At 43.2% G+C, this 115,343-nt stretch carries 99 protein-coding genes and 1 pseudogene (2 of these 100 running past the window's edge); 29 read left to right on the plus strand and 71 right to left on the minus strand.

What is annotated here, in order from left to right; all coding sequences use genetic code 11:
- Both adhE and IGI66_RS16880 read left to right on the plus strand, forming a co-directional pair.
- On the plus strand, positions 1 to 2,369 hold the 3' portion of the coding sequence (adhE, locus tag IGI66_RS16875; protein WP_438849678.1) for a bifunctional acetaldehyde-CoA/alcohol dehydrogenase. The gene continues 325 nt to the left of window position 1, outside the view; the window shows 2,369 of its 2,694 coding nt (coding positions 326-2,694); its start codon lies beyond the left edge, outside the window; the stop codon is at positions 2,367 to 2,369.
- A gap of 350 nt (positions 2,370 to 2,719) precedes the next feature.
- Complete coding sequence (locus IGI66_RS16880) at positions 2,720 to 4,204, plus strand: aldehyde dehydrogenase family protein (protein WP_086304512.1); 1,485 nt, start codon at positions 2,720 to 2,722, stop codon at positions 4,202 to 4,204.
- A gap of 45 nt (positions 4,205 to 4,249) precedes the next feature.
- Here the strand turns inward: IGI66_RS16880 and IGI66_RS16885 are convergent, their stop codons facing one another.
- The 4 genes from IGI66_RS16885 to IGI66_RS16900 are packed head-to-tail and all read right to left on the minus strand — an operon-like array spanning position 4,250 to position 9,174.
- The gene (locus IGI66_RS16885; protein ID WP_438849679.1) at positions 4,250 to 5,029 is read right to left on the minus strand and encodes a histidine phosphatase family protein; all 780 of its coding nucleotides are present in this window, start codon (positions 5,027 to 5,029) and stop codon (positions 4,250 to 4,252) included.
- A gap of 2 nt (positions 5,030 to 5,031) precedes the next feature.
- Complete coding sequence (locus IGI66_RS16890) at positions 5,032 to 6,456, minus strand: family 1 glycosylhydrolase (RefSeq protein ID WP_114525975.1); 1,425 nt, start codon at positions 6,454 to 6,456, stop codon at positions 5,032 to 5,034.
- A gap of 13 nt (positions 6,457 to 6,469) precedes the next feature.
- The gene (locus IGI66_RS16895) at positions 6,470 to 8,329 is read right to left on the minus strand and encodes a beta-glucoside-specific PTS transporter subunit IIABC (RefSeq protein ID WP_438849680.1); all 1,860 of its coding nucleotides are present in this window, start codon (positions 8,327 to 8,329) and stop codon (positions 6,470 to 6,472) included.
- Between the two features lie 2 nt (positions 8,330 to 8,331).
- Entirely contained in the window at positions 8,332 to 9,174 is an 843-nt protein-coding gene (locus IGI66_RS16900; protein ID WP_367378968.1) for a PRD domain-containing protein, read from the minus strand.
- An 804-nt stretch (positions 9,175 to 9,978) separates the two neighbouring features.
- On the opposite strand from IGI66_RS16900, the pseudogene IGI66_RS16905 reads away from it, so the two are divergent.
- Both IGI66_RS16905 and IGI66_RS16910 read left to right on the plus strand, forming a co-directional pair.
- Positions 9,979 to 10,356 (plus strand): annotated as a pseudogene (locus tag IGI66_RS16905) (hypothetical protein); the annotation flags it as partial.
- A gap of 65 nt (positions 10,357 to 10,421) precedes the next feature.
- Positions 10,422 to 10,970 carry a DUF2922 family protein gene (locus IGI66_RS16910; RefSeq protein ID WP_438849682.1) on the plus strand — a complete coding sequence of 183 codons (549 nt, stop codon included), beginning with the start codon at positions 10,422 to 10,424 and terminating at the stop codon, positions 10,968 to 10,970.
- Between the two features lie 151 nt (positions 10,971 to 11,121).
- Here the strand turns inward: IGI66_RS16910 and IGI66_RS16915 are convergent, their stop codons facing one another.
- The 12 genes from IGI66_RS16915 to IGI66_RS16970 all read right to left on the minus strand — a co-directional run bounded on the left by IGI66_RS16915 (position 11,122) and on the right by IGI66_RS16970 (position 24,030).
- Entirely contained in the window at positions 11,122 to 11,268 is a 147-nt protein-coding gene (locus tag IGI66_RS16915; protein WP_314574471.1) for a hypothetical protein, read from the minus strand.
- 158 nt (positions 11,269 to 11,426) lie between these two features.
- A complete protein-coding gene (locus IGI66_RS16920; RefSeq protein WP_438849683.1) occupies positions 11,427 to 12,197 on the minus strand; it encodes a MurR/RpiR family transcriptional regulator in 771 nt (256 codons plus the stop codon).
- A 129-nt stretch (positions 12,198 to 12,326) separates the two neighbouring features.
- Positions 12,327 to 13,664, minus strand: coding sequence for a 6-phospho-alpha-glucosidase (locus IGI66_RS16925; RefSeq protein ID WP_438849684.1), 1,338 nt, complete (start codon positions 13,662 to 13,664; stop codon positions 12,327 to 12,329).
- Positions 13,665 to 13,699: 35 nt separating this feature from the next.
- Positions 13,700 to 15,253, minus strand: a complete 1,554-nt coding sequence (locus tag IGI66_RS16930) for a PTS transporter subunit EIIC (protein ID WP_438849685.1) — start codon at positions 15,251 to 15,253, stop codon at positions 13,700 to 13,702.
- A 172-nt stretch (positions 15,254 to 15,425) separates the two neighbouring features.
- Complete coding sequence (locus IGI66_RS16935) at positions 15,426 to 15,893, minus strand: PTS sugar transporter subunit IIA (protein WP_438849686.1); 468 nt, start codon at positions 15,891 to 15,893, stop codon at positions 15,426 to 15,428.
- Between the two features lie 151 nt (positions 15,894 to 16,044).
- Entirely contained in the window at positions 16,045 to 17,154 is a 1,110-nt protein-coding gene (locus IGI66_RS16940; RefSeq protein ID WP_438849687.1) for an ABC transporter ATP-binding protein, read from the minus strand.
- Positions 17,155 to 17,178: 24 nt separating this feature from the next.
- The gene (locus IGI66_RS16945; RefSeq protein ID WP_438849688.1) at positions 17,179 to 18,048 is read right to left on the minus strand and encodes an ROK family protein; all 870 of its coding nucleotides are present in this window, start codon (positions 18,046 to 18,048) and stop codon (positions 17,179 to 17,181) included.
- Positions 18,049 to 18,055: 7 nt separating this feature from the next.
- Complete coding sequence (locus tag IGI66_RS16950) at positions 18,056 to 19,504, minus strand: glycoside hydrolase family 32 protein (protein WP_114525966.1); 1,449 nt, start codon at positions 19,502 to 19,504, stop codon at positions 18,056 to 18,058.
- A gap of 3 nt (positions 19,505 to 19,507) precedes the next feature.
- The gene (locus tag IGI66_RS16955; RefSeq protein WP_438849689.1) at positions 19,508 to 20,335 is read right to left on the minus strand and encodes a carbohydrate ABC transporter permease; all 828 of its coding nucleotides are present in this window, start codon (positions 20,333 to 20,335) and stop codon (positions 19,508 to 19,510) included.
- Positions 20,335 to 21,285 (minus strand): carbohydrate ABC transporter permease, encoded by a 951-nt coding sequence (locus IGI66_RS16960; protein ID WP_010778666.1) that lies wholly within the window; start codon positions 21,283 to 21,285, stop codon positions 20,335 to 20,337. Before IGI66_RS16960 ends, IGI66_RS16955 begins: the two co-directional genes overlap by 1 nt.
- 13 nt (positions 21,286 to 21,298) lie before the next feature.
- Entirely contained in the window at positions 21,299 to 22,579 is a 1,281-nt protein-coding gene (locus IGI66_RS16965; RefSeq protein ID WP_316406837.1) for an ABC transporter substrate-binding protein, read from the minus strand.
- A gap of 14 nt (positions 22,580 to 22,593) precedes the next feature.
- The gene (locus IGI66_RS16970) at positions 22,594 to 24,030 is read right to left on the minus strand and encodes a glycoside hydrolase family 32 protein (protein ID WP_438849690.1); all 1,437 of its coding nucleotides are present in this window, start codon (positions 24,028 to 24,030) and stop codon (positions 22,594 to 22,596) included.
- A gap of 159 nt (positions 24,031 to 24,189) precedes the next feature.
- Between IGI66_RS16970 and IGI66_RS16975 the strand changes: the two genes are divergently transcribed.
- Positions 24,190 to 25,215 carry a LacI family DNA-binding transcriptional regulator gene (locus IGI66_RS16975; RefSeq protein WP_010778669.1) on the plus strand — a complete coding sequence of 342 codons (1,026 nt, stop codon included), beginning with the start codon at positions 24,190 to 24,192 and terminating at the stop codon, positions 25,213 to 25,215.
- Between the two features lie 125 nt (positions 25,216 to 25,340).
- Here the strand turns inward: IGI66_RS16975 and IGI66_RS16980 are convergent, their stop codons facing one another.
- Positions 25,341 to 28,355 carry a YhgE/Pip family protein gene (locus IGI66_RS16980; RefSeq protein ID WP_438849691.1) on the minus strand — a complete coding sequence of 1,005 codons (3,015 nt, stop codon included), beginning with the start codon at positions 28,353 to 28,355 and terminating at the stop codon, positions 25,341 to 25,343.
- 126 nt (positions 28,356 to 28,481) lie between these two features.
- On the opposite strand from IGI66_RS16980, the gene IGI66_RS16985 reads away from it, so the two are divergent.
- Positions 28,482 to 29,099: a TetR/AcrR family transcriptional regulator gene (locus IGI66_RS16985; protein WP_316406833.1), complete on the plus strand. Its 618-nt coding sequence runs from the start codon at positions 28,482 to 28,484 to the stop codon at positions 29,097 to 29,099.
- Between the two features lie 119 nt (positions 29,100 to 29,218).
- Here the strand turns inward: IGI66_RS16985 and IGI66_RS16990 are convergent, their stop codons facing one another.
- Genes IGI66_RS16990 through IGI66_RS17010 form a run of 5 tightly spaced genes read right to left on the minus strand, consistent with a single transcriptional unit; the run spans position 29,219 to position 34,357 of the window.
- A complete protein-coding gene (locus IGI66_RS16990) occupies positions 29,219 to 29,581 on the minus strand; it encodes a cupin domain-containing protein (RefSeq protein ID WP_010778672.1) in 363 nt (120 codons plus the stop codon).
- 16 nt (positions 29,582 to 29,597) lie between these two features.
- Positions 29,598 to 30,752, minus strand: coding sequence for a glycerate kinase family protein (locus IGI66_RS16995; RefSeq protein WP_438849692.1), 1,155 nt, complete (start codon positions 30,750 to 30,752; stop codon positions 29,598 to 29,600).
- A gap of 23 nt (positions 30,753 to 30,775) precedes the next feature.
- A complete protein-coding gene (locus IGI66_RS17000) occupies positions 30,776 to 31,729 on the minus strand; it encodes a D-2-hydroxyacid dehydrogenase (protein ID WP_438849693.1) in 954 nt (317 codons plus the stop codon).
- An 18-nt stretch (positions 31,730 to 31,747) separates the two neighbouring features.
- The gene (locus IGI66_RS17005; RefSeq protein WP_438849694.1) at positions 31,748 to 32,650 is read right to left on the minus strand and encodes a sugar phosphate isomerase/epimerase family protein; all 903 of its coding nucleotides are present in this window, start codon (positions 32,648 to 32,650) and stop codon (positions 31,748 to 31,750) included.
- A 30-nt stretch (positions 32,651 to 32,680) separates the two neighbouring features.
- Positions 32,681 to 34,357 carry a thiamine pyrophosphate-dependent enzyme gene (locus IGI66_RS17010; protein WP_438849695.1) on the minus strand — a complete coding sequence of 559 codons (1,677 nt, stop codon included), beginning with the start codon at positions 34,355 to 34,357 and terminating at the stop codon, positions 32,681 to 32,683.
- 170 nt (positions 34,358 to 34,527) lie between these two features.
- Between IGI66_RS17010 and IGI66_RS17015 the strand changes: the two genes are divergently transcribed.
- Positions 34,528 to 35,286, plus strand: coding sequence for an IclR family transcriptional regulator (locus IGI66_RS17015; RefSeq protein WP_010778677.1), 759 nt, complete (start codon positions 34,528 to 34,530; stop codon positions 35,284 to 35,286).
- 40 nt (positions 35,287 to 35,326) lie between these two features.
- Positions 35,327 to 36,946 (plus strand): PucR family transcriptional regulator, encoded by a 1,620-nt coding sequence (locus tag IGI66_RS17020; protein ID WP_438849696.1) that lies wholly within the window; start codon positions 35,327 to 35,329, stop codon positions 36,944 to 36,946.
- Between the two features lie 62 nt (positions 36,947 to 37,008).
- Here the strand turns inward: IGI66_RS17020 and IGI66_RS17025 are convergent, their stop codons facing one another.
- From IGI66_RS17025 to IGI66_RS17050, 6 genes are all read right to left on the minus strand, one after another.
- Positions 37,009 to 38,262 carry an MFS transporter gene (locus IGI66_RS17025; RefSeq protein ID WP_438849697.1) on the minus strand — a complete coding sequence of 418 codons (1,254 nt, stop codon included), beginning with the start codon at positions 38,260 to 38,262 and terminating at the stop codon, positions 37,009 to 37,011.
- 73 nt (positions 38,263 to 38,335) lie between these two features.
- Positions 38,336 to 39,700: an allantoinase AllB gene (gene allB, locus IGI66_RS17030; RefSeq protein WP_010778680.1), complete on the minus strand. Its 1,365-nt coding sequence runs from the start codon at positions 39,698 to 39,700 to the stop codon at positions 38,336 to 38,338.
- A gap of 32 nt (positions 39,701 to 39,732) precedes the next feature.
- Positions 39,733 to 41,214, minus strand: a complete 1,482-nt coding sequence (allW, locus tag IGI66_RS17035) for an allantoin permease (protein ID WP_438849699.1) — start codon at positions 41,212 to 41,214, stop codon at positions 39,733 to 39,735.
- A 239-nt stretch (positions 41,215 to 41,453) separates the two neighbouring features.
- Entirely contained in the window at positions 41,454 to 42,710 is a 1,257-nt protein-coding gene (locus tag IGI66_RS17040; RefSeq protein ID WP_086304487.1) for a dicarboxylate/amino acid:cation symporter, read from the minus strand.
- Positions 42,711 to 42,750: 40 nt separating this feature from the next.
- Positions 42,751 to 43,986 carry an MFS transporter gene (locus IGI66_RS17045; RefSeq protein WP_010778683.1) on the minus strand — a complete coding sequence of 412 codons (1,236 nt, stop codon included), beginning with the start codon at positions 43,984 to 43,986 and terminating at the stop codon, positions 42,751 to 42,753.
- 181 nt (positions 43,987 to 44,167) lie between these two features.
- Positions 44,168 to 45,379, minus strand: a complete 1,212-nt coding sequence (locus IGI66_RS17050; protein WP_086304486.1) for a pyridoxal-phosphate-dependent aminotransferase family protein — start codon at positions 45,377 to 45,379, stop codon at positions 44,168 to 44,170.
- Positions 45,380 to 45,519: 140 nt separating this feature from the next.
- Between IGI66_RS17050 and IGI66_RS17055 the strand changes: the two genes are divergently transcribed.
- Complete coding sequence (locus IGI66_RS17055) at positions 45,520 to 47,154, plus strand: PucR family transcriptional regulator (protein WP_010778685.1); 1,635 nt, start codon at positions 45,520 to 45,522, stop codon at positions 47,152 to 47,154.
- A gap of 31 nt (positions 47,155 to 47,185) precedes the next feature.
- On the opposite strand, the gene arcC is transcribed toward IGI66_RS17055, so the two are convergent.
- Genes arcC through allC form a run of 7 tightly spaced genes read right to left on the minus strand, consistent with a single transcriptional unit; the run spans position 47,186 to position 55,223 of the window.
- A complete protein-coding gene (gene arcC, locus IGI66_RS17060) occupies positions 47,186 to 48,124 on the minus strand; it encodes a carbamate kinase (protein WP_114525951.1) in 939 nt (312 codons plus the stop codon).
- Positions 48,109 to 49,038, minus strand: a complete 930-nt coding sequence (locus IGI66_RS17065; RefSeq protein WP_438849700.1) for a DUF2877 domain-containing protein — start codon at positions 49,036 to 49,038, stop codon at positions 48,109 to 48,111. The genes arcC and IGI66_RS17065 overlap by 16 nt, the downstream gene beginning before the upstream one ends.
- Positions 49,039 to 49,052: 14 nt before the next feature.
- Complete coding sequence (locus IGI66_RS17070) at positions 49,053 to 50,315, minus strand: DUF1116 domain-containing protein (protein WP_438849701.1); 1,263 nt, start codon at positions 50,313 to 50,315, stop codon at positions 49,053 to 49,055.
- Between the two features lie 14 nt (positions 50,316 to 50,329).
- The gene (gene fdrA, locus IGI66_RS17075; RefSeq protein ID WP_438849702.1) at positions 50,330 to 52,087 is read right to left on the minus strand and encodes an acyl-CoA synthetase FdrA; all 1,758 of its coding nucleotides are present in this window, start codon (positions 52,085 to 52,087) and stop codon (positions 50,330 to 50,332) included.
- 19 nt (positions 52,088 to 52,106) lie between these two features.
- On the minus strand, positions 52,107 to 53,171 hold the full coding sequence (gene allD / locus IGI66_RS17080; protein WP_438849703.1) for an ureidoglycolate dehydrogenase: 1,065 nt from the start codon (positions 53,169 to 53,171) through the stop codon (positions 52,107 to 52,109).
- A 21-nt stretch (positions 53,172 to 53,192) separates the two neighbouring features.
- Positions 53,193 to 53,978 carry a (S)-ureidoglycine aminohydrolase gene (allE, locus tag IGI66_RS17085; RefSeq protein ID WP_438849704.1) on the minus strand — a complete coding sequence of 262 codons (786 nt, stop codon included), beginning with the start codon at positions 53,976 to 53,978 and terminating at the stop codon, positions 53,193 to 53,195.
- Between the two features lie 15 nt (positions 53,979 to 53,993).
- Positions 53,994 to 55,223, minus strand: a complete 1,230-nt coding sequence (gene allC / locus IGI66_RS17090) for an allantoate deiminase (protein WP_438849705.1) — start codon at positions 55,221 to 55,223, stop codon at positions 53,994 to 53,996.
- Between the two features lie 154 nt (positions 55,224 to 55,377).
- Here allC and IGI66_RS17095 point away from each other — a divergent pair, with 154 nt between their 5' ends.
- Entirely contained in the window at positions 55,378 to 56,217 is an 840-nt protein-coding gene (locus IGI66_RS17095; RefSeq protein ID WP_438849706.1) for an alpha/beta hydrolase, read from the plus strand.
- 127 nt (positions 56,218 to 56,344) lie between these two features.
- On the opposite strand, the gene allD (IGI66_RS17100) is transcribed toward IGI66_RS17095, so the two are convergent.
- The 3 genes from allD (IGI66_RS17100) to IGI66_RS17110 all read right to left on the minus strand — a co-directional run bounded on the left by allD (IGI66_RS17100) (position 56,345) and on the right by IGI66_RS17110 (position 63,060).
- Positions 56,345 to 57,394: an ureidoglycolate dehydrogenase gene (allD, locus tag IGI66_RS17100; protein WP_010778694.1), complete on the minus strand. Its 1,050-nt coding sequence runs from the start codon at positions 57,392 to 57,394 to the stop codon at positions 56,345 to 56,347.
- A 288-nt stretch (positions 57,395 to 57,682) separates the two neighbouring features.
- Entirely contained in the window at positions 57,683 to 59,590 is a 1,908-nt protein-coding gene (gene thrS, locus IGI66_RS17105) for a threonine--tRNA ligase (RefSeq protein ID WP_438849707.1), read from the minus strand.
- 890 nt (positions 59,591 to 60,480) lie between these two features.
- Positions 60,481 to 63,060, minus strand: coding sequence for a cation-translocating P-type ATPase (locus tag IGI66_RS17110; protein WP_438849708.1), 2,580 nt, complete (start codon positions 63,058 to 63,060; stop codon positions 60,481 to 60,483).
- 295 nt (positions 63,061 to 63,355) lie between these two features.
- On the opposite strand from IGI66_RS17110, the gene IGI66_RS17115 reads away from it, so the two are divergent.
- Positions 63,356 to 64,099 (plus strand): hypothetical protein, encoded by a 744-nt coding sequence (locus IGI66_RS17115; RefSeq protein WP_438849709.1) that lies wholly within the window; start codon positions 63,356 to 63,358, stop codon positions 64,097 to 64,099.
- Positions 64,100 to 64,171: 72 nt separating this feature from the next.
- On the opposite strand, the gene IGI66_RS17120 is transcribed toward IGI66_RS17115, so the two are convergent.
- The 10 genes from IGI66_RS17120 to IGI66_RS17165 all read right to left on the minus strand — a co-directional run bounded on the left by IGI66_RS17120 (position 64,172) and on the right by IGI66_RS17165 (position 77,553).
- On the minus strand, positions 64,172 to 64,414 hold the full coding sequence (locus IGI66_RS17120; RefSeq protein ID WP_438849710.1) for a hypothetical protein: 243 nt from the start codon (positions 64,412 to 64,414) through the stop codon (positions 64,172 to 64,174).
- A 10-nt stretch (positions 64,415 to 64,424) separates the two neighbouring features.
- Positions 64,425 to 66,095, minus strand: a complete 1,671-nt coding sequence (locus IGI66_RS17125) for a hypothetical protein (RefSeq protein WP_438849711.1) — start codon at positions 66,093 to 66,095, stop codon at positions 64,425 to 64,427.
- Between the two features lie 56 nt (positions 66,096 to 66,151).
- The gene (locus IGI66_RS17130) at positions 66,152 to 68,833 is read right to left on the minus strand and encodes an adhesive domain-containing protein (RefSeq protein ID WP_438849712.1); all 2,682 of its coding nucleotides are present in this window, start codon (positions 68,831 to 68,833) and stop codon (positions 66,152 to 66,154) included.
- A 383-nt stretch (positions 68,834 to 69,216) separates the two neighbouring features.
- Positions 69,217 to 69,942, minus strand: coding sequence for a D-proline reductase (dithiol) protein PrdB (gene prdB, locus IGI66_RS17135; RefSeq protein ID WP_114525936.1), 726 nt, complete (start codon positions 69,940 to 69,942; stop codon positions 69,217 to 69,219).
- A 13-nt stretch (positions 69,943 to 69,955) separates the two neighbouring features.
- On the minus strand, positions 69,956 to 70,372 hold the full coding sequence (locus IGI66_RS17140; RefSeq protein ID WP_240318443.1) for a CBO2463/CBO2479 domain-containing protein: 417 nt from the start codon (positions 70,370 to 70,372) through the stop codon (positions 69,956 to 69,958).
- A 22-nt stretch (positions 70,373 to 70,394) separates the two neighbouring features.
- Positions 70,395 to 72,161, minus strand: a complete 1,767-nt coding sequence (gene prdA, locus IGI66_RS17145) for a D-proline reductase (dithiol) proprotein PrdA (protein WP_114525934.1) — start codon at positions 72,159 to 72,161, stop codon at positions 70,395 to 70,397.
- 44 nt (positions 72,162 to 72,205) lie between these two features.
- The gene (gene prdC / locus IGI66_RS17150; protein ID WP_438849713.1) at positions 72,206 to 73,504 is read right to left on the minus strand and encodes a proline reductase-associated electron transfer protein PrdC; all 1,299 of its coding nucleotides are present in this window, start codon (positions 73,502 to 73,504) and stop codon (positions 72,206 to 72,208) included.
- Positions 73,505 to 73,554: 50 nt separating this feature from the next.
- Positions 73,555 to 74,790 (minus strand): glycine/sarcosine/betaine reductase component B subunit, encoded by a 1,236-nt coding sequence (locus tag IGI66_RS17155; protein WP_438849714.1) that lies wholly within the window; start codon positions 74,788 to 74,790, stop codon positions 73,555 to 73,557.
- 838 nt (positions 74,791 to 75,628) lie between these two features.
- On the minus strand, positions 75,629 to 76,093 hold the full coding sequence (locus IGI66_RS17160) for a PTS sugar transporter subunit IIA (protein WP_438849715.1): 465 nt from the start codon (positions 76,091 to 76,093) through the stop codon (positions 75,629 to 75,631).
- On the minus strand, positions 76,093 to 77,553 hold the full coding sequence (locus tag IGI66_RS17165; protein ID WP_438849717.1) for a sialate O-acetylesterase: 1,461 nt from the start codon (positions 77,551 to 77,553) through the stop codon (positions 76,093 to 76,095). Before IGI66_RS17165 ends, IGI66_RS17160 begins: the two co-directional genes overlap by 1 nt.
- Positions 77,554 to 77,812: 259 nt before the next feature.
- Between IGI66_RS17165 and IGI66_RS17170 the strand changes: the two genes are divergently transcribed.
- On the plus strand, positions 77,813 to 78,613 hold the full coding sequence (locus IGI66_RS17170; protein WP_288227389.1) for a MurR/RpiR family transcriptional regulator: 801 nt from the start codon (positions 77,813 to 77,815) through the stop codon (positions 78,611 to 78,613).
- Positions 78,614 to 78,706: 93 nt separating this feature from the next.
- Here the strand turns inward: IGI66_RS17170 and IGI66_RS17175 are convergent, their stop codons facing one another.
- From IGI66_RS17175 to IGI66_RS17190, 4 genes are all read right to left on the minus strand, one after another.
- Positions 78,707 to 79,552 (minus strand): histidine phosphatase family protein, encoded by an 846-nt coding sequence (locus IGI66_RS17175; protein ID WP_288227388.1) that lies wholly within the window; start codon positions 79,550 to 79,552, stop codon positions 78,707 to 78,709.
- Between the two features lie 45 nt (positions 79,553 to 79,597).
- Entirely contained in the window at positions 79,598 to 81,025 is a 1,428-nt protein-coding gene (locus IGI66_RS17180) for a glycoside hydrolase family 1 protein (RefSeq protein ID WP_438849718.1), read from the minus strand.
- A 47-nt stretch (positions 81,026 to 81,072) separates the two neighbouring features.
- A complete protein-coding gene (locus tag IGI66_RS17185) occupies positions 81,073 to 82,482 on the minus strand; it encodes a PTS transporter subunit EIIC (protein ID WP_438849719.1) in 1,410 nt (469 codons plus the stop codon).
- A 326-nt stretch (positions 82,483 to 82,808) separates the two neighbouring features.
- Complete coding sequence (locus IGI66_RS17190; RefSeq protein WP_438849720.1) at positions 82,809 to 83,873, minus strand: saccharopine dehydrogenase NADP-binding domain-containing protein; 1,065 nt, start codon at positions 83,871 to 83,873, stop codon at positions 82,809 to 82,811.
- Between the two features lie 243 nt (positions 83,874 to 84,116).
- Here IGI66_RS17190 and IGI66_RS17195 point away from each other — a divergent pair, with 243 nt between their 5' ends.
- A complete protein-coding gene (locus tag IGI66_RS17195) occupies positions 84,117 to 84,653 on the plus strand; it encodes a TetR/AcrR family transcriptional regulator (RefSeq protein ID WP_438849721.1) in 537 nt (178 codons plus the stop codon).
- Positions 84,654 to 84,753: 100 nt separating this feature from the next.
- On the opposite strand, the gene IGI66_RS17200 is transcribed toward IGI66_RS17195, so the two are convergent.
- Positions 84,754 to 85,602 (minus strand): SDR family oxidoreductase, encoded by an 849-nt coding sequence (locus IGI66_RS17200; protein WP_438849722.1) that lies wholly within the window; start codon positions 85,600 to 85,602, stop codon positions 84,754 to 84,756.
- Between the two features lie 116 nt (positions 85,603 to 85,718).
- Here IGI66_RS17200 and IGI66_RS17205 point away from each other — a divergent pair, with 116 nt between their 5' ends.
- Positions 85,719 to 86,186, plus strand: a complete 468-nt coding sequence (locus tag IGI66_RS17205; protein WP_114525924.1) for an Rrf2 family transcriptional regulator — start codon at positions 85,719 to 85,721, stop codon at positions 86,184 to 86,186.
- 233 nt (positions 86,187 to 86,419) lie between these two features.
- Here IGI66_RS17205 and IGI66_RS17210 read toward each other — a convergent pair whose 3' ends face one another.
- The 6 genes from IGI66_RS17210 to IGI66_RS17235 form a co-directional block, all read right to left on the minus strand.
- Positions 86,420 to 87,661: a dihydrolipoamide acetyltransferase family protein gene (locus tag IGI66_RS17210; RefSeq protein ID WP_438849723.1), complete on the minus strand. Its 1,242-nt coding sequence runs from the start codon at positions 87,659 to 87,661 to the stop codon at positions 86,420 to 86,422.
- 16 nt (positions 87,662 to 87,677) lie between these two features.
- Positions 87,678 to 88,709, minus strand: a complete 1,032-nt coding sequence (locus IGI66_RS17215) for an alpha-ketoacid dehydrogenase subunit beta (RefSeq protein ID WP_316406805.1) — start codon at positions 88,707 to 88,709, stop codon at positions 87,678 to 87,680.
- Positions 88,710 to 88,731: 22 nt separating this feature from the next.
- Positions 88,732 to 89,703, minus strand: coding sequence for a thiamine pyrophosphate-dependent dehydrogenase E1 component subunit alpha (locus IGI66_RS17220; protein ID WP_438849724.1), 972 nt, complete (start codon positions 89,701 to 89,703; stop codon positions 88,732 to 88,734).
- Between the two features lie 18 nt (positions 89,704 to 89,721).
- Positions 89,722 to 91,071, minus strand: coding sequence for a dihydrolipoyl dehydrogenase (gene lpdA / locus IGI66_RS17225; protein WP_438849725.1), 1,350 nt, complete (start codon positions 91,069 to 91,071; stop codon positions 89,722 to 89,724).
- 417 nt (positions 91,072 to 91,488) lie between these two features.
- Positions 91,489 to 93,249 (minus strand): sigma-54-dependent Fis family transcriptional regulator, encoded by a 1,761-nt coding sequence (locus IGI66_RS17230; protein ID WP_438849726.1) that lies wholly within the window; start codon positions 93,247 to 93,249, stop codon positions 91,489 to 91,491.
- Between the two features lie 315 nt (positions 93,250 to 93,564).
- On the minus strand, positions 93,565 to 94,227 hold the full coding sequence (locus IGI66_RS17235) for a helix-turn-helix domain-containing protein (RefSeq protein ID WP_438849728.1): 663 nt from the start codon (positions 94,225 to 94,227) through the stop codon (positions 93,565 to 93,567).
- A 404-nt stretch (positions 94,228 to 94,631) separates the two neighbouring features.
- On the opposite strand from IGI66_RS17235, the gene IGI66_RS17240 reads away from it, so the two are divergent.
- Positions 94,632 to 96,188 carry a helix-turn-helix domain-containing protein gene (locus tag IGI66_RS17240; protein WP_438849729.1) on the plus strand — a complete coding sequence of 519 codons (1,557 nt, stop codon included), beginning with the start codon at positions 94,632 to 94,634 and terminating at the stop codon, positions 96,186 to 96,188.
- Positions 96,189 to 96,343: 155 nt separating this feature from the next.
- Here IGI66_RS17240 and IGI66_RS17245 read toward each other — a convergent pair whose 3' ends face one another.
- From IGI66_RS17245 to IGI66_RS17265, 5 genes are all read right to left on the minus strand, one after another.
- Complete coding sequence (locus IGI66_RS17245) at positions 96,344 to 97,018, minus strand: helix-turn-helix domain-containing protein (RefSeq protein WP_438849730.1); 675 nt, start codon at positions 97,016 to 97,018, stop codon at positions 96,344 to 96,346.
- A gap of 491 nt (positions 97,019 to 97,509) precedes the next feature.
- On the minus strand, positions 97,510 to 97,785 hold the full coding sequence (locus tag IGI66_RS17250; RefSeq protein WP_438849731.1) for a helix-turn-helix transcriptional regulator: 276 nt from the start codon (positions 97,783 to 97,785) through the stop codon (positions 97,510 to 97,512).
- The gene (locus IGI66_RS17255; protein ID WP_438849732.1) at positions 97,782 to 98,141 is read right to left on the minus strand and encodes a type II toxin-antitoxin system RelE/ParE family toxin; all 360 of its coding nucleotides are present in this window, start codon (positions 98,139 to 98,141) and stop codon (positions 97,782 to 97,784) included. The genes IGI66_RS17250 and IGI66_RS17255 overlap by 4 nt, the downstream gene beginning before the upstream one ends.
- A 410-nt stretch (positions 98,142 to 98,551) precedes the next feature.
- Positions 98,552 to 98,842 (minus strand): hypothetical protein, encoded by a 291-nt coding sequence (locus IGI66_RS17260; RefSeq protein ID WP_367378994.1) that lies wholly within the window; start codon positions 98,840 to 98,842, stop codon positions 98,552 to 98,554.
- Positions 98,839 to 99,411 (minus strand): NADPH-dependent FMN reductase, encoded by a 573-nt coding sequence (locus IGI66_RS17265; RefSeq protein ID WP_367378995.1) that lies wholly within the window; start codon positions 99,409 to 99,411, stop codon positions 98,839 to 98,841. Before IGI66_RS17265 ends, IGI66_RS17260 begins: the two co-directional genes overlap by 4 nt.
- Before the next feature lie 146 nt (positions 99,412 to 99,557).
- Here IGI66_RS17265 and IGI66_RS17270 point away from each other — a divergent pair, with 146 nt between their 5' ends.
- The 6 genes from IGI66_RS17270 (at position 99,558) to IGI66_RS17295 (ending at position 103,903) form a co-directional block, all read left to right on the plus strand.
- Positions 99,558 to 99,932 (plus strand): MarR family winged helix-turn-helix transcriptional regulator, encoded by a 375-nt coding sequence (locus IGI66_RS17270; RefSeq protein WP_254908352.1) that lies wholly within the window; start codon positions 99,558 to 99,560, stop codon positions 99,930 to 99,932.
- Positions 99,933 to 100,319: 387 nt separating this feature from the next.
- A complete protein-coding gene (locus IGI66_RS17275; protein WP_367378996.1) occupies positions 100,320 to 100,472 on the plus strand; it encodes a hypothetical protein in 153 nt (50 codons plus the stop codon).
- A gap of 383 nt (positions 100,473 to 100,855) precedes the next feature.
- On the plus strand, positions 100,856 to 101,152 hold the full coding sequence (locus IGI66_RS17280; protein WP_438849734.1) for a hypothetical protein: 297 nt from the start codon (positions 100,856 to 100,858) through the stop codon (positions 101,150 to 101,152).
- A 197-nt stretch (positions 101,153 to 101,349) separates the two neighbouring features.
- Complete coding sequence (locus IGI66_RS17285; protein ID WP_438849735.1) at positions 101,350 to 102,075, plus strand: lysostaphin resistance A-like protein; 726 nt, start codon at positions 101,350 to 101,352, stop codon at positions 102,073 to 102,075.
- Between the two features lie 212 nt (positions 102,076 to 102,287).
- The gene (locus IGI66_RS17290) at positions 102,288 to 102,950 is read left to right on the plus strand and encodes a 5'-methylthioadenosine/S-adenosylhomocysteine nucleosidase (protein ID WP_438849736.1); all 663 of its coding nucleotides are present in this window, start codon (positions 102,288 to 102,290) and stop codon (positions 102,948 to 102,950) included.
- Between the two features lie 800 nt (positions 102,951 to 103,750).
- Entirely contained in the window at positions 103,751 to 103,903 is a 153-nt protein-coding gene (locus IGI66_RS17295) for a hypothetical protein (protein ID WP_010778737.1), read from the plus strand.
- A 272-nt stretch (positions 103,904 to 104,175) separates the two neighbouring features.
- Here the strand turns inward: IGI66_RS17295 and IGI66_RS17300 are convergent, their stop codons facing one another.
- Both IGI66_RS17300 and mazE read right to left on the minus strand, forming a co-directional pair.
- Positions 104,176 to 104,400, minus strand: coding sequence for a type II toxin-antitoxin system PemK/MazF family toxin (locus tag IGI66_RS17300; protein ID WP_438849894.1), 225 nt, complete (start codon positions 104,398 to 104,400; stop codon positions 104,176 to 104,178).
- An 11-nt stretch (positions 104,401 to 104,411) separates the two neighbouring features.
- Positions 104,412 to 104,645, minus strand: coding sequence for a type II toxin-antitoxin system PemI/MazE family antitoxin (gene mazE / locus IGI66_RS17305; protein ID WP_438849738.1), 234 nt, complete (start codon positions 104,643 to 104,645; stop codon positions 104,412 to 104,414).
- Positions 104,646 to 105,053: 408 nt separating this feature from the next.
- Here mazE and IGI66_RS17310 point away from each other — a divergent pair, with 408 nt between their 5' ends.
- The 4 genes from IGI66_RS17310 (at position 105,054) to IGI66_RS17325 (ending at position 106,996) form a co-directional block, all read left to right on the plus strand.
- Complete coding sequence (locus IGI66_RS17310; RefSeq protein WP_288227657.1) at positions 105,054 to 105,542, plus strand: MGMT family protein; 489 nt, start codon at positions 105,054 to 105,056, stop codon at positions 105,540 to 105,542.
- 299 nt (positions 105,543 to 105,841) lie between these two features.
- Positions 105,842 to 106,174 (plus strand): SdpI family protein, encoded by a 333-nt coding sequence (locus IGI66_RS17315; RefSeq protein WP_438849739.1) that lies wholly within the window; start codon positions 105,842 to 105,844, stop codon positions 106,172 to 106,174.
- A 378-nt stretch (positions 106,175 to 106,552) separates the two neighbouring features.
- Complete coding sequence (locus IGI66_RS17320; protein ID WP_438849740.1) at positions 106,553 to 106,687, plus strand: hypothetical protein; 135 nt, start codon at positions 106,553 to 106,555, stop codon at positions 106,685 to 106,687.
- A 93-nt stretch (positions 106,688 to 106,780) separates the two neighbouring features.
- Complete coding sequence (locus tag IGI66_RS17325; protein ID WP_438849741.1) at positions 106,781 to 106,996, plus strand: hypothetical protein; 216 nt, start codon at positions 106,781 to 106,783, stop codon at positions 106,994 to 106,996.
- 63 nt (positions 106,997 to 107,059) lie between these two features.
- Here IGI66_RS17325 and IGI66_RS17330 read toward each other — a convergent pair whose 3' ends face one another.
- Complete coding sequence (locus IGI66_RS17330) at positions 107,060 to 107,677, minus strand: CPBP family glutamic-type intramembrane protease (protein ID WP_438849742.1); 618 nt, start codon at positions 107,675 to 107,677, stop codon at positions 107,060 to 107,062.
- Between the two features lie 382 nt (positions 107,678 to 108,059).
- On the opposite strand from IGI66_RS17330, the gene IGI66_RS17335 reads away from it, so the two are divergent.
- Both IGI66_RS17335 and IGI66_RS17340 read left to right on the plus strand, forming a co-directional pair.
- Complete coding sequence (locus IGI66_RS17335) at positions 108,060 to 108,530, plus strand: cysteine hydrolase family protein (protein ID WP_438849743.1); 471 nt, start codon at positions 108,060 to 108,062, stop codon at positions 108,528 to 108,530.
- Positions 108,531 to 109,146: 616 nt separating this feature from the next.
- Positions 109,147 to 109,731, plus strand: a complete 585-nt coding sequence (locus IGI66_RS17340) for a LysM peptidoglycan-binding domain-containing protein (protein ID WP_438849744.1) — start codon at positions 109,147 to 109,149, stop codon at positions 109,729 to 109,731.
- 319 nt (positions 109,732 to 110,050) lie between these two features.
- Here the strand turns inward: IGI66_RS17340 and IGI66_RS17345 are convergent, their stop codons facing one another.
- Positions 110,051 to 110,452, minus strand: coding sequence for a transcriptional regulator (locus tag IGI66_RS17345; protein WP_438849745.1), 402 nt, complete (start codon positions 110,450 to 110,452; stop codon positions 110,051 to 110,053).
- 94 nt (positions 110,453 to 110,546) lie between these two features.
- Here IGI66_RS17345 and IGI66_RS17350 point away from each other — a divergent pair, with 94 nt between their 5' ends.
- The gene (locus IGI66_RS17350) at positions 110,547 to 111,452 is read left to right on the plus strand and encodes a helix-turn-helix transcriptional regulator (protein WP_438849746.1); all 906 of its coding nucleotides are present in this window, start codon (positions 110,547 to 110,549) and stop codon (positions 111,450 to 111,452) included.
- Positions 111,453 to 112,183: 731 nt separating this feature from the next.
- Here the strand turns inward: IGI66_RS17350 and IGI66_RS17355 are convergent.
- Positions 112,184 to 112,789 carry a class I SAM-dependent methyltransferase gene (locus IGI66_RS17355; protein WP_438849748.1) on the minus strand — a complete coding sequence of 202 codons (606 nt, stop codon included), beginning with the start codon at positions 112,787 to 112,789 and terminating at the stop codon, positions 112,184 to 112,186.
- A 139-nt stretch (positions 112,790 to 112,928) separates the two neighbouring features.
- Positions 112,929 to 113,318 carry an RrF2 family transcriptional regulator gene (locus IGI66_RS17360; RefSeq protein ID WP_288227697.1) on the minus strand — a complete coding sequence of 130 codons (390 nt, stop codon included), beginning with the start codon at positions 113,316 to 113,318 and terminating at the stop codon, positions 112,929 to 112,931.
- A gap of 305 nt (positions 113,319 to 113,623) precedes the next feature.
- Between IGI66_RS17360 and IGI66_RS17365 the strand changes: the two genes are divergently transcribed.
- Positions 113,624 to 114,403, plus strand: a complete 780-nt coding sequence (locus IGI66_RS17365) for a C39 family peptidase (protein WP_438849749.1) — start codon at positions 113,624 to 113,626, stop codon at positions 114,401 to 114,403.
- 172 nt (positions 114,404 to 114,575) lie between these two features.
- Here the strand turns inward: IGI66_RS17365 and IGI66_RS17370 are convergent, their stop codons facing one another.
- A protein-coding gene (locus IGI66_RS17370; RefSeq protein WP_438849750.1) for a carbon-nitrogen hydrolase family protein crosses the window boundary here: on the minus strand, positions 114,576 to 115,343 show its 3' portion. Its footprint extends 159 nt past the window's final position; 768 of the gene's 927 nt are visible here — the last part of the coding sequence; its start codon lies beyond the right edge, outside the window; its stop codon occupies positions 114,576 to 114,578.

Genomic DNA, 115,343 nt, shown 5'->3' on the forward strand with positions numbered 1-115,343 from the left:
GCGAAGATAAAATTCGTGGTCAGGTCAAAATTGCTGCACCCCTTGGCGTATTAGCTGGTATCGTCCCTACAACGAATCCTACGTCAACGACCATGTTCAAAATTTTACTGACCTTGAAAACTAGAAATGCGATTGTCTTTGCTTTTCATCCACAAGCACAAGATTGTTCCGCTCATGCAGCCAAAATTTTATACGATGCTGCGGTAGCCGCCGGAGCACCCGAAGATATTATCCAGTGGATCGAGACGCCCTCTTTAGATAATACGACAGCTCTGATCAAAAATCCTAAAATCGCCTCCATCCTAGCCACTGGTGGACCTGGAATGGTAAATGCCGCATTAAAATCTGGTAATCCTTCCATGGGCGTCGGTGCTGGAAACGGCGTCGTATTTGTCGATCATACAGCCTTTCTTGACCGGGCTGTTGAGGATTTGCTTCTCTCCAAGCGCTTCGATAATGGTATGATTTGCGCAACTGAAAATTCAGTTGTCGTTGAAGAACCTGTTTACAAAGACTGGCTAGAAAAAATGCAAAAAAAGGGCGCCTATCTTGTTCCTAAGAAGGACTACGATAAAATAGCCAATTTCGTTTTCAATGAGAAACACGGAGTCAATGGAAATGTCGCTGGTATGTCCTGCAAATGGATTGCTGAGCATGCTGGAGTTGAACTTCCTGAAGAAAAAGATGTAATGTTGTTTGAATTAGACAAGAAAAACATTGGTGAAAAACTTTCATCTGAAAAATTAACGCCCCTGCTTTCTGTATACAAAGCGACAGATCGTCAAGATGCGATTGCTATCGTCGGGAAGTTATTAAGTTATCAAGGGGCTGGGCATAATGCAGCGATTCAAATTGGTTTACAAAAAGATCCGTTTATCAATGAGTTTAGCGACAAAACAAATGCTGCACGAGTGCTTGTCAACCAGCCAGACTCCATCGGCGCGATCGGAGATATTTATACAGACGCCTTGAAAGCAAGTCTTACACTAGGAACAGGATCATGGGGGAAGAATTCATTGTCACACAATCTATGTACAGACGATCTTTTGAATATCAAAACTGTAGCAAAACGACGCAATCGCCCTCAATGGGTGCGATTACCTGAAAAAATTTACTATGAAAATAATGCCATTTCCTATTTGCAAGATGATGTTGAAACCATCGATCGTGCGTTCATCGTTGCTGATCCGGGCATGGTTCAGTTTGGGTTTGTCGATACCGTATATAGTCAATTAGAATTACGCGAAAATGCAGTTGTCACTACCGTTTACGGGACAGTGCATCCAGATCCAACTTTGGGTCAAACGATCGAGATCGCTAAAAAAATGCGCGAATTCGCTCCAGATACCATCATAGCAATAGGTGGAGGCTCCGCATTAGATGCAGCCAAAATTGCCCGATTTATCTACGAGTTTTCACTGGGGCAAGAATCTGGGTTCCTTGATGATTACCGGAAAGTAAGCGAACTATTCTTAGAACTCCAACAAAAATTTATTGATATAAGAAAGCGGATCGTTCGTTTCCATCATCAAACAGAGACAAAGCTGATCTGTGTACCGACGACTTCAGGTACGGGTTCTGAAGTGACCCCGTTCGCAGTTATCACTGATGATGAAACACATGTGAAATATCCATTGACTGACTATGAATTAACGCCGCAGATCGCCATTGTTGATCCAGAGTTTGTCATGACCGTCCCTCGCAGGACTGTAGCTTTGTCTGGATTAGATACGTTGTCACACGCTTTGGAATCTTATGTTTCTGTAATGGCTTCAGATTTCACTCGACCTTGGTCGCTTGAAGCGATTAAGCTGGTTTTCGAGAACCTAGTAGACTCTTATAATTATGATCCAAAGAACCCAACCCGCGAAGGCGAACGAGCAAGAGCCAACATGCATTATGCTGCGACTTTAGGCGGCATGGCTTTTTCCAATGCCTTTCTAGGTATCAATCATTCTATTGCTCATAAGACTGGAGGAGAATTTGGATTACCCCATGGCCTTGTAATAACCATCGCGATGCAACATGTTATTCGTTTCAATGGGGCCTCAGGAAAAGTAAAAAGAAATCCTTACCCAAGATATGAAGTTTACCGTGCTCAAAAAGACTATGCAGATATCGCTAGATCACTTTGTCTAAAAGGCAGCACCGATGAGGCATTGGTTGATTCCTTATGTTTAGAAATTGCCAAGCTGGCTGAAAAGTTGGATGTTGATACAACCTTATCTGGAAATGGGGTTACAAAGGAGCATTTTGATGGGGCCATAGAAAAACTAATTGACCTTGTTTATAACGACCAATGTACACCAGCAAATCCTAGACAACCTGCTCTAAGTGAGATTCGTCAATTATTAATCGACCAGTTTTAAGCAGCCTTAAAAAATGAGGTTCAACGATTTACTCTTCATTATAGAAGCTAAATTAATCAAAAATGACTACCTAACTATTCGCAGTCTTTAAATAGAAAAATTGACGTCAAAATGAAGGACTGATTCTTGACGTCAATTTCTTTCTATTTTACGGTCAGATAAAAATAAGGAATAGAACAAGACTAAATAAATTGAAAATAAAATTTAACTATTAAATTTTAAGCATACAGATGGACTATGTTTTTGCATCCTCCAGCCATTAATTTACCTCTCAACTAGAATTGAAGGTTTTTAGAGAAGGTATCTATTGGAAACTATTTAATTTTAATTAGGAAAGGAAGGCTATTTACATGAATGACAAGGTACAATTGAAGGATCAGTATAGCTTATTTATAGATGGGAAATGGACAGCCTACGACGCGGAACGCGCACTGTTGGCAGTAAATCCCGCAAATGGAGACTGTCTTGCAAAATTTACAGATGCGACAGATGATGAAGTAGATTTAGCAGTCACTGCTGCTAACAACGCCTTAAAAGAATGGCGCAAGGTCTCTATTGAAGAACGCTCTCGGATTCTTTTAAAAATTGCTGACATTATCGATGAACACGCGGAGCATCTAGCACTAGTGGAAACATTAGATAACGGCAAGCCTCTGCGTGAAACACAAACTATCGATATCCCATATGGGGCCGATCACTTCCGTTACTTTGCCGGGGTCTTACGCTCAGAAGAAGGAACTGCCCAGCAATTGGATGAAACGACACTGACAATTAATCTAAAAGAACCCATCGGTGTAGTGGGACAAATCATTCCATGGAATTTCCCGTTCCTGATGGCCGCATGGAAAATCGCTCCTGCTTTAGCTGCTGGAAATACCATTATTATCCACCCTTCTTCTACCACCTCTTTAAGCATTTTGGAGTTTGCTCGGTTGATCCAAGAGGTATTGCCTCCTGGAGTTTTAAATGTTGTTACAGGGAAAGGATCTAAATCTGGAGAATATATGCTCCATCACGAAGGAATCGATAAATTGGCATTTACCGGATCTACTGAGGTTGGTTACAATGTAGCCATTTCTGCCGCAAAACGCTTAGTGCCAGCAACCTTGGAACTAGGTGGTAAATCAGCCAATATCTTCTTCAACGACATGCCCTATGAAAAAGCTTTGGATGGAGCACAATTAGGCATATTGTTCAATCAAGGGCAAGTTTGTTGTGCGGGTTCACGGATATTTGTACAATCTGGTATTTATGATCGTTTCGTAAAGGATTTGGCGGAGGCTTTCAACAAAGTGAATGTTGGGCTACCTTGGGAAGAGGGCATTCAAATGGGGGCTCAAATCAATGAAAATCAAGTCAAAACTATTTTGAAATATATTGACATTGCCAAAGAAGAAGGTGCTGCTATCAAGGCTGGTGGTACGCGTCTTGATACTAATGGATTGGAAAAAGGATGCTTTGTTGCCCCTACCCTGATTACGAATGTTACAAATGATATGAGAGTAGCTAAAGAAGAAATTTTTGGACCAGTAGCTGTCGTAATCAAGTTTGATGAGATCGATGAAGTTATCGAAATGGCCAATGATTCGATTTACGGCTTAGGCGGCGGCGTTTGGACGAAGGATCTGAACACTGCATTAACTGTGAGTCGTGCGTTAGAAACAGGACGTGTCTGGGTCAATACGTACAATCAAATCCCTGCGGGTGCACCATTTGGCGGGTACAAAAAATCAGGAATTGGCCGTGAAACATATAAATCTATGTTAGACGCCTATTCCCAGACAAAAAATATTATGATCGACACAAATAATGAGCCATCAGGATTTTATAGTTGATTTACAAAATAGTTAAAACCACCCGTCTGAACGGGTGGTTTTAATTCACTCTACATATTGAGTATCATTGATTTTAGCTACGGAGTAATGGTTGTCTTTATATTTGAGTGTAGTGACACTACAGTTATCAATAGCTTCTCCTTTATATTCCCCAGGAACCACCATTTCAAGTATAGTAGGAATCATGCTACCGGAAGAAACGATCAGAACCCTTTTCGCTTTTTTCTTTTTGGCGTCAGCGATCACTTTGTCCATTGCTGCTTGTCCTCTTTCAGTGATTTCTTCATACGTTTCAGCTACTTTTAATGAATCTGCCTCTGCAATGGCATCGGCTACTCCTTCATCGCCTAACGTATTCACCAGTTTGTCATAGTCCGTCCATTCCTCGTCAAACGTTAAATCATTTGCTTCAAAGATAGGTGTCCACATTTCAGCGTTTGTCTTACCTTCAAAGCCGCCGTAATTCCACTCCTTGAAGCCATCATGCTCCAAAATCTTGGGCTTTTTGTTTTCATTTTGCGCCAATATTTGTTTCGCTGTATTGCGTTGACGTCCTAAATCACTGGAATAAGCTAAATCAAACTTGATATTTTTCAACCCTTTACCAACCTGCTTCGCTTGTTCGATCCCTTTATCTGTCAATGGCGAGTCCGCAAAGCCTTGGACCTGCCCAGTTGTATTAAAAAATGTTTTTCCGTGACGGACAAGATAAATTGTTATCTCACTCTTTTTATCAGAAGCCTTTTCATTTGCCTGAGTAGAGATTCCGCCGATTAAGCTTAAGCCTAGTACTACTACCACAACTAATCCCCAAATCTTTTTCATTATTATAGTTCCTCCCCATTACTTTTAATTACATTTTGGAACCAACCAAATGAATCCTTTTTCGAACGGTGCAGGCTTCCTCTACCTTCATTGTCCAGATCAACGTAGATGAACCCATAACGTTTACTCATCTCTCCCGTTGAGGCACTAACTAGATCAATTGGGCCCCAAGTTAAGTACCCTATACACTCTACATAGTCCTCTTCAACTGCTTGTTTCACTGCTTTGATATGCTTTTGCAAATAATCGATGCGGTAATCGTCGTGAACGGTGCCTTCTTCCAGCTGATCAACCGCGCCTAGTCCATTTTCAGTGATCATGATTGGTAATTCGTATTTACGGTACAACAAATTCATTACAAATCGAATACCTATCGGGTCGATGCCCCAGCCCCATTTTGATTGCTCTAAATGAGGATTTTGAATGCCACCGAATAACGCAGTTTCTGCTTCGACAGGTGTGTTTGGCTCAGAAATACTCGACATATAATAATTCAAGCCGATAAAATCGATCGTACCTTTAGCAAAATCTTCGACATCACTCGATTGATTTTCTAGATCGATGTCTAATGCCTCGTATTGCTTCATTTTGTATTTTGGGAACTTGCCATTACACATCGCATCGACTTGATAATAATCTTTATCGTTGTCTAAAAAGCCTTTTAATACATTATCTGGTTGGCAATCGTATGAATAGATCGGGTTCAACCCAAAGACACAGCCAATGATATTATTCGAGTTTATCTCACGTCCTAAACGCGCGGCCTTGACTCCAGCTAACGTCATATTGTAGCCAATTCTTGCCAAGTCTTCAGTCGGATTTTCCATCTCACTATATTTCAAGCCAGCTATCAAATAGGTGAAGATGTCTGACTGCTCAGATTGCGGATCAAGGTGGTTCATCTCATTAAAGGTCACCCAATACTTTACCTTTCCATCATATGCTCGCATGACTGTTTCGCAATACTGAAGATAAAAATCGATGACCTGACGATTTTTCCATGATCCATATTCACAAACTAAGTGGATTGGCAATTCAAAGTGATACAGCGTCACAATTGGTTCGATATTGTTTGCTAACAATTCGTCGATTACTTGTTCATAAAAATCAAGTCCTCCTTGATTTGGCACTTGTTCATCTCCTTTAGGAAAAATACGCGACCAATCAATCGAAATACGTAAGGCGTTGAAGCCTATCTCTTTAAATAATTGAATATCTTCTTTGTAATGATGGTAAAAATCAATCCCCAGATGGGAAGGATAATCTAGCTTAGGGTCGATTGTTTCTGTAATCGTTCGCGGTTCATTGTTTGAACCCTTCGTGACAAAATCCATAATTGCTGGGCCTTTTCCAGCTTCTTGCCACGCACCTTCGCATTGATGGGCGGCGATACTACCGCCCCATAAAAAGTCTTTCTTAAACGTCATTGTCTGCTCCTTTTTATAAAATTACTGTCAGCAGTTCTTCATTCTGCTCATTGCTTGTTGAAATGACATCAAGATAGTCATTTGAATTTGTTACAACTACGATGATCACGGGATCAAAGCCAGCTTCTTCTACTTGATCCGCTTGATACTTCGCCAAAATATCCCCCTTTTTAATCTCTTGTCCCTGATCCACAAACCCTTCAAAATACTTTCCTTCCAGATTTACCGTATCCACACCAATATGAATCAATAATTCCACGCCATTTTTGGTTTTGATCCCATAAGCATGCTTCGTTGGAAATGCTACAGTAACCGTTCCTTCAACCGGAGAAATAATCGTTTCTTCTGCTTCAGAAGGCAGGATACCAACACCCTTTCCTAAAGCGCCAGATGCAAAGGCTTTATCGCTGATTTCACTCAGTGGAACCACAGTCCCCTCTGCGATTTTACCGATACATACCTGTTTTAAGTCTTGATTGCTTTCCAATGCTGCTACTAAATCCTTTTCTTCCAATTCTTCTTCGGTCTCTTCATCTGGAATACCTACACCGTAGGCCACAACTGCTGCTCCAGCAAAACCAACAATGACACTGACCAGCATCCAAATGAAGTTACTCGTACCGCCCGCCAAGTACGTTGGTAAAGCAGCTAAACCCCAGACAAAGCCCATTGTTTTTACACCAGTCAGTCCAGCGATCAGCCCACCAAGACCACCACCGATAATAACCGCTAAAAACGGCCGACGATATTTTACGAAGACTCCGAAAACAGCTGGCTCTGTAATTCCCATCAAGGCACTAAAGCTTACCGTACCGAACATTTGACGCTGATGTCCTTTTTTCGCACGTAAGAAGTAGCCAACCATAGCTCCACAAACCGCAATATCAGAAATGGTCGCCGCATGGTTGATGATTGGGTCATAGCCTAAAGTTCCTAGAAAATTCAACACGATGGGATAGGTAAAGTTGGCTGCGCCTAATACGATCAAGAATGGTTGGAATGCCGCATAAAGCATCACTACGATCCAATTACCAATCGTATTCATCAATAGATCAAAGAATGCACTGATACCATCGCCGATCAGTGTTCCAATTGGACCAAAAAAGACAAGTATAACCGGAAAGGTCAACACAAGAGACAAGGCGGGTACTAAGAAATACTGTAATCCGCTTGGGATAATTTTCTTTAAATACTTTGTCACGATGCTTAAAAACCAAACACCCAATAAAATCGGAATAAACGTGTTCGCGTAACCAATCGTTGGTAGGTTATAGCCAAATAAATTGAGTCCTTCTGCGCCATCAATATTAGTCGAAAGCAGAGCAACCGCTAAGGCCATCGCCACATACTCATTCAGTTTCATTCGCTTGGCCGCAGATGCTGCAATAAAGATTGGTAAGAAATGGAACACACCGCCGCGCAAGGTATCAAAAATCATATATGTCGAACTATCTTTCGAGACCAGCCCTGTTAACGAAATAATTGCCATGATCCCAGCGATCATACCAGCTGCTAATAAAACTTCGATGATAGATGTCATCGTTTCTGAAATCATCACTAAAATCGAAGAGGCGATTCCCTTGATTCCTTTCACCCTTGGTTTTTCAGCTTCTCCTCCATCGGGTTTTAAACCAAGCATCGCCATAAATTCATTGTAGACATCGGTTACATGCGTACCCACGATGATCTGATATGCAACTTCGTTTGAAACAACATCTATCACACCATCTAAATTTTTGATTTCCTGTGTTTTTGCTAAGTTTCGGTCATTCAATGTCAAACGTAAACGTGTTACGCAATGAGCGACTGCTTTAATATTTTCTTTTCCACCGACCAATTCAATTAGCTGCTTGTTTAGTTTTTCATAACTCATTTTTATTTCATCCTTTCTGTCACACGGTTGATGTGAAGCATCAAATAGGTTTCTTCATTGATTGAAATTTCTAAATTAAACTGTGTCTGCACATAGATTTTCATTTTTTGAACGGCTTTAAATGATTCTGGATACAGTTGGCAAACCTGCTTGTACAACTCCAAGGTTTCTGAGCCGTCATTAAAAATCTCTCCAGCAATAATTCGTTGGACAAAATATTGCAGATGAGTCGTGAAGCGCATATAATTCGTTGACTTTTCATCTAGATTTACATTGAAATGATGCTCTACGATAGAAAGCAAATCGCCTAATGTCCGCATCTCCAACACATAATCTTTGCGGCTTTCGCGACTTTCCTCCATGTTGACAAAATGTAAGCATAATGATACCGCTTCATCTTCCGGCAGTTGCAACCCTTTTTGCTCTTCAATCATTTTTAGTGCTTTGAGTCCTACGTTGAAATGATCAGGATAAAAACGTTTCGTATCCCAAATCAACGGACTCTTAATAAACTGCTGCTTATCCACTCGTTTCAACAAAAACTCCAAGTGATCAAGAAGAGCCAAACTCAAATAATCACTCGCCTTGATGCCAAGCTGTTTTTCTCCATAGGAAATAATGTTACTCACCAAAAGGATGTCATTCGGGTCAGAATGAGCGAGCAGATAGCTAAAATGATCCAGCATGTCAAAGGAATCGAGAATATACATTTTTTCGATTTCCTCTTCCACTATCTCTTGACCCTTTTTCTTCCTAAAACCAATACCTTTTGAAACGACGAAGACCTCATTTCCTCCACGTTTCACCAATGCAACGTTATTATTTAAAATTTGGCTGATCTTCATTTTTCCTCCTTTCCAGAAAAAAAACCCAAGAAAAGATACACTTAGACCTTGCGTCTACTGTGATCTTTTCCTGAGTTCTGCCTGATTATATTCAGTAACATACTCACAATCATGACTCCATCGCCATAATCGGTCTCTTTTCTACTGTACTTTACAGTATTATTCTAAGTGATGAAAGCATCAATGTCAACGCTTTCTTATAATGAGTTGATTTGACTATTCCCTAAATGCTTCTACAAATGGTGAATATAAAAAATGATTTTTAGCCCATGCGATACAAACAATTTAGTTATTTTTTTAATCACAACGATTATCATCCAAAAATATACCTACCTATGATATGGCTCCTCGGAAAACAAAGAAATGATAGCTGCGTGCCTCTTTAACAGTAACCTTCTTACCATTACAATGCTTGATAGGCAAGTACTAATGGTAGTTTCTAGCCAAGAATACTTCCAATTGAAAGAGTTGTCCAATCCATCTTATTTCATTTACTCTTATGATACGCAAACCATCCTCGCTCGTTGGACACCGTGCTATATCCTCTGTATTAAACTCCATTTTCCTTCAATAGAAAAGTAGAAAATCGAGGAATTCGCCAAAATTACATTTGGGGCTCAAATTTGCAGGGTTTTTAGAAGAATTTTTTTCCGAAAGGTTGATTTATCAGCTTTTCGGAAAAATCAAGGGCGGTTTTTCGTGCAAATTTGAGAGGGATATGCAAAATTGGCGGTTTTGACGTTTTTCCGATGTGTGGCGTATGGTGGACTTATCAATTGATACGAAATTAAAGGAGACGATACGATGACTGAGACACTTTTGACACACCGCCAGCTTTTTTCCATGACGCCGAAGAATCTTGAGAAGCGAATCTCGGAGCATTACTACAAAACGCAAAACAGCAGTTTGACGATCCAGTACGCATTGGCGCTGCGGGTCCGCTGCACGTTAGGCGCGCAGGAATTCAAGCATATTCTGCGGGATCTTATTCGCGAGCTTTTTCTGACGACGAAAGCGACACGGACGATGAAACGATTCTTTTATTATTTCCAAGACTATTTTATGGCGCCGGAATGGCGAAGCTTGAAGCTGCGGGTATTTCCGCTGCGGAATTTTGGCGAGAAGGCGGTGGCAGTGCTGCGTTCGTTGCTTTCGACTGACCGCCCTGATGAAGCGACAGAACACCGAGCCTCGAGTATGCGACCTTTGAGTATACCCCCTAGCCGACAGAGAAAGGATATGACACGATGAAACACAAATTAGTCGCAACATTTGCGAACGAGCGAGGCAAACAGCACAAATGGACCTATAAAGACATTGACACCGAATTGCCCGCGGAGACCATCAAAGAAGCCTGTGAATTATTGACGAACTTAGATATTTTTGAACAGGACGGCGTGAAGCTTTTTGATACCGTCGTTACTGCGAAGATCGTGACGACGATCGAACATGAGATTTTTGACCGAACGACGGATTCTTCTGAGGAAGCGGAGGAAGTGAAAGAAGCGACGTGCTGTGCTGCGAGTAAACGCGTGGAGGCTGTGGAACTGCCTGCGTTTGCGAAGAATCACGAGAATCAACCCGACTTTCCGACTGTCACTTTGCCGAATGTTCCTTTGGCTCAGCAATCCTCCAATGAAACTTTGTCCGCATCACCTGCGGATTCCGTTAAAACTAGCCCGACGGAAGCGACGAGAGAGGCGGTTTCAGCTTATCCAACGAAGGATTCCCCGCCAAAATCGCGGAAACGGCTCCTCTCCAGTCTGTTACGGCGAGAAAAACGGCAGCCTAAATAATTCGTCTCGACACTTCACGACTACTTTATTTGACCGATGCTGGCAGAGATCTGTTAAATTTCGAAAATGGGAGTCCGCATAAAAAATACCGATCAGCGTTTCTAATCGGTATCGAAGCTTATTTGTGGCGCATACTTTGATCGATCTTCGTCTACTCATTGGAAACGATTCGAGTAAAGGTTCCGTTTGTCACATGTAGTTCGGTATAGTTGTCCTGTTGAAGCTTGATATCCCAGAAATTATCTTTCGGAAAGCAAAATTTCTGAATGGTACGAATGCCGCCAACCATCGCTTTCATTCGAAAGGATACCTTTGGTTTATTTGGTCTGCACTTAGGCCTTCCCATAAACCAAAATCTTTTTCATCCAACTTCGCAAGCTTTTTCTTCAGCAAATAAGCTTGTTTTACGCCTGTTTCAATTGAATAATTTGAGATTAACGCGCTTTCGTTCCTGTATCAATCACTATCCCTTCGACAATAATCCATATACCCAAAAGCAAAGGCTTCGATCACTAGAAAGAAAGAAGAGGCGGTCTGAAGCCACCAATCGTTGGGATTTGGACTCCGACTACTTGAGGCGTACAAGGAGTGATCGGAGCGGCCGGACAAGACATTGTTCTGCATATTCGTGATGGAGACGATGGTGGCTCGGTGGGTGGAGAGAACATTCAGTACATTAAGAAGATGCTGATTTTCACCGGACAGTGACAGTACAAAGATCAAATCTTCTTCGTTGATATTTTCCATGATGCGTTTGAATTCGTTGGATTGTGAAGAGGCCGGGATCATTTGGGCTGGCTTTCCGATCAACAGCAGGAGACGCTGCAATTCTGCCGCTTGGTTTTGCTGGGTAACGCCAGTGCCTAATAAATAAACGTTTCGGCTAAGCTCTAGCGAACGATAAATAGTTTCCCATTTGTTGTCCTCGAGATAGGTGATCGTCCGTTTTGCGTCAGCAAAAATTCTATTTTTAAAAAGGCCTTCTTTCGCAGCATCGTTTGGATTACTTTGCCATTTTAAAAAATTTCGTAGTTCACTAAAACCTGTAAAGCCCAATTTTTGTGTAAAACGAATGACGGAGGATTTTGAAGAGTGGCAGATTTTCGCAAATTCATTGGTTCCCATGGCGGGGACTTCGTTGAGATTGGCATTGATCCATTTGACCATCTGAAGGTCCCCGTCGTTTAAGTTATCGTAATGTTGATTGACAATATCAGAAAAAAGCATCGGCCTTCTCCTTTCCGTTTTCTTCTTATTCTACCTGACAAAAAATGGAACGCAATGCCCTGATCCTGTTTGAAAAGGAAAAAAGTATCAATGATCGTTTCCAATCATCAATACTTTTCTGAACGGCGCTTATGTTAATTTTGGCCACCATTCGCCATTTGCTTCGATCATCTCATCTAAAATTTGTTTAGCTACCGAGGCTGAAGGAACAGTTTTGGATAGTGTCATGGCTTGCCATAATTTTTGATATGAATGTTCCTCAAAGGCATCTACCACTAATTTTTCGACTGCGACCTGCTGTTCGATCATCCCTTTTTGGAAATGTGGGATTTTCCCCATGCATAACGGTTCATAACCGCGCTTGCTTACGAGACATGGGACTTCTACCATCGCGTCATCGTCCAAATTCGCGATCGCGCCTTCATTTTTAACGATTAAAAGCATTCGTTCATAGGTATTGTAGGCAAGTGCGCCTGCTAATTGCACGATGAATTCAGCGTGTTCTCCAGCTTCAATGGTCGTGTCCTCTGCTGTTTGAGCAGCAGCGATCCGTTCACACTCCGCAAAGACGTTTTTCTCACGATTATCCATGACTTCGTTGGCTCGTGTGTAGTTTGGATCGGCGTGAGCGACGACATAATCGGGGTATAAGTAATATTTTAGATACGTGTTGGGTACCGTCGTCGGATCGACAGCGTAGACATCTTTGGCTTTTTGGAAGGTGTCCATCCAACTACTTTCTTCCAATAAAGGATTCTCTTCACCGCCGGCTGCCGCATATCCGTAATTTACTAGGTGCTCTTTTAATTTTGGCATGAGATCATTGCCTTGTTTGTCTGTCATCTCAGTCCACCAGCCGAAATGATTCAAGCCATAATAACGATCAACGATGTCACTTTCGTTCTCAAGACCGACGATTTCCGCAATGGATTTTTTGATGGCGACGGGCATATCGCAAATATTGATGATTTTGGCGTTTGGACGCATTCGTCTTGTCGCTTCCGCTACGATCGCTGCTGGATTGGAATAGTTGAGCATCCACGCATTCGGTGAATAGGTTTCCATACAATCGATCAGCTCCACCACGCCAGGAATCGACCGCATGCCATAGGCCATCCCGCCCGGTCCGCAGGTTTCTTGACCGACGACCCCATATTTTAGTGGTATTTTTTCATCTTTTTCTCGCATAGACAATCCACCCACGCGAATATGCGCCATGACAAAATCAACATCGGTAAAGGCTTCTTTTGGATCAGTTGTGGCTAAAAAATCGATTTCAGGTGCACGTTCCTTCACGATCACTTCACATGCTTTGGCGACGATACTTTGACGTTCTTCGTCATTGTCATAAAATTTTAATTGACGCAAAGGGAATTTCTCCTGATTTTCAATCAGCATCATGACGATGCCCGCGGTATAAGTGCTTCCTCCGCCTGCAATGACAACGGACTGTTTTTCTAACTTCATTCTTCTCTTCCTTTCACTTGTTAAACGTTCTTTTTTTAAGATTCATTCATCCCTAACCGTTCACAGATGTCTTCTTTAAAGCTCTGTACGCCCATGCCGATGATGACTTGAACATTGGTACCATTCAATACAATGCCCTTCTGCTGGGAGATTTGTTCTAATCGAGAGGAATCCACCAACGCTTCATCCTTCACGGTCACACGTAACCGAGTAAAACAATTAGAAATACTTTCAATGTTCTCTCTTCCGCCTAAGCCGGCGACAACGTCCTCAAAATCATCACTACTTTTAAGAGTCTGTTCCCCTTCTGATCCATCCACTACAACAGCCGCTTCTGACAGAACAGCTTCCCGACCCGGTGTTTGAATATTCAATTTTTTGATCAATAATACAAAAACGAAATACCAAACCACAGACATTATGATACCGACGATGATGACTAAATAAAACTTCGTCACATAGGGACTGAAGACCGAGTTGGATACGACCGTATCGATCAAGCCATACAGCATGTAGGTTCTGGCGCCGATACCCCAAAGGATCGTCTCTGAAACGGCCGTTAACAGACTGTGAACAAGCCACAACAATGGCGATGCAAACAAAAAGGAAAAATCTAATGGTTCTGTGATCCCCGCCACCGCAGCAACGAACATCGAAGGCAGAATCATTCCCTTCACCTCTTCCTTACGATGCTTTTGAGCACAGTAGATCAAGGCGAGAGAAACCGCGATCGAGCCAAAGATTTTCACAAATCCGAAAGTGGCAAAGCGCAAGGACGGGTCCAAGCTAGTGATCGATCCGGCATTGGCCATTTCAGCGTAGAAAATATTCGCTGCTCCATTGTAGACTTGACCGCCAATCTCCGCGGTCCCGCCTAAAGCAGTGAAGCAAAAGGGCATCCACAACAAATGATGCAGCCCTGTCGGTATCAAGAAGCGATTTCCGAATGAGTAGATAAACACGCCCAATAACCCCGTCGTCAAGATGAAGCCTGACAATGAAGAGATCCAGCCATTCACGACTGGCCATAGATAGCTCATCCCAATTGCTGTTCCTAAAATGACTGGAATGAGGATCATGAAGGAGAGCCGCGAGCCGCCATAAATACTCAAGAAATCGACAAACTCTTTCTCAGAAAAACGATTATGGATAAATGCCACGAGACAGCCAACCAACATTCCTAAAAAGACATTCATATCTACAACTTGAAACCCTAAGACGACTGCTTGACCTGTTCCAAACAAGCCCATCTCCCCTGCCTCAGCCAGTTGATTCGTCAGCGTCAGCCAAGCATTATTTGCAGCTAGAAAGAATAAAAAGGCGATCAATGAGATCAATGCCGCTTCGACCTTTTTCTTTTTAGCTAAAGAAGCCGATATGCCTACACAAAAAATAAGTGCGAGATTATTCAACATACTATCCATCATTGTTTTTATTAGGCCACCGAATGTTTGCAGTACACTTGGCATAAATTCTAATTGTAAAATAACAGATATTGCCAAGAACAAGCCCATTACCGCCATGAATTTAACTGGAACGATCACTGCTCTAGAAAAGTCTTGCATCGTCTGAGAAAATTTACTTTTCATTGTTTCTCTCCATTCCTTTTATTGAGTATACGTATCTCTTGACCCCAGAGTAACAACTTATGAAACCCGTTACAATCCTTCGCTGGCGCTTTGGACCCAAGTCCAAGAATAGGAACCAAAACTAGAAAATATCTGTTTTTAATAACGAGTTTCAAATAAAGATCCACATTTTCTATTTGAAGAGCAGCACGGTTGTCTTCCCAGCCTCTACTTTCTTCAAGTCTGTCGGTATCTCCAACGATCGCCCGTTGGCATCTGTTACAATGAAAATCACCGTATCTTTCAATCCAGCATTCTTAATGACCTGACCATCAAACTTGAGCAGCGGCTCCCCTTTCTTGATCGTTTGACCTTCCTTCACAAAAACAGAAAAGCCTTGATTTTTTAAGGATACGGTGTCGATCCCAACATGGATCAAGGTTTCGCACCCATTTTTCAAATGCAGCCCTATCGCATGACGCATGTCCGTATTCGCACTGATCACCTCTCCGTTAGCAGGGGCGATGATTGTCTCAGTGGTCGGCTCAATAGCAAAACCTTGACCCATCATCTCACTGGAAAATACATCGTCTTCGACCTCACTCAACGCCAGAAACTGTCCGCTAATCGGGGCATCTATTTTTTCTTTTTTCCAAAACATGAACTTCCTCCTTTCAGTCTTTGTTCTAACTGTAAAAGGTTGCTGCAAACGATTCAATAGTAGCCACTCCTTATGGACCTAAGTCCAGAATCAGGGACAAAAAAACAGCGTTTCTTCTCATTTTTCAGAGATAAAACGCTGGATTTCATTATTATGGCAGTTTGATGACTGCTTCGGTTTCTTTATCGAAGAAATTTCCTTTGTTTAGATCAAAGGCTAAATCGACAGAGGTTCCCGGTTCATGGAAATTTCTCGCATCCACTTTTGCCACAAACTCGGTGTCACCGATGACGGAATAAAGCATCGTCTCTGCCCCTAGCAGCTCTGAAACGACCACTTGCGCACGGACGGTTGATTGAGGGGCAGTATCAAGAGCGATTTGTTCGCCATGGATGTCTTCTGGACGAATCCCAAATATCACTTCTTTTCCTTCATAGCCTTTTTCTTTTAATACTTTATTCTTCCCTTCAGGTATCCACAGCTTTAAGCCATGATGATTCGTCAGCACCCCATCTTTCAATGTTACGTGAAAAAAATTCATTGCTGGCGAACCAATAAATCCTGCCACGAAAACATTCACGGGCGTGTTATAGACTTCTTGCGGCGAGCCGACTTGCTGGATCACGCCGTCTTTCATGATGACGATTCGGTCGGCCATGGTCATTGCTTCGGTCTGGTCATGGGTCACGTAAATCGTTGTCGTCTCTAACCGCTGATGCAATTTGGCGATCTCGGCACGCATCGAAACTCTCAACTTAGCATCCAAATTCGATAATGGCTCATCCATCAAAAAGACTCGTGCGTCACGGACGATCGCTCTTCCAAGAGCAACACGCTGTCTTTGTCCACCAGATAGCGCCGCTGGTTTTCGATACAAATAGTCTGAAAGCCCTAATATTTCGGCGGCGTTTTCGACTCGTTTCGCGATTTCACTTTTATCGTATTTACGAAGCTTTAAGCCAAACGCCATGTTATCAAAAACGGTCATATGTGGGTACAGCGCATAATTCTGAAAAACCATGGCGATGTCTCGGTCTTTGGGAGCTACATCATTCATCCGCTGACCATCAATCGTAAAATCTCCCTCCGAGATATCTTCTAACCCGGCGATCATGCGCAAGGTCGTGGATTTTCCGCAGCCTGATGGACCAACAAATACAATAAATTCTTTGTCCTTGATCTCTAAATCAAAATCAGTCACTGAATACGTTTCTGCATTGTCGTATTTCTTATGAATATGTTTTAAACTTAGTTCTGTCATATGTGTTCACCCTTTTCTTTCCTATTAAGAATGCAGCTGCTGTTCTTTTGCTAATGCCAGACACCCGTAAGTTCCCGCGTTGTCTCCTAATTTCGGAAGCACAAGGTATTGATCGAGTTCTGGTACCTCCACGTAATCCTTCAACAATTCTTTGAAGGCTGCCTTCATTTTCTCTAACACTTGGCGTTGCTTCATGACACCTCCACCAAAAATAATGACATCAGGTGAAAGCATTAGTGTCGTATTGTAGGCACATTGCGCAAGGTAATAGGCTTCCAGCTCCCATTGCGCATCTTCTTCACTCAAGTCTTGTCCCTTTTTCCCAGCTCGCTTTTCGATCGCTGGACCAGAAGCCATGCCCTCTAAGCAATTTTTATGGAACGGACAATTTCCCTCGTATGTGTCCGCTGGATGTCGATTCACCAGCATATGCCCCATTTCTGGATGGCTGAAGCCTTCGATAAAGCGGCCGTATTGCAGTGCGCCGCCCCCGATGCCGGTTCCGATCGTATAATAAACGATGCTCGACCGTCCCTTGCCATTCCCAAAAACAGATTCTCCATAGGCGGCTGCATTCACGTCCGTGGTCCAAGCAACTGGTATAGGAAAAGCCTTCTTCACTTTTCCCACAAAGTCAAACTGCTGCCAGTCCAATTTTGGTGTAGAAGTGATGTGGCCATAGGTTGGCGATTCGTGCTGAATATCAACGGGACCGAATGAACCGATGCCTATTCCTTTCAGCGTTTCTCTATATGGCGAAAAAAATTCGAGGACAGCTTTCATGGTTTCTTCAGGCTTCGTGGTGGGGAAGCTGTCCCGCTTCACGATCTCTAAGTCATCCGTTGCTACCGCACAGACAAATTTCGTTCCTCCTGCTTCGATACTTCCAAACATCTTTCATCTACTCCTTCACAGATCTCTTGATCATTTGTTTTCCATTCAGTTCTGTTACTACCACCTGTTTGAGCCGCCCTTTTTCGCTGCAGCTGAAGGAAAAATCGCGAGCGAGCGTGCCTTTGAAAAAGCTATTCACGCTTAACACCGTTCCCTCGTCCTCATCAAAGACCTCTATAGCATATAGATCCAGCAGAATCTTGAGGGTCTTGCTTCTGCTGGAAAGCGGCAGCATGATATCCTTTCTTCCCAAAGGATTCCCCTCAGAATGGTAACGTAGGTGTTTCTCAATGGTGAACGTGTCTGTCTGTCCTGTTCGTTTATCCTTAAACACCAGCGTGATCGGTGTTTCTCCTGTTTCCAGCGACAATTCGATGAGCGTAGGCTTTTGAATCGTGGAAACGGACTTTTGGTATCCATCGGTTTGTGTATCATAAATGACCGTCTCTGCCGCTTTCAATTGCGCGATTTCCTTTGGTAATAAAGCGTGCAGCCGATCGCCTTTTCGCGTGACTTTTCTTGGTATGCTCATCGCACCACACCAGCTATTTTCTGTTAATTCACCGAAGCCGTTCCACTCATCCATCCATTCCCAACCGTTTTGCCAGCCGATAACATACCGTTCCCCCTCTGGTGTTAGAAAGGTCTGAGGCGCATAAAAATCAACGCCATAATCAAGAATGCCCCTCGATTCTACTTGGAATCGCCCCTTCTCGTAATCCAGGCGACCAATCAGATAACTCGAATATTCGCCTTTTATTCCTACTGGTGAAAAGGTCAATACGTCCTTGCCATCTAATTCGTAAAAATCTGGACATTCCAGCATCCACGCATTGGGTTCTTCAAAGGCGACCCCCATCAGTGTCCACTCTAAAAGATTCTCTGATCGGTAGAGAACCAACTTCCCAACGTTGTCTTGACTAACACCGACAAGCATGTAGAAGGTATGATCTTTTTGCCACACTTTAGGATCTCTAAAATGAGGATTCTCCTTTCCGAGAGAATCGTTTTGAAGGATGGGGTTGTTTTCGTATTTTGAAAAATGCCGGCCGTCTTCGCTCATTGCGACGCATTGCTTTTGGACCAGTTGCCCTGCCGCATTTTTCGCGACGGCTGTATAGAATAGATAAAGCGTGCCTTCGTGTTCTATAGCTGTTCCCGAAAAGCACCCGCCTTCCGGGCTATCTTCGTATACCTCAGAGGGTGCCAAAGCAATCGGCAGCTCCTGCCAAGTGATTAGATCGTGGCTTACCGCGTGGCCCCAATACATTTGATGCCATTTTGTTTGGTAGGGGTGGTATTGATAAAACAGATGATATTCTCCTTTGAAGAAGATCAGTCCATTTGGATCATTCATCCATCCTAACGACGGTGTAAAGTGAAGGATAGGCTGTTGGGAGCTTTTTACGGCTAACGCTCTATTTGTTTCGATATATTGATTTGCTTTGTTCTCCATAAGCTATCCTTTCGTCGCGCCAGCAGTCATGCCCGAAGTCACCCATTTATTCAGCGAGAAGTAAATCAAGATTGGTGGCAAAATGGCGATCGATATCGCCGCGTAGGTCGCGCCCCAATCCACATTTCCAAACGCGCCCACGTAATCCTTTAAGCCCATGGTGATGGTTTTGGCAGAAGAATCGCTGATAAATGTATTGGCAAATATGAAGTCGTTCCAGATCAAAATACTGTACATTGAAGCGATCGTGATCATCGTATTTCTCGCCAACGGTGCGACGATTTGTAAAAAGACCCGATACGGTGAACAGCCGTCTACGATCCCGGCCTCAATCAGTTCATCAGGAACAAAACTGTAGAAATTGACAAACATCATGACAGAGAGCGGCAATGCAAAGCCGACTTGCGGCAGGACCATCGCCATACTGGTATTTAAGATCCCGATTTTGCTATAAAAAATGAACAGTGGAATCAGTGTGATTTGGACAGGCACCATGATGCCGAACATGAAAAATGAATAGATCTTTTTGCTGTGTTTATAGCGAAATTTTGATAACGCAAAGCCGATCGTTGCACTTAATACGAGGATCAGCACCAGCGAGATCATGGTGATCTTCAAACTGTTCCACATATAACCGCCTATGACACCGTCTCCCAGCACATTTTTATAATTCTCAAATGTCAAAGCTTTCGGCAACGAGAATGGCGTCGTCGATAGTTCTACGGAGTCTTTCAAACTTGCAATGAACAGCCAGATCACAGGGTAGATCTGTATGATCAAAAAGACGATCAATAAAAGGATAAACAAGTACTTTATTGCCTTCTCTTTCATTACGCCACACGCCCTTCTTTGTTATTTTTGCGTTTACTTAATGCCAGTGCCTGCTTCGCTGCCTTTTTCTGCGCCTTCACATCGTAATTCTCAAATATTTTTCTTAAAATAAAGATGATCAAGACACTTTCTATAATGATAAAGACGGCCAAGGCGCTCCCATATCCATATTGGTTATTGGTAAAGGCCTGTTTGTACATATATGTGGACATTAATTCGCTTGCATTCCCTGGACCGCCGTTTGTCAGCAAGTAAGGAATATCAAACCCTCTCAGAGCACCTGTCAAGCACATCGTAAAGGTGAGCAGCAGAATGTCTTTGATCATGGGAATCTTGATTTTGAAGAGGATTTGTAGTTCTGTAGCGCCATCGATTTTCGCTGCTTCATACACCGATTCATCTAATGAGACGAGGGCTGCATAAAAGATGACCATATACATTCCGATGAAGCGCCAGCCTTCGGGAATCGAGACGGCACCTAGCACCGTATTCAAATTCGTCAACCAAGAAGTCGCCAGTCCTCCTAACCCTACTGCCGATAACATCTGATTCAGCAAGCCTTCTGGCTGTGTTGAATAAATACTTCTGAAGAGTTGCGCGATGGCGACTGTCGTAACGATACATGGAACATAATAGAGCGTCTTGACTAAATTCGCCCGTTTTTTCAAATACGTCAGCAATACCGCAAATAGTAACCCAATCGACAACTGAATAATGACAACGATCACTAAATAAATTAAATTATTGATTAATGCTTTATAAAACACCGGGTCTTGAAAAAGCCGCTTGTAATTATCCAACCCAACAAATTGTTGCGGAGTGATGCCGTTCCATTTAATAAAACTTAAACGAAGCGACTCCGTGATTGGATAAAAAACAGAGAGCAGATAGAACAGCAAGCCAGGCATCAGAAAAACGAAAAATGCTTTCTTATCACGTAAAACACCCATATTTTCCCCTCCATTATTGATCTGTGACGTTCACTTTGATCGAATCATCGATCATTTTGACAAAATCTTGAATTTTCATGTCTCCCGATCCTACAAGCAGCAAGTTGTCCTGAACGATCGTATTCGTTGAAGAATCCAGATAGGTATCCCATGGCTTCATAAATTGCTCCCCGGTATTGTCCATATCTTTTCGGATTCTCAAATACAAACTTGAATAATCGACATCTTTTGGCAACTCCGTTTTAATTGGAGACATCTGCATTTTCTTCGTGTAGATATCTGCATAATGATCCAGCACATAGAGGAGGAAATCCTTCGTCTTTTCATCGAAAGTTTCTGCGTTGAAGGCCATACCGATTCCGGAGTTTACACAAAATTCATTGGCTGCTGTCACACTGTCCTTCGTTGTCGGCATATAGAAATAATCAATTTCGCCCGCATCGTATTTCTCCTGCATGGCGCCAATCTCCCAGTCACCGATATAATACATCGCTGATTTTCCATCTAAAAACATGGATTGCGCTGTCGCGTAATCGGTGGCAGAAAACCCTTCATTGAAGTATTGCCCGATCTCTTTTACAAACTTGACTGAATCAACACCCGTTTGACTAGACATTTTTTCTTTTCCTTGACTCAGATTCTCAATAAACTGATTTCCTGTTTGCCTGAAGGCGGGCATCGCCAAATAGCGTTGGACCGGCCAGCGATCGATCCCATCTACAGAGATTGGCGTCACCCCTGCTTCTTTCAGTTTTTTACATGCCACTAACCATTGATCGAAGGTTTTCGGAACACTGATTCCGTGTTGAGAAAACAATTTTTTGTTGTACCAGATCATTTCGACATGGTATTCCAGTGGGAGCGTGTACATCGAACCATCCGAAAATTCTTGGTATTTTAATGCTGTCGGGTAAAAGTTCTGATAGTAGTCGTTCTTTTGCAGAAATTTTTTCATGTCTACGAGCTTCCCTGCTTTGACAAGCTCTTTTGCGTAAAGGTCTGGATCGGTGTCAATGATATCCGGCATGTTGTTGCCGGCAACCAATGTTTTTAATTTCTGTAAATATGAAGGTCTGTCTGCCGTGGTTTCAAAATCAATTTTCCACTTCCCGCCTTTCTCCTTGCTGTACTGATCGGCGATTTCCCGCATGGTCTCGTCGATTGCCCCGCCGACTGGTCGAGAAGTCAGCCATTTGACCGTCGTAGTGGAGGCATCTTCTTTTTCCCCTCCACAGGCTGTTACCATAAAAAGAACGCCTAAAAGACTAACCAAAACTCCAACTTTTCTTATCATGGAAGAAACAACTCCTATTCTTTTATCTCGATCTCATGCAACACTACTTCCCCTTGAACCACGTAAACCCCTACTTTTTTTCCGCTGTGATTGTATAATCTCGTCGATAACGCAATTTCGTCGTTCACATAGACGACACACATACTTCCTTCTCTCAACACGCAGACACGATAGCGTGACGCTTTCGGCAGAAGCCGGCTTGTTTCCACTTGATAGGGAATATCTCCTTTGATCTGCCATTGATACTCGCCCTTTTCAGCTCGCGGCCACAGATCCCACGCGATCAGCTGTTGTTCCGGTAGCATCCGTAGGAAATAGCCCGTTTCCATCCCTTCATCCACATGAAGGGCAATTCCAAACTCTTTTGCCTTCAAAACATCAAAATCCACTGTCACTGAAAAGGTGTCGGATGGACTATCGAACAGCATGGCTCCTAACGTGTCGCTTGCGACCTTGTTTTTATCATTACTATGATCATTATAAAAGACTGGTGCGGATATCTCCGATTTTTCTTCAAAGAATTCGCCAACCGAATCAATCATCACAGCCTTCAGTTCACCAGTCTGAGGATTTTGGATCAATTCATGGAAAATCATCGTTCCTCCCCAGTCCCAGGGACCAAAGTCCGTCTCTCCTTCTTTTGTCGCGACCCAGCCAAAGGCAATTCTTCTTTCTCCATCTGAAGCTGTTTTGATCGCATAGTTGGCACGTGTATCAAACACGTCGTCTGCTGGTATGATCCACGGCCCCTCTAAGCTTTTTGCGTAACGATAATGTGTCGTAAAGCGGTCTGAAAATGTTGAAAATACTAAATACCAGTACCCCCCCATCTTAAAGACCTCTGGACATTCCATCGTGATGTACATCTTCGGATCATAGAATGGTTCGCAATATTCCCAAGTCTCCAAATCCTTTGACTTCGACAAAGAGATGCAGCCGCCTCTCAGATCTCCCGCCCCTTGACGTCTAGATGCCAGCAACATGAAGTAGCATTGCTCCTCCTCTACCCAAAAAACGAAAGGATCGCGCCAGTCAAACTCTTCATAGATTTTCCCGTCAGACGGAAATAGAAAATTCGGGTCTGTCTCGAGCTCGTACAAGCTTTCGCCGACCGCTCTCATGACTAGCTGGACGCTCTTTCCATTTACAAAAGGCTTGTTCTCATTAAAAGCAGTATAAAAAGCATGGTACTTGCCTTTAGCGTCTTTAATGATTGAACCTGTGTAATTATTGAGGTTGTAGGATTCCTTCGTTCCCCGTTTGATTGCTTCTCCTTGATAATCCACCTGGACAAAGTCTTTGGTTGTCGCCAAATGCCACGTGGTTTCTTCGGCATATTTCCCCTCGATGATTCTTGGATCATGCAGATAATACGCATAAAATGTTCCTTCTTCATAATACGGGATCAAGTCCCCCACCCACGCATTCTCCGGTCGATAAAATAAACTCATTCAACATCTCTCCTAAACTTAATTGATCATTTAACACCCTTAGAATAATTTTGGTAGCGCTTAATCACAAGCGTTTTTCACTTTTTTGTGCATTTTCGTGCAAATAAATATTGCTTTTATGTGCATAGGGTGGGTATACTGCCTGTGGGAGGGTGAAAAATGAAATGTACGATCAATGATATTGCTAAAGAAACCGGGTATTCAAGAAATACTGTTTCAAAGGCGCTCAAGAACGATCCTCAAGTATCTCAGCGAACAACGGAGAGCATTATAAGAAAAGCCGAATCCATGGGGTATTTTACGAAGGAAGAACGGACAGAATACAAGATCGATCAGGGAAATATCTTGTTCCTGAATATCAATCATGCAAACGATTCTCAATTTTGGAGCAATGTCTTGACGGGGATCGAAATGGTCCTTTCCGAGACGAATTACCAGTTGACGATCGCAACGTTATCGAAAGAGGATATCGAGGAGGGGCGTTTGCCCGAGGCGGTCTACAGTTCGAATACGAAAGGCATCATTGTGGTCGAAATGAATTTCCGACCGGTTTGGGACAAGTTATTGGAGACCCATCTTCCGATCGTCACGGTGGATGCGCCAAAGAATCCTAATTATTTGATTGGAAAGTGTGACATTGTTATGATGGAAAATCATTCCAATGTTGAACGGATCACTGAATTACTCATTCAAAAGGGCTACTCGGATTTTGCCTTTATTGGCGATTTGTATTCACCTAATACAGGACTTGGTTTTATGGAGCGTTATTATGCCTTTTTCAATACGCTGAAAAAGCATGAACTGGAAATCAACAGTCACGCTTCGATTCTCAAGGACACAGACACGATTTTCGAGAATTTTGAGAAAATCAAAGAATTGCTCAATTCCATGAAAAAAGTGCCGGATGTCTTCTTGTGCGGAAATGACTGGCTAGCGATCCAATTGATCTACGCCCTGCAAGCGCTGGGTCATAGGATACCGGACGATGTCAACGTGATCGGATTTGATAATATCCCGAACTCCGAGCGGATTTTGCCGGGCTTGACTACCATTGACACGCCGAAAATCTATTTGGGTAGAAAAGCCGCGCACCTCATTATGGACCGCTTGATCGAACCTGACATTCCCTATTCGATCTCAAAATACTCCACAAAACTGATCCTTAGAGAATCTACAGCTATCTAGAAAGCAAAATAAGCAGCAAAAAGGCCCAATCGTAAAGATTGAGCCTTTTTCTGATTCATAAAATAGATAGCACTTCTCCTGTCCTATTCATTCCACAATGAAGGAACTCGGATTATTTATTATATTTAAGACCATTCTTCTTCAAAGGGCACAGGATTCTTCCGTTTTTTCGTAAAGAACAGGATCATCATGGCATTGCTGATAAGCAACAAGGCTATAAACAGCAAGGTTTCTGACAGCATGGACCCGCCGATAGAGATGCCTTCACGCAATGCTCGGATCGAATATGTCATCGGCAAGAAGGGATTGACGGCTTGGTAAAAATGTCCGCTCAATTCGATCGGGTACGTGCCGCCGGATGCGGCAAGTTGCAGGATCATGAACAGCAGCATGACAAAGGAACCGACTTTTCCTAAAAGCAAATTGAACAGTGTAACGATCGACATAAAGGTCATGGAGACTAAGATACTGAAGGCGACGACTTTGACGGGATGCAGGGCATCCATCCCCAGAAATCCCATTAAAGCGGCATCCACAAGCAAGGCTTGCGCGATACTGACTACTGCCAGGATGGATGCTTTACTTGCCCACCAGGCCAGACCTGTCGTTGGTTTTTTCTTCGGTTTGAAGGCATCAAAGAGCAGGTTGAAGGTGACTGTTCCGATGAACAATGCCACTGACATCATGTAAGGCGCCATCCCTGTCCCATTGTTTGCCAGTTTGTCTGGGTCATTATGAGTGGTACGGATCGGCTGAGTGATTGCGTTTGCTCCCGTCTTCCCTGTGTTGAGCTGACCGATTTCCTTTGAGCCAGACGCGAGTTGATTGGTCAAGGTGCCTAGTCCTGTCCCCACGGTTCCTAAGGAATGGGTCACTTGATTTTCACCTGCCGCTAGTTTTCCGCTGCCCTCTGCGATTTTTTGTGAACCGTTTTGTAGCTGTTGCGCACCCGCTACGAGTTGTCCGCCATTGGCAGCCAATTGTCCGGTGCCTTGGGTCAATTGCTGCGAGCCAGTATGCAGGATAGAAATCCCTGTGTTCAACGCTGGAATGTTTTGGTTCAACTGGTTCAATCCAGTGGTGACTTGTTGAGCGCCATTGACTAGACTTGAGGACTTTCCAGCTAACTGCTTGGCCCCGCTGGTCACTTTTTTCGATCCATCCGCGAGTTGTTGGACACCGCCGGTCACTGCTGGAACATTTTCTTTCAATCCAGCTGTTCCTTGGGCGAGTTGATTTGCCCCTTTCGACAGTGGTTGTCCTTTTTCAACTAACTGCTGAGTGCCTTGAGAAACACGGTTGCTTCCTTCAGCCAAGTGTTGAATACCGGCTGTAAGTGTGGGAATGTTGGCGTCTAATTGTCCGACACCGTCATTGATCGCCTGTGCGCCAGGGGTGAGCTGGTTGCCAATGGTATACATGCCATTAATCATGTTTTTTAATCCAGGGGTCGCTTTTCCGCCAGCTTGAGCGAGTTGATCCGCCCCTTGTTTCAACTGACTGATTTGATCGACAGGTATCCCTTGGAGTGCCGCCAACGCCGTGCTCAGTTTCATCAACGATTGTTGCTGCGCAGCGAGTTGTGCCGTTAATTGGCTCGTATCGATGGACAACTGATCGATCGCAGTCAGCGTTTGGCTATTTTGCGCCTGCATCGTCGAAAGGACGGAGGCTTTTTGTTCGTCAGTCAATGGCACCCCGCTGCTAGTCAACTGTGCAACGACTGCATTGGCGTTGGTTGTCAAATCGGTCTGATAGCTTTGCTTCAGCGTTTGCTTCGTTTCCTCCATCTTTTGCATCATACTTGAGGCACTGGCGGACAATGCTGCAAGCTGGTCCGACAGTTCCTTGACTACGCCTGTTAGCTGACCAACATTAGCCAATCCTGAAAGATCAATTGCTCCGAACGCCTGTGACACTTGAGAAATATAGCTGTTCACACTGTCCGTGTACGTGAGTAATTGGTTCTTTTTTTCTTCGGATAGTTGAACATTTTGCAGCCCGGCGACGATTTTTTCAGTTCCCTCATGGAGAGCTTTGACTTGTTGGGGCAATTGTTCTGTTTGTGCAGCGAGTTGCTGTGCGCCATCGGTGACTTTTTTAGCCCCCGTGTTTGCATCGGCAACCCCCGCCACATACTGATTGATGCCTCCATTCAAACTGGCTGATCCTTGCGCCAACTGCTCTGCACCCTGTGATAAAGCTGGAAGCTTTCCATTTAACTGTCCAAGCCCTGAGTCTAGTGCTTGGGAGCCTGTCGCAACAGACCCGACCCCGGAAGTGTATTGACTGATTCCATCCGTCAGTGACGTTGTTCCCGCTGACAAACGGCTGACGCCATTCGCTAATTCAGGTCCTTTTTCAGCAAGCGTGCCGATTCCTTGATCCAGTTTACCAGCACCTTCATTCACTTGCATCGCACCTGCGACATACTGCTGCAGCCCCTTCGTCAGCGTCTGGCTGCCATCGGAAAAGGTCAACGAACTGTTAGATAACGTTACTAAATTCGTAGAAATCGTCTGGGTAGCCTCCTTCAGCTTCTTCGTACCCTCGGATAATTTTTCTCCGCCAGTAGCCGCCTTTGCCATCCCTTGACCCGCATTTCCGAAATTGCTCAAGACGGCCTCCGTATACATTTCCGTCACTTGACTGGAAACTTGATCCTTCAATGCCGTGATCGCTGAAGCGGACATTTTTGACGCCGTCAGATTCGACCCTTGAGATGTCTGATAGTCAATCACCATTTGCTTAGGATGTTGACTCAAAAGTGACGTCGCATCCTTTGAAAATGCTTCAGGAATCGTCACGATCATATAATACTTTCCTTTTGAAATTCCTTTTTCGGCCTCCTCGCTAGAAACCCGATGAAAGTCTAAAGGTTTTTTCTTTAACAGATTGTCTGTCACCTCTTTGCCAAGATCAAGGTCCTTCCCTTGATAAGAAACGTGCTTGTCTTGATTCACGATCGCCACCGGCAATTGATCCACCTTGCCATAGGGGTCCCACAACGCACCCAAAAAAATCAAATTGTACAGTGCAGGAATCAACGCGATCGCACCTAATACGATCAAGAGAAATTTATTTTTTAACAGCGAACGCCATTCTGCTCGAATCATTTTTTCTTCCTTCTTTCCTTCCATCCATTTTCAATCCTAAAAAAGAAATAGACAACGTGTTGATTTGTTGATTGGAAAATTATATAATCGTCGTGAAAGCAAGTCAACCAACAGTTGTTTGAAAGGTGTTGATTTGAAAGGAGAATATTTATGGCGGAGCAAAATACGAAAAAAACCAAAACCAAACAAAAGATTTATCAATCCCTTATCCAATTGTCCAAGCACAAGCCCGTAAGAGAGGTCACCGTCTCTGAGATTTGCCGCACCGCGTCCATCAATCGCTCGACCTTCTATTTGCATTACCAAGACATCTCTGACCTTATTTCAGAATTCCGTCAGACAAATATTTATGATTTTATCGACAGCGTCAAAGAAAAAAAGCTGCACCCGCGGACGATCGATCTCTCCGACAGTCCGACGACCTTTATTGATTACGAAGACCTAGTCAAGACCATTCAGCACGCCCAAACAGAAAAGGATATCGTGTCGATGCTCTTAGGAAAAAACGGCGACCCCGACTTTGTTAATGAATTAAAAAGTGCGATCCGCAACCTGATCGCCTACCTGCTAAAAGACCATTATCCGCAGTTACAGGCAAACTTCCCCGATGTCCCAGAAGATTACTTGGAGATCATTCTCTTCGATCCCTCGGCTGAGATCATCATGCACTGGATGGAAAAAGGAATGGAAGAATCCCCAGAAACAATCAGTGCCATTATCTCCTCTGCCCGAATCGTTGGACCGTTGACCCTGCTGCAAGATAAATAGCATCTCACCCGAAACACGCCACAAAAAATGGACGATCCCTCTCTGAGAAGGATCGTCCTATTATCGATCAATGGTTATTTTTCTGTTTCTTTTTATGAAGGATCTGCTCTTCAACTTCCTCACTCATGCACGATCAGATCCATAGGGTGCGGACCGGCCACACCGACAAAAATGAAGCGTTCTTCTCCGGTGTTCTTCATGCCATGCTGTTCGCCTGGTCGTGAGATGATCAGGTCGCCTTTCGTGATCGGGATTTCTTCGCCGTAGCCTGGATAGAAGGTGCCTTTTCCTTGAATACAGATCCACAGGTCATCTGAGGTTGTATGCGAGTGATTGAAGACGGTTTGCCCAGGCTCAAGACACCACAGCGCGCCGGCGGTTTTTTCTGTTTCATAGAAAAAGCTCTTTTTTCCTTCCTTTGGATCAAAACATGCGACGTTTTCTACTTTAAATAGTCGTTCTTCAATGTTTGATTTTGACATACTGTTTCTTCCTTTCTTAAAGCGCATTCATTTTTTGATAAAAGCGAAAGAGCTGTTCGGCTGTTTGTTGGATGCTTTTTAGGGTATTTTCAGGGTGCAGCAGCTCTTCTTCTGTTCCTAATGAGTGGAGGATCGAGAAGTAGGCGTCGATCCCATGATCGTTGCATTGGTAAGCATCTTCGGAGGTGCTGCCAGCGATGGCGATGAGCGGCTTGTCGTATTTTCGAGTGATTTTCGCTAATGCCGAGGGAACTTTTCCCATCACAGACTGTGCATCGAGTCTGCCTTCTCCTGTTATCACAAGGTCTGAGGCTTTGATTCGCTCGTCAAAGTGTTTTTCCTCGGCCAATCGTTGAAATCCAGGAAGGATCTCCCCATTTAAATAGGCAAGGAATGCAAAACCCAATCCTCCAGCGGCGCCAGCACCCGCTTTTTGAGAAAAATCTTTATTTAAATACGCTTTGGTCTGCTGGGCGAATTGCTGGAGCAGCCCATCGAAGGTCACAACCTCCGCTGGCTGAACACCTTTTTGCGGCCCAAAGATTGCCGTTGCCCCCTGTTCCCCTAACAACGGATTCGTCACATCGCTGGCAACAATAAACTGACAGTCTTTTAATTCGATCGGAACGTGGGAGTCCTCGACCTTCGCAATGTGTGCCATTTCACAAATCTGATGAGACAGTGCTTGACCGTCTTTGTCTAGAAAACGGTAGCCTAACGCTTGCAGCATCCCAAAACCGCCATCATTGGTGGCACTGCCCCCTAACCCAATCAGAAACTCTCGTTGTCCTTCTTGGACTAGGCGCCGAATCAATTCTCCTAAGCCATAGGTCGTTGCTCGCCAAGGGTCTTGTTCTGCCTTCTCGACTAGGGTGATTCCCGATGTCTCAGCGACTTCGAGAATCGCGCGTTCCCCCAACCGACCGTAGCGTGCTTCGATCGGCTTTCCCTGCGGTCCTGTCACGATCGCTGTCTTGATCGAGCCTGACGTTCCCGCTACGAAGGCTTCTACGGTCCCTTCCCCGCCATCGGCTACAGGTAAAATGTCGATGACGAGCGCCTCTTCATGCAGGGATTTCATTCCAGCTTGGATTCCTTTTTTTACAGCTTCGCCAGCTCCCAATGAACTGACGCTCCCTTTAAAAGAATCCATCGCGACGAGTATGTTCATAGTCGGACTCCTTTCGCTGCCTGCTAATTGACGACATTCACAGGTGTTCCTGCTTGGAATTTTTCAACATTTTCTACGGCGATCGCCATCAGTCGTGCGCGTGCTTCCCGAGAAGCCCACGCCATGTGAGGCGTAATGATCATGTTTTTCGCTTCTAATAGTGGATTGTCCTGTTTGATCGGCTCGGTGGACACGACATCCACGGCTGCCCCGCCAACTTTTCCGCTATTCAAGGCATCCCGCAGATCGGCTTCGTTGATCAATTGCCCGCGAGAATCGTTAACGATATAGACACCGTCCTTCATCTTTGCGATCGTTTCCTTGTTGATCAATCCTTCTGTTTCAGGAAACAGCGGACAATGCAACGAGATTACGTCGGATTCACTGAACAATTGGTCCAAGTCCACCATTTTCGCGCCCGCAACGATCCCTTCCGTGTGGCCTCTGTCATTGGCGATGACGGTCATTCCTAATGCGGCCGCGATCGCGCCGACCTTTTGACCGATGCGACCGTAGCCGATGATCCCGATTGTTTTGCCAGCCAGCTCCATTTGCGGTGAATTCCAGTAGCACCAATCCGCATTGGTGGTCCAATCCCCCGCGAAAACGGTCGTAGAATGCTCTCCGATACGGTGGCAGAGTTCTAAAAGCAGGGCGATGGCGTATTGTGCCACGCCGTCAGTTCCGTAGGTTGGAATATTGGTCACGGTGATTCCTTTTGCCTTCGCCGCCTCTACATCCACCACGTTGTAGCCGGTAGCCAAGACACCGATATATTTGAGATTCGTTGTGTGCGCCATGATTTCCTTGGTCAATTGGACCTTGTTCACTAAGACGATCTCTGCGTTGCCGATTCGCTCCACGACCTGATCCTGCGAGGAACGATCGTACACGGTCAAATCCCCTAGTTGTTCCAGTCCTTCCCAGCTCAGATCACCGGGATTTTCTGTGTAGCCGTCTAGTACGACGATTTTCATAAGAATCTTCCTCTCCTTTTAGTCTTCCAGTAATGCCCACGCACGCTCAATGACCCGTTTCGTATTCGCGACGATGATGTCTCCATCTTCATCTGGTCTTGGCTGCACTTCAAAGGACAATACCATCGGGGATTTTTCATCTAAAAACCCTTCCTGTTTCAATATTTGGAAGAAGTCCAGTAATTCTGGAACATCATTCGCACTGTTTGGATAGCCAAAGCGCGGGTGCAGATCGCCATATGCCTCGCAGCCCTCTGTCACTACGTTGTTGCCGATGTGCAGATGGGTAATATAGGGCTTGGTACACTGAATGACAAACTTGCTGGTTTCATAGGTCGTTGGAAAATGGGACAGGTCCACGATCAGCCCAAAGTTGTTGTGGGTCAAGCAGACATCTGCGGCAAATTGAGCAGCAAGAGGGGCTGGGCCGATCAGGGCACACTTGTCCATGTCATAATCAAAGATTTCCAACTCCACCATCATGTCCTTTTTCGCAGCATAGGTACACAAATTGCGCGTCGTTTTCAGCAATTGCTGATAGGCCTCTTCCTTCGTTCCGGCCTCCCATTTGCCCGAAAGAAAAGCGATCCCTCTCGCACCTAGATATTCTGCTTCATCGATGGCTTCCAGCAAGGTTTTCTCTGCTTTTAGCCGCTCTTCCTCATTAATCGCATTCGGATTTAAGCCGGGGCCCAATAGACGCGGCTGCGCTCCGTAGCATACACGAATGTGGCTTTGTGCCAAAATATCTCGAGCCTTCTTCCGCTCGTCATCGTCTACTACTTGAGTCATCTCGACCGCATTAAAATAAGGGTCTCTTGAAATTTTCGTCAAGGTCTCTAGTAGCGGATAGTCCTTCGGCGGATAGCTCATCCATTGAATCAAGCCCATATCGAAATATTTATGAATACTTTCTCTCATTCTTCTTCACTCGCTTTCTTTTGATTGGTGCTACACAAACGATTTCACGTTGTCCAACGCCGTTCCCATGTCGCATAATTGTTCCGGTTTACAGATCGCATCGATCACATACGTTTTATTGGATTGCTTCGCCCGATCAATCGCGCCTCTTAGTTCATCTGGAGTAAATACCCGTTCGCCGACGCAGCCGAAGCCCTCAGCAACTTTTACATAATCCATCGTCCCGTCTTGGTTGTAGGGCATATCGACAGCATATTCAAAGCCGTATGCGCCTTTTTGATTTTGGCGAATCAAGCCTAGATAGGCATTATTGACGATGATCACGATGATCGGTTTCTTGAAGGCCGCCGCGACGGCGATCTCCTCACCCATAAAGGTAAAGCCGAAATCCCCTAGCACGGTAACAGAGTGTGCAGCTGGATCAGCCACCTTTGCCCCGAAAGCAGCAGGAACTTCATAGCCCAAGGTGCCGGCGCCCCCAGATGGCAAATAGCGACGAGCGCGGTTGATCTTTTGCAATTGTCCGCTCCAGATTTGTGTAATGCCGCAGCCGGCAGTGAACATGGTGGCATCATCAAAGGCAGCATTCATCTCATGAAAAACCCGATGCGGCATCATTGGTTTGCTGTCAAAATCGGTTTTGCGAGCCAATTCTTTTCTTGCGGCAGGCAGATCCGCCGATCGCTTAGAATTAATGGGTTTCACGTTGCGTGCCTTCGCTTCCGCGATCAGGGCGGTCAACGCTTCTTTGGCATCAGAAACGATTCCTAGCTCTGGCTCAAAAACTTTGCCGATTTGTCTTTTTTCGATATCGATATGGATAAATTGACGGCCTTCACGGTAAACAGCCAAATTTCCTGTATGGCGATCCGTGAAGCGATTGCCCATGCCGATGACCACATCAGAATCCAAGAAATAGCGATTGCCGATCGGCTGTCCGACTTGAATTCCGGCATGTCCCGCGTTTAATGGGTGCTCTTCCGGTAACCCGCCTTTTGCCATATAAGTCGTGATTACAGGGATTTCTAACATCTCTGCAAATTCGATTAGCTCTTTTTCTGCATGAGACAGAATCACACCGCCGCCCATAACAATAATCGGTGCGTTAGCTTTTTGGATCATATCCATCGCTTGTTGGATCTTCGCAGCTTCAGGTGTCACTGTCTCCTTGGCGGCCGGCTGATAGTCAGCGATGTCAAAGTCGATGTCCGTCTGTTGGATATCTAAAGGCAAGTCCAGCAGCACAGGCCCGGGCTTTCCATTGCGCATCAGATAAAATGCCTCCTGCATGATTTCTGGAATCTTCTCCGCCTCTAAGACACAAAAGACTTTCTTACAAACGGTTTTGGCAATGCTCTCCATATCGACACATTGAAACGCATCCTGTTTCATCTGCCAGCTATTGGCTTGACCGGTGATGGCAAGAACTGGAATCGAATCAATCTGCGCCGTGTACAGTCCCGTAACAAAATTAGTCGCGCCTGGCCCTGACGTACAAAGTGCCGCGCTGATTTTGTGAGAGGCACGGTAATACCCATCCGCCGCATGCATACACGCTTCCTCATGCCGCATACAAAAATGTTCGATCGGCGCCTCCTCCAGATACTTATAGACTGGATTGATCCCTGCGCCTGGAATGCCGAAAGCATCTGTAATTCCTTCCTTAACCATAATCTGAACGATCGCATCTGCTGCTTTCATATCCATTCCTTCTTCCTTTTTTAATTTCACTATGTGATATTGCGTTTCACTTTATTGCATGTTACCATGTGAGCAATTGCCAAACAATGTAACCGGTTTATTTTTGTCAGCCGAAAAATCGATTTGTTCAAGTTGGACAAAAGTAAAGCGAAACCGAGTTTTAAAGGAGATAAAAAATGGAAGAAAAACAATTAAAAATCAACCATTCCGTACAAAAAGCCTTTACGATCATCGAGCTGATGGCGGCGGCGGAAGATCCACTCTCCCTCCGCAGCATCTCGACGCAGACGAACCTTCCAAAAGCCACGGCCTTGAGATTGCTCTATACGTTGATGACGATGGGGTATGTCCAGCAAAATCAAGGGAACGCAGACTATTCCCTCTCTTTGAAATTCAAGCTGCTGACCAATGACAGCGACATCAGCCAAGACATCGTCGCCTATGTTCGCCCTTATATGCAGCAGATGTCTAAAGAGCTGGGTGAAGCAACCTGTCTTTCGATTTGTGACAATCAAGAACTGGTCTATGTCGAATCCATCGACAGCCAAGACAACCTGTTGACCGTCACCCAAAAAATCGGAAAGCGGGCGCCGCTGTATTGTACCGGCTCTGGAAAGCTGTATTTAGCAAATATGCCTGCGGATGAGCTGCAGCATTATTTAGACCACACGTCATTGATGCCTCTGACAACTCAGACGAAAGCCACAAAAAAAGAGCTCGCGGCTGAACTCGCCTTAGTAAAAAAACAAGGCTATTCGATCGACGATGAAGAATGCGAGATCGGGGTAAAATGTGTCGCCGTTCCATTACTAGACAAGCAGCGATCGGTTCTTGCGACGATCAGCGTCTCGATGCCGACGATTCGTGCGACAGAGGAAATGCTTCAAGAAACGATCACTCTGCTCACCCACACAGTAGCAACCCTTGAAAAATGATTTTTTGACCCTGGCCCTCAGAAAATAATAGGAGATTACTATGACATCATTAAAAGAAATTTTGCAAACACCAAGATTCTCTGAACTGTCGCTCCTCAATCAAAAGGCTGACCTAGAACGGCCGCTAGATACGATCGAAATTTTTGAAACGCCTGATATTCTTTACTATATTCCGAAAAATGCCCTGCTCGTCACTACAGGCATGGCGTTTTGTGAGGACCCTGACGGACTGTGCACTCTTGTCAAATCACTGGCAGAGCTGCCTTCCGCTGGATTGGCGATCAAGCTTGGGCGTTATTTACCTCATGTGGACGCGCAGGTTTTAGCATTAGCGGACGACTTGAACTTTCCTATTTTGCAAATCCCTGTCAGTATGCCGTTGGGAGATATCTCCCATAAGCTGTTGAGCTTTTTATGGCACGACCAAACCGAGCAGGTCTTTTTTGCTTTGGAGATTCAGCAAAAGTTTGTCAATTTGATGGTTCATGGCGCCTCTTTTGAGATTTTGATCAAAGAGCTCAGTTCCATGATCCAGCAATCGGTCCTGTTGATCGATCCTTTTGGGAAGATCGTCAGCTCTCACCTACAATTTTCAAATTCAGCGGTATTGAAGGATAGAAAAGAAGCCTTCTTAGAAAAAATTCGTGAATGTCAGTTAAAGAAGCAGCGGGAGACGCTGTTATTTGATTTTGCCCATGAAAAGATGCTGATCAGCATCTTCCCTCTTAATTCAGATCGTTACTTGCCTTACATGCTTGTTATCTTCGAGCCCGACAAGCTGCCCTATCCCTTCTCTCAGTTTGTCATTCAGCAGTCCCTGACTGTTTTAACACTAGCCTTGTATAAAGAACAAACTCTGCTAAATGAAAAAAGAGCCGAACGCAGAAATCTTTTGACCTATTTATTAAGCCGCAAGACCTCCTCGGAGGAAGACACGGATTGGCTCCATTACAAAAGGCACTTTCCTAAGCTCAACTCCACTTATTACCGCGTGATTTTTATCCATTCTTTTATAAAAAAGGACCAGCATTATTATGTAAAAGAGATCGATGCACTCATTTATGACTATCTCTTTCAAGAAGTCGAGAAAAAATCTGAGAATATTTTGCTTTTTCCAACGGAGAATCTCAATCAGATGGTGCTAGTCCTTCAGAAGAAAGCGGAGATTTTACCGATTTTAGAAAAGCTCCACAAAGAGCTGTTGGATCTCTTTGGTATTTATGCACGATTTGGTATTGGTGATCCTGTTAATAATATCGACCTGCTCCACTTCTCCTACAAAGAAAGCAAGCAAGCGCTGGAAGAATCCGAAGATCGTACGACGTTTGTTTCCTATAATAAGATCCAGGGAATCAAGCGCATCACTGAAAATGTATCCAATGAAGACATGCGCTATTTCTGCATATCGATTTTGAAAAATTTAGCCTATCCTGAGAATGAACAAGACCAAGAGATGAGAAAGACCTTGATGACCTATCTCGATCAACAATGCGAGATCACTAAAACTGCCGAAATGTTATTTATCCATCGCAATACGGTCAAATACCGCATCAAAAAATGCGAGGAGCTTTTAAACAATAACATCGATCATCCTGAATTTTCTTTACAGCTGCGTGTCGCGTTGTTCCTCTCTGATCCCGAAGCGAAGGACATCGAATAGCCAAAAAAACAGACGACTGAGCCAGCATCACTGCCGCTTAGTCGTCTGTTTTTAGTTATCGGTTAATACATCGTTTCCATCACCTCAGCCGCTGCTTCTTTTTCTTGATAATATTTATTGATCCCATAAAAAACAAGCGTTCCTGCAACGATGATCCCGATGGCTAAATAAAAGGCGTAGACCTTTGTGCCTGTCGCATCAGAGATCATCCCTGTAACAGACGGGACGATGACCGAGGCAGACATGCCGAAGAAATTAAAGACACCATAAGTAGTAGCGATACTTTTCTTCGGGGCAAATTGCCCTAGCCATGAAATAATGATTGGTTCAACGGCAAGTTTACCGAAGAATCCGTAGGCCATTATCCCAATGATCAATAACACCTGATTATTAGTAGTGATCGTCATAAAGAGCACACTTGCTGCTAAAATTTCTAGCAGGATGATGATCGTTGTTTTTTTATGAGGAATCTTATCTGCGATCCGGCTGAAAAACAACGCCCCTGGTATTGCCGTAAAGAAGACTAAGGAAGACGCAATCCCAATGCCTGTCCCTTGGAAGCCGCGTTCAGTTTCTAAAAAATTGGGCAGCCACGTGTCGATCAGATAGTATGTGTACAGCGTCGAAAAGTACAACACGTATGCAGCGATCATCGGCAATTTGAAAAGATCCTTGAGTGTGCCCTTTGGCTTTGCAGCTGTTTGTACCTGTGGGGCGGGCATCGGTTTTTCTTCACGAATCATTTTTTTGAAGACACCCAACATCACGACGATCAAGAGCGCCGTCATAAGTAATAACGATTGCCATGGCAACACCCCTTCTCCAACTAAAAAGCTGGAAGAGACTAATCCTAAGCCGCTGCCAATGGCCGTCCCGCTATTTACGATCGCGGTAGCCAAACTCTTCTTGTTCGCTGGAACATATTCTGTCGTCAGTGAATACGCCACGCCATAATAAGTACCACAGCCTAAGCCTGCCAGCACACTCCCGAGAAAGACGGTGGATAAGGCCGATGCCGACGCCACGATCAGTGTTCCAAGGCCAAATAGCAAGAATCCAGGAATCAAAATCTTTTTTTTCCCAAACCGATCCACTAACAGGCCCGATGGAATCTGCATGCTTACATACCCTAAAAAGTAGAAACTCGATATATTGCCCAAGCTTGAATCCGTTGCTCCGCCAAAGTACGCGCTGATAATAGGATAGATCGGCGTAAGAACCATCCGATAGATCCAGATCACCACCCACCCGGCGGTCAGGATAAAAATGATTTGCTTCCAATAGGGAGCTCGCGTTGTTCTTGTTTGTTCTTCCATGTTTATACGTCCTCCCTTACATGACACCCTTAATGGCCCGCATGGTCAACGATGCAGGCCACCTATTTCTCCCTTATTTTTTGATAAATTCCCCTGGGAAGTCTGCGGTCACGCCTGCTTCCTGACTGTAGATCGATTCGCCCCGTAAGATTGTTTGAACCACCTGTGCGCCGATCTCGCGTCCAATATAAGGACTGATTTTGTTGCGGTATTCCAGGTCTTCCGCTTGCAGCGTATAGGCCGCCTTTGGTTTGATCAATACGAAATCCGCGTCTTTGCCGATACTGATCCGTCCTTTTGTATCCAGATCATAGCGATCTGCTGGATTGGTCGCGATCACATCCGCGAACATTTTCAAGCTCATTCCACGTTTTTGGACCCCTTCGTCAAACATCACATCAACATTGTTTTGAACGCCGGAGATACCGCCCCACGCTTCAAAGGCATTTTCTTTATCCTTTAAATCAGGGGTACATGGAGAATGATCCGATGTCACAAAAGCGATCTCTCCTGCCAATAATTTATCCCACATCGCTTTTCGTGTTTCCAGATCGCGAATTGGCGGAGAACATTTCACCACCGGTCCAATAGCATCCAATTCATCCGTATGGAAATATAAATAATGTGTACACGTTTCACAGGTAACGTCCACGCCCTCTGCACGAGCTTTCGTTACTTCCTCAACCCCTTCAGGACACGCAACGTGACAAATGTGGATGCGGCAGCCCGTTTCTTTCGCCAAAAGAATCGCTCGACGAATCGGCTCAACTTCCGTGAAGACTGGGCGGCTTTCTACATAGGCCTTCAATGTCGTCTCCCCATTGGCATAGGCAATCTCCCCTAATTTATCCGTGATCGCCGCATTCTCCGCATGGATCGCTAGAACCTTGCCTGTTTCTGCGATTTGCTTCATCCCTTCATATAAAGAATAGTCATCCACATTCATGAAATCGCCATCGATCGTCCGGTCGCCGCAAGTCGCCATGAAACATTTATAAGCCGCGACACCACCATCGTTTAATTCTTGAATACCACCCTTCAAATTTAACGGCGTCAATCCGCCAAAGGAGCCTACATCGGAGCGTAATTTGTTTTTCCCAGCTGAATACTTGATTTCTAAGCTTTCAGCGTCGGTCGTAGCAGGAACTTGATTCAAAGGCATTTCCATAAAGGAGGTAACGCCACCTTTAGCACAAGAAGCAGTCCCGGTCACATAGCCTTCCCACTCATCCCGGTACCCGCCGCCAGGATCTGTGATGTGGACATGTGCGTCCACCATTCCTGGGCTGACCACTAAACCTGACGCGTCGATCACTTTATCGCCGTCTAACCCCTTGCCGATGGCGACAATGATGCCGTCCTTGACTGCGACATCCGTCTCAACTTCCCCGCTTTCTAAAATGACTAAACCGTTTTTGATAACTAAATCATGATTCATACTTTTCCATCCTCTCTTTTTTTAAAGTCAATTTAATCAAAAGCCTCTTCGGTCGTATCCTCCGAGCCTAATTTCCTTAAGACATAATAAATAGCAAATGCGCAGGAGAAGCCGACGAGCCAAGACACGTTTGAGATCGCCTGCAATGCGGGAATGAACTGACCGCTCAATGAAATCAGCAAGGCAATGATCGTCGCGATGTAGGCTTGACGATTTAATCCCCGATACACATTTTTTGTATTGTTTTCTTTTGGATCAATATAAAGTGCGTCCAAATTGATCGTTTGATCCTTGATAAAGAAATAATGAGCGATCATGACCCCTGCCACCGGTCCTAAAACTGCCCCAATCGAATTTAAGAAAATAAAGATGCTGTCGGCATTTTCCATCAATTTCCATGGCATGATCAGGTAGCTGATGACACTGGCGATGACTACACCTTTTTTGTAATCGACTTTTTTAGGGAACAACGCCGACAATTGGTACGCCGCCGGGATAATATTCCCTGTCGCATTCGTAGAGATCGTGGTCAGTAAAAATACTGTCATCGCGATAATGACTGCCGGGAAATTGTCCCACCGATCAACAATGTTCAGCACGTTCCATTCCTGAATACCGTAGTGAATCGAGCCGCCAATCAAGATCGCCACACTGGAGAGAGCAAAGATCACGTAGGCAACTAACAGACTCGCCATCTGCCCCACCGTTTGATCTTTTGTCGATTTGGCGTTCTGAGTAAAGTCGGAGACGCTTGCCCCAGGTGCTGCCCATACAGCTAACACCGAATTAATGATCATAAAATACGCGAATATCGGATTGATACTTTGAGTCGCTCCGCTTGTATCGAAGGATAAAATCGCTCCGATCCCGCCTGCTGCACGAACCGCCCAGATCGCCATGCCCCCGAAGACGAGATAGATCAACGGACTTAGTATCGCCGTGAATTTGTTTAAGATGTTGCCGCCGCCGATTCCAATCAGCATATTGAGCGCCCAAAACAAGGTGAATGCCAGCAATCCCGGAATGCCGATTCCGAAGAAACTAGCTGAACCGCCGACCGCCAAGAAGCCGGGCCAAATTTTTCCAATCAATATTAAAAGTGCTAATGATCCCGTATAATTCTGTAGGCCAAACCAAGCGATCGCCGCGACACATCCACGGAGAAAACCGGGAAGCTTGGCGCCAATATCACCGTACGTCGACCGCAAATGAAGCGCGAAAGGAATGCCGTATTTTGAGCCCGCCCGTCCATTCATGGTCATAAACAACGCAACAACAAGTGCACTGATGATCAACGCCATCATGACATTTATTGGTGACAACCCTAAAAATAGAAACCCTCCAACCGCCGTATAATTAGGAATGTTATGCACAGAACCCATCCAGAGAGTAAAATAATTTTTTGCCCCCATGTTTCGCTTCTCCGGTGTTTTAGGCAGCATATCATCGTTGTAGCCCCGCTCTTTAAATCGAGCGACTTCTTCTTCTGAAACTTGATAATCTGTGTTTTCCACTGGTGCGCCTCCTTCTTCAATTAAAACGTGCTCCTTTTCTAACTGACCTTATTGTAAGCGTTTTAAAAACAATGCACATTAGTCGAAAGAACAAAAACGATCGCCCCTTTTTGTTCACTATGAACAAGCACTTTTTTTGTTTTTAAGCGTATGATATGAGGTATATTCATGCGTTTAAAAAAGAGGCTACTTACTATCCAGTGACGATCACTAAATACGAAGTAGCCTCCTCTATCTGCTTATTCTTTTTGTTCCATCAACTCTGTATAACTTTTTGTTCCATTAAAAATATCAAGGTTAAGCTCGTTCTCATCACTCGCGATGATCATCGCGACCAGCACATCAACATCGACGTTTAACAATGTTCTGAATACGCCAGAAAACCAATCGATCCCAGCCAATAAAGCGATGCTCTCCGTCGGCAAGCCAAGCATCGGCATCACTGTCGCTAATGCTACCAAGCCGCCGCCGGGAACAACGACTGTTCCTAAACACGCTAGCGTTGAGAGCAAGACTGCTTGTGCCAATTGACCGATCCCAAGTTCGATACTGAAAAACTGGGCAAAGGTGACGATCGACAAGGAAAGATACATCGACAAGCCATTGCTGTTCAGGCTCATTCCTAGAGGCATCACGAGCTTATTGATTCGGTCTCCGATCCCTAATTTTTCTCGTCCATCTTCTATCTTGATTGGTAATGAAATAGCCGAAGACGTTGTTGTAACAGCGATCATGGTGATTCGCCAGATGTTTTTTATCAATCGTGGAAGACTGACTTTACAGTAGACAGCGGTTATCACAAACCAAATGAGCAAATACAAGACCGCCGCGACACCAAAGGTCAACAGAAACTTCATGAGTGTTCCTAACACACCGATTCCGATATCGCCGACAACTGCCGCGATCAAACTGAAAATACCGATGGGTGCTAATTTCATGATCATCGTGACCATTCTCAAAACAACGTTGTTGAAGCTAGAGATCCAATCTAAAATGTGCGTGCTGTTCTCGTCGCTTTTGATCACACTTAAGGCCAAACCAAACATCAGGGAAAAGACGATGACTTGGATCATATTCGCTTCCGCCATTGCGGAGACGATATTTTGCGGGATAAAGCCTAAGACTACTTCCTGCAGCCCACCCTCATTGACAGCTAGATCACTCACCCCGGAGAGGGTATTTTCCAAGCCAACACCGGGTTTAAAGACGAGTCCGAAGACGATCCCGATTGCTGCGGCTACGACGGTTGACCCCATGAACCACAGGACCAGTCTTACGCCTATTTTTCGCAGCTCTTTGATTTCCAATCCGCCGACTGCTTCTATCACTGATCCCATGATCAAGACAACTACAGACATTTGGATCAGGCGTAAAAATAAGTCACCGACGAGTTTGATGCCTACAATGTTCTTTTGAAAGACTGCGCCAAATAAAATCCCTAGGACCATCGCTATCATGATTTGATTGGTCAAGCTTATTTTTCGAAGTGCTCGCATGCGTTTACCTCGCTCTCTTATACAGAAAAAACGGCCGTGACTACTTGGCTTTCTTTAGATTGGATAATAGGAAGAGAATCGACCCAACGACCAGCAAAACGATCGCAATATAAAAGCCCATTACTTTTGATCCCGTTGCATCAGAAATCGAACCCGTCAATGTCGGCGCGATAACTGAGGACATCATTCCAAAGAAATTAAATACACCCAATGTTGTTCCAATACCCACTTGCGGCGCATTTTCACCGAGCCAAGAAATAATGATCGGCTCAACCGCTAATTTACCTAAAAATCCATACATAATCAAGGCGATCATCAAGAAGGTCGATGTTGATGAGCGAACCGTGATCAATAGCATCACTGCCGCCAAAAGTTCAAGGATCACAATAAAACGAATTTTTTTATCCATATATTTGTCTGCTAATTTACTAAAGAACAGAGCGCCCGGAATCGAAGCAAAAGCCACCAATGAAGAAGAGAATCCGATCGCTGCGCCTTGGAATCCACGTTCCGTTCCCAAGAAATTTGGCAGCCATGTCACGGTCATGTAGTAGGCATAGCATGTCGCAAAATAGAGAATGTACGTAAACAGCATCGCCGGAGACAATAAGGTTTTCATTGATACGGCTTCTTTCGGCTTCTCTTCAACCACTTCTTTTGGCTGATTGAAGGCCACGTCGTCTTTATTGCTGCGGATCACTAAGCTGAAAGCTGCTAACATTACCAAAATAAGTGCCATCGAGATATACATCATGACTTGCCAAGGGAGACCCAATTGGACAACCAAGTAACTGGAGAGGATCATCCCGATCCCGGACCCTACAGCAGAACCGCTATTAACGATCGCTGTGGAGAAGCTTTTCTTTTCCGCCGGAATGTTTTGCGAAGTCAGTGAGTACGCCGAGCCATAGAAGGAGCCGCAGCCGATCCCTGCCATGAAACTTCCGATATAGATCATTGAGATCGTTGAAGCTTGAGAAATAATAAAAGCGGCTAATGCGAAGAAGATGAATCCTGGGATCAGGACTTTCTTCTTACCGATTTTATCTACTAAAAACCCTGCAGGTATCTGCATGATCACATACCCTAGGAAATAGAAACTTGAGATGGAGCCTAATGCCGTATCTGAGACGTTTCCTCCCAGTGACGCATTGATTTGCGGATACACAGGTGACAAGGCCGAACGGTAAATCCAAATCGACACCCATCCTGAGCAAAGTAAAACGATGATTTTCTTCCAATATTCCATACCGATTCGTTCGTTGTTCATTTCCATCTTTCTTCCCCCGTCTACATCTAGTTAGTTGTATCTTTTCAACACTACGTTCCTTAACCGTTTGTACCGTTCGCATCTTCTACTCTTATTGTAAAGTGAGTCCTCTTCAGATACATTTAACAGTACGAACAAATGTGAAATTCTTTTTGTGCGCTTTAACTAATCACATACTGATAAGTCCTTACACTTCATACACCTGCAAGGCTGCTTTAGTCGCTTCCCCTTTAGTGATTTCCGCTCCGTAATAGATCAGGGCTGCCTCTAATGCGCCTAAAACGTGCAGAACATTTTCGCGTCGGCTGCTGTAGCCCATGTTCCCGATCCGCCACACTTTTCCTTTTAAATCGCCAAACGAAGAGGCAATCTCGACTCCAAATACTTCCAAGAGCATGCTGCGGATCGCTTCACCGTCATCGGCTCCTTCTGGAATTAAAATAGGGGTCACAGTCGGCATTTTAGTTTCCATATTTCCGAAGAAACCAAGCCCCATCGCCTGAATCCCTGCCACGATCGCATCATCATTTAATTGATGACGTGCCCACACATTCTCGATGCCTTCGTTGATCATCGCGCGCAGCCCTTCATGCAAGGCGTAAATCATTGTCGTTGCCTCTGTGTGATGATTGATTCGTTCGGAGTTCCAGTAACGCTGCAACTGGCTTAAATCCAAATAATTGCTGCTGATAGGATTGTCGTTGCGATCGACTTTGCTTAAGCCCAACTCTTTTTGGTAGCGGCTCGTCAACACCTTTTCAACGCGGTCATTATAGGTAATCAGAGACATGCCAGAAGGCACGCTCACACATTTTTGCGTTCCGCCGATCGCCATATCGACCTTCCATTCGTCGACATATATCGGCACACCACCGTATGTTGCGACCATATCGACCACAAAGAAAATATCCCGTTCACGACAAGCCGCACCGATTTTATCCAACGCCTGCATCTGACCGTTGGCGGTTTCTCCGTGGACCATCGTGACGATCTTTGGTTGAAAATCATCGATGGCTTTAATGATGACTTCCTGATCAAAAGGCTCTGTCCATTCTTTCTCCAAATACTTTACGTCCGCTTTTGCTCGTTCGCAGATTTCTCCCAAAAGGTATGCAAAACGACCATATACCGGAATCAGTACCTTATCTCCCGGTTCGATAAGTGCGATTAAAGCAGCTTCTAAGCCTGAGCGGGATGTCCCGTCAATTGCAAAAGCTTGCTCATTTTTCGTTCCGAAAGGGATCTTGATCATTTCTTTGACCGCATCCATAATTGTTAAAAAGGCTGGATCAAATTGGCCCAAGATCGTTGAGCTCATCACTCTCAATACATTGGGATGGGCTTCTACCGGACCTGGGGTCATAATGGTACGACGCGGGATGACTAATTCTGAAAACATATAAATTCCTCTTTTCTCTTTTTGAGTTGCGACATTGTGGTTGTCTACTTCGCATAATCATTCATATTTTTTAGCCAAAATAACTAAAATAGTCTTGTTTCTCGAGACCCCCTTGCCTATAATTGGTCTAGGAGGTTGCCATGAGAACATTACTTGATGTACTACAAATTCCACGTTTTTCTGATTTGACGTTACTTACAGAGCCCTCGTTCGCTAAATTGCCGCTAGATAGTATCGAGATCAGCGAGACACCGGACATTTCTTTTTATATACCGGAGAATACGTTTCTTTTGACCACCGCGATGATTTATCGTGACGATCAAACGAAGCTATTTGAGCTGATCGATTCGCTGCAAGAAAAAAATGCGGCTGGTTTGGGGATCAAGATCGGGCGTTTTATCGATGCCATTGATCAGCGAGTGATCGATTATGCCAATAAGGTAAAATTTCCGATCGTTCAAATCCCGCTTTCCATTCCTCTGGGGAGTCTTCTCCACCAGATGCTCAACTTTTTATGGGATAAAAAAGCCGAACAGTTAAACTATGCACTGGACATCCAGCGGCGTTTTTCAAATATGCTGGTCAACGATGTCAGTATGGCGCGTTTTATCGCTGACTTTGGCCGTCTGATCAAGACGCCCGTCATTCTGGTCGATCCTTATAAACGGGTGCAGGCGTCGTCGAAACATTTTTCGAATACATCGAAACCCGCCGAATATTACATTGATCAATTAGAGCAGCTAGATCCTGATTTTGTAAAAAAGAAAAATGATTCCGTTTTAATCAATGATCTCGATCAAAAAGCCTTTTTGGTTTCTTATTTTTCAGTAGAACCCAATCATTATTTTCCGCATTCTCTCGTTGTTCTGAATTCTGAAAAAATTCCGTATCCTGTCTCGAATTTTGCTTTGGAGCAGGCGACATTGGTTTTGTCTTTCATGCTTTATAAGAACCAGAAGATCCAAGAGTCCTTTGATGCACTGAAGACGGATTTTTTCAACCGAATGATCGAGATTCAACAGGAGCCGAATCAGGAACCTCGAGACTGGCTCGACCTTGGTAGAACTTACGGATTAGTCAAAGCACGCCATTACCGGGTGATCTACGCCGCTTGCCAACAAAGCGACCTGGATCATTCGCGAATCAAATTCCAAGAAGAAGTGAGTGAATTAAGCTTCAATTGGCTAAATGACAAGCTTTCCCACCATATCCGCGATGTTTCCTTATTCAAAATGAAGGACCCTGCTCACTTTGCGATCGTTAGTCAGCATAAGGAAGAACAACTCGCGGACATTTTAGAAAATGTCGCGACAGATCTATCCCAGCGATTGAATATCCAACTGCAATTCGGCTTAGGAAATGTGTATGCCTCCATCGAGGACATTGGAAAATCCTTCATCGAAGCCAAAACGGCATTTGAAGAAATGCATCTGCTCTCGAAAGTACCGATGATCTACCAATACCAGCAAAAAGGGATGCGCAGTCTCTTTGAAAAAATGGGCCATTCAGACATCACGTATTTTTGCGAAATTTCTTTGAAGGAACTTGCCTATCCAAAAGAACCTGCAATGATCGAATTACGTAAAACATTGAAATATTATTTAGATTATCAATGCGAGATTGCTCGGACAGCAAAAGCGCTGTTCGTTCACCGAAATACGATCAAATATCGAATCGAACAATGTAGCTCGATCATTGGAAAAAATGTCCACGATCCCGGTGTCAGTCTCGATTTACGCCTGGCTCTGGAGCTTTCGGAAGAAAATAATACATGAAACAGCGTAAGGTACAAGAATTGCCGGATGATTATCCCACAATTCTTGTACCTGCTTTGCCCAATAACGCTTGGTCCGCTTCTTCCAGAGCACAAATAATCGCGGTTTTCCCTTGACGCGCAAAATTAATGGCTGCTTCGATTTTTGGTCCCATGCTGCCGTCAGCAAAGTGACCGTCCTGAAAATGTTTCTGAGCGGTTTCTGGCGTAATGGTCTCTAATTTTTCTTGATTTGGTTTTCCATAGTTAATGTAGACATTGCTGACATCGGTGAGCATCATAAATACATCTGCGTTCACCTGTTCTGAGAGCTTCTTGCCCGTGTGGTCTTTGTCGATCACCGCTTCGATCCCGCTTAAAAGACCATTTTCTTTTCGTGATACAGGGATACCTCCGCCGCCACCGGCTACGACGATCGTGTTTTGGTTCAACAGATTGACGATCGAATTCACTCCATGAATCGCTAAAGGCTTAGGCGATGGCACGACACGACGGTACCCGCGGCCCGCATCTTCCGCCATATTCCAATTCCGTTCCTTCGACATTTTCTCCGCCTCTTCTTTTGAATAAAAGACACCAATCGGTTTCGTCGGTTTTTGGAAGGCTTCATCTTCAGCAGAAACTTCTACTTGTGTCAACAAGGTGACCACGTCACTGGTCAAACCTTCTTCTTCGATTTTATTTTTGATGGTTTGCTCCATTAAATAGCCGATAAATCCTTGAGACTGTGCATTACACACGTCCAAAGGAAACGGTGGGACTACATCTTTCGCTTCTTCATTTTGTCGCAAAATATTCCCCACCTGCGGCCCATTTCCATGAGTCACCAAGATTTGATAATCCAGCTTTTCAACCTTTGCGATCATTTCAGCGCTCGTTTCGATGTTTTTCAACTGCGCTTCCACGGTTTCTTCCTGACCTGGTTTCAATATTGCGTTGCCACCAAGGGCCATAACTACCCGATTTGCCATTTTTTTCCTCCTTCATATCCCGTTTCTTTTTCGTTATCGCCCTTCTCATTCGCCGCGATTCGCGTTGCCTCACGGCGTTCGTTTCTAAAATAATTAAGCGTTCTGGAAAATCCTGCCAAAAAATCAGCCCCCGATGTATGACCCGTCTGCAATACCAATTGAATTGCCGGTTCTAATTCGCCGGTGATTTCGCTGACCGCCTTCAGCAACTGTAGGATGGACTGGTTGAAACGCTGGTCCAATACGCATAAAAGATAATGCTTGCTTACGTCCGTTGTCAGATCAGCTACAGAGAGCAGCTTCGTTCTCAAGTAGGTCTCTAATTTCGTGTCCCTATTGTCTAAAATTAGTCGGGCAGCCAAATATCCAATGAGCATATCGTCTCCTGAAGGCGTCAGCCCCGGCCCCCGACCAATCAAAAAATGAAGGGCTTTGCGCTGATGAGGCAAAGAATCTGAACAAAGAGCATCGATTGCCTTGGTGAAGTCATTTCCACTGTCAAACACCGTCGATAAGGGTTCCTGATACCCGGTCGGCTTCTTCACTTTTTTCAAAGAGAAACTATATTCTTTCCAACCTTCAGCAGTCAGTCCGCCAGTCGACACGTAATGAGAGGTATATTCCCGTGTCGGTGATACGACCAGTTGTCTTCCGGCGATTCGTAAGATCCTGTTTTGCATGATCAGCGGATCGCCGACGCGGACTTCCGAGAGCAATTGTTCAAAATCAGATGCCTTTAGATAAATTCCATTGGGGACAGCCGCCGTTTGTTCAGTCGAAATGACCGCCAATCGTTGACTGGTTTCATCCTGAATATTGAAGCTATGGTTAAATTTGCTGTGGACGTGCCACCGGCTTTTTAAAATCGATTGCTCAAGGATTTCCCGATCCGAGCAGCAGGCCTCTATCAGCATCGCATTTCTCTCCTTTATTCGTTGAATCCTAGTTTCTTTGCATAGGCTAGAACGGCTTTTTCAAAACAATCAATCGGCGGTGTCACTGTTCCCGCACCGATTTGTCCCTTTCCAGCCTTCTTATTCGCGATTCCCGTATTGATGACTGGCAAGATGCCCGTTTCAACAACTTTTCTCGCATCGATACCTAAGCAGATCCCTTTGAAATGCCACGTAGGAACAGGGAAATTCGGATTGCTGTCGATACAGATTTCCGTCATCTCATTGCTGGTGTTCAAGGCATCATAAAAGCCGCCTGAACCGACGAATCGCGTCACTGCCGGAGCAGCGATCATCGCCATGCCGCCAACACCAAAGGTTTCTGTAATTGCACTATCTCCCATGTCTGGTGAAGCATCGGCTTCGCTGAATCCTGAGAAGTACAGACCTTTCGGCGTGTTCACAGGACCAGTGAACCATTCATCCCCCATCCCTGCGATTCGAATACCAAATTCATGCCCGTTCCGGCACATGGCTGTCACGATAGTCCCTTCTTGAATTTTCCGAGCCCCATCCATGACTGCTTTGGCTGAAGCCATCATGATGTTCAAGAAGAATTGATCCGTATCCGCCAAGAACTGAATGACCTCTTGTTTCTCTTCCTCGAACTCTTTTAATGAGACGATCGCAGGCGCAACTTCCTTCAAGAAAGCCAATGATGCCGCGATGTTCCGTTGGTGGAACTCATCCCCCATCGAAATCGCTTTGGCAACTAAGACATTGACATTCAAGCCGTTATCCATCGTTTTTAATGCTGCGCTTAGAACTGGTCCCAGCGTATTTTTCATCCAATGCAGACGGTTGACGACTTCTTCAGAATAAGCACCAAAACGTAAGACTGCTCCAATGCCTTCATTCATTGTGCAATAGGCACGATTGCCGTCCGTTTTATTTTCGACGACCAATACAGCCATATTGGCAGAGGTGATGCCCCCCATCGGCCCTACTGCATCCACATGATGGCAAGGAATCAGAGTGACTTCGCCAGACTCTAACTGCTGCCGAACCTCTTCCTCTGTTTCGCCCCATCCTTCAAACAGCGCGGCGCCGACACAGGCCCCTTGAATCGGGTCGATCATTTGGTCGTAACGAATCGGTGGTCCAGCATGTAACAAGACCTTGCCTTCATTTAATTCAGAAATCACGGTTTTCGCAGGTACTACATCTAATAAGAAAGGAGAACCGGCTACAATTTTTGCGGCGACCGCTTGGTTTGCTTCATCAATTGTTTTGTACACTTTTCATTCTCCTCCTAATTCAATTCCGCTTTATTCAAAAACTGCAATGCTTTTTGCAAGGTTGGATTTCCGCCAGCAACTGGCTGCCAGTCAAATTGAACGGCTTTGCCATGATGACTGATGATCGCGTCAGAAAAACTCCGCAGACCAATGTTTATAAATGCCTCATTCGTAAGCAAACGCATCATTTCTTTAGAAGGTGCGATTTGCGGGTTGCTGCTGGTTTTTTTCGGTAAAACAGTTCTTTCTGGAAGCGTCAATGGGTGTCCTAACATAACTAATGCCAGCTTGACCGCTTGCGCATTGCTCGTACATAAAATCGTTCCAGCTTCTTCTAAAATCGCCTTTTGTTCTTCCATGTTTTGCGGATCTTCATCCGTCCCGACGATCGTTGCTATAACTGCCAATTCACGCCCTTCGGAGGCGGCTTTTTTCTTGATTTCTTTGATTGTTGGAGCCAATTCTTTTGCCATATTTTCATGGGAACCATAGCCTAGAACATCATCCAGCAAGATCACGGCAGTCGTTGCTTCGTCTGCGGCTTGGGCCAGCATTTCTTGTCGCTTGCTTGGATCGATCATCGGGTGCGGTTTTCCTTGTGTGTAGATGTCGTCTCCCAAATCAATGATCTCGTGGACGCCATCCTTTAAGATAAAGCCAGCCTCTGTTTCCTGATCTTCCTTCAGCCCTAGCGCTCGTTTCATTAGCATCGCTGCTTCATAGGCCAACGTTCCGCCAGAATAAAGCCCTTTGATCCCTGTTTGTCCTGAGACAAATGAATACCCTGGATTTTCCAGTTCATCCGACTTCACTGCGACCTTCTCCTCTTCCATCAGTTGAACGGCGATTTCAGCAGCTTCTTCTAATGTATAGGCTCTATAAAGATTCTCTTCATGATCGGTCGGTTCTTCGCCTAAGAAAATCGTAACAACTGGTTTTGAAGCGCTTCTCAATAGATCAAGCACCTCATCCCGTACGCTTGGTGCAGGTGGTTTGGAAATAACGACGATCACTTTTGTCTCTGGATCTTTTTCCAATGTTGCGACACTGTCCTTCAGCGTGATACCGCCAACTTCAGCTTTTAAATCGCGCCCGCCGGTTCCGATCGCATTGGTCACGCCGCCGCCTAATTTATGAATCAAGGTCGTTACTTCTTGAATCCCTGTTCCAGAGGCCCCGACAACGCCGATACTCCCTTTGCGAACTGCGTTGGTAAAGGCTACAGGAATGCCATTGATGATTCCCGTCCCGCAGTCTGGACCCATTAATAGCAGACCTTTTTCATGAGCCAGTTTTTTTAAACGAACTTCATCTTCCAGTGCGACGTTGTCACTAAAACAGAAGACGTGCTTGCCTTCGTCCAACGCGTGCTCGATCTCGCCTGCCGCATGTGTTCCTGGAATTGAGAAAACAGCTACATGAGCATCTTCGCCAAGCGCTATCGCTTTGTCCCATGTTTTTACTGTTTCTGTCCCTTTTTCATTGCCGCCCTTGCTTTGCTCCGCTAAGAATTCATCAATTGTGCTCAACACATTTTGGATCAATTGTTCCTCTGTTTCCTGGATGTCTAAAACGATCGCCATGTCATTTGAGGACACCTCTTCAAGTTCGGATGTATATAAGCCACCTGTTTTGAAAATATCTTTATTTGCTGGTGTTCCCATCATAACGGACGCCTTGTTCACGCCATCTAGCGTATTTAATCGATTCGTTAACAACATTAATACGATCGAATCTTGATAACTGTTTTTTTGAATAATCGTGTGTAACACGTGATTCCCTCACTCTCTGTTAGTTGGTTGCAAAACTCCCAGTTTCTCCATATTGATCAAAATGGATCGTATCACTTTCCAAATAGTCTACTACCTTCCTCGCCACAGGAATTCCTTCAGAGGAGTATTCCTCATACTTGATCTGATTGGTTTCTCCTGGGTAATAGACTTGCTTAAAGCCAGCAGCTGGAGCGATGCTATGCAATTCTTCAATCATGGTTTCAATACTGTGCTTAAAACTTGCCAAATCAGTAAAGCGTCGTGGATCAATCAAAATAAATAATTGTCCGAGGTTGCGTTTTTCCGTTAGGTCACTATACATAGAAGAAACGTTTTTTCCGAAAGGCAGACCTAGCAGCATACCTGATAACACATCTACCATCATCATCAAACCAAACCCTTTTGGTCCAGCCATTGGCAATAAACCATTGACCTCATGAGGATTCGTTGTTGGTTTCCCGTCCGCATCCACTGCCCAAGTATCAGGAATATCTTGGTCTTTTGAACGTGCATCTAAAATTTTCCCCCACGCTTGAACCGTTGTTGCCATATCAAAAACAACCGGTGCGCCATGTTCCCTAGGTGCTGCAAAAGCGATCGGATTCGTTCCAAAATAGTTTTCCGAACCGCCAAAAGGAACGACCATGGGATCTGACTGGCACATTGAAATAGCGATGAGGTTTTCTTCTGCGGCTCGCTTTACATAATACGAAAGTGCGCCGCAATGACTGATCCGCTTCACACCAACGATTGCTGCACCAGATTCTTTTGCCTGATCGATCGCATATTCTAACGCCTGAAGCGCCACGAATTGCCCGACACCATTGTCTCCATGAACGATTCCTGTACTTGCGCCAGTTCGTTCAAAGGTGATTTTAGGATCAAGTGTCACGCCGCCTTTCGCGATTCGTTCGGCATAATAATCCACGCGAACAGCCCCGTGGGAGTGGATACCACAAGCATCCGCAAATACCAAATGCTCCGCCACAGTATCGGCATGGCCTTCTCTTAATCCGGCACGCATTAATTTATTTTGAATCAACTCATGTAATCTTGCTGGTTGAACGATCATTGTTTCTTCCATAATAAAAACGACTTCCTTTATTTAAATTTCAGGATCACGATTGCAGTCCTTCGAATAGACATATTTTAAAGGCTCTTTCCGCCCAACAGCATACGCTGCCTGATGAACATAAGCACTCATGAAAATGTAGTCGCCTTTTTCGACAGGCAGCCAGTCATTATCCAAGTTGTACATTCCTTTTCCAGAGAGCAGGTACGCCCCATGTTCTTGATAATGGGTCTCGATATACCCATGACTAGCTCCTGGTTCAAACGACAGGATATGGAAATTCATATCGAAGCCAAGATCCTTCGGCAGAAAATCCCAAAGTAACACATCTTTCATGCCTTCATATTCGATCGGTTCCATTTCATTCACGTTCCCGACGACTTTATAAGCGCTGTAGCCCTCTAATGGTTGATAGCGTTTCTTATATAGGAAGAACTCGGTGTCTTCCTCTTGTGCATTTGCTAAATACATTTTTTCTCCTGCGGGTAAATACACATAACCGCCCGAAGCGACCGTATGACTTTCCTTGCTGTCGCTGACTGTCAGCTTGCCGTCGATCACGTAGACCAACGTTTCGATGCCTTCTCCGCCAAAGCCGCGTTCATTTTTTCCTTCTTTATGGAATGTCATGATGTAATCAACAAAGCTTGCACCAAGTTTTGTTGACCCCAATATAGAACAATCGCAATTCTCAAATCCCGGGATCACATTGTTTACCAATCCGTCGTGAGGAAGAACTGCATAATTATTTTTATTGATCACTGCTCTTGATTCTAATAACCCTTCGATATAGCCAGTATTGTTATTCTTGTACCCCATCTTTTTTCCTCTTCCCTACTCTTTGTATGCCAGTTCATATAATGCTTGCGCCAGTACTTCGACTCCGGCAACCAAGTCTGCCGAATCTGTCGCTTCTGCTGGATTATGGCTGATTCCTTTGATGCTTGGCACAAAAATCATTGCTGTCGGATAATGCGGCGCAATCACTTGAGAATCATGGCCTGCACCACTGTGCATCACTTTATAGCTCTTTTCTTTCGCTTTTGCTGCTTCTTCGACAACGGCAACAACCGCTTCATCCATTGGAACTGGCGTTTCATCCATCCAAAGGTCGATATCTAATTCTAAGTCCAGCTCTTTTGCGACTTCTTTCATGTACGCTTCTGCCTCTTTCGTGAATTTGCTTAACGCATCCACGTCTGTATGGCGGCAATCCATCGTAAATAGGACTTCGCCCGGCACGACATTTACTGTATTTGGTTTAGGCTCGACCTTGCCGAAAGTAACCACGAGAGGATCCCCTTCTGCAAAGGCACGATCGATAATTTCTGAACAAATTTTTGAGAATCCGTACACAGCGTCACGACGATAGCCCATCGGTGTTGTTCCAGCATGGTTGGCCTCACCCTTTAAAACAAAGGTATAACGCTTCTGGCCCGCGATATTGTTCACGACACCGATTTGCAGTTTTTCATTTTCTAAAACATTTCCTTGTTCAATGTGGATCTCAACAAACGCTTTGATATCCTCTCGCCGTTTCTTCGCGTCATCCGCAAAGTCAAACCCTTGACGACGCATTTCATCTATAAATTTCAATCCTTCAGAATCGGCGATGGCTTCCACCTGTTCTCTGGAGGCTTCACCTACAAAGTTTTTACTTCCCCAAAAAACTGTAGGAAAACGACTGCCTTCTTCTTCTGCCATAGAAATGACCTCTAAGGAACGCAGAGGCTGACCATAAGTTTCCAATAAGTGCTGAACAGCAAGATAAGCGGCCATTACGCCAAATTGCCCATCTAACGTACCGCCATTGACAACGGTATCAATATGGGAGCCAGAAAGAATCGTTTCCTCTGGGTATTTTGTACCATCAACGCGTCCAAATAAATTTCCAATCGCGTCGTAGGACGTTTCTAGTCCAATTTCCTGCATTTTTCCTTCAACAAACTTCTGCGCCTCTAACCACGAATCTGAATAGAGCAACCGTGTCATACCGCCTGTTGGATCACTACCTATTTGTGACAATTCGTGGATATTCTTATCTAAACGCTTTTCTAAAGTCATTTCATGAACCTCCTTCAGTTGTTAATTCAATTGTAAACGCTAATACTGCTAACATCATTGTTCAAAAGTTACAAAAATCTGTATCATTTTGTGCTAAAGTGCTGTTAAATCTTTTAAAATGTTTTCTATAATTGATACAGAAAGAAGGGATTTTATGCCTACTCAACCACTCATTTACACCATTGAGGCTTCGCTTTCCTTGAAGGCGTCCTTTTATCAAACAAAGAATCCTCATCCGAAGAATGCGACACTTCTGTATTTGCATGGCGGGGGGTTTCTTTTTGGCAGTCGTGACGATCTGCCCCAAACGTATCTGGATCTTTTTCTGGAAAATGGCTTCAATGTCTTGGCCTTTGATTATCCTCTTGCACCGGAAACACCGTTGAGAGAAATTCTTCATTGCTTAGAAGACGTGGTCACATGGTTTTTAGCTCATTTCCAAACGACACTTGATTTATCGGAACCAGATTTTTTCCTATTTGGACGCTCTGCAGGCGGTTACTTAGCTTCTATTTTAACTGCCAATAATTATGAACACCAACGAGGCCTGATCCGTTTTTACGGATACCATCATTTTGAACATCCAGCATTTACTTTACCCAATACTTACTATCACCGCTTTCCAAAAGTTTCCCCATTAGAAGCGCAGCAATTGATTCAGGACCATCCCGTAGCGGATCAGCCGCTAGAAAAAAGATTTCCTCTCTACCTTTCCGCGCGACAATATGGGAATTGGCTGAGTTATCTGGGACCACTTACCGAAGAGCTGTCCCTCAGCACGACGCAATTGACACACTTTCCTCCAACTTTTATCGTCCATTGCACGGATGATCCTGATGTCCCGATAGCTTCATCCCGTGAATTGTCGAAGGCTGTGTCCAATAGTGAATTTCTGGAACTACACGTGGCAGAACATGATTTTGATCGGGAAAAAAATCCGATTGCTGACGATGTGTACCAAAAATTGAGAGCATGGCTATTTAAAACTACTTAGTCAGATAAAAAAACGTTCCAATTCTACTACCTATATAATAGTAGAATTGGAACGTTTTGGTTTCATTCCTGATAAAGTGACTCTCCCTCAATCCGCAAAGAAATCGCTGGAAATTTGAGACAAGCCCTTATTCAGCGAACTTGTTTTTGTGATCGTAACGATCGTAATGAATCGCGTCACTCGTTAAGTATTCATAAATGTCATCAACGATTTCAATACCGTTTTCCTCGTAATTTTTCTCCCGCATTCTTCCACGTTCCCCAGGATAATTTACTTCTTTGAAGCCTGCGCTGGGGGCGACAGTTTTCAGCTCATCCAGCATCGTAGAAATCGTCTGTTTAAATGGTTCCAACCCAACAAAAAATTCTGGATTTATGACAATATGCAACTGCCCTAGTTCTCTTCCTTTTGAAAGATCATGATACATCGAGGATACATGTTTCCCAAACGGAACGCCTAATAGCACCCCGGATAAGACATCCACCATCATCATCAACCCATAGCCCTTTGCTCCTGCAATCGGGACTAAAGCATTGACCTTCGTCGAATCTGTCGTCGGATTCCCTTGTTCATCCACCGCCCACGTATCCGGGATCGATTCTTTACGAGAACGCGCGTGTAAAATTTTCCCCCACGCCTGAACCGTCGTTGCCATATCAAAAGTAATGATTCGTTCGTCGTTGCTTGGTGCCGCAAACGCGATCGGATTGGTTCCAAAGAAAGGCTCGCTCCCGCCGAAAGGCACCACCATAGGATCGGATTGGCAAACCGATACCGCAACCATATCATTTTCCGCGGCCCGTTCGACATAATACGCCAAAGCGCCACTATGAGAAATATTTCTAATACCGATCACAGCGATCCCTGTTTCCTTAGCAATCTCGATCGCTTGATCCATTGCTTTTTCCGCTGCTACAAACCCTGAACCATTATCACCTTCAAAAATTCCGCAGCTTGGACCCGTTTTTGAAAAATGAAATGCCGGATTTTGTGTGATTCCCCCTTTGGCGATCCGTTCTGAATAATATTCGACACGCATCGCTCCGTGCGAGTGAATTCCCCTTGCGTCAGCAAAAGTCAGTACATCACTAACGATCTCCGCTTGCTCCTCAGGTAATCCCGCTTGATGAATCTTATCTTTAATTAATTGATGCAGCTCCGTCTTTGTTACTTTCATCTCTTTCACCTTTTTCTCTTTTATTTTGATTGTCTGGACACACGTTTTCATTCCTATCGTAAGGGTTTTCCAGACACTATACACTGTTCAAAGTGCACAAAAAACAAAACGAATTTAGTGGTTTTAAATGCCCAAAGATACTTAACCTTTTCAAAAAATCAAGAGTGATTCAAACACAAAAAAAGTTGACAAGAACTCAAAGAGCGTTCCCGTCAACTTTTTTATGTTTCAGTTATTCTTTTAGAAAATAATCACTTTCTGACCCAGCATTACCAAAGGTCAAACACCTTAAAAGCTATGATTTTTCTCAGCTATTTGTTTTTTAACCATTTTAACGAAGGCTTGCTTATCCATTTTTTGGATTTCTTGAGATCCGCGTTTTCGAACAGCAAATTCGGCGCCATTCATTTCATGATCCCCGATAACTAAACTATACGGTGCTTTTCTTAATTCGGCTTCGCGGATCTTTTTACCTAATTTTTCGTTGCGGACATCCTTCGACACGCGAATGCCGTTTTCTTGGAACTCTTGATAAAGAACATCCACATAGTCGTTATGCTTCTCTGCGACTGAGAGCAATTCTACCTGCTTCGGTGCCAGCCAAACAGGGAACGCACCGGCATAATGTTCGATCAAAATACCAAAGAAGCGATCTAACGACCCAAATACTGCACGGTGAATCATCACAGGGCGCTGTTTTTCATTGTTTTGATCAATAAAGCTTAGATCAAATTTTTCTGGCATTTGAAAATCCAGTTGAACAGTCGCGCATTGATGGCTGCGATTGAGGGCATCCTTGATATGAATGTCGATTTTAGGGCCATAAAACGCGCCGTCCCCTTCATTGATCGCGTAGTTATAACCGAGGCTGTCTAATACTTCTTTCAATGAATTTTCCGCCTTGTCCCACATCGCGATTTCGCCCATAAAATCATCTGGACGCGTAGACAATTCCACCGAATATTCAAAGCCAAACACTTTGTACACCTCATCAATGATTTTTAATGCCAACGAAATTTCTGCCTTGATTTGATCGGGACTAACGAAAATATGCGCATCATCTTGGCAAAATGTCCGAACCCGAAGCAGCCCGTTTAACGCGCCACTGAATTCATGCCGATGGACCTGACCAAATTCAGCCATTCGAATCGGTAAATCCCGGTACGAGCGAACATCATCTTTATAAATCATGCAGTGTCCCGGACAGTTCATGGGCTTCAACGCATAGTCCTGATTATCCACTTTTGTAAAGTACATGTTATCTTTATAATGATCCCAATGCCCTGAACGTCGCCACAACCGTTCATTCATGATCAAGGGCGTTTTTACTTCATCGTAGTCATATCTCGTTTGCAATTCCCGCAAGAATTTTTCTAGTTCGTTACGAACTGTTTGCCCGTTCGATAGGTAAAAAGGCATTCCCGGTGCTTCTTCAGAAAACATAAACAACTTCAATTCTTTGCCCAGTTTTTGATGACTGCGCTTTTCTGATTCCTCTAAGAAAGCCAGATATTCCGCAAGATCATCCTTTGAAGAAAAAACAACGCCATTCACCCGCTGAAGCATCTCATTGTCTGCATTTCCTTGCCAATACGCACCAGAAACCTTTAACAATTTGAAATTCTTAATAGGCTTCACATCCAAAGCAAACGGTTCTTTTGAAAAAGTGATCCCCTCGCCAAATTGATAAATACATCCGCGATCCTCTTCAGGAAGCGCCTCTAGCAGCTCTAATTGTAGATCGTTGTCTTTGAAAATCGCTTTCGCTTCCTTGACCGAAACAATTTCCTTACTGATCTGATTGTTATTTTTTTGAAGAGCCTTCATGTCTTGCTCGATTTCTTTAAATGTTAAAATACTCAATGACTGATCCAAACGCATATCGACAAAAAAGCCGTGCTCATCTAGCATTATTTCAGAAATAACCGCTTTTTTATAACGTTTCTTTATCGCTCCGCTGAAAACCAAACCGATACTTCTGCGCATTGCAGCTAGACCCTCTTGACTGTCTTTTCCATAAAACGAAACATGGCTGGGATGGTCAATGGGTGAAAACAAGTCCAACAACGTACCGTCGATACTCCCAATCACTGCCTCTGCATTCATTTCTTTCGCTACTTCGTGCAATGTAGTGCCTGCCACCACCATTTTCTTGCTTCCATTTGGAAATACGACTTCAACTTCATTGTTTGACATACTTGTTCAACTCCATTCTCTCTTTTATAAAAAACAATATAAAAAAACACGTCCCCTAAAAAAGGGACGTGTTCGATTAACGTGTTACCACCCATGTTCCCAAGAAAATTTCACAGAAATATTTTCTCGGCTCATTGCGATATTATAACGTATATCATGCGACCAGTCTTTTGCTGATTTCTCTAAGGGAGTAACGCCAAAATTTCTACTAGAAGCTCACAGCCAAGGCTTCATTCTCTGAAAGTATCTCCTGATGGAATCCTATCCTTATCATTGCGTTTTGTTATTCAATTGATTGTTGCTAGAGTACTCCCATAAAATTTGAAAGTCAAGGGAAAATAAAAAATTATTTTTCGCGCCACAGTTTGATGTGTGATACAAAAAAGCCCCGTCCTACTCAAAGGCACGAGGCTAAAAATATCTATACAAACCAAACAAGGTATCTTCAATCATACTTTCCGTTATTACTAAAAACAAAATATAACAACAATCCTGCTCCGATCAATGCACAGACTGCGCCTAGAAAAGGCACGATCCGTCCCATTTCCGTTACAGTCATTTATATGGCACCGCCAACAAATAGAAATCCTGCTGCAATGAGATTTTTCATAACGACCTCCTATTAAAAAACATATGGGAGACACTTTATTTTTTCCTGACTGTCATTCTGGAATCTTCTTACATTGTACCTTGCAAACCTCATGGAAGACAACAAAGGTGCTTTGTGTTTGATACGATAACAAGCTGTCAATAAAGGAAGGTCTGACTAAGTCACTTCCCTTAAGCAGCCCTTGATTCTTCCTTCACCTCATCCTCAATACCCAAATGACTATTGTCCTCACTTTTATTACATAACGGTAGACTCGCTTTGTAAAGTATCACAATTGTTTTTAAGCCTGGCGTTTCACTCGATAGTCAAACAGGTTCAACGTCTTCTTTAATTCAACATATACTAGCGGGATAAATGACAGTCCTATGACAAAGAGCCATTGAATGGGCTGCAGTGCGGTCAAGCCAAGAATGTTCGCTGTTTGCGGAAGGGTCGCTGCTAAAATAAGCACAGCTCCACCGAGTAAGGTCGTTCCTACTAACAATTTATTTCCTGCTAAGTCCAGCTTGAAGATTGATTCACGGCTGCGGCAATTGTACATGTGTACGATTGTGGTCAAGCCCATCACGAGAAAGGTCATCGTGGTCGCTTGTTCACCATTCGGCAGCCCGTGATTGAAGGCTGCGGTGTGTCCAACGAAAATCGTCAGCAGGGTCACCGCGGTAAAGACGATTGAGATTTCTATGATTTTGCTCAATAACCCATTGTTGAAAATGCTGGCATTTCGGTCGACTGGCTGCTGGCGCATCACATCTTTTTCTGCTGGCTCCACTGATAAACTAAAACCGGGGATGCCATCCGCGACAACTTTGATAATCAATAATTGAATCGCTGTAACAGGAGCTCCTAGACCCATTATCAACGAGATCAACACGATCGTCAGGGCAGAAATATTGCAGCCAAGCATGGCATACAATGATTTCCGAATATTGGCATACACGCGTCGGCCTTCTTTTACCGCCTCAACGATCGTCGCAAAATTATCGTCTAGCAGCACCATATCGGAGGCTTCCTTGGCAACTTCTGTTCCGCCGCCCATTGCGATCCCGACATCGGCCGCCTTCAACGCGGGAGCGTCATTGACCCCATCACCTGTCATGGCGACCGTCTCGCCATTCGCTTGCAAGGCCTTCACGATGCGGATCTTATCTTCTGGCGAGGTTCGGGCAAACACCCGGTATTCCCCGATCACTTCTGCCAAATCCTCCTCGGATAGTTTTCCTAATTCGGCACCTGTCATCGCTTTTTTTCCCGGTTCCAAAATCCCGACATCGGCGGCGATTTTTTTCGCTGTAAGCAAGTGATCCCCCGTGATCATGACGGGGCGAATCCCAGCTTTTTTCGCAATTTGAACCGCTTGGTAGCTTTCTTTTCGTGCAGGGTCGATGATTCCAATAAAGCCTAAAAAGTGCAGCTCTGTTTCCAATTCTTCACTGGTAATTTGAGTCGGCAATTCCTCGTATTCCTTCACCGCAACACCTAAGACACGGTACGCTTGCGCGGCGAGGTCATCGTGACACTCTTGAAAATCTGCGCGCGCCTCTTGAATAGGCAAACGGTCAAATGCCCCTTTTGTAACAGACAAATAAGAATCTCCTTTTTTATAAAGGACCGTCATTTTCTTTCGTTTTGAATCAAAAGGAAGTTCGTCGATCCTTTCGTATTGCCTCAACAATGTGTTCAGCTTTTCTCCGCCAAAGGTTGTTTCGGCTGCTTGTTTAATGGCTTGCTCTGTTGGGTTTCCGTGGCTTCCCTGTTCTTCGGAGAGGTTGCTGGCTAAATAAAAGTGCAGCAGCAGCGCCTCTTTAGCTCCCGAGGTCTGTTCTGTTAAAACTGGAACCACCTTTTTGACCGTCATCTGATTTTCCGTGATGGTCCCAGTCTTATCCGAACAAATCACTGAGACGTTCCCAATCGTTTCCACCGCTGCTGGCGTTCGTATGATCGTGTTCTTTTTCGCCATGTTTCGAATACCAAAAGACAGCGAGATCGTGACCACGACCGGCAGCACTTCAGGAATCGCCGCCACCGCCATCGAGATCGCTGTCATGATGGCAATCTCAAGCGAATAGCCTCTGATCAGGCCAATCAGGATCGCAAGCACTGCCGCACCGATCGCGACCCCGCCTAGCACTTTGCCGAGTTTTTGCATTTTCACCTGTAAAGGCGCCTGCATCGGCTGCTCTTCTGTCAGTAAATCCGAGATTTTCCCGATCTCCGTGGCCAATCCCGTCGTCTCAACGATGGCTTCGCCTCGACCACTTACCACCAACGACCCAGAAAAAACGTTATTTTTTAAATCTCCGATAGTATCTGCCGCAGCCGGTTGATAGTCTGCCTCTTTCTCACTCGGTTCACTCTCACCGGTTAAAAAAGATTCATCGATCAATAAATTTTTACTAGTGATCAAGGTGGCATCCGCCGAGACACGATCCCCCAGCTCAAGCAGCAGGCGATCTCCAGGCACCACTTCTGTACTTTGAATGACTGTCAATTGCCCATCGCGATAAACTTTTGTTTTAGGAATGCTGAAGCGTTTCAATTCATCCATCGATTTTTCTGCTTTCTTTTGTTGGCGAATAGACAAGAACAGATTCAAGAGAACGATCCCGAAAATCACGATGGGTTCAGAAAAATTGTCAGGATGATTTTTCAACGCGACATAGATCGAAAGTACCGTCGCAATCACTAAAATAATAATCGTGATATCCTTCAGCGCAGACAACAAATAGGTCCAAAACCCGTTCTTTTTCCCCTGTTCGATCGTGTTGGGTCCATATCTTTCCAACCGCTCCGCAGCTTCTTGTTGTGTGAGTCCTTTCCCCTGTTGCTTCTCTGTTTCAATCAGTTTCTTTTGCATGCCTAAATCCCTCCCAAATAAACAAAAAAAGTCAGTCAAACGAACCATTAAAGCCTACGGTTCGTTTGGCTGACTTTTTATCCTACTGTTCCGGCGAACAATAGCGTCGTCAAATATTTTAATAATTTGTATTCTGTCACACTTTTCAAAAGAAGGCAAGGGGTGTCCTTCAGAAAATAAAAAATCCTCGTGGCTATTTCTCTGTCTAAAGGCCTTTATTGAGTGTCAAAATTGCGGTTCCGCGCGGTTTTCCCGTATACTTAAGAGACGTACACTAAAAAGGAGAACTTGATCCATGCCGATTCTACAAGAAAATATCGCTAATTTTGCGGTTATTATAGGTTTTATCACGATTCATCTGGCATCACGCTTTTTTTTACTGGAAAAAGTCAACGTAGAAGTGATGATGTCTGTTGCTGCAGGGGTGGGCGTGTCTTACGCCATTCTGCATTTACTGCCGCAGCTCGCGTACTCACAAGGCGTGCTGATCGATTCTTTCGGCTGGGAAGACGGTGTTCATGCGACCCACGCCATTTATGGCATCGTTCTTCTTGGACTGGTCGTTGCCCATGTCATGGATAAGCTGGACGAACGAAACTTTCACATCGTGGAGAAAAAGGATCTCACCAGCGCTGAAGTGGCCTATTTCTGGTCTGACGTTTCATTTTATGCGGTGTACAATGTGATGATCGGATACCTTGTTATCGCAAATACCTTTTCCGAGCGCTTTTACGTCCTGACGTATTTCATCGCCTTTGGCCTGCATTTTCTAATGAACGATTGGTCCTTGGCACATCATCATGGAAAAATTTATCAGAAAAAAGGGCGTCTTATGTTATCTCTCAGCATTTTACTTGGCGCCCTGCTCTCTATCATGCTGCCGCTCCCCTATTTCCTGTTGGTTTCCATCGAGGCCTTTATCACTGGGGCGATGCTAATGAACATCATCAAATTCGAGCTGCCGGATGGTGACGAAGGAAGTATCAAAGCCTTTTTAGCGGCAACGATCGTTTCAGGAGTGCTTTTTGTGTTTATCTAAAAAAATAACCCTTGCTTCCTATAAAAAACAGCTCGACTTTTGTCGAACTGTTTTTTTATTATTACCTTGTTCTTACCATCTTCCGCGTTTGAGTCGCGCCTTGTTGATGTATCGCTTGGCATCATCAGGGATTCGCGCGGGGGAATCATCGATGTCTTCTTCCCAAGGGTACAGACCCTCTTCGTTCTTTTGGTAATTTTTAAGCTCGTGGTCAGCTTGGTGCGCTTGTTTGTGCGTTTTCTTTCTTCGACTATGTGTGACCGCATAAGCCACACCGATCATTACTAACGCGATAAATCGAATAAACCCTACCATATGATCCCTCCTAATTCGTGTGCAGACGGTAGTTTATCAAACCAGATAAGAAATGCTCCGCGTCGTCGATCCGCATTCGAAAGCGGTCATGTCGGGCAAAAAAGCCATAATTGATCGTCGCTGGTTCTTTGAAAAATTGAGCGAATTCAGGGAACATGACGCCTGTTATCAATTCGTGTCGAACGCGTTTTACCATGACTCTGTTGATCCGATCCTTCACTTCAATAAAGTCTTTTTCCTCTTGAAAAAGCGTATGTTTCATGTCGCTTTCGGCTAACTTATCCATCATTTTTGAAGCAGCCACTAGCAGCTCTAGCATCGTCGGATAAGCGGTGTCGCGCCTGTCGATGAAGCGAAGGTTGCCAAGTGCATTATCCAAGCCAAATTGGTAATACGCTTTCTTTTCCTTGAATCGCAACAACTCATTCGTTGCGTAACTCAGCCAATGATCGTGGTATTTTTGATAGTCATTCGCGATAAAGGCAGCCATCAGATCCTCACAAATATGCATGATCCTCGCTTCTTTAAAAATCCCATACGCCCGCAGCAGTGCAAAAAGAATCTCCCCGTCATAATACACGATGCGAAACGCTTCTTTAATTTCCAATGCTTCATCCAGCACATGGATCGTGCGATTTTGGGCGGTAATGAATTTTTCTTTAACAGAAACGATCAATTTTTGTAAAAAGGAATGAAACTGCGAATCGCCTGTCACCTCTGTGTATTTAGCAATTGCCAAAATCGCCGTCGCTTGAGCACCAAGCTTGTATTCGACGGTTTTACTCAAGGGCTCCATGACCAGGGTATAGCCGTCAACGGTAGAAGTCAGATGGGTGATGCCCCAATGGATTCCCTGTTCTATTTTTGCGCATAATGCTTGATCCGATTTATACTCAGCGGCCTCAGCCAGTGCATAAAGGGATGAGAAATGCCGCACCGAATTATAGCCTTTGATTCGTTGATCGTAGCAAGGATAATACCCGTAAATAAATTGTCCTGTAGGCATCAGTTGCTTTTCTAAATACTCGGAGCCTTTTTCAATGACTGAATCTGTTATTTTATTTAAATTTGAAACCGTCACCTCACGCACCCGATTGCCATTGCCATAGTCCGTTAGCGGGTAAACGTTTCCCTCTTCGAAATAGAAAGCCTTCGTTTTGAAGAGGAAAATTGCTGCTCGCTCCAATTCCTTTGTTTGGGCATTTGATCGTTTGTATTTGCGTTTCATGTATCCGCGGAAATTTTGTTCATTGATCGTTAATTCAGGCAGATTATAGCCGACTCTATGGTCTTTACTCGGTTTCAAAAGTGCATTTCCAACCAGCTCTTCCATTAAAAAGCTATACTGACCCGGCTGTTCCCAACGAAAGTTGAAATCACCATAATTGTTTCTTTTTATAGAAGAAATTCGTTCGTTTAATTGCGAGTACGCGATCGGTTCTTCTTCTGTAACGATGTCGATCCGAAAATAGCTCGCTGAATCTAACCTGTTTTTACTATAATGTGATAGAAAGCTTGTCCAAGCGGCTTCATACGTATCGCCATAGAATTCACTCACCTGTCCCCGTTCCGTAAAATTTCCGACACTAAGAATTATGGTCGGTTGCAAATTCTCTGACTGTAAACCAGCAAGATAATCCTCGACTTCCTTTAATTGATGTTGACTCGTTTGAACAGCCATCCTATCACCCCATAAAGGATCGATGAAGAGACCTGCTCTTCATCAATCCATTTTTTCTACTCTTCTTTTTTTGTTCTTTTTAATTTCCAAATGCCCAACCCTGAAATAAAGGCGGCAATGGAACCTAAAATCGTTAACCCGCCGCTCAATTCGTCTCCGGTCGCCGGGTATTGTTTGGCACTGCCCGTATAGCCGGAACCTGCACTTCCAGTATAGCCAGAGCCACCAGAATGTCCGCTGCTGATCGCACTTCCGCTACCTGCTGGATCTAGACCACTTCCTGGATTCGATGGTGGTGTTCCATCGGATTCCCCAATTGGTAGAGCTCCATCGTCCTGATCATCATCCTCATCTAATTCCAAATCAGAATCAGCATCAGAATCGGCATCTGCGTCAGCGTCAGAATCCGCGTCAGAATCCGCGTCGGCATCGGCGTCAGCATCAGAATCGGCATCTGCGTCAGAATCCGCGTCCGCATCAGCATCCGCATCCGCGTCGGCATCAGCGTCAGCGTCAGCATCGGCATCTGCGTCAGCGTCAGAATCCGCGTCCGCGTCCGCATCCGCATCTGCATCCGCGTCGGCGTCGGCGTCGGCATCTGCATCAGCATCCGCGTCAGCGTCAGCGTCAGCGTCGGCATCTGCGTCAGCATCGGCATCTGCATCCGTATCGGCATCAGCATCAGCATCGGCGTCAGAATCCGCGTCGGCATCCGCATCGGCATCGGCGTCCGCATCGGCATCAGCATCAGCGTCAGCGTCAGCGTCGGCATCAGCATCCGCGTCGGCATCCGAATCGGCATCCGCATCTGAATCGGCGTCGGCGTCCGCATCCGCATCGGCGTCCGCATCCGCATCGGCGTCAGCATCCGCGTCGGCATCAGCGTCCGCATCAGCGTCAGCGTCAGCATCCGCATCCGCATCCGCATCCGCATCCGCATCCGCATCGGCGTCCGCATCGGCATCCGCATCGGCGTCCGCATCGGCATCCGCATCTGCGTCGGCATCCGCATCAGCATCAGCATCCGCGTCGGCATCAGCATCCGCATCTGCGTCGGCATCTGAATCGGCATCTGAATCGGCGTCGGCGTCGGCATCGGCGTCAGCATCAGCATCAGCGTCGGCATCCGCATCCGCGTCAGCATCAGCATCAGCATCAGCGTCGGCGTCGGCATCGGCATCGGCATCCGCGTCGGCATCAGCATCAGCATCCGCGTCGGCATCAGCGTCGGCATCAGCATCCGCGTCGGCGTCGGCATCGGCATCCGCGTCGGCATCAGCATCAGCATCCGCGTCGGCATCAGCGTCCGCATCCGCGTCGGCGTCGGCATCCGCATCCGCGTCGGCGTCGGCATCGGCATCCGCGTCGGCATCAGCATCAGCATCAGCGTCGGCGTCGGCATCGGCATCGGCGTCGGCATCTGATTCATCATCATCTGGGATGATTGCTGGCGTTGGCAGACTAGGGATACTGTTTTGATCGTAAGCGATCAGTTCGATTTCATCGAGTGCATCAACATCGTCTGCTGAAACAGAAATCGTGAATTTTCCTGTGGTATCTGTTTGACCCTCACCGATCTGCACATTGTCTTTAAAAATTCGTACGGTCGAATTAGGATATGCAAATCCTGTGACTTCATAGCCTGTAGTAGAACTCCCTGTTACCGCCACATCATAGGGCGCGGTAACGGCAGCCGCTTGATAAAATACTGGCGAATACCCATCATTTCCAGAAGCAATGTTGATCGCGATCGCATTTGATTTCACGATCGTCGCTAAGAAACCGGCTTCATAGGGGTTCGCCATGTTTACGCCTTGTGAAACAAGGTCTTGGTATGAAGGATCTGTGATCGTTGTAGGTAGGGTAACGGTCGTCTCACCTAACACACTCGCATCCGCCAAGTCTCCAATCAGAGCCGAGCCCACATTCAAGAGCGCCCGCGCCGTCCCAAATGTCACATTGAATGCTGGCTTGATGACCGTATTCAATGTAACATTTAAGGCAGTTGAGCCTAACCCAGTGATACTCAACGCCTGTACCGCATTGTTTAAATCATCTAAAATCTGGGTCAGATTTTGGCGAATGATGGTTTCCAACACGCCATCCAAATCTGCGTAGATGTATTGATCCCCTTGTGCCTGAAGCTGAAGCGCCACGTCGGCAGAATTGATCGTACTCAAATTTCTCAATAAGTTCAGTTGTTCATTGACTTCGGCTAAATTAATATTCAGTACCGGATTCGCATTGATCAACGCGTCGACTGCGTTGATCAGAGTCGTTGTTGCGCCATCCACGATCGAGATCAACGGCACCAAGCCATTTTCAGGAAGTAAAATACTTGTCGAGAAGGTTCCAGCGCCATTGGGAGTAACGCGTCCTCTCAAGCCTTCAGGAATCGCAAGAACCACTCTTTTCGTCCCTGGCAAGACACTCACATCAATACCGCTGTTTCCCGAAATCGTGAAATTGACATTTCTATTCGCATTCGCCAGCGGAAAGGGTGCTGCACTGGTGGTCCCACTTGAATTTGATGAAGTTAAATTACTAAATAATTGCCCGTCGATCACTGCGGCTTGCACTTCGCCTGATTGGACAGTAAAAAAAGGTGTCGCAACTGCAATCGGAGTCAAGCCTAACAATAACCCTGTCGCCACGGTGGTCCCTGCGTAAATATATTTCCTCGATCTGCTCTTCGCTCGCGCTTTTTGATCCATTAATTTCCGATAATCTCTTTTCATTTCTCAATCTCCCTTCGTATAAAAAACTAAAGTTATAAATATATTAAAAAAATAAGAAGCGTTTCCATTTCATTAATATGTTTTAAACTACCATTTATTAAACGGAAGGATTAATAAAAATGCCTTTATTTCGACTTAATTGTGAATAAAATATGAGTAAAATTCGATAAAGACGTGCTTTTTCAAATTTTTCCAAAATAAATAAAAAAATGATAACGCTTTTATTTAAATATTAAACACGCTCTTTTCTTCGTATATTCTGTTTTTTAAAATGAATGGCCGAGTCACGAAGAAAGAATTTAAAATAAAAAAAGCTGAAATACAAAAATCAGTGACTGACTTTTGTATTCCAACTTCTTTTGATTAATGACTAATTGTTATTTTTAAACGTTGTGGCGATATTCATATGGTAAAACTTTGGTGTTATTGTAGCTTGGGCAATCACGAACCCATTCTAGAGATTCTTTTAAGATTGCTAGTTGTTGTTCCACGTTGTTTGGTTCGCCGGCATTCGATCCGATCGGTACATGTGGTGCGGTAATCCGCGGAGCCCCTTGTTGGCGAGCGATTGGTGGTAACGCTGCGATGACCACACAGCTCATGCCTTGCTCTTCGCAGCAACGAGTAACGATCGTCGCAGAACGGTGACACGTTCCACAACCTCCTGTACAAAGAACGATGTCTACGCCTTGTTCTTTTAATTTTTTAGCGATTTCTGGTCCAGTCTCATTTTGGAATTTCTCCACATTTCCGCCGCCGCCCATAAAGGTGTAGGTTTCTTTTGACAAGGAACCGATGAAGCCTTCATCGACCAGTTCGTGCAGCCGATCGATCGGGAACATCGCATTGACGTCTTTGTTAATGTCCGAATTATCAAAACCGCCATGTGTAACCATCAATTCAGAAGATGGTGTATCGAAAGGAATCGTCCGATAGCCGAAATCTCCTGACGTATTAAACGGTTTGTCGCTTTTCTTATGGATTCCGCCTGCTGTGATAAACGCCACTTTACATTCATTCAAAGGTTTCTTTAATTCTGTAAACACAGGTTTTGGTGTGATGGGAACAAAAATCTCAGATCTCATCCCTTCAACTGTTGTCAAACTCATTATGATAGCCTCCTTAAGCTTCTTTCTTTTTCTGAATACTCATTTTACTGAAATAAAACTCGACATCTAATCCCTCGGTCAATTCGATTGAAGTAAACACCCATCTTCTCGGCACATAGATCGTTCCGCCGCCTTGATTCATCGCTACCCGCACGGCCGTATCATCGACATGGATGATTTTTCCGCCCACTAAGCACGGAAACAGCTCTTCTTGTTGGCTGAGTTCGGTCGTGTCATAGTCTAGCGGGCGCAAAACGGTCTGAATATAGCTAAAATAGAACGCCAGCTTACTCCCCGTTTCCACGCCTTCTTTTGACAAAATCAGCTCTGTGGGAACAGTGATCAGCCCTAGACGTCCACGCAGATTGAGGATCAATTGCTCCTCATCCACGGACTTTACCGTTCCCATCATCAACGTAGGGTTGATCATGTACTTTTCTTCTGATGCCATCTTAATGAAGGGTGCCGCTTTCGATCAATTTGCTGTCGCCTAGATTCAGTAGATGATTGTTGTCGTTGATAACGTCGTTGCTCCATTTCTTCGGCGCCGCTTGGATCGCTACCCCCGACATTTTATTTTTAAGCATTTGGACCGAGCGTTCCGCAGCTTCTTTTGTCACACAAGAGGTGCCGGCGATATCATTTTCAAATCCGCCTTCATCCATGTTCAATTCAACCATCGCATCTGCGTACTTATTCCCAACAACTAATTGTCCTTGGTACGCACAGAAGGAGACGCCGACTACTGGAATATCGCGCATTCCGGCTTGACCGATATGTTCAATGAAGTCGATATGGTTGTTCCCGAAGCCTTCCGTTGTGATGATACAGCCATCAATATCTAATCCTTCGAATAATGAGCCTAACCGTTCAGACACCCAGATTTTTTCGTCGTTTACTTGTGGTGATCCCACGAAGATAACGCCGACAAGATCCAATTCTTCGTCTTCGGCTAAACGTTCTACTAGTGGTTCGCGAATATAATGACGCGTCATTTCTTTCGTTGCTGGCCCGATACACGTCAAAGCATGGATCGATCCATCTCTTACTTGGTTCGGTGTCAAAATGATCGGCACATTTCCGCAATCGACGTTCATACGCCCGCCTGCGATTCCGCAAGGTTCTGATGGACAGATAACGTTGTCATGCATCGCTCCTTGTCCCATGATTTCCTTGACTAAAACGATCCGCGGATTTCCTTTACGGCGAATGTCTTCACAAATTTCTTCGTGAACGATTTCTCCGTCATAGCCTTTGAGTTCTTCACGCACTGCTTGAATGATATAATCCTGTGCTTTGTGCGCAGCCAACGGTCCAGGTCTAGACATCCCAGAAAGTTTTTCGATCACCGCTTCACAGCGAATGATGATGTCCTTCTCATCGGCACAGCCAGGATGTCCAAAGAACATTTTTTCATCTAAATAACCATCAGATGACCCAAATTCGTGGACCTGTGTGCCTTCTTCATCGACCCCTGTCAGCATGAAGACGACGCCATCACAGATCTTAGTCACGCCGCGGCCAAGCTCTCCATCCACCTTCGTCGCGATTGGACATACATCCATGATCGTATCAGTGTAAATGTGTCGTTCATCCGGCTTGATCACGTCAAGTTTGATTTTTTTCACCAAATGATCTTCTTTGATCGCGCCTTCAATCAAGTTGCGATCAATCGTGATCTTGCCCTTTTCGATGCTTGTTTTGTCCCCAATTTCCGCATCCGTGATTTTTATATGTTGTTTTTTTAATTGGCGAATCACTTTTTTCTCTCCGCGAGGAGTTTCTGCCGGCGGTGCAGGCGGTCCGGCTGGTACAGGGGCATTCGCAATCCCTAAGTTTGCAGGTAATTTTAATTTCAGACCTTCCAGTTTAGCGATCTCTACTTCGATCATTCCATGATTCACTGGCGGTGCTGGTGGCGTATGCTCCGGCTTCGGTGCAGGTTTCGGCGCTTCTGCTTCTGCCTTTTTCACACCCTCTAGCAGATCCGAAGTCAACTGGATCAGCGCTTCGCTATCCTTTGCTAAAGTCGCCCCCACTACTTCTTCAATCGTCAATCCGTCGTCACTCAATGTGACCAATCCTGCATCGACCATATCATCGAATAATGATGGGTCTTCCAAATCTTGCGCACTGATGACGGTCCCTTTCTCTCTGCGGCAGCATAACACTGCAGGATCTTTCAGATGTTGCTTCAATGTTTCTTCGGTGATTGACATGATACTCTCTCCTTTATCTATAAAAAATTTTTTTATACCCGTGTTTAAGTGGTGCTTTTCATTCTTCGAACTAGCTTCAAATTACACGCGCGCATTGAACCATCTGTCGCGTGGTAAACAGGCAATTTCATTTTTGGTGCACAAGACATGACCGTGTTGGAGCAATCTGTACAGTTGCTGATCAGTACGGCCTCTGCGCCTGCCTTCTTCAATGCCATAACTTTTTGCACCTGCCCCGGACAGATCCCAGGATTGGTACATTTCAATGTTCCTTTGACTTCGATCGCTTGTTTGCAGTATTCGACTCCCGCAATTTCAGAGCCCATACTGTCAGCGATCTGAGACAAACGTTCTTTGTGCGCCCCACAGGCACAGACTAAAAGTCCGATTTTGCTTGGTCCATTCCAGAACACTTCGGAAGCAATTAAGCCGCCAGTCGTTTTTTGAAGGTAATGGTCTAAGCTCGCTCGTTTCCCCATGAAAGGGCCGCCTTCGATGATTTCGCCATATTCCTTGCCGATACCTCCAGCAAGATCAAACATTTCTGAAAATTTCATTCCTAAAGGCCTATCCATATACGTTTTGATCGCACCAGAATCGACCAGCTTCCCCGCAACCGTCAAATCCTTATCGATCAATGGTTTTCTCAACTCCACTGCCTCATAAACCCGATAAGCTGTTTCTACGTTGACCACGATGGCATCCGCAGCCAAAGGCAGTTGATCGACCTCCAATAAGATGTTCATACATTCACGAACCACCGCGCGCTCATCCCCCACTGGGTAGATATTCGGCAGCTTATGAATGGTGATCGTATCCGGCAATACCGCCGTCAAAGCCGCGATCGCCGCTTCGTGATGGCCTTTGATCGCAATCACCGCTTTTTCTGCGTTAGTAACTTCTCGAATGATTTCGATCCCGCGAATGATTTCCGTGGGGGATTCTTCCATCCGTTCGACATTGTGGCTCAATACAGGCTCACATTCGGAGGCATTGATCAAGATCGTCCCTCCGCCTTCAAAGCGATGATTCAATTTAACTGCTGTAGGAAATCCCGCACCCCCAAGCCCGATAAGTCCGGCTTCTCGTATGCGTTCCAGGGGCGTCTCGGAAGTAAGCTTCACATACTCCTTAGATTGTTCTTCCTCTGGTTCGATCAGGATGTGGGTGTCGGTGATTTCTTTGACCACTCCAGAAACACTACTGTGAATCACGTTTCCCAGCTTGGCTTCTGGACAGCATGCGATCACTTGACCTCTTTCGATCGAGTCTGCTTCCTTGACGACAGGTTCACTCGCCACACCGATTCCTTGTTTTAATGCAAATCCATACAATTCCCTCATGCTCCTATCTCCTTAAACGTAGTTATATCTGTATATCTTAATTGCCGTGTTTACAGCAATGAGTGGATCACGCCATCCAGTACTTGATTGCCAGAGACCACTACCGGCATATTCATAAAATCCATTGTCGAATACGTTCCGACATACCCCGCAGGCTGATTCGGAAACATCGCCGTTTCATACATATTTCCCAATCCAGACACACTTTTGACTACCACGACCTTCTTACTCGGGGTGTCATCCTTTTGCCTGAATGTTTCGGTCATCACCGGTTCAACATCCAGCTCACGCAATTCCTGCCGAATCTGTTCAACGACCTGATCTGTGATCTTATGAGCCGCTCGTATGCCTTCTTTCGTCCTGCCATGTCCATCTTTGAACAAAAAATCGAAATGAAGGAGCGTATCCTTTTCCCCAGGTGTTCCGGGTGTATCAAAGAAAACCTGCTCTGTAAGGCGTCCTTCTGAAGAACCGATATTGGCCGGCTCAAAGCAACTGCCTTGCTCTACCCCCGTCACCATCACTGTGACTCCTTGAAGAATATGTGTGACACCTTCTCCCAGCACCCCGGTTTTTTTACAGGCAATTGGGGAAAAATCCAAATTTGAATGAATGCGTCGCTCACGGGCTGTTGGCGGAATCAATGAAATCTCGACCTTCTCGATCCATTCGCTAAACGCCCCGATTGACGGAGATTGCTTTTTCACCCATAATGTCTCCCCCTCAATCTTCGTCTCCTCGCCAAAGACGACTTTTTGAAGCAAGAAGTAATTACGCGTTAGCTCAGTTTGATGGGAATAAACAGATGACGTGCCGTTTTTTTCCTTTTTCCTTAGTTTATTTTTCAGAATAGCCACCGCCTTGTAAGCATCCAATTGAGAAAGATGATTTTCTCCAACAACGCAGGATTCGTAGCCTGTCGTGCCTTTGTTCAGATCAATCAGTGTCTCTAAATAGTCGCTGGTGTAGACCAGCCGACCTTGCAGTCCAAAGAAGCTCATTCCTACCGACGGAATCCCTCGTTTCCCCGCCTCTTCGATCACTTGAACAAAATCGAGGTGATGATTGCCCCACGCATCGGTGATAACGATCACCCCATCAGGCTTCAGCGCATCGAAAAGGTCCCCAACGCGGTGCGCTGTAAACATTTTTTCTAAATAATTTTCCGACACCCCTGCTACGATCACTCCTGATAGATCAACATCGGGATCTCTTACTACTTCCTTCACGACTGGACAATTGAAATGAAACAATGACGTCATTTTTGTGCTCGGTCCAAGTCCCATACCCTTCTCCTTTACCAATGACTCAAGAAAATGTGCACAACAAAAAAACATACCTTTGATACACAGTATGCCTTCCTCATCCCTATTCAATTCTACACACTCGTCCCTTGGTGCACGACCAAACAAGCTTCACTTTTGACCATCTTAAATAAAGCGGCTGCTATTAAAAAAACACACACTTATCCCTGATCAAAAAAGCTCGCAAAAAAATCGAGCGTCTCTATGAATGTAGAATACGGTGAGAAAATGACGGATCACATACTGTCTTAGAACACGCTAAGATTGGTGTGCGTACTCAGGAATTAAGAACTGTGCGGTTGTACTCGTTTACCAAAGCCATTTTCTCACCCCATTCCTATGTAAAATATATCACAAATATCAGTAATCGCTTACAAACGAAGAGTACCACCCAGCATTCTTAATGTCAACCCAATCTATTGAAGAAAAATAAATGATAAAATAAATAGTTATAAATGAGATTAATACTAATTTCACAAATTTTCTTTTGCTCCAAAAACCGTCAAAAAAAGACCGAATCGTTCATCTCAACGAACGATTCGGTCTAATTAAATTGAAAATAAAGTTACTCCTCATTGTTTATCAAAAATTATAAATAGAAAATGAGCTTACTATTTATATATATTTTTTTATCTCTTTACGAATTGCTGCACCCGTCTCCTGACGAAATTCTCATTATTCTTAATAGAATAACAAGAGTGAACGAAATCCGCTGTGCGCCGAAAAAAATATTTTACAATACAAGAAGAAATATGAAAGGTAAAAACATCTCTTTTGAAGAAAAAACCGCGCTCGCTTTTTTAACGAGTACGGTTTCTCTTTATTCTATTTTTCCAACTACTGTTTGTGCAGTGACATTCCCAGGTGTGATTATAATATTGTTCTCCTCTAAATTCGGAAAGACGATCATCGTTGTCGCTTCTTTGCCTTTTTCCGCCAGATAGTCCAAATCAACTTTGACGAGTGGGGTACTTGGTTTTACTTTCGCACCTTCCGCCACTAGGAGTTCAAATCCTTCCCCTGCTAACTCTACGGTGTCGATCCCAATATGGATCAATACTTCAAGTCCATCCTTATCAACTAAACCAATCGCATGCTTTGTCGGAAAAATCGAAGTGACCGTTCCTTTGATCGGTGAAAAAATCTTTCCATTGGATGGGTCGATCGCGAAGCCCTCACCCATTGCTTTTGTTGAAAATACAGGGTCATTTACCTGATTGATCTCAATGAGTTCCCCGTCCACTGGGGCATAAATTTCTTTTTCTTTTTTTCCAAAACCAAACATTATTCTTCTCCTTTTTGCTTCTCAAATTTGAATGGTGCGACCGGATAACCAACCTCATTAAATAACGATACAGCAGGTGCATTTTCCCATCCATATTGGACGGTTCGACTGCTTTTTGTGGTCTCAATGATAAGTCTATTTTCTTCGATCGTTTGACAAATTATCGGGACATCTACTTCAATGGTTTGAACATCCAACAACTTCAAAGAGGCCGCTTCCTCCACTTCGATCACAAGTGTGTCACTCGTCCAACTGGCTATTTTTGCTACAGGGGCGCTGGGATAATGAATGGCGTCCAAGATTTCCCCAACGCGCTGTCCAAGGATCGACTTCTCCGTTGGATGGATGTCCTCTACTTCGCCGCAATCCAGACTTGTGACTAAGAACGTTGCCTCGTATTTTTGTCTCGCTTGTGCTTGAGCTGCGCGGACACTTGCCCAATCATGTTGCGGGTCATCCGCATAAAGGGGCAATTGAAGGATATAAAATGGCACAGGTGTCTGTAGATCTTTTCGCCAACGAGTAATCAACTGATCCAATAATTCCTCATAAAGTGGGGCGATTGCCGTATCCTCTTCCCCTTGATACCAGATGACCGCAGAAAAAGTGAACGGAACGATTCGTTTGAACCTTTTCTGATACAATCCTCCAGGACGATTGAACAAATATGGATTTGCAGGGGGCGGCCAAGGCGAGTGACCTATCTGTTCTTTGATCTGACCTAATGTCAGCTCAGGATGCTCCTCTGCCCACAGCGCCCTCTTTTCGATATATTGCTGGTACGTCGATAAATACTCCGCGAACTCCGCATCAAATGCTGCTTTTTCTTTTCCTTTTGTTTCTTCTATAAAGGGACCTAAAATCTGCTCATTCAGGGTGGGGCTTTTCGCCAAATCTTCCTCGCTGATCCAGCAGCTAGCGCTGGTGCCGCCCTTGCTGCAAATCACGGCGCCAATAATACGATCGGGATGATTGTTTTGGTGCTCCTTCATGGCATAGTAGGCAACAGCCGATAAGCCTCCAAGAGTGTCCGCCGTTAGCCGCGTCCAATCTGCCTCTGTCTCTTCTTCAATCTTTAACTCAAATTCTGGCATAGGAACCACGTAGAAAAAAATCGACTTTTCATCGGTGAGAGCCTGCTGCTCCTCGATAAAGTGGTCTTCCTGAGCCATCGGGTATTCCATATTGGATTGACCTGCAAAGAGAAAAACATCGCCGTATTGAAGGACTAGTTCTCTAGTTTCGCCATCCGAAGCAATGCGCAGGTTCTCAGTGACCCCGTAGGATTGCGGTGGAACAAGAAAGACAAATTCCCCATCTGAGTCACTCCGCACCTCTAACGTCAATTCTCCCATTTTGAGCTCCACAGAAGTATTTGGTGTGGTTTTCCCATTAATCAAATGACTTTTTTCTGCCTGAAAAACCACTTGATCTTTCAGTAATGGATTAAGTTGTAACATGTGATCAAATCCTTTTTCTTCATATTAAGACAGCTCGCGACTATTTGGTGATAGAAAATAGACACACGTTCACGTCTTCGCAGAGTAATTAATTACCTTGCTTGAAATTATGATGTAATATGTTACACAAATGGTATCGCTTTCTCAAATGTTTGTCAAGCAGTTTTTGAAATATATTTCTAACGTTTATATAAAATTGAAATTTGTTACGTTTTTTGGTAGAATAGAGACAGAAAGCTACTGAAAGGATGTTGACCGGATGCAAAATATTGAAGAAGCCATTACGATCCATTACACAAAAATGTTTAAAACGGATAAAAAAATTTTTGAACAAATCATGGCAGACCCTGCGCAGTATGTCGGACTATCGATCCATGACATGGCAGATCGGTTTGATGTGAGTTCTCCAACGATCCTGCGGGCAATCAAAAAAATCGGCTATAGCGGATACCCAGAGTTCAAACTGGCGTTAGAGTCCTTTGTGACAGATAAAAATCAAGAAAAGCCTGTCATTAAAAACTCTCTGTTTCATGAAGTGATCAATACGTATGAACGCTCGTTTTCAAAATTAAGAGAATTAGACTTTGAAAAGGACATCATCGAGGTTGTTGAATGGATGCACGATTCACAAGACGTGAAGTGTGTTGGCTTTGACAATACAGGACTTGCGGCACAGCAGCTCGTATATTCCCTGTACTCTCAAGGCGTCTTTTATGAGGCGATCTCGACAGAAACACAGATGCATTATCTAAGTCAGACGGCCAGAAAAGACTGGGTCTACATTATTTTCTCTGTAACCGGTATGGACATCTACAGCGAATTGGTGGATGCCGTCACCGATGTAGGAGCAAAAACCGTGCTGATCACTATGAACAAAGATGCCGAGATCGCAAAAAAAGTCTCCAAAACTTTTGTTTTGCCCGCGGCGTCGACCTTTTTACGAGACGACGGTTCTTTACGACAATTGGATGTTCGTTTTGAACTGTTTCTGTTTTCAGAAGTTATTTCCTACTATTTTAATTGGGTAGGAGACCAGCGCGAACAAGCCGATCCCTCTTAACTCCAACAGAAGCCGATACCTCATCAATGAGATGGATCGGCTTTTTCTACGTCAAAAAAGAACGCTGATCATTCAGCGTCCTCTGATAACTGATTATTTTTCTGCCCCTTTTTCTGCGTAGCTCATATCGTTGACGGTCTCGACCTTCCATTTCCCGTTTTTATACGTAGCCTTTGAGATACTCGCATTTTCCAAGCCCGACATCGGAATATCCGCAGACACGCTAGAATCCAATTCGTTCAACAGCGTCGCTAAGGTCATCCCATGAGAAACGACCAAAATAGAATCATCCCCGTTTTCACTTGCTTCATCTACAATATCATCCAATGCTTCTTTTGAACGTTTTGCGACAGCCGCGTAATTTTCTGCCGGCCAGTTCTCGTTTTCTTTGACATTTTCTTTGTCGATCTCAGCTAAATCATCTGACAGTTCCTTGATGAATCCATTATAGCCGCCGCCCTCTTTTGCTGCTTTTTCTGTGTATTCATCCGCCGTCAGTTCTTTTCTTTTGGCGATCGCTTCGACCGATTCCGCGCCGGGTGTAGCCTCAAAGGTCCCGAAATTGAATTCACGCAAGCGTTTGTCTTTATTGATTTTTGCTTTTTGACCAGATTTGTCTAAGATGATCTCAGCAGTCTCGATCGCCCGTCCGCTGTCACTGCTGTACACTTTGTCGAATGTGATACTCTTACCGATCCCTGTACCGACATCCTCTGCCACCTCGATTCCTGCCGGAGTCAAAGGTGCGTCGCTCCATCCTTGAGATTTCCCTGTGGTATTCAGCATCGTCTTCCCATGACGAGTGAAATAGACAGTCACCCCGTCTGCCTTTTTATCCGCAGAGGTATCAGTGGCATCCGTCGCCGCTCCTCCTCCTGAACAGCCTGCTAACAGTCCGATCGACAGCATTCCAACAACGACCTTTTTCAATCGATTCATTTGTTTTCCCTTCCTTTTCGTCCATTCTTTGATTTGATGTATTTGCTATTCCTTAGATGATTGGTTCATCAGCGGCGTTGCCTTCTCCCAAAGGTCGTCACCGTTGCTTGTGATTACCTGCTTGAACCAATAAAAGCTTTTTTTCTTATAACGTTTCAAATCCTTCAGATCCGTTTCGTCACGGTTCACGTAAATGAAACCATAGCGTTTCTTCATTTCTCCCTGTGAGCTTAAGATGTCGATGGGGCCCCACGTAAGAAAGCCCATCAGATCCACGCCATCCTCTGTCACCGCTAAACGCAGCTGTTCCACGTGATCTCGCAGATAGTCGATGCGATAATCATCCTCCACCGTTCCTTCAGCATTCAGCGTTTCCTTCACACCGATGCCGCACTCTACGGTGAATACGGGTAATTTGTAGCGGTCGAATAATTCTTTTGCTGCCAGCCGTAAGCCTTTCGGATCAATGATCCAGCCCCACTCGCTCACCGCTAAAAAGTCATTTTTCGGCTGTGTCCCATCTAGGAAAGAATCCAAAAAAGAATCCACGGTAATGTCCGCACCCTTTTTCGCCATCGCACTTTGATAGTAACTAAAAGGAAGAAAGTCCACTGTTCCTTCTTTTAAGTACTGCTTGTCTCCAGCGGTAATTTCTGGCATGATTCCTTGCTTTTCCCAGTCATGCAGCAGATCCTGCGGGTATTCGCCGTTTACGAAGACATCCGTTGTTTGATAGGTCAATCTTCTGTTTGCGATCTGTGCACTTAGAATCGCATCTGGATGACTCGATTCAGGATAAAAAGGTGAGAATGCGACCATTCCGCCGACTTGTGCATGAGGTGCAAAGGCGTTGACTAGGTGCTTGACCGAGGCAGAAGCCAAGAACGAATGGTGCTGTGCTTGCGCCTCATACCGCGCCAATTCTTTCGGTTCGATGCCCTCTGGCAGTAAATCACTGGTCAATGTATACGCCACGTTTTGCTCATTGATTGGAATATAATAACGTACTCTTTTACCGAAATGCTTGATCATAAGTTCCGCGTATTGTTGATAAGCCTCTAAGACCTTTCTCGACTGCCAGCCGCCATATTTCTCCGCCAAGGCATCCGGCAAATCAAAATGATACAAACAGACAATGGGTTCGATGTTTTGCGCGATCAATTCATTGACGACCCGATCATAAAAATCAAGTCCTGCTTGATTTACCTCGCCCTCGCCATCTGGAAGCACACGTGCCCAACTCAATGAAAAACGGTACGTATTAAACCCCATTTCCGCAAAAAGCGCAATGTCTTCCTTGTAATGATGGTAAAAATCAATGCCATTCTCCCAATCGGAAGAGGTCTGAGCATAAGTTCTCTTTTTCTTCGTATCGTATACTGTGAGCCCTTTGCCGTCCGTGTTCCAGGCACCTTCTGCCTGCATACTCGACACTGAGCCGCCCCACATAAAATTCTCTTTAAATGACTTCATAATCAATCTCCCTACTTCCTATTTCTTGACGTAGCCTCATCCAAACGTTATGCCGCTGGTTCTTCATCTTTCCAGAAGAACGAAACCAATAGAAACGAAAGCACTAACGTGACAATGATCCCGATTACCAGACCGTAAAAGCCTTGATCGATCCCATTCGGCCCGATCACACTTGGCAACAAGAAGATCCCTGCGATCAGAGAGTACCCCTTTGTTCCCATCAATCCAACAATCAAGCCCCCTACGACTGCACTGACACACCCGAAGATAAATGGTTTTCTTCTAGGCAACGTGATCCCATAAATCGCTGGTTCAGTGACTCCGAAGATCCCTGAGATAAATGCGGGATACGTCAATGCCTTCAATTTTTTATCCTTTGTTTTCACCATAACAGCCAAAACTGCACCAACTTGACCAAAGATCCCGATCGTGGTGGCTGGAATCGTCATATCATAGCCTAAGACCGCCAAATTATTCAGTGTGATCGGCACAATGCCCCAGTGAATCCCAAAAATTGTACAAATCTGCATCACACCAGCTAAAACAGCAGATGTAATCACTGGACTCAAGTTATACAACGCCTGTGTCCCAGCGCCGAACAATTGCGAAGCCCATGTGGCGATCGGCCCAATGACGATGAAGGTCAATGGAATGACAATTAACAAAGTACCCGCAGGAACAAAGAAGGACTTCACCACATCGGGAACAATCTTCTTCAACTGCATCTCTACTTTTGACGCGATCCAAGTCGCGATAATAATCGGGATCACGCTAGAAGCGTAGCTCATTAAAATAACGGGAATCCCCAAAAAGGTCAAATGCACTGGAGATTCAATGATCGTACCTGCAAATAACGTGTACAACGGTTTTTCCGCCATGATTCCCGCCAGCGTCGGATATACCATCGCTGTCCCGATCGCCATGCCGATAAAGACATTTCCTTTAAACTTCTGGGCTGCCGTATACCCCAAGAATACAGGGAAGAAATAGAAGAAACAGTCACCAATAATATTTAAGATCTGATAGGTACCAGAATTCATATCCAATACCCCCAACGCGATGACGACCATAGTCAAGCCTTTGATCATCCCTGTCGCGGCTAAAATTCCAAGTGTCGGTGTAAAGACTCCTGAAACCAGATCAATGAACCGATCAAAAAGCGAGAGCTTCTTCTCTTCTTTCTGATCCTCTACGACATTGTCCCCTTCATTGATGTTATAGATACTATTGATATCGTTATAAACATCCCCGACCGCATTGCCGATCACGACCTGGTACTGTCCACCGCTTTGAACCACGGAGACCACACCGTCCGTATTCTTTAGAACCTCTGTTTTTGCCTTGCTCTCATCCTTCAGTTTGAAACGCAAACGTGTCATACAATGACCGAGATCGTTTACATTTTCTTTTCCTCCAACATTTTGCACGATCGTGCGTGCTAACTCTTCATATTTCATTTGTCATTTTCCTTTCCTGTTTACTCGAACAAGCCCATCAAATAAGTGCATGATTTCTTAAATAACCATTCCTTCTGAACCCTCGATCTTCTCTATCACCAAGAAAACTAAAAGCTTTTTGCCAACAAAATAGTAATTTATTACTAAATTATAAGAATAAATGAAACATATTACACTTAGAATGATAACGGTTCCGAAATTGGAAGTCAATAGATTTTTGGAATATTTTTTACAATAAATAAAATCGATGTAATTAGTTACAAAAATGCAGCAAAAAAAGAGACACCCTCGATCCCTCCTAGAACCAAATGGTGTATCCCCGCGGTTTATTTGCGACGCTCTTTTTCATAATACTCTGAGAATTCCTGTAAAGTAAACAACTCATTCAAATAATAAACCCCCGCCTTATTCGCCTTCCGCAACACTTTAGAAGCTGTGTAGGCAGCGATTTTCCCCGTGTCTTCTGAGCTGTTTTTCCCATAAAGAACCTTTTCTAGCAGGACTGTTTGATGGCCCTTTTTCCCCTTCATTTTTACATGGATCGAAAAAGCACTTGAGGCATTTTTGGAAGAAAGCGCGCTGCTGCCGGCTATTTTCAATACAAAGTCGTACAATTTGCGATGCTTCAGAAGCTTAAAGAATCGGATGGTCGCCAAAAAGTGCAACGCAGTAAGCATAAATGAATCGTCTAAACTGAGAAATGCTGCGACATTTGATTGATGCATCGTATCTGTGACGATCTGCTGATCGGCTAAATTAAACGCGTACGCTGATTGGGCTTTTCCCTCTTTTTTAAAAGGAATAGTCCGCCTTTCAATAAACGGCGCTTGTTTTTTTAAGGTTCCATTGATTGTCCAATAAAAAGGATGTACCAAATTATCCACTAACCATTCTAGCGCATCCCTGCCATACGCGTCCCCCATCCCCAACAAAAGAGAAATGTCTGTTTGCGTCACTTCGTCCATCGTTGCCCCGAGTTCCTTTACTAACAAAGTCGACAAGCCCGGGCAGATTCCTACCCCCAAAACGCCCGTGCCGAGGACCTTCGCAGAAGGCAAATCTCCGAGGGCTCTCATGATCTGATGGGAAGCAGAAATATCCACATAATGAATCCCTGTTTCCAAACAATACGCCGCAAAATCAATAGTTTTCGGTCCCAAACACATCACCGCAAGTGAAATGTGGGCTAATGTATCTACATAGGAGCTTTCATCATAAATATCAATTTTTTGAAAAGTGACGCGGGGATTTTTTATCTTGCTAAGAAACGCGGCCCCTTTTTTCTCACTTCGCCCACCGATAACGATGGGATTTTTCGTTATTTTTAGAAGCTCTTCAACCGCCCCTTTTCCCACATCACCATAACCACCAATAACAAGAATTGCATCCATATCTATACCTCCAAGTGAATCATTTTTTTATTTCTCCGGCTAAATGGTCATTCTTCTTTGCATGAACAAACTAAACATCCACATCGTTCCTAATGAAGAAATTGCTTTTTTGAACAAGCGTTGATTAATTGACATATGTATATTATACTAATTTAAAATAACGGAACAATCGGCAATTACTGTGGAATTGTCCACTATTGGACAAAGGAGGAGTCATTGTTCATAAAATGGAGGATGAATCGGGTGGATCGCAGAACGATAAAAACACGAACAGCGATAAAGGGTGCGTTTTTAGCTATTCTGAAAGAGAAAAGCATCAATAAAATTACGATATCAGAATTATCGGAAAAGGCGAACATCGGACGCGGCACTTTTTATCTGCATTATCATGATCTTTACGACCTGTACGAGAGCATTGAACAAGACCTCTATGCCGAACTCATGGAAATCTTCGATGAGTTCTCTCCCTACATATTGTCAGAAAACTTAGTGGCATTGACAAATGAAATAACAGCTTACATTGATAAAAAAAGAGAATTGTTTCTATTATTAATGGGCGTCAACGGAAATGTGTTGCATAAAATCAAGGAGATTTTTAACGAGAAGGTTTTACAAGATGAATGCTACGCAGAAATTTCAGCGTATGAACAGCTAGAAGCGCTCTTTATCGTATCGGGGACTATTGGTATTTTAGAAGAATGGTTGCAGTCAGGTTTAGATATGCCAGTGGCGCAGCTCTCTAGCACATTGCACGAATTGTTGATGAAATTCAATCCATGATAAAAGAACAAAAATAGCCGCTCACTTCAAAGTGAACGACTATTTTTTTGTTTTTTAACGAAAGGATCTAAGAGTGGTTTCTCCTACAACCGTTCGTTTTTTACACGTTCAATAATTCTTTTATCGCCGCTACTCGATCCGTCAAAGGCTTGCCTAATACGTCTTCGAAATCATTAGACACCACGTCTAATTGGCTGGCTTCGATATCTTTTTGAATGGCGACGAACACTTCAGCGACAGATTCAGGAAATCCAGCTTCTACGAGGTTGTCGACGAACCCTTCCTCATCCGCCGCTACCACGTCAAAGGATTGTCCACTGGCTTCTTTTAGTGCTTCGGCTAATTCAGCATACGTAATCGGTGCGTGAGACAATTCCAGAATCTCAGGAAAGTCGTTTCCTACCAGCACATTCACTGCGGCCTCCGCATATTCACGCTTCAGCGCCCAGCCCGTTTTGCCATTTGCAGCCATGTAGACAAATTTCCCTGACTTCAACGCGCCTTCGATCAACGGCAATTCATTTTCTAAATACCAATTGTTTCTGACAAACGTATGTTGAATGCCTGAATTTTTAAGTGCCTTTTCTGTAAAGAGATGGTCTGGAGACAAGAAACTCGTTGAATGATCTGCGTCAGGAAAACTAGTGTAGACGATAAATGAAACCCCCGCCTGTTTTGCTGCGTTGACTACATTTTCATGCTCCTCTTGCCTATTCCCAGGTTCCCCTGAAACAAACAATACCCGATCAATTCCTTGCAAGGCGTCATTCATTGACTGTTCATTGGCGTAATCCCCGATGCGAACGTTGTAGCCTGCGTCCCGCAACGCTTTTCCTTTTTCCTCGCTGCGTACTAGAGCATAAATATTCTCTTTCGCAACTTCCTGACTTAGGTAATCCAACGCATAACCGCCAAAACCGCCTGTTGCTCCTGTTACTAAATAATTCATCGTCATCTACTCCTCAAAAGTTAAATTTTTCTAGCTGTACAAATACAATTTACACCTTCATCATAAAAGGTGTGGTACTATTAGTCAAGAAATACAGTCAAAGGAGCTGGAAAAAAATGAAATACTCGATCCAGATGAGTGATACCATCCATATTCTTGCATACATCGAGATTTTTAAAGATACAAACTTTCTTTCTAGTGAAATGATCGCAAAAAGTGTAGAGACCAACGCTGCGAACGTAAGAAAAATTATGAGCAGCTTAAAAAAAGCGGGGCTGATCCATACGCAAGTAGGAAAACCCAACCCGACACTCGCCAAAGAGCCTAGCAGCATCACCTTTCTTGAAATCTATCGGAGCATTGAAGGAAATACAAATTTGATCCAAGTAGACGAAAAAACAAATCCCAACTGTGTCGTCGGTGCCAATATCCAAACGGCACTTTCGAAAGAATACGACCTCTTACAAAAAAAAGTCGAGGAGCAAATGGACCAAATCACATTAGATACCGTCATTCATGATATTTCCGCGCTGGAGATGGCAAAACGCCCTGAGAACAAGGCGATTGTTGAGAGGTATTTGTAGGGTGAAGAAAATCGGAATTTTGACAAATATGACTTAACAACTGAATGCCTTTCCTTGGATAAATTCTATTTGTTTGACAACGACAAAAAGTAATCCGTCAATTCCTTTACTTGGAAGACGAATTACCTTTTGTTTACTAATGATTCCATGGTCCGCATCCTTGAAGACAGATGGGATGCTTTCTTTCTTGTATCGTACTTTATTTAATAGTGATATCTATGTTGTCACCCAATTTATAATACAAGGCTGTAAGGATGTTCTAAATAATAGATGATTTTGCTTAGAAACTCTGCTGCAGGCGAACCATCAATGATTTGATGATCAAAAGTTAGGCTTAACGGAAGTTTCTTCTGTTCGATTATTTTCCCTTCTTCCGATAATGCCAACTCTTTTATTAATGTACCTACACCCAATATTCCCACTTCAGGCTGATTCAATATTGGTGTAAAGTACTCTACACCACTTTTTCCTAAGTTGCTGATCGTAAATGTTGAACCATTGTAATGACTTCCATCAAGTGATCCTGCCCGAACATCATGAATACGACTATTCATGGTTTTTCCTAAATCTGTCAACGTCCTATGATCTGCATTTTCAATAACTGGAACAACCAGCCCTTCAGGTAAAGCAACCGCGATCCCTAAGTGTATCTCAGAAACTTCCTTATAGATTTCTCCATCATACCAAGCATTCATTTTTGGCGATTCTTTTAAAGCTAAAACAACAGCTCTCGCCAATAAAGTTGTGATACTTGTTTGTCCATCAACAAGGGGTATATCTGCTTTCATTTTCAACTCAGTGATAAAATCAAGCAAATGTGTAATATCCGCTTTTTGTTGAATCGTTACTTGAGCAGTTGTGTGAAGACTTGTAATCATTCGCTGCGCAATTGTTTTACGCATACCAGACAATCCCTTTGCTACTTCTGTCTGTGGTTGCGTCGTGGACATTGTTGGTGTTTCTAGAACAGGTACGTACATTTCGACATCTCTTCGAGTAATCCGTCCGTTTCCTCCAGTCCCATTGATTTGCGTATAGTCAACCCCTTTTTCTTTAGCAATTTTTCTTGCTAATGGCGTGATAAAGAAACGAGCGCCTTCTTTCTTTACAGTATCTGTCTGGAGGGATGTATCTTTTTGGCGTTCTTTTTCCGCCGACGATTGTTCATTTATTTCGTCGTTTTTTCCTTCTTTGTCTTGAGTATCCAATTTTTCTTCTGTATCAGTCACATCTTCTCCTTCAGCTCCGAGTAATCCGATTGGCGCCTGACAAGGCGCATCTTCACCAGCCTGTACAAGTATCTGAATCAGTTTGCCTGATTCTGTTGCTTCCACATCATGCGTCAGCTTTTCAGAACTGATCGTACAGACAACTTCTCCCTTAGTGATAGCATCTCCTTCATTTTTTAGCCACGTATCAACTGTTCCTTCAGTCATCGTTAAACCTAATTTAGGCATAATAATTTCTGCTGCCATTGAATAAGCACCTCCCTTATTTTTTCAAGTCATCAATAATTTCTGCTGCAGAGTTTAAAACCTTCTCGGCATTTGGTAAATATAATTTTTCTAAATTCGCTGCAAAAGGAACCGGCGTATTCGGCGCACAAATACATTTAACTGGTCCATCGAGATAATCAAAAGCTTTGTCTGCTACAACAGAAGAAATATCAGTCGCCGTATTGTTATGGGGACTCGCTTCATCAATAACAATTAAACGCCCGGTTTTTTTCACAGAAGTTAAGACTGTTTCTTGATCCCACGGTGCAACTGTAATTAGATCAATCACTTCTGTTTCGATTCCTTGTTTTTCTAATTTATCCGCCACTTCCAATGCTACATAGAGCATTTTTCCAATTGTGACGATGGTTAGGTCTTTTCCTTCTCTTTTTACTTTTGCTTTGCCAATCTCAACTTTAAAATAGTCTTCTGGAACCTCCCCTTTTAAACCATACAAGGTTTTATCTTCCGAAAAAATAACAATGTTGTCATCTTCTATAGCCGATAATAGTAACCCTTTGGCATCGTATGGATTTGAAGGGACCACAACTTTTACTCCTGGGATTGATCCCAGCATTCCATAATAAGACCCAGAGTGTTGCGCAGCCGCACTGGCACCAGCACCATGACAGGTTCTCACAGTCATTGGGATTTTCGCCTTCCCACCAAACATGTAACGCATTTTTGATCCTTGCGCTAAAATTGTATCCAAACAAAAGCCGATAAAATCATTAAACATCAGCTCTGGAACGGGGCGTAAACCAGTTGCTGCAGCTCCGACCGCAGCTCCCATATAGCCCATTTCCGAAATGGGTGTGTCGATGACTCTTTCTCGTCCAAATTTAGGCATCAGTCCTTTAGTTACACCAAACACGCCGCCCCAAGCATCTTCGTTTTTATCTTCTAAATGCTTAACTTCAGCTCCTCCTGCGATATCTTCACCAAGTAAAATAACCCGATCGTCTTTTTCCATCGCTTGTTCTAAGCCTTCATTGATAGCCTTCATAAAAGTTATTCGTCTTGTCATGATTCTTTCTCCTCCTTTTTATTTATGCGTATACGTCTTCAAACAGCGCTTCCGGTCTCGGAACTGAACTTTCCTGAGCAAAAGTGATTGCTGCTTGGATGTCTTCAGTTGAAGCTTTAGCGATTTCATTGACTTCCTTTTCAGTCAATACCTTTTGTTTTAAGGCATAGTCTTTAAAAGCAGTAATGCAATCCACGTCAGCAATCTTTTTCTCTTTCCCTGCATCATTTTTATACTTTTGTTCGTCCCCTTCAAAGTGTCCGTAATTTCTATATGTGACACACTCTAACAATGTCGGTCCTTTTCCAGAACGCGCCCGCTTGATGGCTCTCCCTGCTGCTTCATAAACTGCGATTAAATCTTTCCCATCTACCGTTTCCCCTGGTATGCCATATGCCGCAGCACGTTCTCCAATCGTTTTAGAACCAGATGAGTACCACTGTGGAGTCGCCTCCGCGAAAGAATTGTTTTCATTTACAAATACAACGGGTAGATTCCAAATTGCCGCCATATTTATTCCTTCATGGAACGTTCCTTCATTCGCTGCCCCGTCCCCAAAGAAACAAATCGCAACATCTTTCGTTTTTAAGTATTTGTTCCGTAACCCGGCTCCAACTGCGATAGGGAATCCTCCGCCAACCATGCCATTCGCCCCCAACATTCCTTTATCAATGTCAGCGATATGCATAGAACCGCCCTTACCTTTACATAACCCAGTTTCTTTTCCATAAATTTCTGCCATCATGCCATTAAGATCGCATCCTTTGGCAATACAGTGTCCATGACCTCTGTGGGTACTCGTAATGTAATCATCATCTGTCAAATGTGCGCATACACCAGTTGCGATAGCTTCTTCCCCTGCGTATAGATGAACGAATCCTGGAATTTCACCTGTTGTAAAAATGCGATGAACCTCATCTTCAAAATTTCGAATATCGTACATTGTTTTTAAAATCCATTGTGCTTTTTCTGTTGATACGTTTTCTTTTGCCATGCTTAATTCCTCCTTTTTTTATCCATGAATTGCTTTTCCAAGCAAACCGTTGGCTGTTTCTCCAATTACTTCTGACAAAGTTGGGTGTGCAAATACCATATTTGCTATCTCTTCTACCGTTCCTTCTGACACTTTAACTGCTAACAATGTGTGAATCATCTCAGTGGCATGACTTCCAACTAACACAACTCCAAGTATCTGATGATATTTTTTATCACTAATGATTTTCACAAATCCTTCTGTTTCTCCTGCGGCGATCCCCTTTCCGTTCCCCGAGAATAGAACTTTTTTTACATCGACTTCATATAATTCCCTTGCTTCTTCTTCGCTCAACCCAAAACTTGCTACTTCTGGATCGGTGTACAAACAGCGTGGAATGTTTGACATGTCTACTGGTGATGATGGGTCGCCACAAATTGCATCAATTGCTTTTAAGCCTTCAGCACTTGCTGCATGAGCCAATTGATATCCGCCAATCAAGTCACCCACAGCATACACATGAGGCACACTTGTTTGATAATACGTATCTACTTTTACAAAGCGTTTCGCCGGATCTAATTGAACACCAAGTTTCTCCGCCAAAGCCAAGTTGGGCTTTCTTCCTGCAGCAATCAACAAGCGATCATAAGTTATTTTTACATCGGATAATTCTATTTCATTCGCCTTAATTCGTTTGATTTTAGCTTGAGTAACTATGTCTATACCTAAGCTTTTTAGCTTCTTCTTAATCACGCTTCTTGCGTCATTTTCTTCGGTCAGCAATATATCTGGTGCAACTTCTATTAATGCCACTTCCACTCCTAAAGGTCTCATAGCAAAAGCCAATTCAACGGCGATCACTCCTCCACCAATAATAGCCAGCTTTTTTGGTAACTCTTTCATAGAGAAAAAAGTGTCCGTTGTTAAGTACTCACAAGTATCTAATCCATCAATTGGCGGTAAAAATGGCTGTCCGCCTGTGGCCAGTAAAATATCTTTCCCAGTAACCGTTTGGCCATCTACTTTGACAGTTGTCCCGTCTATCTCTGTTACTTCTCCTTCGAGGTACGTAACTTGGTTAGCTTGAAAGAGGTGCTTAATGCCACCTTGTAATGTATGAACTACCTGATCCTTTCTCTGAACCATTTTTTTAAAATCAACACTGCCAGTTTTTTTTACAAATCCATAATGACTTGCTTCTTCAGTAGCCAGAAGCCAATGTGCGTGTTGCAAATAACTTTTTGAAGGAATGCATCCCACATTCAAACAGGTACCTCCCACCGCTTTTTTTTCAATCACAATAACTTTTTTCCCTCTTTGTGCCGCTCGGATTGCTGCAACATATCCACCTGGACCTGCTCCGATCACAATGAGATCATAAATAGTCATAAAAGATCTCCCTCCCTTAATTTCCGTTTCATCCTAATTAACGCAAAAACTATGCCAACTTTTTTATTTTGTGAATATTTTTTCAATTGATCAGCCCTTAAGTCAATTTTCTTAAGTCGAAGAGAGCCATTTTGATTTATTTATATACACTTCCTCAACTATTAATACCTCTGTTTTCAAATGAAAGCGTTCACAATTTTGGCGATAGCACGATGACTACCCGCTTTCGCTTCTCTTTTTCTCTTTCTTAATGACTCACTTATGAGACGGTTTGTCTCAAAGTGTATCAATCTATATTCACAATAAAAAAGACAAGCTAAACGATGGAGCCCGTTTGGCTTGTCTTCTCTTATCTATTTATGAGGTACATTTACTTCCTATCCCTTTCTAAATCTGACAATAATCAAAAGGTACCGATTATTTTTCTATATTGTATTGCTTCATTTTTCGATACAACGTTGCTCGGGAAATCCCCAAATTTTTAGCTGTATTTGTGGCATGATAATTTGTTTGCTCCAAAGCTAATTGTATTTCACGTTTTTCTTCAGGCACTTCTTCTGCTAGATTAGTGACGTTCAACAGACTCCCGGAAAGGATTAATTCATTTAGTTGATCAAGTGTAGGTTCTTGGTCAAAATAAAACACATAAAGACGTTGTAAAAAGTTATTAAACTCCCGAATATTTCCAGGCCAGGAAAAGGTGCGTGCTGCTGTTTCAATTTTTTGTTGCCAAGTGATAGACCAGTTATTCTCTTGACAAAATTTTTCAATTAAAGGAACGATGTCTTCAAGACGCTCGCGTAACGGTGGCAAAAAAAGTTGTCCCACATAAATTCGATAGAACAGATCCTCACGAAATTCATGCTGAGATACTTGTTGCTGTAGTTTTTTATTACTTGCAGTAATTAAACGGAAAGAGACCTGTTTAGCAACGCCGCTGATCGGTGTTACTTGATGGTCTTCTAAAACTCTCAACAACGCTGTTTGCATTTTAGCGGGCATGCTGTCAATCTCATCTAGAAATAAACTACCACCATCTGCCTGCTCAATTTTTCCCTGGTATCCTTGAGCATTAGCCCCAGTGAATGCTCCCGGTGCGTACCCAAAAAGTTCACTTTCCAACAGATTTTCACTAACTGCCCCACAGTTAACGGAAATCAGCGGTCCATCTTGAACGTCACTATTATAATGAATCATTCGAGCAACCACTTCTTTTCCACTGCCTGACTCGCCATAAATATGAATCGGTAGGCTACTTTCAGCTAAAAGCAATGCTTTTTTTAAAAAGGCATTGTAGCGTGCACTTCTACTAAGAACCCCTTCAGAATAATAAGTCTTCGTTGCCGTAGACGAATAAATCATGTATCGATAACCAATCACACGTTGATCCATTAAGATAGGATTTTCGTTATACAGTAGCGCACTTGTTAAGTATGCACGGATATCTTTACCTACCTCAAACAGTTGCTGATGTGCAGGCGGTGCATACATGATTCGATGTTGCGTGTTACATAAGATTTCTTGCTCAGAGTAATTGGTCACGTAATGCAGTAATTCTCTTTCTCCTTCTAAATAATCACGCATTAGATAATTAGATACTTTTTGGGCAATAGCAGTAAGCAGAAGAAGATATTCCTTCGCTGATTCATTCTTATAGGTCGAAATATCTAAGATACCTACCAATTTATCTTCTCCGTCAAAAATAGGCGCCGCCGCGCAACTCCAGTCACGAGAAGCAATGGAGTAATGTTCTTCTAAAGAAATCGATTCAGTTGATTTTGATTCAAGTGCTAAACCGATGGCATTTGTTCCAACATCTATTTCTGTCCAACGGCTTCCCTCTCTGAAAAACATCAAATTAGCAAAATCTTTTGCCTCATGGTTCCCATCTCGCCAAAGAATCCGCCCTTTTTCATCCGTTAATATAAATAGTGGCTTTTTTAATTGTAGTTTTTTCTTCACTTTTCTAATTTCTCGTTCTACATGACGAATCATGTCTTGATTCTTCCGCTGTTGACCTTTTAATTCCTGCAAAGATAATATTTTTTGAGGTTTATAAACATAAGGATCAATTCCTTGTTGATAGCACGTTCCCCAAGATGTCGCTATTTTTTCCGGTAATTCATCAAGAACCGCTTTCTCCCCGTTTATAAAACGCTTCCAAATACTTGCTCGCATTCTGTCCTCTCCTTTCTAGTTTCCAAAGTAAAGAGATTTTAAATAAGTAAGAACCCACTTTATAATTTGCTATTTTGGCTATATTCTTCTTCTATTTTAACACTATCTAGATAAATCTCCCAATTTGACCACATACGTGCATTATTTTAGGAGTTATCTTATTCGAACCCCATCTCGTGGTTTGCTTCCATAAAAGAAGGCCTAGACTATGATATCAGGCAATAATTCCACTCAACTAAATAGAGCGTCGTCACTCCTCTCGTGACAACGCTCTATTTGTCTCTCTGAAATCAGAAGGGCTTCTTCCCTTCGTTTTTAATACTGGATGTCTCTGTAAATAGCATAAAAATCTTTTGTCAGATGATAGCCTTTTCGCCAGACAGTCTCTACCGTATTTGGCGGAAACCCTTTTTGAATGAGCTTTCTTCGGATGGAATTTACTAACACGGACAGGTGGGCAAGCTTTGAATTCGTTGGGTGCGTGTCCCAAATATGCCAGCACAGATCTTCTCGCGACACAAAGGTAGCGTCGGATTTGTACAAATATTTAAAAAGGCTCGTCTCAGTTTTGGTGAAATCCATCAATAGATGATCCAATGAGTCGATGATGAATTTCTGCTGCTGCTCGGTGGACGCACCGCCTTTACTGATCACTTCCCGCAGTAAATTCGAAGGGATGTCTTCACTGAGCCATGTATCAATCTCTAAATACGCCAGTTCTTCCTCTTCTTCTGGATGGACCTCGTCTAAATACTTTCTAAACACGGTTTTCTTTTTTTCCTTCAATTTAGGAACGATCCCCTCTAACTCTTTGTTCGTGATCGTTTCACTCAGAATGATGACCTGATAAAATTCAGGCCCCCACGTATAGTCGTTTCGCAGGATCATCTCAAAAATCGAGGTAGAACAGAGGACCTCAAAATTTAGTTTCTGCAATTTTCCCTGCATCGCCAACTCGTTCATAATATTTTTTGTCACGATTACCACTCTAATTTTAACGCACCCCGTCCTTTAAGCATTTATCAACTCTTTGTTATCGTAATACTATAGTGACTACTTTCACTAGTTATTGTTTATTTTTCCCAGTCCTTCTTTTTTGAAATAGAAAAACTGTACCCTGTAGTCGATGAATAGGAATACCCCATCGTTTCCCAAACACATTTGCTTCCCGTTAAACCTTTAAAAACAGCCTTCCATATGATTATTCTGACTCTCTATTTTTTGGGGTCTCCTTATTAATAGTAACAAGAATGGGACAAAGGGGATGCTCATTTGTTGTGAAAATTCCGTGGAAATTGAGCGCGTGTCAATTATTTTTGCTATTGCTATTTTTTCATGGTATGTTTTTTATATAGAGAAAATCTTTACGAGGGGGAAGGACAATGGACGTATTAGTTGATAAAGCAGATCGAAAAAAAGTGCGTCTTTTAAGAACCGTGTTCGAAGCGGAACGGCAAACGTGTCCCTTGGATTCTTTGGCTGCCTCTTTAGGCGTTAGCAACCAAACCGTGCTGAAGCTCGTGGAGGCGATAAAGGAAGACATCGTCCTTTTTGACCTCGCTGAGTTGGTCGTCTTTGATTATTCGTCGACAAACCTCCTTTTCACCTTGCAGTTTTCTGAATCGGTCAATTTGCAGATGTTTTTAAATGCCTATATTCGCAAATCCATTAAATTCCGGCTACTCGAAGCGCTGTTTCATCACTCCTTTGACACCCTGCAGCAGCTAGCAGACTTTCTTGATATTCCTTACATTCAAGTCCGAAGAAAAATCCAAGAGATCAATTCCTTTTTGGACCGAACCTCCCTGAGTATTTCCGCCAAAGGAAAGGTGTCTCTTCACGGAAATGAGATCGATATTCGTTTTTTCTACACCGTTTTATTTGTCACAGGCTACGGTGCAGAGAAGTGGCCTTTTCGCGCGTACAGCTTTTTAGACATGTCCGAAGTATTAGACGCTTGTCCAAAGGAAGTTTATGCGCTACCCTCCTTTGATAAATTTTTTTTAGTCCACTACTTCTTGGGCGTACACCTGTTTCGCGAACGTCAAGGGCGGCTCGTAAAAAAAGAAGAGGTTCGCATCTCCTTGTATACCCCCTACTCCGCCGCCAACCGTCTGTCCTTCAGCCGCTTGTCAAAGGAAATGAAACGTTTTTTACCTCGTCATTCAGACGAACATTTAAAGCGTTTCTCCCAACTGTTGTGCAGCGCACTCGTCGCGATGGGCGGGTATCATTCGATCAAAGCGGCGCCTGATTTTTTACTGCGCGACAGTCAGATCAAAGAAATGGGTGTCCCTGGTCTCGCCTCCCACCTGCTAGACAGACTCGACCATCACCTGTACAACCCGCTGTCCTCCGAGGAACGGAGCACGATCCATTACGCGCTTTTGTGCCTCCATTATCGGATTTTCTTTGTGGGAACGATCGTGACCCACCTAAAAGATATTTTTACCGATTATTTAAACGTGGACAAAGACCGGCGAAAGCGTCATAAAATAAAACAAATCAAGCGAATCATCGCCCTTGAGATGCAGACCGCGGAATTCAAGTCATTTGAGAACTATAAAGAGTATTTAGCGACCGAATATTGTTTGATTTACGATCGCCATATTCACTTGGAAAAATACACGGCCCCGATCAACATTTCCTTTTTGACGGCCCTGTCGAAGCAGACGATCCAAGAAGAAGTCCTGCATTATTTCTCGACCTATTACAATCTGCATGTGGTCAATACCCTTTCAACGGAGGTTGATTTAATCATTAGCGATATTCCGCTATCTTCTTCGGTCATCCCCTCGTTACGATTGAACAAACCCATCGTCTACTGCCATATGCAACTGATCGATTCCGATTACGACAAGATCGCTGCCGCCTTATCTGCGATCGCAAAAAAGAAATTCAAGCTTTCCACTACTCACGAAGAAGATGAAGCAAAATAAAAAACGGAAGCTGAACATCTGCATACTATTTAAAAAAATCGTCATGTGCGTCCACATCCCCGAAACGTTAACTATAAAAAGCCCTTGATTGCCCCTTTGTTGATCAATGAAAAATAAATAGCGCGTTGTCACAAGATGAGTGACAACGCGCTATTTTATGTATCCTTATGACTCGCACAAAAGGCTTTTGACAGGTGATACCCTTTCCCCCATTCGTTCTCTACCGTATTTGGCGAAAAGCCTTTTTTAAGTAATTTTTTTCGGATCGAATTTACTAAAACGGAAACTTGAGCAAGTCTTGAATCCGTTGGCTGCACACTCCAAATTTGCATGCACAGATCCTCTCGCGTCACAAAAGAGTCCTCTGATTTGTACAACAGTTTGAAAAGGGTTCTCTCGGATTTTGTAAAGTTCGTTAAAATGTAATCCAAGGTCTTTCTGACGGGTTTCTGCTCCTCTTCAGTTGGAGTCGGAGCAACGGCCGGTGTACTTTCCTTGCTGACCAACTCCCGTAAGTCATTAGCCGCCGTATCTTCACTTAACCAGTGATCAATCGCTAAAAAGGCAAATTTTTTCTGTTCACCTGATGGCAAATCGTCTAGATACTTTCTAAACACGGGCCTCTCTTTTTCCTTCAATTTTGGAACGATTTCCTCTAACTCTTTGTTTGTGATCGTCTCACTCAAAATGACGACCTGATAAAATTCCGGACTCCAACTATAGTCATCCTTCAAGATCATTTCAAAGATCGACGTAGAACAAAGGACCTCATAATTTAGTTTCTGCAACTTCTGCTGCATCGCCAACTCGTTCATGATATTTTTTGTCACGATTACCACTCTAATTTTAATGCACCCCCGCATGATAAGCTTTATGTATTTTCCGTTATTGTAACATTCTAATTTACAATTTCAATAGTTATTCTTTATTTTTTTATCCATTAGGCTTTTTTTAAATAAAAAAACAATTGTTTTAGTTTCTGGTTAGAGGTCCAACACCGCTTACCAAAGCTAAAAATCTGTAAAAACACTAATATTACAGAGATTTATAAAAACACCTCAACTCTCTTCATTCATAAAAAGCCTTATTCAAAGTAACGATAATCTGACAAATAAAATACCCAATTCTTTAAAAAATTTCGTAAAAATTGAATACATCTCATTATTTTTACTATTGCTAATTATTTAAATCGTGTTTTTTATAAAAAAACTGAACGATCCCTGCTACTCCTGAGAATAGCAACGATCATTCAGTTCTTCGTGTAAATCTCTTGTTCACTGCTTGTGAGGGCATTATTAAAAAGGGGACGTTGGCATTTGAGCTATTTAAATTCGACATGTAATTCTTTTCCCACTTTTTCGGCAATTTCATAAAGAATAGTTAGACTGGGATTCATGGAACCATTTTCGATTCGTGCGATCGTGGATTGCGGCTTCCCTACTTTTTCAGCTAATTCACGCTGAGATACACCTAATTCTTTGCGTAATTGCGTGAGGGCAATTGCCACATCCAAACGCTGCGATTCTTTTTCGTAGGCTTCCGCAAATGAGACACTGTCCGCTTTTTTCTTATTGATCAGTTCATCAATTTTACTCATAGAAGTTCTCCTTTCTCATACTTCTCTCTGACACTTTTAGCATGCTGGATTTCACTTTTGGGTGTCTTTTGCTGTTTCTTCGTAAATCCATGTGTGATCAGGTAGTCATTCCCGACCTTCTGAAAATAGATTGCTCGTTGAATATTACTGCCAACTTTTGATCGTAACTCGAACAAATCGGCCTCTATTTTTTTGACCCACTCCATTCTTTGTGCTACAAGCAATCCGTTTTCTTCTGTTTTACTGATTGTCGCTAATAATTTTGCAGAATCTTTTTCCGGTATCGAATTTAGAAAGTCTTCAAATTCGCTTGTACCATCCAATCTTTTAATGAAATCAAATTGTGGTTTCTCCATACTTATATGATAGCAGATTCGCTATCATAAATAAAGAATGAAACGTTCTTTTCTATACTTCAATGGGCAATTTATTCATGCTTATTTGTCTCAAAGCTTCGTCCCATATTTCGTGTAAGCCTGTTTATTGCATAATTTTTCTAATTCATTTTGTACTTTCTACCGTTCGCGGTTGCGTTTTTTAGTATCTTTGGTACTATTTCATGGTCTAGCTAAAATAAATCGCTGGATCAATGTTGAGGCAGTCAGAAATGGCTGCCTTTTATTCTGCTTTATCCAGCTAAATCTGGTGCCTTTTGGGGGTATCAGCCTTGATCAAAAATTATGAATCTTTTTTCAACGTTTCAATTGCTCGTTGACACGTTTTGCAAATAATTCATTTCTAGAATTTGATAAAGGCTTTTGGCACCTCAAACACGCCCACTGCTCCTTCGTGCTGGCAGAACAACTAACCCCAGTGCAGCGCTGCTGGTACCCACAAGGATCAGCACGACTTTTCTTACTGTTCTATTTCTTTCATTATCTTCCTGAGTCTTATGGATTATATCCGAAACAACCGTATCCCCTGCTTTTTCTTGAACAAAGGTTTCGTGTCTTTTTTCGTCCGTTCGTTCGTGCTTCTCAAAAACAACATTGAACATAGAAAGCCCTAAACAAATGGCGGCGATAATTAAGCACACGATTGAAATCATTTTTCTCATGAAGCACCGCCTTTTTTTACAGAAAAGAGTTGGACAAATTCCTCAGAGACCATCGCAACTTGCGGCTTGATAGTTTCAAAAGAACGATCGATGTCAATGAACTGGTTGTTCTCATCAAACATTTCTTTGGTGATCGTCAACGGAGGATTGACTGACATATTGTACATATTTAAGCCCTGAGTCACTAATTTCATGGAAATCAATCCTTGAAATCCGCCGTGCCCGCCATAGACCATAATGCTCACCGGTTTGTGGCTCCACTCAGTATAAAGATAATCCAACGCATTTTTTATTACCGCCGGATAGCCCCAATTATATTGTGGAAACAGTAAAACGAAACCGTCATACTGCTGAATCTCTTCGCTCCAGGCCTTCGTATGCTCGTTCTGATAATTTCCCATAGCTGGAATAGTTGGTTCATCTAAAAATGGAAGGTTCACTTCTGCTAAATCAATAATATCAATCTCCAAACCAGCGTGTTCCATCGCCTTCTTGACCCAGCTCGCTACATCTCCGCCAATTCTATTCGGTCGATTGCTGCCTAAAATAATTCCAATTTTATTTTTCATTTGTATCATCCTTCCTAAATATAGATAAATGTGCAACTTGCACACGTTTATTATAAACAGATTATGCTATAATTACCAGCATGGAGAATGAAATTTTTAAATCCCTTTTTCAAATAGTCACTTTTTTCAACGACCCCAAACACGATATGGACCTATTACGAAAGGCAGGAATAAAAGGAGATCAAAATTTATTACCGATCATTGTTCGTGTGGGTATCGCTAAGACTATAAATATCGGGGATCTAGCAAAGCAAGTGGGGAAAAACCACTCTTCGACAAGCAGACAAATTGATAAATTTGAAAAACAAGGGCTCTTAACGACCACTTATAATAGTGCCGATCGACGAATCCGTGAAATATCACTTACGGACAAAGGGCGTGCCCTATTCCAGCAGATAAATGACGCACGGTATGAGCTATTTAAAAAAATACTAGACGAAACTGATCCTTCTGACGCTTCAAAAATAGACGAAGGACTTTCGCTGCTTGCGGAGATTTTACAAAAAATAGAGGTGGATTGACCCAATCAACAAGAAGAACAACCTTTTCCCGACCCTGGGTTTCTTCGGCTTATGGTCTAATTGGTCCTTTCTAAAAAGAACCCGTCCCTCGTAAAAGGACTGGTTCTTTTTGTTGCTTCCAAAAGACGTTAGTTGAGACTAGGAGATCCTTGTTTCTTAATACCGGGACTTTTTCAAAAAATGGAGCGATCGTTTTCGATGTAACTGACGCCCTACCTGAAGATATGCTCCGTATTTGCATTTCCCGATAAAGCAGCTTTCTATTTTTCGTGATCGTATTGATAGGAATATCCGCGGTTGCTTGACTATCTTGATACGTTTTTTACATTTCCTTAACGGTTCATTAACATTCATTTAGTATTATAAAAATAGAAAGAAGGTGAAACTATGGACAGTATCAAAACAAACAATCGTCGCCTCTGTGTAGTGTTAAATACTAAACTGAATAGATTCCTTGCTTACGATAAAAATACCCCTCAAAAGTTTGCGATTGGCGTCACCATCGAACAAGCGATTAAAAAACTGAACATTGCTTCTTAGTATAACTACTGATTTCAGTAGCTTTTTTTTTGCTTTTTTTCTATTATCCCTCCCTTTAATAGCTATCACGATCCTAACTATGCTGCTAAAATGCTTTTGGTTCTAAGAAGTCTTCTTTAGCTCTCGTTGATAGTCCCAAGCACTAATCCCATCTTTCCGCAAAAAAAACAGTAGTTTAATAGTCGCTCGGACGTCCTCAATATGACGTGTGGGTCTTTTTTCTACGTGCTTTTTAACTGCCCTAGACGGTGTAGAACTAGAAGGCCGAGGATAACGGTTATAAGTGTTTGTCGACATCATTTCCTCCTATTTTCGGAATTCCTATTGATTTACAGATCCAGCAGTCTTATTCTAAAAGTGAAAAGTTTTCGGAGGTGTTTTAAATGACTAAAAATAAAATAGTTGGTATAGCACTTGTCCTATTTACGTTTATCCTCACCATTCTCTACACGTTAAAAAACACCTTGTTTTTAAATGAAACGTTTAATTACATTGGCATAATCATGGCATTAGTTCTTATTATGAATGCCTTACTTGTTTTGATCCTCGTCCCAAAAGAGCAAAAAAAAATCCTTGCATCCAGACCCATAGGTTATGGCTTAACACTAAATCCGAGAAATCCAATAGGGTTGGTTATTTATATCCTATTGATCCTTCTAGTTTTGTTCATCGCCTATTGAAGAAGGAGCACCTGTTTTCCCAAATTATTTTGTCTTCGTTAATTAATTGAAGGATTTTCTCTTTAAGTTAAGATAAAACCTGTCGATAAGTGTAGTATCCTTTAAATGATTCCTAAAAATAGCGTTGCACTTATTTAAAGGACTCTAGGATTTTTGCGGCACCCTTTTTCTCTCAACTATCGGGAGCTTTTCAGATCATGGGAAAAAGTAGTGACTTGTATTTGGTAGAACAAATCCTAGATTTAAGCATATCGGAGGAAACGATGATGACATCTATAAAAAATGGTTTAGCCCCGGTGAGTCTTACAATTATCTACGGGGTATTTTTTTACTATAGTCATTCTTTTTTGTGGCGTAACGGCTGGCTCATTCGATCGAATGACGTTTCCTCACAGAATGTTGGATTTAAACTTCTGACAGATTTTATTATTAGTCTCTTATTTGTCGTTGTTATTCTTGCTTTTATGTTTTTTACTAAACGACCCTTCAGTGACGTAGGGCTTACGACAAACTCTCGTTGGTTAAGTCTCTCATTACTTTTTGGTTATATCGCTATGTTCTTATTTCACGGAGATTTCACCGTAAAAGGGATTTATTTAGCGTTCTTTTATTTAGTGGTGGTCGCCTTCTCTGAAGAATTTATTTCCAGAGGCTTCTTATTTACAAAGATAGACAAAGACTATAATTTTGAAACAGCGATCATCATTAGCGGCTTGTTCTTCGGTGCCATGCACGGCATACTGCCGACGATTGTTGCGAACGGATCACTTGCTGATTTATTTATAAACATTTCAGGCAAATTATTAGGGCAAGGCATCATTGGCGGTGGACTATTTGCCCTCGCTTATAAAAAGAGTGGGACGTTGTTTGTTCCAGTTCTGATCCATGCTCTTTTAGATTATTCCGACATCGTATTTGGATAATTTTTAAACATAGCTTCCATAGATGATTGGCACTCATCACTTCCATTAATTACCTCATGTGCTTATGAGGTAATTTTATTGTTCAAAAAATATGGATAACTAAGCACCGCACCTTCTCGGATGCTGTTTTCTCCAGTAACGGATTTTTTTGTTCGCATGTTCCCTTCTTTTTTTATGATACAATTTTCTAAAATCAGTGTGGAGGTTCTATTATGAAAATTGGCATCGTTTCCGCAATGGAATTGGAAATCCAGCCTTTGATAGACAGGCTAGCTCCCGTACAAAAATTCGAATATATGGGCAGAAAATTTTATGTTTCAAATCAAGGCATCCATCAATTTATTTTGCTGTGCTCCGGTCAAGGCAAAACAAATAGCTCCATTTATACCCAAGTGCTACTTGAAAAATTTTCTCCAGAGTTGGTTCTTAATATCGGTATTTGTGGAGGAATATCTTCTGATTCTTCTTTATCAGATATTTACCTCGGAAAGAACTATTGTCACTACGACGTTCGAAAAAAACAATCGCAACTTAAATTTCCTTATCAACTTTTTTATGAAGCCGATAAATACATCCTTCATTCGTTCTCAAAACATGATCCCTCATTAAAAATAGGTACTTTTGGTACTGGTGAAGGTTTCGTCACCACTTCTGAACAAAGAACATCTTTAATAAATGACTTTCACATTGATTGTGTTGACATGGAATCAGCTTCAATAGCTCAGTGTTGCTTTTTGAATAAAATAAGCTTTTTATCCATACGTATTGTTTCTGACAAGGCCAATTCACAAGCGATTACCATTGGAGAAATGAAGCAAAAAAAGTTAATGTCAAAAATCTTTACCCTAATCTGCTTCATTTACAAAATAGAATAAGCTTTTCTATTTAACTATTCATTCATGCATTTCTACGTGATACTCCAACCGCCGCGCTTTTCTGACGCTGTCGCTTCGAAAATATCAGGTTTACATGGATAATACTCGCCTTGAACGCCTTTGATGATATAATCGCCATCGTTAATCTTCATACTTCCTTCTAACGTTTCGATTAAAGGATGAAAACCATCAATTACACTCAGTAATACCATCGGGAATGATTCACTCAATTTAGCTTGAGATATTTCTTTCTCCCATATCGTCTAATCAAATTTTTTTGCTTCAATCACTACTGGTTTTTTCTATATTTCATTACTTTTCTCCTTCCCAAATATCATTAATAGTCTATAATAGAGCTATTTTTTTGTAAAACAAACTTTTTTTAAAATCATTAATATGATAAAATTTTGTAGGGGTGGTATTTTGAAAGTAAATAATCAGGTTATATCAAGGTGTCTTTTTGCGTTTTCGTTTGTTCTATTTATTCTGTTAGCTTTTAGAATATCTCTAGACTTACTAGTGTTTCATCGGATGATCACTATCGATATGATCATTGATAGAACATTCGGCTATCTTCTCCCTTGCTTATTATTTGGGGGTTTCGGTATTTATTTCAAAAAACGATAACTGTTAAGAAAGAGCTATCATTTTTGATGGCTTTTTTATTTATATAATAACTCCAACAATTAGAGTTATGTTGCTTCCTCCACTTACAGAATTATTTAAAAATCCACATTGCTCTTTTTCTTCATATACATTAAAATTTATTTTATATTTTGAACAAGAAAGAGGTGAGCTACATGCAGTTTGATCATATTGTTCTTTATTCCCTTAAAGAGTTTAACAGCAATAAAGAAAAAGAAGGGTACTTTCCAAAAGACGGGCACGTGATTAATGTTTTTCTTAGTTCTAACACAGGTACAAATCGTGTTGCTGTAGGTTTTAAAAAATAGGTTTTGGGAACTGAATAATAAGTGAGCAGGCAATTTTTGACTGTTTACTTATTATTCAAAACTCTGCTATACCCCCACTATAAGAGCATTCCTCACTCCTCCATTACGATAGAGAGCTCCTCTCAAAACAGCCGCTAGTTCAATAAATACTTCTCATATATAGACAAAAACTCCTTATAAGGTAGATTAGAAATTTTTTCCTTGTCTACTTTATAAGGAGCCTATCACTTTGTTCTCTCAATTCTAGCTTCATTCTGATGACCCACAGACTATCAGATTGGAAAATTAAAGTTCATCTGGACGTGTTGTGCGATATTGATAAATTCTCTTTTGGATACTTCACCAAGTATCTCAACATTCCTACCTCCACGTTCGGTAAAATCCATCGTGTAAACTTGTTTAGCATTCACCTTGCTACCCTTTTTCAAAACATCGCTGTCGATTTCAACAAAGTAAGGCCGCTTTTTCTCTGTGCTTGTAATTGGACAGACAATGATTAGATTTGAGACTAGTCATCTAGTTGCTCGCTTTTTACAAAAAAGGCGTTTACCCCTTCGTCTTCACTATCAACAAATTCATTTGCTTTCGCTTGGGCAAAATAGTCTTCTACTTTAGGGATCAATATGATCGTTCCATCCGTTTCTTGAGAAATGTAGTAGGTTTTCCCCGCTGGCACATCAAATTTACTGGCTAATGTTATCATTACAGCATTTCCTTGTTTGCGTGTTTTTACTGTATCCATAAAGAATCACCGCCTTGCACTAGTTTCATCTAATTATACTATCTATTTACAGTGAGTATCGACGTTTCGTAGAAGTGTTTCTCTATAATCTGCAATTCGTGTATCTTTCTAACGCAATATCGCTCATTCATTCAAATAAATTTAAGTTATCGCTCGGTATCAAAACCCTTTTGTTTCCAATAAATTTTCACAGCGGGCGTTGAAGCTATGCAGTCCTTCCAATTGCGAAACTTTCCCATTTTCTAATTTTTTGCATTGCTTTCAAAATGTGAATAAGTTAGTCTAAAATTAGAATCTATTTCGTCAAGAAGGAAAAAATGATTGATCATGGATCTGGAAGCGTTCTTCTTTTTTTAACTTTTTTCTTTTTACTATTTTTCGTCCCATTTTTAATTAGGAGGTTATCTTATGGCAAACGAAGATAAAAAAGATTTTAATGCAATGCTTCATAAAAAAAGCGATATGCCAAAAATTCAAATTCTTACCGATCCTGATGCTATTCGTAAATTTGGTGGCGAGAAAATGTTCTTTGCCCCAGCTCTTACTTACAACGACATCATGAAAAATGTCCCTAAAGGAAAACTAATAACTGTGGCAACTATTCGAGAATACTTAGCCAAAGAAAATGACGCTGATTTCACGGAAGCTATGACTGCTGGGATTTTTATATCCATTTGTGCTTGGGCAAGTTATCAACGAACTGAGGATAAAATACCATACTGGCGTACTTTAAAAACAAAAGGTGAGTTAAATCCGAAGTACCCTGGAGGCATTGCACTACAAAAAGAAAAATTAATCGCTGAAGGACACATCATTATAGAGAGAGGCCGTAAAAATATTCGATATTACGTTGAAAACTACGACCAGGCATTGTTTAATTTAAATTTACTAAAATAGCCTTTGTATTCTTTATCAATAGAAACGAAAAGTCTTTTACGTTATGTTTAAAAAAAATGTGGTGCTCATAGAGAAGGCGTGATCAGCGCAAAATTGCTCAACCTTCTTGCTATTGAAACCTATGATTCAAATAATTAATCTCTAAACTCCTAACAAAAGATAGGAGTTTTTTACTCGATAGCTCCAAACTTGGGCTGTTTTCTCCGTTAATGGATACTCTCATCTTCTATGGAAAAACTATATTTCCAGTGCTAATGTGAGGTAAAGTCAAATAATATTTACGAGGAGTTGCAGTAGCTATGTTCTATTTAATTAGCTCATTACCAATAATTATTTTCCTTATAATATTTCCACCACTATTCAAATATTTTTCAAAACATGATAAATACCGTACTAATTCTGTTTTAGGTTTTAGAACTTCTAAAGCAGTTAAAAATTCTAAAAACTGGTATGTTTCTCAACAACTTTACTCTCATACATCGATAGTTTTAGGACTAGTTCAATTTGCAATAACTATTTTCATCAAACTAGTCTTCCCCTTCTCTGATGATCTTTCTTTGCTTATAGTTGTTTTAGGTCTCCTTATTGGATTAATAATTCAATGTATTTATGTCAATAGCAAATTACAATAGAGGTAATAATTACGTAATAGCCCCAAACAATCCAACTTCCCTGATACTGTTTCCTTCAAATATATGATTCCCTTAAAAAGAAAGGTCGAACAAATGACTCTATATAAATTTTTCAGTGAATATATCAGTTTGGTAGCAATATCCTTTCTCTTTTTTGTGATGCGTTCAACGGATTACCACTCATTTGTCCTTATTGCTTTGATTGAATTACCGATTCCGTTAGTCGTTTTCCTTTTCAGAAAAATCAAACGAAATACTCAGTGACCTTTTTTCTCCGCCGTGCTCCATCACACACTTCCTACTTCCAATTATTTCTGTCTCAACGGCTAATTTCTCTTGTTCATCCCCGCTCAATACGGCATACTGAAATGAGGGGTGATGAACTTGAAAATACGGCGTGTATTGCCTATCGTAGCCATTTGGTGGATTGCGATGGCTGCTTGTGGAATGATCACAGGAATCACCATTTCCAACAACTTGAAAGATAGAGACCAGCTTCAGAAAGACTCCTAATCGCGAGTCTTTTTCTGTACCTCATGCACTACCGACTATCACCGCCTCGATAACCGTTGATTTTTGCCACTTTCACAAAAAAGGAGCGCTCTCATGCAAACGACCACTATTTCAATCACTTTGGATCACTCACGGATCATTCTCTTTTCTTACTTGATTCCGTTTTTAATCAGCTATTATTTCCTGAAAAAAACAACGCGAAAGCACCCTCTTCTCTATGCGTTGCTCCTTGCGGCAATAACAGGAACGCTCTTGGCCTTCGCCACCATTCGACTCTCCTCGGCCTTTTTGCGGGAGTTCACGTTTTAACAGAAATGTGTAAAAAAGCTCAAACGGCAGGACCGTTTGAGCCTTTTTGTGTATTCTTGATTTTTACTTAAACGCCATTGGCAATAAGCTGATCATGTCGTAGAGAAAATGACAGATCCAAGATACCCACACGGAGCTAGACCGTTTCCATAAAAAGTTCAGGACCAGACGAAGCGGCGCCAGTGTCAGCAGTAATTGCAGCGGGTGGAAGCCATAGGCCGTGACGTGCCAGAAGGCAAACAGCAGTGCGACGAGCACAGACGAAACAGCAAATGACAAGCCCTTCTTTTCAAACGCGATCAGCAAGTTCGTCGAGATCAGCTCTTCCCCCATCAGCATGAATGGAATCTGCGTCAAAATGAAGACGAGGGAGATCGATGAATCGATGCTATTGGTCGTTGGTTTTCCTGCGATCATATGGAAAAGCAGTCCGAACACAATGCCTGTAAGGATCGTCAGCGGAATGCCGTATAAGAGCGTCTTGAATTTGAAGTGCTTAAATTGCTGAATAAAGTCGTCCTTTAAAAAGAAATAACCAATAAGTCCTGCGAAAAGTGCATTGAATAAAAAGCCGATAGCCTTCATAACACCAGCAAGCGGCGTCATGGGCAACACTAGAAATAATACCGCAACAAGGATCGTTAACCCGATGGCTGCGTTGGCACGTTTTTGAATCGTCATGTTTTCCTCCTTTTGATGAAGAAGAGGGTGACGAGAGCCGCCAGTATCCCCCGATGAGCCCTTCCTTAATGGCAAAGCTCTCTCTGAGGCATAGCCCTTTTTCGATCTTCAACATCCGTTCGTGTGATGCCCACTAATAATAGCAAAAAACACAAAATCAAGGAAATAAAACACTGTTGGAGAGCGGTTGCTTTTCTAGTGACTCCTATGGGACTAAAAGTTCCTGAACGCTATGGGGAATCATTCTTTTTTCAGTGACCTTGCAGGGTCTGAAACGAGGATTTTTACGACCATTTAATTCACAGGTAAAATTAATCCCCTTTTGTTTGCCAAATTAAAATATGCTACTATTAATAGCATAAAAACCTAAGGAGCTCACGATATGAACAAGGAAGTGTTGTTGGTAATAGATGTTCAAACCGGTACTCTTGCACCGATCATTAGAAAAAGAGGATTGATCGCAAATATAAATGCCGTTATTGACTCTTTTCGTAAAAGAGAAGCGCAAATAATCTTTATTCAGCAAAAAGGCTATGGTCATGTATCACCCGAATTGAATAGACACGCGGATGATCTCACCGTTAACAAAACTAAGCCGAACGCATTTACGTCATCTGAATTTAATCATGCCATTACGCAAATGACGTGTGAATCTCTTGTTGTTGTTGGCTTGATGAGTAACGCCTGCATCCAACATACCTGCCTTGGCGCTTTGGATCAGAACTATTCCGTAACCTTACTATCAGATGCTCATGATTCAGTCATCCCTATTTTTCAAACTGTCTATAACAGGAAATTAGGAAAAAGAGGAATACAAACCGTCACTACAAATGACTATTTAGCAAGGAACTGACGAAACTTTCTTTTATATAATTAATGGGCGTGACTTACAGAACAACTCACACGTCCTCTTTTTTGTTTATCCCGCCGCAGGATTTCCGTAGTTTCTTCTTTAAAAACAGACCCCAAGTCTCCCTTTACAACTCCCCCTGCTTCGCTTACATTGAAAGGAGTTGGAGAAATGAACGTTTTCATGATTGCTATCTTTTTACTTCTTATCATACTTTGTAGTTATGGCTTTTCTTTGAATCAATACCACACGTCAAAAATAAAAAATAGACTCCTCCGAGCATTCATCTCGGGATTTCTAGGCGTATTGGAATTAATTACTACTGCATTTATCTGACGAAACAAACAGCCGGTCACTTTTTGAGTGTCCGGCTGTTTTTAATTTCTTCAACGATATTCCGATAGGTTGCATCAAACGAATGATTCGATTAGTTGCTAGATTCTGACTTTCATATTGATAAAAAAAGATAAAATTTGATTTTTACTCATATTATCTAATTAACAATTATTTTAATGACCATTATCGTGATAAAATCTGGTAAACTTAACCTATGGGATATGTACGATTCTTTTCATAATGCTGCATGGTTTTAATTAAATCAACTTAATGGAGGTAACGTATGAAAAAGTATAAAACGTTTTTGTTGGGTATTTCACTTTTAGCTTCACTCACTTTAGGGGTTCTTTATGAAACTGATATAGCCGATGCTTCCGCTTGGCAACCACGTTCAGTTGAACAAATAAAAAATGATATTGACGATTCTGGTCAATACACGGTTCAGTCAGGAGACACATTGTCCGCCATCGCTGAAGCCTTGAATCTAGACCTCACAGTATTCGCTTCGGCAAATAACATTAATCACATCGACCAGATCAACGTGGGAGATATTTTGATTACTAAGATCAGCACCTCGATAACTCAAGCGCCAACTTTAATTCCACCGAGTGCAAGTATTCCAACAGAGAGCGCCTATCAAGAGTTTTATTACGAGGAGCCACAGGCTGACACTACCACGTATTTTGAAACTCCTGCTGTCGAAGGTTCTGGGGACACTTCAGATGAAGAAATCGTGCCTCCTTCTGATTTCGAGCCGGTTCCACTACTAGAGCCGCAAGTAGAAGATGATGAAGACGACGAGTCATTGGAAAATCCACACGATTCTGTGGAGCCTGAATTGCCAGCAGTAGATAATACAGAACAATAATACCTATTACTCTGATTAGTGCCTATTTTTCGATAGGTACTTTTTTTATTCTAAAATTGTCAAATCGAGTGTAATACTTTATCAAAGAAGACTTTATAAGGTGTCCTCAAATCTATACAGTCTCTAGGTCTGCTATTCAGTTTTTCAAGCAAACGCTCGATCAATGGGCGTGATCCATGACGAGACGCTAACGATCCCCCTGCGTATACGCAGGGGGATTCTCGTGCTGGGATGATTTCAAGTGTTGACCGCCTGTGACTTTCCTTGGCGGCTGGATTTTCGTTGCCTGTGTGATTTGGTCAGAGTGCTGAGTCGGAAGCTAGAGAATTCCTATGAAAATCGCCTGTTCCCCAGTAGGTGTGTAGGCTTCATAATCGAACCCATATGCGCGGTGAAGTGCCTGGGCGTCTTCTTCTGACCATATTTGCTTCCATGTATTTAGGATGCCAAATTCGTCCGGGGCATCCACGGCATATTCCTTCCAGCGATAGTTCGATGTATCGAAAACAGGCGCTGTCTCCGTATCTGTGCCGATCGAAACAGAATAATCGCCTTTGTAATCACTTTCGTACTCATGGTACACCGCCACGATCGTTTTGCCTTGTTCCTTCGCCTGAGCAATAGCAGGCGCATTTCGCTGCCAAAGACCGATAATTTTTTCCTGGATCGCTGCATCCTTGAAATTGTTCGTGCGCACCGTATCAAAAATCGAAAACTTCATGTTCATTCCTCCTCACGACTATGGTTAAATAGTACTATAGATACTATGACACCTTTTGTCATTATTTAGCGAAAATTTTTAAGGAGAATCGTCAATGACGAACGAGCGCCTATTTGGAATTATTTATCACCTTTTAAATACAAAACGAACGACCTCAAAAGAGCTGGCGGCTCTGTTTGAAGTGTCGACGCAGACTATTTTTAGAGACATCGATACCCTCAGCGGTCTCGGCATCCCCATCTGTGCAGATACTGGCAGAAATGGCGGGATTTACCTGATGGATCACTTTGTATTGGACAACGTGTTACTGTCAAAAAAAGAACAGGAGCATTTGCTGCTGGCACTGACAAGCATAAAAACGATTGTCCCAGAGGAAAGCAACAGCTCCTATTTAAAATTACAGTCCCTGTTCAATCTCTCTTATGATAGTTGGTTAGACATCGACTTTTCCCCATGGTATCAAGAGAAAAAGGAAGACACCTTCGACAGTCTCAAATCAAGTATCTTAAATAGGAGGAAAATCACCTTCGATTATCTAAATTCCTTCAACCAACATACGAAAAGAGTCTGCAAGCCCTTAAAATTGCTCTTCAAATCTCAAACCTGGTACCTGCAAGCCTTTTGCCTGAACAAAAATGAGTTTCGGATGTTCAAAATCAGCCGCATGCACTCATTGCAGCTTCTCGATGAGACCTTCCTCCCGATAGCGCCGCCTGAAACCCCTGCCCTCAGTCGGAAAGAAGAGACTATTTCTTTGACCCTGTTGTTTTCTAAAGACATCTTGTACCGCGTGTTCGATGAATTTGATCATGCAGACATCGCCCTGCAAAAAGATGGAACGGCGGTCGTCTCCACCCAGCTACCCGACCAAGAATGGCTGATCAGATACCTGCTGTCCTTTGGCAAGCACCTGAAAATCATCCAGCCCACCCGCATCCAAGACCGCGTCCGAAAAGAACTGACGGACACGCTCTCACAGTATCTTTCTTTGGAGGAATAGCGATTCTGAAGGGCTGCTAGAAAGTGTTTTTTCCGCATTTTCATGGAATAAAATCACTGAAATTAAGGAGCTCGATGATTCCATGCTCTGTTCGGTAACTGTCTCAGAGTGACATACAATTCTTTTTACAAATTTCCTCGGAATGTTTGTACTGAATGTCAAACTTTCGAGATATTGCCAGTATGTTTGTACTCAATGTCAAACTTTCTTGAAATTGCCAGTATGTTTGTACTCAATGTCAAACTTTCGTGATATTGCCAGTATGTTTGTACTCAATGTCAAACTTTCGTGATATTGCCAGTATGTTTGTACTCAATGTCAAACTTTCTTGAAATCACTAGAATATTTGCACTCAATGTCAAACATATGCTTAAAATGAATAAATGATTGCGATGCTCTGGGTGGGCTGACAAGTGAGACACCAAGGCATTTTAGAGCTTATTCGTCTATCCATGACTTGGCGTTTATACTATACTGAAACTAAAAGGGGCTTGACGGCGAAAGGAGTTTTTTATGGGCATGTGTAGAAAGAAACGTTTAGCGGATTTTAAAAGGAAAGTAGATTGATTGTTCATATATTCATCAATTGCACACTGAAAATAAGAAAATTATCAACGTGAGAGCGCATAATTTAATTGAACATATTGTCATGGTTGAAGCGCGTTAGGCGTACAATCAAAAAAACCGGACCTTCACCAGTCCAGTTTTTTTAAATGCAGCAGAAAATTAATCTAAATGATTCTTTTCCCAACGATAAACAGGTACATGCCTTCTTCTGGAATGATGGATTCCACGATTGGGAAATTTAGTGCTTCCAGTTCGTTTCGCATGACTTTTGAGGGGATTCGATGACCGCCCTCGTCTTGGTGAGTGTCTGATTCGAATTCTAAAATAACAAATTGTCCATCGGGTGTAATGATTCTTTCTAGTTCTTTCAGCGCCTCTTTGAATGGATGGACTTCATGGATCATCACAGAAACAATCGCAAGATCGACAGAATTATCGGAAAGAGGGATCTTTTTTATATCCCCAGCCATCGTTGTAAGGTTACTTAATTCCTTTTTCTCCGCTCGTTCTTGAACCAAGCGCAGCATTTTTTCCGATTGATCAAACGCGATCACCTGCGCTGCTTTTTCCGCTAAAGGCAACGATAGAAACCCCGTCCCAGCGCCCCCGTCAAAGATTGTTTTATCGGACAGATCCGGTAAATACTGAATGATTTCCTCTGCGGATAGCTGTTCCTCCCGCTCTTTTCCGTCTAAAATAGCAACCATTCTCTGAAACATTTCCTCGTCGTTTAGATCGTGATGGTGGTGCCCATGATGTTCTTCTGTCATTGTACTAACCTCTTTCTGTAGTTTTTCTTGGATTCAATCGAATAAAACAACGCCTGTCGTTCATTCAGTTGACGTATCAGTGTGCTTCTTGCCGTTATTATAGATGCCTTATATCGCTAATTAAAACAAACCAAAGACTTTAGAGTTCTGTCAATTGGCTTAAGTGAACGGAAGAAAAATACGTCCACATTTTTTCTTCGCCTTCATTGAGAATGTCACTGATTGGGCATTGGCGTGGATTGTTGGCTAAGCATAAGGCGCGATCTGAAAGCCCATCAATGGCTTGAATAATGTCTAAAAAGGAAATCTCTGGGGCACTTTTTTTCAATTTGTAGCCGCCTTTAACGCCAGAAACGGAAGCTACGAGATTGGCTTTTGCAAGCTGTGTCAGAATTTTAGACAAATACGAAGAGGAAACCTCAAATCTATCTGCTAATTCATGGATGTTCAAATTTTCGTTTGTTTTGTCTTTTTGTGCAAGGAAAACCATCACGTGGAGACCCATATTGGCTGCTTTTGTAAATTTCATCGGATCTAACTCCTTTCTAATTAGCGACATCATCTATCTATAATATATGGTTAAAATGAATTTGTCAATCCTTCACAAACCTTTCGAAAGTGGGGCCTTCACATTTCATTTCCACATGAGGAAATGACGCCATGAAGCAGACTTTTCCGATAGTTGTAATAAAATTCAAGACATTCCCCTTCCCTTGATCAATTGCTAGAAGAAAAATTCTTCGAATAGAATATTTTTTATATTGCTAAAAGATTTCTCAAATGTTACAATTGCGTTACGAATTCGTAACAAAACTTTGTGAAGGAAGTTTTTTAATGATCAAGGAGAAAATGAACGTCCTCAGTACGCTTTTCAAAAAGAGGCGTCGCTTAAAGAAACCGGTAAAAGTCATTTTGATCCTCTTTTTACTGAATGTCTTTCTTTTTTCTTTAGCACTCATGGAACATCAAAAGAAGAACACTTTTGAAGCCCATGCCCGCAGCGCAAAGAAGGAAAATGCCCTTCTTAAAAAGGAGTTAGCTGAAAAAGACGAGCTGATGTTGCAGCCTCAACGGGCCTATTCCTTAAAGGTCAGAGAGCTGTTAAAAAAAGAAAAATTGACGCACTGGCTTCTGCTGCAAACAGATGAGCGCTGGGCGAATGTATCTTATGGCTGGGGAGACGAAGCCCCGACCGTTGCGATGAACGGCTGCACGCTTGACGCGTTGGCCATCATTGATTCGCGGATAAAGAACAAGGAAATTTCTCCTGAGACCATTTTAAACTGGAGTAAAAATAACTACTTCACGGATCAAGGCACCTCATGGTCGATCTATAAGGATTTTGCGGAAAAAAATAAGTATACCTACAAGGATTTGGGCACAGATATTCAAAACGCGCGCCCGTATTTAGAGAAGGACATCCCGGTTCTTGCTGCGGCGAAGCCCGGCATGTTCACAACGATCGGTCATACTCTCGTCTTGACCCATGTCAGTGATCGCGGCTTTCGACTGCTGGATCCTAGCGACAATTCCCTGAAGAACCATTCGCTGACTACCTATTCCGAGGAGCAATTATCCCCCGAACTCGTTCATTATTGGGTGATTTATGACTGAGTGTCTATCCTCCAGAAAAGGCATAAAGAATCCGCTACACCCTCTGTAGATAGCCAAACTATTTGACAAAAACTCGCTGTTTCTGTCATTAGTTCATCTAAAAACGTCTGGTTGCTTCTATTTAATAGAGCAATCAGACGTTTATTTATACTTTCAAAAAGAAATTCAATCGTTAGTTTTCTTTGACTTCCAAGTGAAAGATATCAGGACGTGAATAGTGCCCCGTCGAATCGAAGTCCATTCTGCTAAGTGGAACTTGTTCCATATCCAATTCTTGGTAGAGAATGGTTTCTTGAGACCACACAGGGTCCACGAGATACTTCCCAAAAGGACTGACAATACAACTTCCTCCAGGACACAAATCTTCAGGCAAATGGTCTAATTCACTCTGATAATGCAGGCCTTCTGGGTAATGAGATTTTGTGACATACTGATTACACCCAATCACGAAACAACGCCCCTCCATCGCGATGTGCTGCATCGTATGCTGCCATTCTTCTCGATTGTCTGCCGTAGGTGCCAAGTAGATCGATACCCCTTTTTGATACAACGCAGCTCTAGCCAATGGCATATAGTTTTCCCAGCAAATCAGCCCGCCAATCGTTCCAAAGTCTGTATCGACAGTGGAAATAGCGCCCTCATTGCCATCTCCCCAAATGCAACGCTCCGTGCCAGTAGGTTTCATTTTTCGATGCTTAGAAACGATTTTCCCTTCTGGGCTAAAGATAAGAAAGCTACAATACAGCGTACAATTTTTAGGGTCTCTCTCATTGATGCCAATCGCAACATACGCATTGGCCTCCTTCGCGGCCTCGCCGATTCTTTCAGTATCTGCACTAGGAACGACTACAGAATGATCGTATAGGAGTTTCCAGTCCTCTCTGCCTTCCATCGTTCTGCTTCCGACAACGAACCCATACGAAAATCCTCTAGGATAACA

The sequence above is a fragment of the Enterococcus sp. AZ048 genome, assembly GCF_051715125.1.
In the GTDB taxonomy this organism is placed as follows: Bacteria; Bacillota; Bacilli; order Lactobacillales; family Enterococcaceae; genus Enterococcus_A; species Enterococcus_A gilvus.

Coding starts and splice junctions, on each gene's coding strand:
- IGI66_RS16880 (WP_086304512.1), top strand. CDS start 2,720: ATGAATGACAAGGTACAATTGAAGGATCAGTATAGCTTATTTATAGAT.
- IGI66_RS16885 (WP_438849679.1), bottom strand. CDS start 5,029: ATGAAAAAGATTTGGGGATTAGTTGTGGTAGTAGTACTAGGCTTAAGC.
- IGI66_RS16890 (WP_114525975.1), bottom strand. CDS start 6,456: ATGACGTTTAAGAAAGACTTTTTATGGGGCGGTAGTATCGCCGCCCAT.
- IGI66_RS16895 (WP_438849680.1), bottom strand. CDS start 8,329: ATGAGTTATGAAAAACTAAACAAGCAGCTAATTGAATTGGTCGGTGGA.
- IGI66_RS16900 (WP_367378968.1), bottom strand. CDS start 9,174: ATGAAGATCAGCCAAATTTTAAATAATAACGTTGCATTGGTGAAACGT.
- IGI66_RS16910 (WP_438849682.1), top strand. CDS start 10,422: ATGAAACACAAATTAGTCGCAACATTTGCGAACGAGCGAGGCAAACAG.
- IGI66_RS16915 (WP_314574471.1), bottom strand. CDS start 11,268: ATGAAAGCGATGGTTGGCGGCATTCGTACCATTCAGAAATTTTGCTTT.
- IGI66_RS16920 (WP_438849683.1), bottom strand. CDS start 12,197: ATGCTTTTTTCTGATATTGTCAATCAACATTACGATAACTTAAACGAC.
- IGI66_RS16925 (WP_438849684.1), bottom strand. CDS start 13,664: ATGAAGTTAGAAAAACAGTCCGTTGTCATTGCAGGCGGAGGAAGCACT.
- IGI66_RS16930 (WP_438849685.1), bottom strand. CDS start 15,253: ATGAAAAGTAAATTTTCTCAGACGATGCAAGACTTTTCTAGAGCAGTG.
- IGI66_RS16935 (WP_438849686.1), bottom strand. CDS start 15,893: ATGTTTTGGAAAAAAGAAAAAATAGATGCCCCGATTAGCGGACAGTTT.
- IGI66_RS16940 (WP_438849687.1), bottom strand. CDS start 17,154: ATGACAGAACTAAGTTTAAAACATATTCATAAGAAATACGACAATGCA.
- IGI66_RS16945 (WP_438849688.1), bottom strand. CDS start 18,048: ATGTTTGGAAGTATCGAAGCAGGAGGAACGAAATTTGTCTGTGCGGTA.
- IGI66_RS16950 (WP_114525966.1), bottom strand. CDS start 19,504: ATGGAGAACAAAGCAAATCAATATATCGAAACAAATAGAGCGTTAGCC.
- IGI66_RS16955 (WP_438849689.1), bottom strand. CDS start 20,335: ATGAAAGAGAAGGCAATAAAGTACTTGTTTATCCTTTTATTGATCGTC.
- IGI66_RS16960 (WP_010778666.1), bottom strand. CDS start 21,285: ATGGGTGTTTTACGTGATAAGAAAGCATTTTTCGTTTTTCTGATGCCT.
- IGI66_RS16965 (WP_316406837.1), bottom strand. CDS start 22,579: ATGATAAGAAAAGTTGGAGTTTTGGTTAGTCTTTTAGGCGTTCTTTTT.
- IGI66_RS16970 (WP_438849690.1), bottom strand. CDS start 24,030: ATGAGTTTATTTTATCGACCGGAGAATGCGTGGGTGGGGGACTTGATC.
- IGI66_RS16975 (WP_010778669.1), top strand. CDS start 24,190: ATGAAATGTACGATCAATGATATTGCTAAAGAAACCGGGTATTCAAGA.
- IGI66_RS16980 (WP_438849691.1), bottom strand. CDS start 28,355: ATGGAAGGAAAGAAGGAAGAAAAAATGATTCGAGCAGAATGGCGTTCG.
- IGI66_RS16985 (WP_316406833.1), top strand. CDS start 28,482: ATGGCGGAGCAAAATACGAAAAAAACCAAAACCAAACAAAAGATTTAT.
- IGI66_RS16990 (WP_010778672.1), bottom strand. CDS start 29,581: ATGTCAAAATCAAACATTGAAGAACGACTATTTAAAGTAGAAAACGTC.
- IGI66_RS16995 (WP_438849692.1), bottom strand. CDS start 30,752: ATGAACATACTCGTCGCGATGGATTCTTTTAAAGGGAGCGTCAGTTCA.
- IGI66_RS17000 (WP_438849693.1), bottom strand. CDS start 31,729: ATGAAAATCGTCGTACTAGACGGCTACACAGAAAATCCCGGTGATCTG.
- IGI66_RS17005 (WP_438849694.1), bottom strand. CDS start 32,650: ATGAGAGAAAGTATTCATAAATATTTCGATATGGGCTTGATTCAATGG.
- IGI66_RS17010 (WP_438849695.1), bottom strand. CDS start 34,357: ATGGATATGAAAGCAGCAGATGCGATCGTTCAGATTATGGTTAAGGAA.
- IGI66_RS17015 (WP_010778677.1), top strand. CDS start 34,528: ATGGAAGAAAAACAATTAAAAATCAACCATTCCGTACAAAAAGCCTTT.
- IGI66_RS17020 (WP_438849696.1), top strand. CDS start 35,327: ATGACATCATTAAAAGAAATTTTGCAAACACCAAGATTCTCTGAACTG.
- IGI66_RS17025 (WP_438849697.1), bottom strand. CDS start 38,262: ATGGAAGAACAAACAAGAACAACGCGAGCTCCCTATTGGAAGCAAATC.
- allB (WP_010778680.1), bottom strand. CDS start 39,700: ATGAATCATGATTTAGTTATCAAAAACGGTTTAGTCATTTTAGAAAGC.
- IGI66_RS17040 (WP_086304487.1), bottom strand. CDS start 42,710: ATGCGAGCACTTCGAAAAATAAGCTTGACCAATCAAATCATGATAGCG.
- IGI66_RS17045 (WP_010778683.1), bottom strand. CDS start 43,986: ATGGAAATGAACAACGAACGAATCGGTATGGAATATTGGAAGAAAATC.
- IGI66_RS17050 (WP_086304486.1), bottom strand. CDS start 45,379: ATGTTTTCAGAATTAGTCATCCCGCGTCGTACCATTATGACCCCAGGT.
- IGI66_RS17055 (WP_010778685.1), top strand. CDS start 45,520: ATGAGAACATTACTTGATGTACTACAAATTCCACGTTTTTCTGATTTG.
- arcC (WP_114525951.1), bottom strand. CDS start 48,124: ATGGCAAATCGGGTAGTTATGGCCCTTGGTGGCAACGCAATATTGAAA.
- IGI66_RS17065 (WP_438849700.1), bottom strand. CDS start 49,038: ATGCTGATAGAGGCCTGCTGCTCGGATCGGGAAATCCTTGAGCAATCG.
- allD (WP_438849703.1), bottom strand. CDS start 53,171: ATGGAAGAAACAATGATCGTTCAACCAGCAAGATTACATGAGTTGATT.
- allE (WP_438849704.1), bottom strand. CDS start 53,978: ATGGGGTACAAGAATAACAATACTGGCTATATCGAAGGGTTATTAGAA.
- allC (WP_438849705.1), bottom strand. CDS start 55,223: ATGACTTTAGAAAAGCGTTTAGATAAGAATATCCACGAATTGTCACAA.
- IGI66_RS17095 (WP_438849706.1), top strand. CDS start 55,378: ATGCCTACTCAACCACTCATTTACACCATTGAGGCTTCGCTTTCCTTG.
- allD (WP_010778694.1), bottom strand. CDS start 57,394: ATGAAAGTAACAAAGACGGAGCTGCATCAATTAATTAAAGATAAGATT.
- thrS (WP_438849707.1), bottom strand. CDS start 59,590: ATGTCAAACAATGAAGTTGAAGTCGTATTTCCAAATGGAAGCAAGAAA.
- IGI66_RS17110 (WP_438849708.1), bottom strand. CDS start 63,060: ATGCAAAAGAAACTGATTGAAACAGAGAAGCAACAGGGGAAAGGACTC.
- IGI66_RS17115 (WP_438849709.1), top strand. CDS start 63,356: ATGCCGATTCTACAAGAAAATATCGCTAATTTTGCGGTTATTATAGGT.
- IGI66_RS17120 (WP_438849710.1), bottom strand. CDS start 64,414: ATGGTAGGGTTTATTCGATTTATCGCGTTAGTAATGATCGGTGTGGCT.
- IGI66_RS17125 (WP_438849711.1), bottom strand. CDS start 66,095: ATGGCTGTTCAAACGAGTCAACATCAATTAAAGGAAGTCGAGGATTAT.
- IGI66_RS17130 (WP_438849712.1), bottom strand. CDS start 68,833: ATGAAAAGAGATTATCGGAAATTAATGGATCAAAAAGCGCGAGCGAAG.
- prdB (WP_114525936.1), bottom strand. CDS start 69,942: ATGAGTTTGACAACAGTTGAAGGGATGAGATCTGAGATTTTTGTTCCC.
- IGI66_RS17140 (WP_240318443.1), bottom strand. CDS start 70,372: ATGATCAACCCTACGTTGATGATGGGAACGGTAAAGTCCGTGGATGAG.
- prdA (WP_114525934.1), bottom strand. CDS start 72,161: ATGTCAATCACCGAAGAAACATTGAAGCAACATCTGAAAGATCCTGCA.
- prdC (WP_438849713.1), bottom strand. CDS start 73,504: ATGAGGGAATTGTATGGATTTGCATTAAAACAAGGAATCGGTGTGGCG.
- IGI66_RS17155 (WP_438849714.1), bottom strand. CDS start 74,790: ATGGGACTTGGACCGAGCACAAAAATGACGTCATTGTTTCATTTCAAT.
- IGI66_RS17160 (WP_438849715.1), bottom strand. CDS start 76,093: ATGTTTGGTTTTGGAAAAAAAGAAAAAGAAATTTATGCCCCAGTGGAC.
- IGI66_RS17165 (WP_438849717.1), bottom strand. CDS start 77,553: ATGTTACAACTTAATCCATTACTGAAAGATCAAGTGGTTTTTCAGGCA.
- IGI66_RS17170 (WP_288227389.1), top strand. CDS start 77,813: ATGCAAAATATTGAAGAAGCCATTACGATCCATTACACAAAAATGTTT.
- IGI66_RS17175 (WP_288227388.1), bottom strand. CDS start 79,552: ATGAATCGATTGAAAAAGGTCGTTGTTGGAATGCTGTCGATCGGACTG.
- IGI66_RS17180 (WP_438849718.1), bottom strand. CDS start 81,025: ATGAAGTCATTTAAAGAGAATTTTATGTGGGGCGGCTCAGTGTCGAGT.
- IGI66_RS17185 (WP_438849719.1), bottom strand. CDS start 82,482: ATGAAATATGAAGAGTTAGCACGCACGATCGTGCAAAATGTTGGAGGA.
- IGI66_RS17190 (WP_438849720.1), bottom strand. CDS start 83,873: ATGGATGCAATTCTTGTTATTGGTGGTTATGGTGATGTGGGAAAAGGG.
- IGI66_RS17200 (WP_438849722.1), bottom strand. CDS start 85,602: ATGAATTATTTAGTAACAGGAGCAACAGGCGGTTTTGGCGGTTATGCG.
- IGI66_RS17205 (WP_114525924.1), top strand. CDS start 85,719: ATGAAATACTCGATCCAGATGAGTGATACCATCCATATTCTTGCATAC.
- IGI66_RS17210 (WP_438849723.1), bottom strand. CDS start 87,661: ATGGCAGCAGAAATTATTATGCCTAAATTAGGTTTAACGATGACTGAA.
- IGI66_RS17215 (WP_316406805.1), bottom strand. CDS start 88,709: ATGACAAGACGAATAACTTTTATGAAGGCTATCAATGAAGGCTTAGAA.
- IGI66_RS17220 (WP_438849724.1), bottom strand. CDS start 89,703: ATGGCAAAAGAAAACGTATCAACAGAAAAAGCACAATGGATTTTAAAA.
- lpdA (WP_438849725.1), bottom strand. CDS start 91,071: ATGACTATTTATGATCTCATTGTGATCGGAGCAGGTCCAGGTGGATAT.
- IGI66_RS17230 (WP_438849726.1), bottom strand. CDS start 93,249: ATGCGAGCAAGTATTTGGAAGCGTTTTATAAACGGGGAGAAAGCGGTT.
- IGI66_RS17240 (WP_438849729.1), top strand. CDS start 94,632: ATGGACGTATTAGTTGATAAAGCAGATCGAAAAAAAGTGCGTCTTTTA.
- IGI66_RS17250 (WP_438849731.1), bottom strand. CDS start 97,785: ATGAGTAAAATTGATGAACTGATCAATAAGAAAAAAGCGGACAGTGTC.
- IGI66_RS17255 (WP_438849732.1), bottom strand. CDS start 98,141: ATGGAGAAACCACAATTTGATTTCATTAAAAGATTGGATGGTACAAGC.
- IGI66_RS17260 (WP_367378994.1), bottom strand. CDS start 98,842: ATGAGAAAAATGATTTCAATCGTGTGCTTAATTATCGCCGCCATTTGT.
- IGI66_RS17265 (WP_367378995.1), bottom strand. CDS start 99,411: ATGAAAAATAAAATTGGAATTATTTTAGGCAGCAATCGACCGAATAGA.
- IGI66_RS17270 (WP_254908352.1), top strand. CDS start 99,558: ATGGACCTATTACGAAAGGCAGGAATAAAAGGAGATCAAAATTTATTA.
- IGI66_RS17275 (WP_367378996.1), top strand. CDS start 100,320: ATGGACAGTATCAAAACAAACAATCGTCGCCTCTGTGTAGTGTTAAAT.
- IGI66_RS17280 (WP_438849734.1), top strand. CDS start 100,856: ATGACTAAAAATAAAATAGTTGGTATAGCACTTGTCCTATTTACGTTT.
- IGI66_RS17285 (WP_438849735.1), top strand. CDS start 101,350: ATGGGAAAAAGTAGTGACTTGTATTTGGTAGAACAAATCCTAGATTTA.
- IGI66_RS17290 (WP_438849736.1), top strand. CDS start 102,288: ATGAAAATTGGCATCGTTTCCGCAATGGAATTGGAAATCCAGCCTTTG.
- IGI66_RS17295 (WP_010778737.1), top strand. CDS start 103,751: ATGCAGTTTGATCATATTGTTCTTTATTCCCTTAAAGAGTTTAACAGC.
- mazE (WP_438849738.1), bottom strand. CDS start 104,645: ATGGATACAGTAAAAACACGCAAACAAGGAAATGCTGTAATGATAACA.
- IGI66_RS17310 (WP_288227657.1), top strand. CDS start 105,054: ATGGCAAACGAAGATAAAAAAGATTTTAATGCAATGCTTCATAAAAAA.
- IGI66_RS17315 (WP_438849739.1), top strand. CDS start 105,842: ATGTTCTATTTAATTAGCTCATTACCAATAATTATTTTCCTTATAATA.
- IGI66_RS17320 (WP_438849740.1), top strand. CDS start 106,553: ATGAACTTGAAAATACGGCGTGTATTGCCTATCGTAGCCATTTGGTGG.
- IGI66_RS17325 (WP_438849741.1), top strand. CDS start 106,781: ATGCAAACGACCACTATTTCAATCACTTTGGATCACTCACGGATCATT.
- IGI66_RS17330 (WP_438849742.1), bottom strand. CDS start 107,677: ATGACGATTCAAAAACGTGCCAACGCAGCCATCGGGTTAACGATCCTT.
- IGI66_RS17335 (WP_438849743.1), top strand. CDS start 108,060: ATGAACAAGGAAGTGTTGTTGGTAATAGATGTTCAAACCGGTACTCTT.
- IGI66_RS17340 (WP_438849744.1), top strand. CDS start 109,147: ATGAAAAAGTATAAAACGTTTTTGTTGGGTATTTCACTTTTAGCTTCA.
- IGI66_RS17345 (WP_438849745.1), bottom strand. CDS start 110,452: ATGAAGTTTTCGATTTTTGATACGGTGCGCACGAACAATTTCAAGGAT.
- IGI66_RS17350 (WP_438849746.1), top strand. CDS start 110,547: ATGACGAACGAGCGCCTATTTGGAATTATTTATCACCTTTTAAATACA.
- IGI66_RS17355 (WP_438849748.1), bottom strand. CDS start 112,789: ATGACAGAAGAACATCATGGGCACCACCATCACGATCTAAACGACGAG.
- IGI66_RS17360 (WP_288227697.1), bottom strand. CDS start 113,318: ATGAAATTTACAAAAGCAGCCAATATGGGTCTCCACGTGATGGTTTTC.
- IGI66_RS17365 (WP_438849749.1), top strand. CDS start 113,624: ATGATCAAGGAGAAAATGAACGTCCTCAGTACGCTTTTCAAAAAGAGG.